Origin of the sequence: Gramella sp. Hel_I_59, from assembly GCF_006714895.1 — a bacterium.
Taxonomy (GTDB): domain Bacteria; phylum Bacteroidota; class Bacteroidia; order Flavobacteriales; family Flavobacteriaceae; genus Christiangramia.
In genome coordinates this window covers 922,747-1,038,089 of record NZ_VFME01000001.1, presented here as the reverse complement: position 1 = coordinate 1,038,089, position 115,343 = coordinate 922,747, and the positions used below count along the sequence as shown (strand labels likewise).

Below are 115,343 nucleotides of genomic sequence, written 5' to 3'. Positions count from 1 at the left end.
ATTTGCAGGATAGGTATTTAAATAACTACGATAGTTAATTTCCTCTGCCTTTCCAACCTGGAACATAGAAACCGACTGGAAGCTCTTGTATGCATCAACATAATCCTCACGAATTTGCTGCAAACCTGCAGCGTCTGGAGCAGCAGTGAAAGCAGAAGCTGCCGATTCCACATTTTGAGTCTTAGTAGCCATGTTATTGTAAGCAGGGACAATGATATTATCTGCCCAGTTTACAAGCATTGCGCCACGATCAAAAGAATCTGTTCCTCCAGTTTCCCCACCTGTCTCTGTGCCGTCATCTTCAGAAGAACAAGCCGCGAAGATCAGTGCAAATACAATGAATAGTCTTGAAAATTTAATCATATCGTTTAATTGAAAAACCGGAGCACAAGACTCCGGCAAATTATTATTCTGCAGCTTCAGCTACACTAAAATCAAATTCTGCAGCGATCTTTTCTGAAATACTGTCCAGAGTATCAGGACTTACTTCCCAGAAACCATTTCCGCTTAATAATTGATCTTTAAAATTATTGATATCAGACACGCTTACATAAGGCATGTTCGTCATAGGATCATTGGTAAATCTTAAGCTATATAGGAAACCATAACCTTCAGATAATGCATGGAATGCTGCTCCAAACTCACTATTCGCAAGAAGGTTCTTACCATCCTGCAGATAGTAAACTGCTCTTACCGCGATAGTTTTAGAAATATTCTCGCGAATAATAGCAACCTGCTCGTCACGTACTACGTAATCCCCTGCAACGATTGCTGCTCTACCAGTTTTAAAGGCTTCGAAAGTTTCTTCAGCTAACCCGGCGAAATCTTCATCTTCATCAACCTGTCCTAAATAGCTGAACAATAATCTATCATCGCTTTCATTCAGGATCGAATTTGGATTGGAAGCAGGAATTGATGGATCACCATATAAGTAACCATAAGCTTCATCCCACTTATGCTCCATTGTAGTATAATTTTTCCCTTCTTCTGGAAGCTCATCATCGTTGTTCAACCTGTTATCGGCTTCGTCAAGAACTGGCTGAGATAGGTAATTATTAAGAATTTGATCTGCCAGAAGACCACCTATAAGAGACTTGGCAAATGCCTGATTCAATTCCAGACCTTTTCCATTCACGTATCTTACACGCGTTCCCTGTGCAATCTGTCCTGCCTGACCTGCTTCTGCAAGCACATCTTTATTTGCTTTAACAGTAGTCATTTGCTCGGTGATCCAGGATTCAAAATCAGATTTGATCTCACTGGCTTCTACATTATTGGTAGCAAAATACAGATTTGAAGCTGCTACTTTGGATTTGATACTTTTACTGGAAGCGTTAAGATCTTCATTAGCGAAAGGTGAATTCTCATTCGCAAACATATTCAGCAACATTTCTTCTGAAGCGTTGTCAAAATCGGTGAAGTTCGATAGAAGTTCTGCAGACATCTGTAGTCTGGTAGTTTGTCCTTCGAAGTTTACAGTAGATTCACCGTTTCTCGTAAAATCGTAAGAAACCGGTACATCGATATTTTTTTCGTTTAGGATATCAGAATCATCATCAGATGAACATGAGCTTAAAGTTAGGGCTGCAACAAAGGCTGAAACGAACAGCTTTTTCATATAGTTTTATTTAGACTGGTTTAAAATAACTAATTCCAGCGCAAATATAATATGAGCTTATAATTACCGCAAGTTTATTTAGATTAATTTTAAATAGGTTTTATTAATACCTCTATAAGATTCAATAAACAGTACTAATGGTAGGCGTTGAAGATCTTTGATGCCTCGTTGTAGGATGACTCGAAACTGGTCATTTTAATGTTACTATCTGCTTTGGCTGCGTTAAAATAGGAGAGCATTTTTTCTGAAGGCATGTTCCCCGTTAGTTCATCTTTAGCCATAGGGCAACCACCAAATCCCTGAATAGCGCCATCAAATCTTCTACATCCTGCCTTGTAAGCAGCGTCGATCTTTTCATGCCACTTAGCCGGTGTTGTATGCAAATGTGCCCCAAATTCCACTTCTGGATATTTAGTGATCAAATTTGAGAACAGGTATTCGATGATCTCTGGCGAAGATGTTCCAACCGTATCTGAAAGACTCAGGATCTTTACTCCCATTCCGGCCAGCTTTTCTGTCCATTCTCCAACGATTTCCACATTCCATGGATCTCCATATGGATTCCCAAAGCCCATGCTCAGGTAAGCGACCACTTCTTTATTACTGTTGTTGGCAACATCAAGAATTTCCTGCAATACTTCTACAGATTGAGCAATAGTTTTATGAGTATTCCGCATCTGAAAATTTTCAGAAATCGAAAATGGATATCCCAGATAATCAATCTCTTCAAATGCTGAAGCATCCTGTGCTCCGCGAGTATTAGCGACAATAGCAAGTAATTTAGATTGTGTTTTAGAAAGATCTAATCTCGATAGCAAATCTGCCGTATCCTGCATTTGCGGGATAGCCTTAGGTGAAACAAAACTTCCAAAGTCGATAGTATCAAACCCGCACCTTAAAAGTGACTGAATATACTGCGCCTTTTTCTCTGTAGGAATGAATTCTTTAATTCCCTGCATCGCATCGCGGGGACATTCGATTAGTTTCACTTGAGCCATATGGTCAAAGATAGTATTTTAAAGAAAATTTAAAAAGAATATAGTTTCATTGATAATCTGAAATTTCAGAATCAACTATTGCCATTATAGCTAAGAATTCCACAATTAGATAAGAATGAGAACCGCTATAAGAATAAAAATGACCACTTGTAACCATTTCAGAAAGATACCAGAAGAAGGATATGATCTTACCCAGCCAGATATTTTGTTTGCGGCGAAGGCTACCAGACAAAAAATGACCAATGCCTGTAACATGAATACAAAACCAAGAATATAAAATTGCCAAACGGTATTACCATCAGGTTCCCACAGAAATCCAGGAAAGAATGCCAGGAAAAAGATTCCGACTTTTGGATTCAAGACGTTCATGATGAATCCCTGTCGGAATAATGACCACAGACTTTTATGTTTAATTCCTGCCGAAGAAAAGGCAATTTCAGGATTAGATCTGTATACCTGGTAAGCGAGGTATAACAAATACAAAGCTCCGAGTATTTTTATGATGAGAAAAGTAGTATCAGATTGCCGGATGATCGCTGAAACTCCAAAAGCAACCAGACTGGTATGAATGATTATTCCGGAAACAAGTCCGACCGCCGTAGCTACACCCTGTTTCGCTCCGTACGCGATCGACCTTACCAGTACATAGATAATATCCGGTCCCGGCGAAAATGTAAGTAATATGGAAGCTGTAAGAAAAGGAATTAGTTGTTCGAGCATCTTAACTATAATCCTTTCTCCAGAATCTTCTTATTAATATCTTTTATTAGTTGAGGACCTTCATAAATAAAGCCTGTGTATAGCTGAATCAGGCTTGCTCCGGCTTCCAGTTTTTCTAGAGCATCTTCTGCAGAATGTATTCCTCCAACCCCAATAATCGGAAAGGTACGACCGCTTTTTTCAGAAAGAAAACGTATTACTTCTGTAGCCCTTTTGGTTAGAGGTTTTCCACTAAGTCCGCCCATTTCACTTTTGTTCTCAGACTGCAGTCCGTCACGCGAAATTGTAGTATTAGTAGCGATCACCCCGGCTATTCCGGTTTCCTGAATGATCTCGATAATATCCAAAAGTTGCTCATCTGTAAGATCTGGCGCAATCTTTAATAAGATAGGCTTCGAGGCATCTTTAAGTTCGTTTTTCTTCTGAAGAGTGTTCAGCAGTGCTTTTAATGGTTCTTTATCCTGAAGTTCCCTTAGGTTCGGAGTATTAGGCGAGCTAACATTCACAACAAAGTAATCTACATAATTAAAGAGTGCTTCAAAGGAATAAACATAATCATCTACGGCTTTATCATTGGGAGTAAGCTTGTTCTTTCCAATATTACCACCAATAAGCACGTTTGTATTTTCCTTCAATCTGGCCACCATCTGCTCCACGCCTTCATTATTGAAACCCATACGATTTATGATAGCTGAATCTTCGGGCAACCTGAATAACCTGGTTTTTTCATTTCCAGGCTGAGGCTTTGGGGTTACAGTTCCTACTTCGACGAAACCAAAACCTAAAGCTGAAAGTTCTTTGTAAAGTTTTGCATCTTTATCAAAACCTGCGGCCAGACCTACAGGGTTCTTAAACTTCAGTCCGAAGACTTCCCGTTCCAAACGCTTGTCAGAAATATTAAATCTTGATCTTAGAAAGGCTAATGCTCCGGGGATCCTGCAAAATTTCCGAAGAAAATTAAAAGTGAAATAATGAATCTGCTCAGGATCGTACTTGAAAAGCGCTGGTCTTATGAGTGACTTATACATCTAGGTAGGTTTATGCAAAAGTAACTGAAATTCTATAAAAGCAAACCCCAATTGACTTACTTCTATGCTGTCGAAAATAATAAAAGGCAGCCACCTGGCTGCCTTTAAACATTAAATTGAACTATTTAATCAAGAGTTATGCTCATTCTCGCAAACATAAATCGTCCTCCAATTCCAAATTGCTGAGCTCTACGAGACCAGTCAAATCTTCCTGAACTACGGTTATTGAATGCCTCCTCTGCTCTATCAGGATAAATATCGAACAGGTTGTTTGCTCCAATTGTAAAGGTAAGAGCATCTGTAGCCTTATATCCAACCGAAAGGTCAGTCACCACTTTTGAACTAAAAACCTGCTGATTTGCCAATGTCGTTGAAGCTTCTGTCACTTCCCCAAAATAAACATTTCTTAGAAATACATTAAAGTCCCCTGCTGTCAAACTGTTAGTTAGATTCACTTTAGTTCGTGGTACTGCTTCTTCAAGATACACACGGCTATCTTCCGGGAAATAAGTATCTACTAAACCAGCTCTTTCGAGAACATCAGAAGCATTTATATCTCCAACTTGTTTGGTCTTAGACAAAGTTGCTGCAAGATCAGATTTAAGACTTACATCATCATTGAAGATCGCATTATGCGTTAATACAAAATCCAAACCTTTAGATTCTGTATCAATTGCATTTGCAAAGAAAGACGCTGCAGTAGCATTTGCCTGAGCCAATAGGTTATCAAGTTCAGTTCCTGTTCCAGGGCCCTGAAATTGCCCGGTATATACTATACGATCGTCTATCGCCACCAAATAGCCATCTACGGTAAGTGAAAGATTAGCATCAGGAATTTTGGCCGTGAAACCTAAACTTATACTCCTGGAGGTTTCTTCTTTTAGCTGAGGAATTCCCAGTAATTGCGCTGGTCGGCTATCGTTTGAAAAAGTACCGACTTCCTGTGGGTTCCCAGCATTATCAAAGATCGTAGATGTAGAATTAAAATAAAGCTGATGCAAAGATGGAGCTCTGAAACCTGTATTTGCAGCACCTCTAATATTGATATTATCGGTGAGCTTATATCGTGAAGATAATTTAAAGTTGAGAGTAGAACCAAAGTCGGAGTAATTCTCGAATCTCGACGCGAAGGTAACCAGCATCTTTTCACTGAAATCCATCTCAACATCGAAATATCCGGCTATACTGCTTCTTTCTCTGGAAAGCTCGTTCTTTGGACTAAATCCAGGGAAAACCTGTGAACCACCTGGTCTTGCACTGCCAAAAAAGTCGGTAGCAGGGTCTTGATCTGATCTCACTACTACATCACCATTAGCGGTATACTGTTCATACGAACCTTTTTCGCCTGCCATGATCTCATAGTTTTCAAATCGATGTTCTGCTCCAAATGCGACGTTCATTCCCATAAAAACATCTTCAAATAATCTGCTTACATCTAAATTAGTAGTGTTTTGCATAAAGGAGAATCCACCGGCATCAAATGCTGTTGGACTTGCTCTCTGTAAAGATGCGTTGGCGGTATTTGAAATAAAATACTGGAATTCATTCTGTCCCCAGGTATTACTAAAGTCAACTCCCCAATCACTAATTTCTCCTTTAACTCCTACTGCAAAAGACTGATCCTTAATTTTGGAATTGATTTCCGGAAGAAAACCATTAATATAAATTGGAGTGTATGTACGACTCTGGTTTGGCAGTCTATAGAAACCAGCAGAATTTCCTCTACGGGAACTTATACCTGCAAACGAATATAATTCAGTTCCCTCCTCATCGAGTGGTAAAGACATATTTGCGAAAAATCTACCCCCTCTTAGACCAGATTGACCAACTCTCATATTAAAGTCAGTTCTCTCCAAACCACGAGCATCCAGTTCATTTTCGGTAACATCCAAGCCAAGAAGTGACTGTAGTGTAGCTCTATCTGGAGCGTTACTAATATCATCCTGAAAATCGTTGGTAAAGTATGAAACCTGCTGAGCAAAATCCTTAATTTGATCATCAGAAAGATTGGCAATATTAGCTCCTGCATTGGCAGCACGGTTTTCTATTGCGTTATATGCATTAAAAATAGACCCTTCCCATTCTCTCATCCGGTTGTAATCTTCCCGGTAATCGAAATCACCCGAGAAGGTGACATAGCCACCCTTATCTCCCAGACCTATCCCATAGCTTGCGGCGACATTTACGGTTTCACCATCTACCCCACCAGTTTGCTCATTGGCATTCTTAGAAAAATTGGCACCAGTGGTCACGTTCAAACTTAGTTGATCTGTTTGATCTTCAAGAACTATATTGATCACCCCTGCAATGGCATCAGACCCATACTGAGCTGCTGCCCCGTCCCGTAATACCTCAATTCTTTTAATGGCTGAAGCCGGAATCGCGTTAAGATCGGTTCCCACACTACCTCTACCAAAAGTACCATTTACGTTCACCAAAGAAGAGTTATGTCTACGCTTTCCATTTATTAATACAAGTACCTGATCTGGGCCAAGACCTCGAAGAGAAGCCGGATCAATATGATCTGTTCCATCAGAAATAGTTTGAGTATTAGAAGTAAAGGATGGCGCTACGTAATTTAGCATTTGATTAAGATTAACCTGAGGTACTGCGGTAGCCATTTCTTTAACGTCGAGTACATCTATAGGAACTGTACTTTCAACAACAGTACGGCTTCGGTTTCTCGAACCTACAAGAACTACCTCTCCTAGCGCCATACCGGACACCATGGTTACATTAATTTGCTCCTGATCAATCAATACTTCGCGAGCATCATACCCTACGAAGGTGAAAACCAAGGTCTGACCAAATTCAGCTTCCAAAATGAATTTTCCATCAAAATCTGTAATAGTTCCCTTGTTGGTATCCTTAATAGCAACAGAAACTCCGCCGAGCGGCTGGGAATTTTCGTCCATTACTAATCCTTCAATTGTCCGCTCCTGTGCCTGCAAGATCGAACACATAAAAAACGATAAAATTAAAAAGTAATAGTTCTTCATAACTAAAAGTTTTTGGTTTCATTAAATATAACTCATTTATAATTAGCATTATAGGCCCTCGAAACCCAACATGAAATTCAGAATTAGTCCATGATTTATGCGATGATTGAACTGAATACGAACCTTGAAGTTTTTCTATATTATTTTAAAAAGATTAAGAAAAAAGAGATATTCGAAAATTATATTTGCAACATTCTATAAATTATAGATTTACCTAATCAATAAGTTCAGATGACCAACAAACAGCATATCATAGACAGATTTTTAAGCTACGTAAGGATAGATACGCAAAGTGATCCTGAAAGTACTTCGACGCCCAGCACCATGAAGCAATGGGACCTGGCGAATAAGCTCGTAGATGAATTGAAGGCTATTGGGTTGCAGGATGTAACCATAGATGAGAATGCTTATGTTATGGCAAGCTTGTCTGCGAATGTTCCACACGAAGTTCCTGTGATCGGTTTTGTTTCGCACTTTGATACAACTCCAGATTTCTCAGGTACAAACGTGAATCCGCAGATCATCGAAAATTATGATGGTAAGGACATTGTCCTAAATAAAGAGAAAAATATCATTCTTTCTCCGGAATACTTTGACGATCTGTTACAGTACAAGGGCAAAACGATTATCACTACAGATGGAACAACCCTTCTGGGCGCAGATGATAAAGCAGGGATCACAGAGATCATGACAGCCATGGAATACCTGGTGAACAACCCTGAAATTCCGCATGGAAAAATAAGAGTCTGTTTTACTCCAGATGAGGAAATTGGTCGCGGTGCACATAAATTTGATGTAGATAAGTTTGGAGCCGAATGGGCTTATACGATGGATGGCAGCCAGATTGGAGAACTGGAATACGAAAATTTCAATGCAGCTCGCGCAGTTGTAAAAGTGGAAGGGAAAAGCGTACATCCTGGTTACGCCAAAGATAAAATGGTGAACAGTATGTATATCGCCCAGGATTTTATCAATTCCTTACCAAGAATGGAAACCCCGGAGCATACTGAAGACAGGCAGGGTTTTTTCCATTTAAGTAGCATCAAGGGAGATGTGGAGGAAACTATTCTGGAATATATCATAAGAGACCATGAACTCGGGCACTTCCAGGCCCGTAAGGAAATGATGCAAGATCTGGCCAGCGAGATCTGCTCACAATATGACCGGGATCTGATTACTATTGAAATTACCGACCAATACCGGAATATGCGAGAAAAAGTAGAACCGGTAATGCATATTGTAGACCTTGCTCGTGATGCGATGGAAGCAGTGGATATCGAACCTATCATCAAACCAATTCGTGGCGGGACAGATGGTGCTCAACTAAGCTTTATGGGACTTCCCTGCCCAAACATCTTTGCAGGTGGTCACAATTTCCATGGTAAATATGAATATGTACCGGTAGAGAGTATGCAAAAGGCTGCGGAAGTGATCGTAAAATTAGCAGAACTTACGGCTAAAAAATACGAATAGAAGATTTGAGTAAGATAAGTTCCATTGAAGAATATGTACTACTTCATGCCGATTGGGATGCACAACTCAGGCAACTTGTAGGCGTAATGGAACAAACAGAATTAACAGCTTCCATCAAATGGGGAGCACCGGTATATGGCCTGGATGGCAAAAATGTCATTGGTCTTGGAGCTTTTAAAAACCATATTGCCATCTGGTTTTTTCAGGGCGTATTTCTGAAGAAGAACACAGCACTGTTGGTCAATGCTCAGGAAGGAAAGACAATGCCTTGAGACAGATCAGGTTTGGGCAAAATGATAGTATAAACAATGATGCGATTATTCTTTATATTGAAGAAGCGATAGCCAACCAAAAAGCGGGTTTGGAATTAAAAGCGAAACCAAAGTCGCTTGAAATTCCTGAAGAACTTGAAACTATATTAAACGGCAATAAGTTGCTAAAAACAGCATTTCATGATCTAAGCCCTGGGAAACAAAAGGAATACGCTCAATTTATTGCTGAAGCCAAAAAGCAAGCAACTAGAACAAACAGAATCAAAAAGATCGAACCTCTAATTTTACAGGGAAAAGGACTTAATGATCGCTATAGAAAATAAAAAAGCAGCTCAATGAGCTGCTTTTTCGTTTGATATGTCTTCGAAAATTATTTCTTCTCTACAACCGGAGCATTCAGTTTCTGACTCATTTCCATCGAAATGGATGAACGATCAAAAGTGATCTTACCGGCGCCTGTTTCAATAATTACCGAATTATTCTTTTCGCTGAAATCAATAATCTTACCGTGCATACCACTTTTGGTAATAACGCGATCTCCTTTTTTAAGTTCAGCGGCAAATGTTTTTTCCTGTTTTGCTTTCTTCATTTGTGGGCGTATCATAAAAAAATACACTACCACAAACATTAATATAATCGGTGCAAACTGGGTTAATTGATCCATAAATGCTTTTAGCTAGCTGTTTCTGTTTCCGCAGCTTCTACAAAAGCTTTGATTTTTAATTGTTCTTTTCCAGCTTCAGTATTTGCAGATACTGTTACAGTCTTAGTTACCTGCCCATTACCAGAACCGTTGAATTTCACAAGCATCTCTCCAGTTTCACCTGGTTGGATAGTTTCATTCTTAGGGTAAGTTGGTACTGTACACCCACAAGAACTTGAAGCATTGGTGATCACTAATGGAGCTTTTCCTGTGTTAGTGAATTTAAATACGTGCTCAACGTTTGTTCCTTTAGCAATGTTTCCGAAATCAAATTCAGTTTCTTCGAAAGAGATTTCAGGATAAACAGTCGCCTGTGCATCACGTTCAGCTGAAGCTTCTACGTTTTCTGCTTTTACTTTATCTGAGGCGTTGTCTTGACATCCGGTTAACAGCATAGCCCCTGCAGCTGCAAACATCAAAATTGTTCTTTTCATGACGAAGTTATTTTGTTTAATTTCTAATGGGTAAAAATACTAAAAAATCTTTACTACATCAGGCCCCTGCCCATTTTATTTAGCTTGCCTTCTGTCTGGTATTCCTTAGAAAGTTTGTCCAGAACACCGTTAATAAAAATGCTACTTTTTGGAGTGCTGTATTCCTTTGCGATCTCCAGATATTCGTTGATAGTAACCTTTACAGGGATACTACTAAATTTCAAAAACTCGCAGATCGCCATCTTTATAAGCACCATATCTACTTCGGCAATCCTGTCTTTATCCCAGTTTGGAGTTTTCCCTAGCATTTCTTCGGAAAGGTCCTCATCATTAAGATAGGTTTTCTGAAATAATTTTAAGGCGAACTCTCTATCCTCATCGTTTTTAAACAAACGAGCGATCTGCTTTTCTCTACCGGTAGATTCTTTTAACTTCTGAAGAAATTTAAGCGCGGCGGTATTTACTAATGGAAGATCATCTACCCAGGTTAATTTCTTATCCTCAAGGTAATCGTACAATTTCTCGTTAGGAGCAATGATCTCCTTGAAGATCTGAATAATAAGCTCTTTATCATCCTTAAAACTGCCTTCACGAGTATTCATATATTCTGAATACAGTTCGCTATTTCTAATCTCATTCCAAATGATCGCCACATATTCATCATCCTGTTTCCAGTGATTAATTTTGTGGTCTTCTAATGCCTTCTGAATACTTTCGTTTTCATTCAGGATCTGGAAGATCTGGTTATCGATAAATTTTCTATTGGGATCTTTTTCCTCGTTGGTGGCAAGGTGCTTTTGCTGGGATTTCTCCAGATACACTTCAGCATGTTCTCTTATCTCGGTGATCAAACTCAACTGAAGCAGAAAGAGGTCGTACATTTCCTGCATACTCTTCAGCAGGAATTTCTCTTCTGTGGCAAGGTTGTCATTCTGGCTTTGGTTAAATGCATACAGTGACTGCATTACTTTAACCCTGATATGTCTTCTTGTCAACATAATTGTAAAAGAACTTTTTAGGAATTAGAAAGGGCGAAAGCTTTTCGCTTTCGCCCTGCAAAAATATTAATAAATTAGAACTGACTAATTTAAATTCTGTTTTTTTCTATCGGCAATACGTTGCTTCGCTATTTGTAAAGCTGCAAAGTGCGTAGTAATATCGTCTTTAGAAGCTTTTTCAAGAATTCTCAAAGTTGTATTGTAGATATTCTCAGTCTTGCGCATGATCTCCTGCTTGTCGTAATTCTCCAATTCAGCATACACATTAATAATTCCACCTGCGTTGATAAGGAAATCTGGTGCGTAAACAATACCTCTGTTTTGAAGGATCTGCCCGTGAGCTACCTCATCTGCAAGTTGATTGTTCGCAGCGCCAGCGATGATATCAACTTTAAGTCTGTCTATGGTATCATCGTTAATAGTCGCTCCAAGTGCACAAGGTGCATAAATATCTACTTCAGCCGAGTAAATATCTCTATCTGTAAATATATGAGCTCCGTATTTCTTACTTACTTCTGCAAGCCTGTCTTCGTTAATATCTGTAATATAAACTTCAGCTCCATCACCGGTTAAATATTCAACCAGAGTTTCTCCAACATGTCCAATTCCCTGAACCAGTACTTTTTTACCTTCAAGATCATCTGTTCCATACTTGAACTTAGCTGAAGCTTTGATTCCCATAAACACACCATAAGCAGTAATTGGAGAAGGATTCCCTGCTCCACCCTGAGATTCTGAAATCCCGGTTACATAAGGTGTTACTTCACGTACGGTATCCATATCTGAAGTTTCCATACCTACATCTTCTGCAGTGATATATTTACCACCTAAAGAATGTACAAATTCTCCAAAACGCTTCATTAGCTCCGGAGTTTTATCTGTTTTAGCATCACCTATGATAACAGCTTTCCCACCACCTAGATTTAAACCGGTGATCGCACTCTTAAAGGTCATACCACGAGAAAGACGCAATACATCATTTACAGCCTCCCATTCACTGGTATAATTCCACATTCTGGTTCCTCCCAGAGCTGGTCCTAAAACCGTATTATGGATACCAATTATTGCCTTTAAACCTGTATCTTTGTCGTTGCAAAAAACGATTTGTTCGTGTTCGTCAAAAGACACCTGTCCAAAAACCGGAGCAGCTTTTTTTAGTTCATTTGCATTTAGAACGTCAACTTGCATAATTTGTTGATTTTTACATTATTCAGATTTTGAATTTGATCAAAAATCCGCCGCAAAAATAATAATTATTTAAAAAGCATGGATTCTAAACGTGTTAAATTACAGAATCCTCAACTTTATAGAATTTCACTGAATGAAGAACCTTCAGCATCTCAATAAATATTTCTACAAATACAAATGGAAACTACTTATTGGATTGGTTATTACGATTGCCGCCAGAATTTTTGGGATCTACTACATCCCTTTAATTGGTGAAAGTACAGTCATTATAGAAGAATACATCAATGGCGAAGTAACCGATGTCGCTGTGCTTAAAGATGAACTTCTTTACAATATCCTGCTTATAGTAGGAACTACACTTATATCAGCTTTCCTTACTTTCCTGATGCGACAAACTTTTATCGTGGTTTCCAGGCATATGGAATATGATCTTAAAAACGAAGTTTATCGTCATTACCAGGATCTCTCTTTGAACTTCTATAAGAAGAACAGAACCGGAGATCTAATGAACAGGATTAGCGAAGATGTCTCTAAAGTGAGATTATATTTAGGTCCTGCTATCATGTATAGTGTAACGACATTCACCTCTACGGTCGTGGTTTTGATCTTTATGATCCAGGCCGCTCCTTTACTTACTTTGTATACGGTAATTCCGCTGCCAGTTCTAGCCTTCTCTATTTATAAGTTGAGTGTCGCGATCCATAAAAGAAGTACGGTTGTACAGCAATATCTTTCAAAACTTAATACGTTCACCCAGGAAAGTTTTAGCGGGATCGCTGTTATTAAATCTTATGGGCTTGAACCTCAAACTAACAACAACTTTACTGAGCTTTCTAATGGGAGTAGAGATAAGAATATTGACCTGGTAAAGGTTCAGGCATTTTTCTTCCCGCTTATGATCCTTTTAATTGGGATTAGTAATATTATCGTGATCTATATTGGTGGGCGACAGATCATTTCCGGAGAGATCGAAAATATCGACGTGCTGGTAGAATTCATACTTTATGTAAATATGCTAACCTGGCCAGTTGCAGCCATTGGATGGGTAACCTCTCTGGTTCAACAGGCGGAAGCATCTCAGGAACGTATCAACGAATTTCTTAGTGAGAAACCTGAGATCACCAATCCTAAGACCGAACAGGATGCGATCAATGGTAGTATTGAATTTAAGAATGTGAGTTTTACTTACGACGACACGAATATTACCGCTCTTAAGAATGTAAGTTTTAAAGTTGAAAAAGGGGAAACACTGGCAGTGATTGGAAAGACTGGTTCTGGTAAATCTACCATTCTGGAATTGATTGGTCGTCTTTACGATATTGATCAGGGTGAATTATTGATCGATGGTCGCAAAATTGATACTGTGAACCTGGAAAGTCTTCGGGAAAATATTGGTTACGTCCCACAGGATGCTTTCCTTTTTAGTGACAGCATTAGAAATAATATCAAATTCGGAAAAACAGACGCTTCCGAAGAAGAAATTATTACAGCGGCGAAAAATGCTTCCGTACATAAAAATATTCAGGGCTTCAGCAAAGGTTACGATACTGTTCTAGGTGAACGCGGAATCACACTTTCTGGTGGACAAAAGCAACGGGTGTCTATTGCAAGGGCAATTATACATGATCCAGAAATTCTCTTATTCGATGACTGCTTATCTGCTGTAGATACTGAAACCGAAGAGGAAATACTGAATAATCTCTTCGAAATCACAAAAGAGAAAACCACGATCATCGTGAGTCACAGAATTTCTTCAGCTAAAAATGCCGACAGGATCATAATCCTTGAAGACGGACTGGTAGTACAGGAAGGTAGTCACGAGCAACTAATTACTACTGAAGGTTACTACAAAGAACTCTACGCAAAACAGCTAAATGAAAAAGAAATGTGAAAATTTTTTGCTAGATGTTAAAAATTTTTAGATTTTTGAGCTCGTTAATAACAACCATTAAAGAATCTATTTTATGAGCGACAAGGGAATGATGGAGAAAGAGGAAATATTCTCTAAAGTTTTAAGAGCAGGAAGAAGAACTTATTTTTTCGATGTAAGAAGTACCCGTGCAGATGATTATTATCTTACGATTACAGAGAGCAAGAAGTTCACGAACGACGATGGTTCTTTCTACTACAAAAAACACAAAATCTACCTATACAAAGAAGATTTTGATGGATTTAGAGAGATCCTTGAGGAAATGACGAACTTTATCGTTAATGAAAAAGGTGAAGAAGTGATCAGCGAACGTCACCAGAAAGATTTCAAAAAAGAATATGATGAGCAGCCAGTGGAGCAAACAGCATCTCCGGCAGCAGAGAAATTTACAGATGTAAGTTTTGATGATATCTAGACAAAACGTCTATACACTATACAAACCGTCCCTATCAGGACGGTTTTTTTTATATTAGGGCTTTTCAAAAATAAACCAATGCGCAAACTTTTACTTTTCTATCTTTTTCTAGTATTCCAGATAAGCTTCGCTCAGCAGGAGGATCTGTCTATGAGCTACTATTTACCAGCTGATATTTCTTACAACCAGTCTATTCCTACTCCAAAAGAGAGCATAGGTTTTATTCCCGGTGAATGGCATGTTAGTCATGACCGTCTGGTTTCGTATATGCATACCCTGGCAGCGTCCTCTCCCCGACTAAAAATTGAAAATCGCGGAAATACTTATGAAGGTCGGCCATTGATCCTGCTCACTGTTTCTTCAGAAGAAAATATTGCCAATATTGAAGATATTAGAACAAAACATATTGGTTTAGTTTCTGAAAATTCTTCGGAAGATCTTTCGAACATGCCCGTTGTGATCAACCAGGGATTCTCCATCCACGGAAATGAAGCCAGTGGATCCAATGCTGCCTTACTATACGCCTATTATCTCGCCGCTGCTGAAGGTCCAGAAATTGAAGAAACATTAAAAAACACAGTAATTCTATTAGATCCCGCCTTTAACCCAGATGGGCTTCAACGATTCGCTTACTGGGCAAATACTAATAAGAGTAAAAACATCAATCCAGATCCACAGGACAGAGAATACAGCGAGATTTGGCCGGGCGGAAGAACCAATCATTACTGGTTCGATATGAATCGTGACTGGCTACCTGTGCAGTTACCGGAGTCCCAGGCAAGGATCAAAACATTTCATGACTGGTATCCCAATGTTCTAACAGATCATCATGAGATGGGATCAAATTCTTCTTTCTTCTTTCAACCCGGGATTCCTTCTCGTACGCACCCGCTTACTCCGCAGCTAAACCAGGATCTGACCAAAGAAATTGGAACTTATCACGCTCAGGCTTTCGATGAAATTGGATCACTGTATTACACCGAAGAAAATTACGACGATTTCTACTACGGAAAAGGCTCTACCTTCCCAGACATTAATGGAAGTATAGGAATTCTTTTTGAACAGGGAAGTTCTCGGGGTCACGCGCAGGAAACTGATAATGGTATTCTTACATTTCCATTTACGATTCGCAATCAATTCACAGCGGCACTTTCAACTTTAAAAGCTGCTGAAAATATGCGTGAAAAATTACTAAACTATCAGCGTGATTTCTTCAAAAAATCTCGAAGTAGTGCCTCTAATGGTGCTTATGCTTTTGGTAGCGAAAATGATCCTGTGAAAGCTTATGAACTTGCAAAGATTTTGAAGCGTCACCAGATCGAAGTTCACCAGGTAGATGAGAATTTCACGGAAGCAGGCATAACATTCAAAAAAGGAAATTCTTATGTAGTACCAAAGAATCAAAGGCAAAATCGACTATTAAAAGCGATGTTCGAACGTAGAACTGAGTTTCAGGATAGCCTGTTTTACGATATATCTGCATGGACATTCCCTTTAGCCTTCAACCTTGAGTTTTCTGAAGATATTGCGATGAAAAATGCCGGAGAGAAGATCCAGGAACTGGAAATACCTACACCAGAGCAACCTGAGAAAAGTTCTTACGCCTATTTACTGGACTGGCACAATTACCTGGCTCCAAAAGCTCTGAATATGATCCTGGAGAAAGGGCTTCGAGCAAAAGTTTCCATGGAAGCATTTACCTTCGAAGGAGATGAGTTTGCTGCCGGAACGATCATGATTCCAGTTCAGAATCAAAAATTAGAGCAGGATGAGCTATTTAATTTTATTACTGAAGTTTCTAAAGTAAGCCATATAGCTATCAAGGGAATTCCAACCGGAATGACCGGAGGAATTAATCTTGGAAGTAACCAGTTTCGTGCGATTGAACCTCAACAGGTTGCCATTCTGGTTGGTGGATCCATATCTTCCTATGATGCCGGGGAGATCTGGCATTTGTTCGATCAGCGTTACGACATGAAAATTACTAAACTTGATCTTAAAGACCTCTCTGGAAGTGACCTTAGCAAGTATACCGATATTATCGTTCCAAGTAACTGGGGCGGTGGATTGAACGATGGAGTTGCTACTCAGCTGAAGGATTGGACTAAAAACGGAGGAACCATCATAGGCTTTAGAAGTGCTGTAAACTGGCTGAAAAGCAATGATTTCATTGACTTTGAGACTAAAAAAACAGAGAATACTGCAAAGGATGTCAGTTTTGGAGAACGTGGTGACTTTCGTGGTGCACAGGTAATTGGAGGAGCGATCTTTGAAGCAAAGCTGGACAGAACGCATCCAATCGCTTTTGGATACAATAGAGACAAAATTGCGCTCTTCAGAAATACGACCATTTTTATGGAAGCAGATAAGCAGAGCTACAAAAATCCTATTCGCTATACTGAAAAACCTTTATTGAGTGGATATATAAGCAAACCAAACCTGGATTCGCTTGCAGGAACAGTTCCATTTAAACATGACAGACTTGGCCGCGGGGAAGTAATGCTATTTACAGACAACACAAACTTTAGAGCATTCTGGTACGGTACCAACAAATTACTAATGAATGCTATCTTCTTCGGAACAGAAATGTAACCGATAGTTTGGGTAAATTTTAGCAGACTTGTACAGTCGGTTACATAACTTTGTACCGGTTTGTTAAGGAAAATAGGTCCGTTAGTTTCAAACTTACCGGACCTATTCTTTTTCACCTATTATTCATGCTTCTAAATTCCAATTATTGAAATTTTCCGGATTTAAATCATGGTTGAGAAACGAGAGGTTTTTAAGTTACCTCAACAGACTTTCCTTTTTTGCCAGTTGCATTGCATTGCTCGTAGCACTTTACGACCTGGGATTTAAACAGGAAAAACTTCAGGAAGCACAATTAAACAGTTTTTATTATGTAGTCTTATTGATTGGGATCGCTGCGATCCTATGTCGGTATTTTGTTCTAAAGGTTAAGGTTCCTGCCAAGATAAGGATTCTCGACGCTATCCTTGGAACGCTTATTCTCCTGTTAAGTATCGTGAAGACTGATGTTCTTATGGAGAATTTTCCGGGTTTGCAGTTCCTCAATAAGATGGCTTACATGTATTTCGCATCGCTCGTTTACTTCATACGGGAACTTGCCACCATCAATTTCAGGTTTAATAAAGCATACTTGAATCCGGCTCAGCTATTTATAAGCAGTTTCCTGGGAATTATATTAGTCGGCACTGGTTTGCTGATGTTACCTAAGGCGACACATGAAGGAATCGGACTTCTGGATGCACTTTTCACTTCTACCAGCGCAGTTTGCGTGACCGGTCTTATCGTAGTAGATACCGGTTCGTATTTCACCACTTTTGGACAGTCTATCCTTTTACTCTTAATGCAGTTGGGAGGACTCGGGATCATGACCTTTGCCAGTTATTTTAGCTACTTTTTTCGGGGACAGACCAGTTTCGAGAATCAACTGTTACTCAAAGATGCTACGAATTCAGAACGTATCGGTGAAGTTTTCGGCGTACTTAAAAAAATTCTTTCTATCACTTTTGTTACTGAATTGCTGGGAGCTATTTTTATATATTTCAGCTTAAGTGAAAATGAATTGAGCCAGATTAGTGATCGTATATTCTTCTCAGTATTTCACGCGATAAGCGGTTTTTGCAATGCAGGGTTCTCTACACTTGAAAACAGTCTTTATGAACCAATTTTCAGATTTAATTATCCGCTACATCTGGTAATTGCCGTGTTATTCATTCTTGGAGGAATTGGTTTTCCTATTGTTCTGAATATTTATAAGTATCTGAAATATACTTTTTCGAATCTACTGCTCAAGCTCAACAAAAAAAGACCTTTACCTTACTCGCCTTGGGTGATCAATCTCAATACACGAATCGTCATTGTAACCACGATAATTCTCTTAAGCGTGGGAACTTTAGGTTTCTATATTTTGGAATACAATAATACTTTGGCGGAGCATAACTGGTTTGGTAAGATCGTCACTGCTTTTTTTGGAGCTGCTACGCCGCGTACAGCCGGTTTTAATACTGTAGACATGCAAGCATTAAATGTAAGTACGCTTATGCTTATTTTTATGCTCATGTGGATTGGAGCCTCTCCTGCATCTACCGGAGGTGGAATAAAGACAAGCACCATTGCCATTGCCGCCTTAAATTTTGTGAGTCTTGGAAAAGGCAAGGATCGTATCGAAGTATACAAAAGAGAAGTATCAAGTAATTCCATTCGCCGTGCGTTTGCTATTATATCGCTCTCACTTATGGTGATTAGCATCGCTATATTCCTGATGACCATCTTCGAAAAAGATATAGCGATCATAGATATTGCTTTTGAAGCATTTTCGGCTTATAGTACCGTGGGACTATCTACAGGAATTACTTCCAGCCTTTCATCCTCGTCCAAGATCGTTCTTATCTTTACGATGTTTATTGGAAGAGTTAGCATGCTAACCCTTTTAATTGCTATGCTTCGGAAGGCTAAACATCTTAATTATAGAGTCCCTACAGATGAAATTTTAATAAATTAACACATGAAATATATCGTAATTGGTCTTGGAAACTTTGGATCGTCCATCGCAGAACAGCTTGCAGAAATGGGCAACGAAGTTATTGGCGTGGATATTAGTATGAGCAAGGTTGAAAGCATGAAGGAGAAAATAACTCATGCCATTAGTCTGGATGCGACAGATATGGAAGCAGTAAAGAACTTACCGCTAAAGGATTGTGACGTGGTGATCGTTGGGATTGGAGAAGATAAAGGTGCAAATATCATGGCCGCCGCGCTTATGAAGCAAATGAAGGTGAAGAGAATTATAAGCCGCGCGATAGATCCACTACAGCGAACGGTGTTGCAAACGATGGGTATTACAGAAATCATTCACCCTGAAGAAGAAACTGCTCACCGCTGGGCACAAAGGTTAAATCTTGAAGGCGTGGTGGACAGTTTTGAACTGGATAGTAACTTTAGTATTGTTGAGACTAAAATCCCTGAAGAGTATCATGACAAAACTGTAAAGGAACTGGACATTAAAGGAGAATTCAATATTCTTATACTTACGACCATGAATGTTTCTGAAGGTAAAAACGAACTTGGAGCTCCAACTGAAAGAAACACAGTACAGGGAATTGTACATGCCGACACCAAATTATATAAAGACGATATCATGGTGTTGTATGGACACAATAAGGATATTCGAAGATTACTCGATCAACATAAGAAGTTTAAAGAAGCTCAGAGTTAAGCGATCCTGAGTCCGTTTGGTACTTTTTGATCTGGTGATAACAGAACAACATCGGTTTCATCACCGACCACCCCCATCACCAGGCATTCGCTTTTGAAGCCGGCAATTCTTTTAACCGGAAAATTGACTACGGCGATGACCTGTCTTCCTGGAAGTTCTTCCTTCGTATACCTTCTAGTGATTTGGGCAGATGTTCTCTTCTTACCAATTTCTTCTCCAAAATCTATCAGCATCTTATAGGCTGGCTTTTTAGCCTTCGGAAGTTCTTCAGCTTCCAGAATTGTTCCTACTCTCATATCGACTTTCTCGAAATCTTCCCAGCTAATCTCACTCATCATATTCAGAATTTAAAGATGGGAAAGTAGAGAATATTCAGCATTAATATTTAATTTTAAAGAAAAAGATGTCACTTACATCCTCAAAAATGCTTCCGCTTGGAAGCGATGCTCCAGACTTTAAACTGATGGATACCAGAACCGGACATCTTCTGGATCTAAAAAATATCAAAGGTGAGAAAGGAACGCTTATCATGTTTCTTTCAAATCACTGTCCTTTTGTTAAGCATGTAAATGGGGAAATTGTGAGGCTCGCTAATGAATACAGGCAACTGGGCTTTGGTTTCGCAGGTATAAGCAGTAATGATCCCGAAAGTTATCCAGATGATCATCCAGACCTGATGACAGAAGTTGCATCAAAAAATCAGTATTCATTTCCTTATTTATTCGATGGCACGCAGGAGATCGCCAGAAAATATCAGGCAGCCTGTACACCGGATTTTTTCCTTTTTGATGCCGCACTTAAATTGATCTATCGTGGGCAGTTAGATGACAGCAGACCTAACAACGGCTTGCATTCCAATGGAAGAGACATCAGGGAAGCGATGGATGCAGTGCTAAATAATCGTAAGGTCAATAAAGATCAAAAGCCATCGATTGGTTGTAATATTAAATGGAAAACTTAATTTAACTTGATCTTTTCATTTGACTCCCCGCAATTTTTTAAATTTGAATAACCTACTATTTCAGTAGGATTTAATAATATAAAACAGACTGATTATGAGTGATTTGAAATTAGGCGATACAGCACCAGATTTTACTGCAGATACATCTGAAGGGAAAATTAGTTTTCATGAATTTCTAGGCGATAGCTGGGGAATCCTATTTTCTCACCCGGCAGATTATACTCCTGTTTGTACAACTGAATTGGGAGCTGCTGCGAATTACGCTGAAGAATTTAAGAAAAGAGATGTAAAGGTACTTGCACTTAGTGTCGACGGAGTAAAGTCTCACAAAGACTGGATCAAAGACATTAATGAAACTCAGAATACCACGGTGAACTTTCCTATCATAGCAGATGAGGACAAAAAGGTTTCAGATCTATATGGTATGATCCATCCCAAAGCTGATAGCACACTTACCGTACGCTCTGTATTCGTGATCGCGCCAGATAAGTCTATCAAAATGACGCTGACGTACCCGGCGAGCACAGGTAGAAATTTTGAGGAATTACTTAGGGTAATTGACTCTTTGCAACTTACTGCTTACAATAAAGTAGCAACGCCAGCGAACTGGAAACATGGTGATGACGTTGTAATTAGCCCATCTGTAAGTAATGAGGAAGCAGATAAAATGTTCCCAAAAGGCTACAAAATAGTAAAACCTTACCTGAGAACAACTGCACAACCGGAGTTAAAAAAGTAATATTCCGATTAATTAAATCTAAAAGGCTGGTTAATCCCAGCCTTCTCTTTTTTTAAGTTCGATGATATGCTCCAGATGATGCTTTCCATGCCAGGCGTAATTCGCCAGACTTTGTTTTAAACTATAACGAAAGCCAGATTCCGGATGTATAAAAGTTCTCTCGAAATCCTCTGTGCTCATATTCTCCAGCAGGATGATCCATTTCGCGTGCAAAGCTTTAAGGAATCCAAGGGATAACGTTACTGGTGTGAATTTTGAATCTGCCAGTTCTGCAAAACCTTTTTCATTAAATGCCTTGATGGTCGGCTCGTCTTCAGTTAGCGCCCATTTAAAACGCATAAATGCACTCATATGGCTATCGGCAATATGATGCACCAATTGCCGGATGTTCCAGCCTTCAGGACGATAGACCATTTGTAATTGATCCTGATCAAGATGTTCGACTTCCTCAATCAATGCCTGAGGTAATCTCGCCACCTCATCAATATAATCTCTTATGTTTTCTACGGAAACCTGTTCCGGAATTTCAAATTCCCCGATAGGAAATTTTAAATTTTCGATCTCTTCTTCTGTACTCATATCTAAAAATAGAAAACGCCCTGAAGAATCAGGGCGTTTTTAAGAAATATATAAGTCTATATTATTTTACATCCATCAATTCCACATCGAAAATAAGCACAGCATTTGGTGGAATCACACCACCTGCACCACGTTCTCCGTAAGCAAGGTCTGATGGGATCACCATTCTCGCCTTATCTCCAACCTGTAGTAATTGAATACCTTCATCCCATCCCGGGATTACATGGCCTACACCTACTGGAAATTCCAAAGGCTGATTTCTTTTATAAGAAGAATCGAACACAGTACCATCAGCTAACTGACCTTTATAATGTACCGATACGTTCTTACCTTTTTCAGCTTGAACACCATCACCCTTCTGGATGATCTGGTATCGCAAACCACTATCTGTAGACTTAAAACCTGCAGCAAGCTTGTCAACTTCAGCAGCAGCCTTTTGCTTTGCTTCAGCTTCTTTTTCCTGCTTTTGAGAGGTGAAAGTATTGAATGCTTCAGCAGCATCGAATGCTTCAGCTTCTGCACCAACTCTAACGATCTCCAACTTTTCGATCGTATCGTTCTGCTGAATCTTATTCACTACATCCTGTCCTTCAACCACACTTCCGAAGACTGTATGCTTACCGTCTAACCATGGCGTTTCCACGTGAGTGATAAAAAACTGACTTCCATTAGTACCAGGTCCGGCATTTGCCATAGACAATTTACCAGGCGCATCGTGTCTAAGATCTGCATGGATCTCATCATCGAAATTGTAACCAGGTCCACCAGCTCCGGTTCCCTGAGGATCTCCTCCCTGAACCATAAAATCTGGAATCACTCGGTGAAATTTAAGTCCGTCGTAATAAGGAACTCCCTTATCTTTCGGGTCATTTTCTATCTTCCCTTCTGCAAGACCTACAAAGTTCCCTACAGTTCCAGGTGTTTTTTGAAATTCCAGTTCAGCCAGGATCTCTCCTTTAGAAGTATGGAATTTTGCGTATAATCCGTCGTTCATTGTTTTAATTTTTAATAAGCTACAAAGATAATTCCTTTAGTTCTTATAGACCTGCTCCCCTGCTACAAAAGTTGAGATCACTTTTGTATCTGGAACTTTATCAATATCCACTTTCATAATATCACGATCCAGGATCACGAAATCTGCAAATTTACCTGCTTCTATACTTCCTTTTTCGTCTTCTTCAAAATTTGAATAAGCAGCCCAGATGGTCATACCGCGTAAAGTTTCTTCCCTACTTAGCGCTTCTTCTCTCATAAATCCTCCTTCTGGAAAGTTTTTGGTATCCTGCCTGTCTACAGCCGCGTAGAATGTAAGAAATGGATTAACCTGTTCTACAGGAAAATCTGTTCCAAGAGCTACCATTCCCGCCTGGTCTAAAAGTTTTTTATAGGCATAAGCGCCTTTGATCCTTTCTTCCCCAAGTCTTTCTTCAGCCCAGTACATATCGCTGGTTGCATGAGTGGGTTGGATAGATGGAAGGATATTTTTACTGAAATATTTAAAATCATCTGCATCGATCACCTGCGAATGCTCCACTCTCCATCTTCTATCTTCGGAATCACTTAAAAGTGAATCATAGGTTTTAAGAACCATATAATTAGCAGAATCCCCAATGGCATGCGTATTCATCTGAAAACCAGTTTTCGAGATACGTTCGGCAGTGGCTTTGAATTCTGAAACCGGCGAAAGTAAAGCTCCGTAATGATCATCACGATCTGAATAAGGTTCTTTCAATGCTGCTCCACGAGAACCAAGTGCACCATCTCCGTAAAATTTTACTGAACGCACGTTTAGCAGATCAGTTTTATAAGGTCCTTTTTCCAGGTAATAATCAAGATTCTTATCGCTGTTACTTAGCATCGCATATAAGCGAATTTTCAATTCTCCAGTATTATTTAGACTATCGATAAGCTCAATTACCTGCTTGTCCAGTCCAGCATCATCCACCGTGGTTAATCCATAAGAAAATGAGATTTCCTGAGCAGCCAGTAAGGCTTTCTTCTGGGTTTCAATATCTGCGCGTTCTGTGATCTCTTCAATAAGCATCATTGGATTATCAACGAGAATCCCGGTTAGTTCACCGTTTTTCTGCTCGATATCTCCGCCATCAAATTCTGTATTCGCAGTGATTCCAGCTTTATCAAGTGCCGCCTGATTTACCAGCATCGCATGACCATCTATCCTGGTGATTGCAATTGGTGTATCAGGAAATAATTGATCGAGGGTGTCTTTTACAGGAAATTCCTTTACTTCCCAATCATTTTGATCCCATCCACGACCTACGATAAATTCTGTTTTATTTTCTTTCTGAAATTCCTGAATTCTGGCAACAACCTCAGCAAAACTTTTAGTCTCGGTAAGATCCACCCGCTGCTGCTGCATTCCAAGACCGTAAAAATGGGCATGAGCGTCGATAAGACCTGGATATATCGCTTTACCTTTAGCATCTAATTCTTCGGAAAAATCGAATTCTTCTCTTAGGGATTCTTCAGTTCCAACTTTAAGGAACTTACCATCTTTAACGGCAAACGCTTCTGTCGTATTAAATTCAGAATCGACGGTATAAACTACGCCATTTAACACTAAAAGATCTGCCTCCTGTTTCTGTGCAACGCTCGAAAACGTAAGAAAAATGGCAAAAACCAGTAATAATCTTCTCATATTTTAAATTTTCAACTAAAATAATCAAAGAAGTATGAGCTTGAAGTGTAATTCACGGAAAATTAAGGAAATGCAAGTAGCGGCACGCAACCAACTGTATAAATCTGTATCTTCATAATACCATGATGAAATTAAGCACATTTAGCTGGTCACTTGTTTTCCTTTGCGCAGGTTTCTGCTGTCCCGAAGAATATGATTATATCGAACCCGCCACCTACACTATAGAAGCTCCGAACCTTATCGAAATTACAGATGCAAGGACAACCTATGCATTGAACGATACTATTTGGATTAAAACTGAAGTTCCCGTGAATCTGGAACATAATGGTGAAATCATTGATATTTCTGAGGTAGCTGGAAACTCAGACAGGTTATATGCCTACCTGGACCTGTACCAGCAAACAGGATTCGAGAATCCTACGCTACTGAGCCTTAGTCCTGATGAAGTAATCATTCGTGGAGGGGAAGTTTCTACCAGTAGTGCACTCATTGCTACCGCTTTTTAGAACGGACAGAACTTTCAAAGTGAATTCGGTATCGTTTTAAAACAGCCTGGGGAGTTTTTTATTAGCAGTTACTATCAGCAACCTCTCAACCTTTATATAGATAGCAATAACGGAGTACTAGTTTATCTACTTACTACTTTCAAAAATTCAGATGAACCAGATCTATTTAGATTTACTGTAGAATAAAAAAAGGAACCTTTTCAGGTTCCTTTGAATTTTATAGTGGATGTAATAATTAATTAAAATCGAATTTATAGGTTACTCCACCCAGAACCTGAACACCCTGAACGTTGTAGTCCATCCATTTCTGGTAATTATTGTTCAACAGGTTACTACCTTTTACAAATGCAGATAATTGATCATTAAATCTATAACCAACATGAGCGTTAGCATCAAAATAACTATCTAGAGTAACTATTGGATCAACAAATGTTAGGCTTAGAGACCTGTTTTCATCTTTACGCTCTCCCACAAAAAATAGGTTCGCTCCAGAATACCATTTTTCAGTTATTTGATAATCTGCATTCAAACTAGCCGTCATATTTGGCAAATTCCATGCTTCTGCCTGATCATCTGTATTATAATTTAAAAATTCAGCATTGATTCCCAGTCTGAAGTTTCTGTTTACATCCACATTCAATTCCGCAGCAAGAGCGAGAGTTTTCACATCATCATACACCACATCAAAACTGTTTCCATTAGTATATGGTTCCCCATCGAGTACCATCGCATCGTAATTTCTTCGGAACAATGGTTTGTCAAATTGAGACTGATAACTGGCTTTTAGATTATAAGAGATCGCGTTGGATAGCTTCCCTTTTCCACCTACATAACCTTTATACTTACTATCGGTTGGCCTGATTGTAAGCGTTGGTGAAATATATGGATTCGCCTGGTAGAAATTATAATACGTATTCTGTTCAAGATCACCATCCAGACCAGCATAGGCCGTAAAGTAATCTCCGGCAAGTTTATAACTCGCGTTCACGGTAGGATAGATATAAATGTCCCCATCGCTGTTCTCCACATCTGCACCATACACGAAATTCACACCCAGATTAATACTAAGATCATCTCTCAGGATCAATAAACTTGGGTTTGCATTGAAGATCATATAAGTATAATCATACCCTTCATTAGAATCATAACGTTGCTCGAACTTCCCGTTTAGAATATCTGCTCCAACTTTGGTTGTGATCAACTCCTCAGCGATCTCCACTTCAAAAAGACCATCTACATTAAAATGATTTTCGGCAGTAGAAAATGCATCTCCGGAATGTCTGAATTTGGCTTTAGCTTTTTCGAAGAAGCTATCATAAAGTTCGATCTCACTTCCAACGTATACAGAATAGTAATTTTGCTGAGGATCGAGATTAGCCAGAAATTGAGAAGTATCAGGATTTGCAGGAACATTGTATTCTGGAAGTCCGTACCAGTTGAACAATTGATGCTCAGCTCCAAACTCGGCGATCCAGGAAAGATCACGATTTCTTGTGTTATAATTTAAATTTAACTCGGTATCGTAGAATTTATCATCCAGGTAAACATCATCAATGCCGCCCTGAGACGAATTATGAGTTAGAAAAACACCAAAGTTCTTACTACGATCAATTTCGATATTAGAATAGAACTCAGCGAGAACATTGGAGTAGTTTCCAAATCCAAGAGTCGCGTAATTATCGTAGACCTTTGGTGGTCTTACTCGCTCCACGGTAGTTGCCCGACCTTTTACCGGAGTAAAAGTTGATGCCACAGGAACTGAAAATATAGAATATTGTACGGGCTTTTTTTGCAAAGTGACCGAGTCATTTTTAACCGGACTGGCTTTTATTTTACTTGCATCGCGAACAGATGGTGTATAAGGTTTAACTACGGTTACCGTTTCGCTACCTAGAGGGTCCTGGGCATATAATATCCCCCCAAAAAGGATTAGACCGAAAAACAGATTTTTCTTAATTGCTTGAAATCGCATATAGCAGTGAATCTATTAGATTATTTTTAGTTGTTGGTTTCTACTGAAGAATTGGTTTTTGCTTCCTGAGCTTTGATCTTACTTAGCTCAGCTTTTGCTTCAGAAACAATATCCGGGTACTTCTGGAAGTTCTTGATCACATTCTCCAGAATATAAGTTGCCTGGTAAGCATCTCCCAGAGCGTAGAAGTTTTTGGCCATTAACACAAGGCCTTTGGCTCCCCACATTTTATATCCTGCAAAGTCTTTTGCCAGGATCTGTACAGCAGCATTCGAAGCTTCAAAATTCTTATCCCTGTTTTTGAAATAAGCGTCATAATACAATGCTTCCGCACCAAGTTCTCCTGTAGCAGTTTTCTGAACTTCTTTATAAGCAGATCTCGCTTTAGATTCATTCCCCGACTTGATAGCTGCTCTCGCAACCATAATTCTCGCATCGTTTCTAGCTTCAGTATCTGCTGTAGCATTACTTAATACTTTCTCAGCATATACATTGGCTTTTGCGAAGTTTCCAGTTTCATAATAAGACTTCATCAGGTTCTGCTGAGCAAACACAACATTTTCGTTAATATCTGCCTGGGTTTCCAGTTTTTCCAGCAAAGGAAGTGCCTGTGCATAATCCTTCTTCTCCAGGTAAATTTCAGATAAACGAGTAAGTGCCTGTTCGCTAAATTCGTTTTTAGGTTTTGAAGTAACATATCGATAATTAGCAATCGATTTATCCACTTTCCCATCACGATAATATAGCTGAGCGAGGTAGAAATTAGCATTAATCGAGTGAATCCCGTTCGGGAAATTCTGAACATACTTTTCAAAATTTGCCATTGCCTTCGCTGTATTGTTATTTAGATATTGATTTTCTGCTGCTTCATAAGTAGCATTATCAAGATCTGAATCACTTACTTCTACAAAGTCAATATTTCTTACCCAATCTGCATACTCATCAGTTCTACCTAGATCTACATAAACGTTTCTTGCGGTGGATACTGCTTGCTTAGCTTCAGGAGTATTAGGAAATTCAGCAACCACTTTTCTCAGTCTCTCCAATGCCTTATTACCATCATTTTTATTGTAGTAAATAAGCCCCTGTCTTAGCATCGCTTTGGGAACCAGTGCACTTTCCGGCACATCACGAATAAGTCTATTATACGATTGTATCGCCTGGTCTGTATTATTTGCAGCTACATACGTATTCCCCAACTCATACATCGCATCATCACGATATGGTGAGCGTGGGTAACGATTAATGAACCCATTCAATTCTTCCAGTTTGGTATCATTCCTATTTACGAAACCGTAGCTGATGGATTTCTGAAAAGCAGCATAATCTGCATTGCTTACTCCGTTATCAATAGCTTTTTGATAAGCTTCCATCGCTGGCCAGTATTGGCTGGTTACATAATAGGTATCCCCAAGTCTTAAAAGTGCATCATTCTTCTTTGCTCCTTCCGCAGAAGCTGAAGAGGCAAATGATTTAAAGTAGTTTACCGCCTGGGTATAATCGTTCTTCTTGAAATAAGCATACCCAATATTATAGTCCAGATCTTCATATTCCGGAGTATTTCGTGCAGCGCTCATTCCTTTAAATTCACGATATCCAAGAATGGCGTCATCCATTCTATTAATATTGTACTCACTTTCAGCTTTCCAGTAAGTAGCTTTTGCAGTGATATCCTGGTTTCTAGGTTCTTTTAGAGCCTTATCAAAATTCTTGATTGCTTCATAATACTCAGCTTCTTCGAAAAGTTCCAGTCCGTAGAAATATGCAACTTTCTGGTAAGCTTGTTTATCACTGAAGTTTCTGTTATTTTCCAGCAATCTCATCGCTTCTTCGTAATTTCTTGAAGTAATAAAGGAATCAATAAGTAGCGATTCCATTTCAGATTTATGTTCTGATGCTGGATAGGCATTTAGATAATTGATCAAAACCTGCGACGGACTTTCATAAGAATTCCCGATTTCGTAACTAAGTTTAGCGTAGTTGAAAAGAGCATCTTCTTTGATCTTTGCATCAAACTCCATTTCAGAAGCATTTTTGAAGGCGTTCAAAGCCTGTTGCTTCTGGTCACTCTCAAGATATGATTGCGCAAGGTGGTAGTAAGCGTTCTGTGCGATCGCATTTTTACCATCAACGATCTTATTAAATTCACTGATTGCCGCTTCATAATTACCCTGTTTGTAATAAGCGTAACCAAGCTGATAGTAATCTGTGTTATTCCATTTACCTTGAAGGCCATTATAACCTTTTAAGTAAGGAATTGCTTCCTGGTAGTTCCCAAGATTAAAATAGCTCTCTCCTATTATTTTATTTAACTGCGGAATCTCCTGTCGGTTAGCTTTTGGCAACTGCTCAAGTCCCTGTTCAATTGCTTTTTCGAAGTTTCCAAGTTTGAAGTTCATATCTGCCTGGAAATATGAAAGATCTTCGGTATACCGATCGTTTCCTTTTACTTCTTCGAAATATTCGTTGGCTTCCTCATAGTCATCACCTTCATAGGCGATATAACCAAGATAGTATTTAGCCTGTGCACCATATTCTTTGGAATCCCGAACGCGATTCAGGTAAGTTTGAGCCTCCTCGAATTGATTGGAACGAAAGTATGCATACCCATTGTTGAAGTAATATCTCTCCCTGTCCTTTTTGCTCATGGCATTTTCATCCACACGATCATACCACTTCCTGGAGAGCGCATATTTACCGGTTTGGAAATAATAGTCGGCTACATCAAGGTAAGCCGAATTGGTTTTTGTGCTGGTAGGATACCTGGTCACGAAATTCTCCATAAGCCTGTCAGCTCCTGGTTGATTAAGTCTCACCGCAGCATTGGCGATATAATACGCAGCATCTCCCTTGATCTTTTCATCATCGGTCTCGTCCATCACCTCGTCAAAAAGATTTTGAGCGGCGAGATATTGCTCATTATTATACAATTCCAGAGCCCGATTGAAGTCAACCAGATCATGTGTATAGGTAGCAGATTGCTGACAAATACCGGAAAATGAGAAGGATATGAAAACGACTAGCAGGTAAGCTTTTTTCAGTGTCATTTATGATGTTTTAGATTGGAAATCAAAGATAATTTAAAGCTTGATTCTATAACGTTGTTTAACTTCTATAATTATGTTAATGGTAAAAAAAGTATGTGGCTGCACCTTGAAAAATGTATATTTGAGCATAATTTTACCCGAATATTCAACGTTAGCAACCCATGTCTCAAACTGTACTTGAACTAAAAAACGCCGCGATCTATCAACGCGAAAGTCTTATTTTATCTGAAGTGGATGTCACCGTATACAAAGGTGATTTCGTTTACCTGATAGGAAAAACTGGTACTGGTAAAAGTAGCTTTATGAAGACATTGTACGGAGACCTGCCTTTAACAGAAGGTGAAGGAAGCATTGTAGATTATAATCTTCGAACTTTAAAGGAAAAGGATATTCCGTTTTTGAGACGTAAACTGGGAGTTGTCTTTCAGGATTTTAAATTGCTGACAGATCGTAATATAAAAGACAATCTGCTTTTTGTACTGAAGGCTACAGGCTGGAAAGACAAAAAAGGAATGGATAGTAAGATCGATGAAGTACTGGACAAAGTTGGAATGAAAACTAAAGGATTTAAATATCCTTACCAGCTTTCGGGTGGAGAACAGCAGCGTGTGGCTATTGCCCGCGCATTGTTGAACGATCCCGAATTGATCCTGGCAGATGAGCCTACCGGAAACCTGGATCCACAAACTTCTGTGGAAGTAATGGAAGTTTTACAGGAAATTAGCAAGAATGGTAACACTATTCTTATGGCTACTCATGATTACGCCTTATTACTGAAGTATCCTTCGAAAACCCTGAAGTGCGATGGCCAGAGAGTTTTCGAAGTAGTTCAGAAATCGGTTTAATGAATTTAGGTAAAGGGTCATATATACTTGCTGTACTTGCAGTGATTTTGATAGCGGCAAACTTCTGGCTCGCTTACCCTGATAATTTTGATACTACTTTTTTCCTGCTTACCATTTCGAATCTGTTTATTCTAATTTCTTCCATTATCAGCATCAGGAAGCTAAAAAAACAGGACTGATGCATCCGGATTTCAGAATTGAATTTTCACCAATATCCCTTGTTCACCCTAAGTTTTACTAATATAGCCATATATAACCCTTAAGCATAAAACCTTCATTATCAACAGATTAAACTTTGTTTAAAATTTAGTTAACTACGTTAGACAATATCAATTTTGAATCTATATTTATCTCATAATCAAAAACTTAAATATTATGAGAATTTTGTCTTCCTTCGGAATTGCCCTGCTAATGATTCTTTTTATTTCCTGCGAACAGGATCCAGTTTCAGATGAACTGAACACCGCAGATGCAAGTGCAAAAGCTTCTGTTGCTGCTCAGAAAAGTGACGAAAGCATTGCCGCTATCGTAGTACAGTTTGCTTCAGCTGAAGAGGACGCACAGTTCACCCTGCTTTTAGCTGCCTTGAATTACGCTGGAATCACTTCCCTATTCGCAGAATCTGATCAATATACAGTCTTCGCTCCTACCGATGCTGCTTTTGAGAGGTTTCTGGGAGATAATAGTTTAACAGACTTTACACCAGAACAGGTCGCTGCAATTCTTTCTTATCATGTTACTGAAGGGAGACGTTTCAGCAATAGTGTGGTGCCAAAGAATAAACCAAGAGAAATTGAGACTTTGCTAGGTCCTTCAATCTATGTCAACAGCTCTGCTGGAATTGATACTAACGATAGTGATATGGATACAGACGCTTCAATTCTTGTAGGTGCTGGCTTATTCGATATTCCAGCTAGCAATGGAGTGATTCATGTGATCGATGAAGTACTGGTTCCGGAACTATAATGCTCATAAAATCTACCATTTATAAAAGTCACCTTGGGGTGACTTTTTTATTTCTACTTTTCATTTCTGATCAAAACTTAAGTCAAGGCCTTCAGCAATTCATCCGAAACAAACCGAGATATCATCTGGAAGAATTTCAGAAATGATAATTTTCAGGAAACAGCTGAGTAAAAACTTCATTTTTATTAACTTGTATCCACTCAAATAAATTCATGGATATTTTAGGAATAGATATTGGCGGTTCCAGTTTGAAAGGAGCCATTGTAAACATGCAGACTGGATCATTGAAAACTGCCGTTCACAGAATTCCGACTCCAAAAGACCGCAAACCCGAAGGTATTATTAATGCCGTTTCTCAAATGGTTTCCTATTTCGATCATAAAGGACCTGTAGGCTGTGGTTTTCCAACCATAGTTAAAAAAGGTATTTGTAAACACGAAGGAAATTTGCACCTCGACTGGGTAGAAAAAGATATAGATCAGTTATTCGAAAGTGCTACCGGACTTGAGTTTAGTGTGATCAACGATGCAGATGCCGCCGGTCTGGCTGAAATAAATTTTGGAGCAGGAAAAGATCTTGATGGATTTGTACTTATGATCACTATTGGAACAGGCCTGGGCAGTGGTGCTTACCTTCGAGGTGAACTCATTCCAAATTTTGAACTGGGCCAGATCCCTTACAAAGAGTTCGAGAAAATTGAACAATGGGCGGCTTCTTCCATTAAGACCGAAGAAGGACTTAGCTACCAGGAATGGGGTGAAAGATTTAATACCTTCCTTGAATATGTCGAAAAAATTTTGAATCCAGATACGATCATTATTGGTGGCGGAATTTCAAATGACTGGGATAAATTTAAAGATCATCTAAAGATCAAAGTCCCTTTAATTCCTGCTGAACTTCGAAATGATTCCGGTATCCTGGGTGCAGCACTCGCAGCCTATTTAAAATATGCGAGGTAATCTCTTTCCGAAATACTTCAAAATTTTGCTATTTTCAAAAACTTCAGATGAAAACCAGGATTTTTATACACTTCCGAAGAAAGATTACTCCTTTGCCATAGCGTGCTGACTCTTTTTTAAATTCATTTGAACTACAGCAAGCAGGATCAAACCTATTCCCAGCCACTGTGCAAGATCTACCTGCTCATTCAGTAAAAAGTATGCCATCAAAACAGCGGCAGGTAATTCAATAGACGAAATGATCGCTCCAAGACCCACATCAATTTTCGGCATTCCAGCTGTATATAACAACGGAGGCAGAATAGTTCCAAATAAGGCTAATATTAATCCCCAGTTCAGGAAGATACTGGTGTTGAACTCGACGATCAGGTAAGGCAACGTAATGATACTTACTACTATAAAACCACCTAGCATCATCCATAAACTTCGTTTTAGAGAATGCATTTCCAGAGAAACCGTATTAGAACAATAAATTGTTCCGGTGTAGGACATGGCAGCCAGCACTCCCCAGCCTATTCCTCTCCAGTCTATCTCAAATGAATCTTTAAAAACATTAGTGACCAGTAGCGTCCCTGTAAGAATCGCAATTACTGCAAGAATCTTTTTAGTACCTGGTTTTTTACGTTTCATGATGGCTTCCAGGACAACACCCATCCAAACACTTTGCATCAACATTACGATCCCAATAGAAACCGGTATATATTTGACCGCGAGATAATAGAAAAAACTGGTTAGACCTAATGTTGTTCCAGCCGCGATCAATTTCAATTTACTGCGGTTCCTGGAAGTTCCGGTTTCAGCATTATCCTTCTTGCGTACAAAAAGATTTATAAGTAAAAGTCCCAGTAGACCAAGGGCCATTTGTGAAAAGGTTACCTCATAAGAAGTATAACCATCTTCATAGGCTAATTTCACGAAAGTGGTAAGCATCCCGTAGCTACAAGCTCCAAGCGCTACCAGAATTGATCCTTTAAGTACAGATTTATCCATGTATTTTTAAACAATAAAGTTTAGAGCATTCCATAGTTCGCAGAATACTCCTGCAAGCTTATTTTGAAACTCAGGCGAAAATTTTGCATGAAAAAGCCCACCTTACGGCAGGCTTTTCAAAATTATAGTTGATAAGATTATACGATCTTATTTCTCTTACGTTCGTTTTCAGTAAGGTAGATCTTTCTTAGTCTCAAGTGCTGTGGAGTTACCTCTACATACTCATCTTTCTGAATGTATTCTAAAGCTTCTTCCAAAGAGAACTTAATCGCAGGAACGATCTTCGCTTTATCGTCTGCTCCTGAAGAACGTACGTTAGAAAGCTTTTTAGTTTTAGTGATATTCACCGCCATATCATCCTGACGCGAGTTTTCACCAATTACCTGACCTTCGTAAATATCCTCACCCGGATCTACGAAGAACTTACCTCTATCCTGAAGCTTATCGATAGAATAAGGAATTGCTTTTCCTTTTTCCATAGAAACTAAAGAACCGTTCTGTCTTTCAGGAATTCCACCTTTAAGTGGCTGGTATTCTTTGTATCTGTGCGCCATGATCGCCTCACCTGCAGTAGCAGTAAGCAACTGGTTTCTTAGACCAATAATACCTCTTGAAGGAATAAGGAATTGAATATTCATTCGCTCTCCTTTTGCTTCCATAGAAAGCATCTCCCCTTTTCTCATAGTTACCATTTCCACGGCTTTTCCAGAAACATCTTCCGGAAGATCGATCGTAAGCTCTTCAATTGGCTCACATTTCACTCCGTCAATTTCTTTGATAATTACCTGTGGCTGACCAATTTGAAGTTCGTAACCTTCACGTCTCATTGTTTCAATAAGAACAGATAAGTGAAGTACACCTCTACCAAAGACCATGAATTTATCTGCACTATCGGTTTCGTTAACACGAAGTGCAAGGTTCTTCTCAAGTTCTTTGTACAGTCTCTCTTTGATATGTCTTGAAGTCACAAACTTTCCGTCTTTTCCGAAGAAAGGAGAATCATTAATTGTGAAAAGCATGCTCATTGTAGGCTCATCGATAGCGATCGTCTTAAGTCCTTCAGGATTTTCAAGATCGGCAACAGTATCACCAATTTCGAATCCTTCCAGTCCAACGATAGCACAAATATCACCTGCTTGTACTTCTTCGATCTTTCTACGGCCTAAACCTTCGAAAGTATGTAATTCTTTAATTCTTGTTTTCTTAATGCTTCCATCACGCTTCACTAAAGAAACCTGCTGACCTTCAGTCAAAGTTCCTCTTTGTAATCTACCAATCGCGATACGACCTGTAAATGAAGAGAAATCCAGAGAAGTGATCAACATTTGAGGAGAACCTTCAAGATCTACTTTAGGTGCAGGAATATGTTCCATTACCATATCAAGTAGCGGCTCAATATTTTCAGTTTCATTTCTCCAGTCGTCACTCATCCAGTTGTTCTTGGCAGAACCGTAAACTGTTGGGAAATCCAACTGCCACTCTTCAGCACCAAGTTCGAACATTAGGTCAAAAACCTTCTCATGAACTTCTTCAGGAGTACAGTTTTCTTTGTCCACTTTGTTTACAACCACACAAGGTTTTAAACCAAGATCGATCGCTTTTTGCAAAACGAATCTAGTCTGTGGCATAGGACCTTCAAAAGCATCTACTAATAAAAGAACACCATCTGCCATGTTTAGAACACGTTCTACCTCACCACCAAAATCGGCGTGACCAGGAGTATCAATGATATTTATCTTCGTGTCTTTATAAACAACAGAAACGTTCTTGGAAGTAATCGTGATTCCACGCTCTCTTTCAAGATCATTGTTGTCCAGGATAAGATCACCTGTAGATTGGTTATCACGGAACAATTCACAGTGATACATTATTTTATCAACCAGGGTCGTCTTACCGTGGTCAACGTGTGCGATAATCGCGATATTTCTAATAGCTGTCATGAAGCCTTATTTTTAAGGCTGCAAATGTACGTCTATTTTTCGCTAATCCATCGTATCTTTAAAAGATTTTAATTTGCTGATTATCAATTATTTTAATCTGTATACTATTCTTATTTTCTTCTTCTTAAATATGGAAAAAGCTTAAACATTCCAGAAAAGACAATTTCGAGCAAAATTCATTCAATTTATTGCTCATCTGCAGAAGGTCCATATGTTGAGGGAACCGGTAAGTCCAGTAATCGAAAATAAACACCCAGTTGCGCCCTGTGATGCGGAAATTGATTCATCACGATAGTCTGTAAAACATTAAACTTAGGCATCTCCATCAAAATCTCACCATCCTTTGTCATTTTCCAGTTTTCCTGGTAAGCTTCGTCTGGTTTCTGTAAAGCTTTCATGGCTTCTTCGGAATTTTTCTGAAGCGTTGCGATAATTTCTGAAACAGTCGATTCTGAAGGTGCTTTATATCCTGAAAGATCCATACTGCCATAATCCATGGTGCCACTAATCCAGGTTGGTATTTCCGCTAGGTGATTTGCGAGCTCTTTGATGCTCATAGACTTGTCATGAGGTTTCCAGTTCATTTTATCATCTGGAATACGCTCCAGGAATTTAATAGTAAGTGCCGTTTCCTGTTTCAACTGCGGAATAAGAAATTCATGGATCTTCATAAGCTTAATTTAATAGTTAATTCTTTCTAAATTAAAGCTTTTCCAGCTAAGATTGAGCAAAATCGGGTTCTCCCAATTTTTTGATGCGAAATTAATTGAACTATCTTTGCAAAAAACCGAAGAAATGGAACTGAGTAAAATTCCGCAGTTAAAACATAGTGATTCTAATAATTTCTTTCTACTTGCAGGTCCGTGTGCAATCGAAGGGGAAGAAATGGCTTTGCGAATTGCCGAAAAGGTGGTGGAGATCACTTCTAAACTGGAGATCCCTTATATATTCAAAGGTTCTTTTAAAAAGGCAAACCGTAGTCGAATTGATAGTTTTACCGGAATTGGAGATGAGAAGGCTTTAAAGATCTTACGAAAGGTTTCTGAAACTTTTGAGATTCCTACAGTGACCGATATTCACGAAGTAAGCGATGCCAAAATGGCTGCTGAATATGTGGATGTACTGCAAATTCCTGCATTTCTGGTTAGACAGACAGATCTTGTAGTTGCAGCGGCAGAAACTGGCAAAGTGGTGAACTTAAAGAAAGGACAGTTTATGAGTCCGGAATCCATGAAGCATGCTGTTACTAAGGTTACTGATTGTAATAACGGACAGGTGATGGTCACAGATCGTGGAACCATGTTCGGTTATCAGGATATGATCGTGGATTTTCGAGGAATTCCTACGATGAGAGAATTTGCTCCAACAGTACTTGATGTTACCCACTCCTTACAACAACCAAATCAAAGCTGTGGTGTAACAGGAGGCCGACCAGATATGATCGAAACGATCGCTCGTGCCGGAGTGGTGAATCATGTTGACGGACTTTTCATCGAAACTCATTTTGATCCCGCAAATGCAAAAAGTGATGGTGCAAATATGCTCGATCTGGCTTACCTGGAGAATCTTTTGAGCAATCTGGTAAGTATTCGAAAAACCATTAATTCATTCTAAAACTTTGAAAACCGCCGTCCAGCGGTTTCTTTTTTTAAATCATAAGCGGAAAATCTTCAGATATTCCTGTAACTTAGGATAGCCTAATAAATATAGATCAATGGTTTACACGAAATTCTATCAGAGTTTACTGGTAGCACTTACCTTATGTTTTTTCAGCTCAGGTTATTCACAGGAAAAACTTGAAGTTGATATTGGCGGGGCACTGCGCTTTAATTACAACCTTTCTTCCTGGAAAGAAGGACAGAAAGATCGAGGTGGAGATTTTGGATATGACCTATTCAGATTGAATGTAAATGGAGCATACCAGGGAATCTATGTAGATGCAGAATATAGATTTTATTCTGAAGCTTTCGGTGGAGATTTCCTGAAACACGGAGTCGTTGGTTATGAATTAAATGAGAATAGTAAGATAGAAGCTGGTCTTGCAAAAGTCCCTTTTGGAATCGAACGCTATAACTCCAATAACTTTTTTCTGAATCTTCCATATTATGTGGGTCTGGAGGATGATTACGATATGGGAATTACCTATACCTATGAGAATGATGATTATGAGTATCATCTTGGATTCTTCAAAAATTCTGAAGAATTGCGATTTGGAAGTAATTCTGAAAATTCTTCAAACAGGTATTCTTATGATATCGTTGGTAGAAATAAAGAGATCAACCAGGTAAATGGTAAATTCATCTGGAAGCCATTAGGAACCAAAAAACACCGGGTTGGTGCCTCTGCAAAGTATGGTGGCATCTATAATCTGGATACCGAAGAAATTGGTGATCGGTATGCCTTTGCGATCCATCACCAGTATCACACTGAAGACTGGCTAATTAAAACTCAAATTTTAACTGCCGGATTTAATCCGATTAATGCTCCCGGTGAACCAAGAAATAAGTTATTACTCGGAGCTTATGGTGTTCCTTATGAGACCGCAGCCAAATTCGAGATTTACACTCTCGGGATTTCCAGATATATAGACATCGATACAAAGTTGTTCAAACATCTGGAAATTTATAATGATTTCGGCTTTATGGATAAAAGAGAAAAAGGTTTCACCGATTCCTTCATGAATGTTACAGGTGTATTATTCAGCTCTGGTCCAATTTATTGCTTTGTTGACTATGCCGCAGGTTACAATCATTCCTGGCTTGGAGGGAATTTCGCCGACGATTTTGGAGTTGGAAATCCCGATGCCAAATGGGAAGCACGATTCAACATCAACATTGGATATTACTTCTAAAATTTCAGAATTAACTGTTTAGATATAACAATACAGAATGCTAAAAACTACTTCTTCTAGCTTGCTTTTAATGATGCTATTTGCATTCATGAGCAGCGAGTCTTCTTATGCTCAGGAAGATCCCGAATTGAAGATTGGCGGTGCGCTTAGATTCAATTACAATCTATCCTCCTGGAAAGAAGGACAGAAAGACCGTGGCGGTGATTTTGGATACGACATGTTCCGGGTTAACGTAAATGGATCTTACCAGGGAATTTATGTGGACGCAGAATACAGATTATATTCCCGATCCTTTGGTGGAGGTTTTCTAAAGCAAGGCTGGCTGGGATATCGGTTCAATGATCTGGAGGAAATTCAGGTTGGATTAACACAGGTTCCCTTTGGAATTCAGCAATATAATTCTCACAATTGGTTTTTCAATCTTACCTATTATTTCGGCTTAGAAGATGATCATGATATGGGTGTTAAATATGTTCATATTGATGATAAGTTCGAATATAATCTGGCTTTCTTTAAAAATGCTGAAGAATTGCGCTTCGGTGGAACTTCTGAAGTTTCTCCAGATAGATACTCTTATGATGTCGTTGGTAGAAATAAAGAGGTAAATCAATTCAACGGAAAGCTAATCTATAAATTTGGTGATTCCATCAAAAACAGACTGGGAACTTCCGTTCAATATGGAGGTTTATACAATCTAGACACAGAAAAAACAGGAACTCATTACGGGTTGGCATTACATTATGAAATGTTCTATAAGAACTGGAACCTGAAGCTACAGGCGATGAATATAGACCATGATCCTGAAAATTTACCGGGTGAATCCAGAGAGATCATCAAAATGGGAGCTTACGGCTTTCCTTACGAAGTAGCATCAGACTTTAATATTTATACGATTGCGGTTTCTAAAAGCATTCCGGTAGAACTTGGACCTATTAGCAATATTCAGTTCTATAATGATTTTGGATATCAGGATAAGAAAGTAAGTAGTTTTGAAGATTCGTTCATGAATGTCACAGGAATGCTTATCACCGCAGGCCAGGTCTATACATATGTAGATTATGCCGCCGGTTATAACCAATCCTGGCTGGGAGGAAATTTTGTAGATGACTTCTCCACAGGGAATCCCGATGCAAAATGGGAAGCCCGATTTAATATTAACATAGGATATTACTTTTAATCAGACTTAAATTAATTTATGGCTAAAAAAGTTACCAGAAGCGACGAAAAGAAATCAATATTTGGACTTGAAGTGAACGGTCCGGTATTTTTTACTTCTACCGCTATCATTATTGCAATTATTACGCTCACGCTTATTTTCAATAAACAAGCAGAAAGTTTTTTTAGCGATCTCCAGCTTGGAGTTGCCGAAAATGCCGACTGGTTTTTTATTCTTTCCATTAATATATTCCTGGTGTTCCTTATTTATTTAGCAGCATCAAAATTTGGAAATATGAGAATTGGTGGACAGGGCGCCAAACCAGAATTTAAAACCGGTTCCTGGTTCGCTATGTTATTTAGCGCAGGGATGGGAATAGGACTTCTTTTCTTTGGAGTTGGTGAACCTGTGATGCATTTTAACAGTCCACCTACTGAAGCTGCCGGAACTGCCGCAGCAGCTCAGGAAGCAATGAATTTCACGTTTCTACACTGGGGATTTCATGCCTGGGCAGTTTATGCGCTTGTAGGCTTATCCTTAGCGTATTTCACTTATTCCCGTGGATTACCACTTACCATCAGATCTATTTTCTATCCATTTCTTGGAGACAGGATCTATGGTAGAATTGGAGATGTGATTGATATTTTTGCTGTTCTAGCTACATTATTTGGCCTCGCGACTTCGTTAGGTTTTGGAGTACAGCAGATCGCTTCAGGTTTAAACCATGTCTTTGGACTACCAGATGGTATTACGACACAAGTTATAATTATTGGAATTGTTACTTTGATCGCAACTACTTCCGTAGTGCTGGGTGTGGATAAAGGAGTAAAAATCCTGAGTGAATGGAATATGCGGATTGCTGTCGTTCTATTAGTGCTTGCATTAATATTAGGACCAACACTTTTTATATTCAGAAGTTTTGTAGAGAACACAGGAAGCTATTTATATAATTTCCTTGAAATTTCCACGTGGAGTGAAACCTATACCAATGGAACCTGGCAAAATGACTGGACCGTATTTTATTGGGGCTGGTGGATTGGATGGTCTCCTTTCGTAGGAATGTTCATCGCCAGAATCTCCAAAGGAAGAACGATTCGGGAATTTATTCTAGGTGTGCTACTGGTCCCAGCAATTGTCACATTTTTCTGGATGTCTGCCTTTGGAAGTGTAGCTATTGAACAGATCATGTCTGGCAATAACGTTCTAAGCGAAGCAGTTAATGCAGATATTGCTACTGCCCTCTTTGTATTTTTCCAGGATTACCCATTATCGATGGTAATTAACGTGGTCGCTATATTACTTATTGCAGGTTTCTTTATCACATCTTCAGATTCCGGATCACTGGTGATTGATAGTTTGACCACTGGTGGAAAGATCGATGCTCCGGTTGGACAACGAATTTTCTGGGCGGTGACTGAAGGTGCTGTGGCAGCCGTGCTTCTTATTGGAGGTGGCTTGCAGGCATTACAGACCGCAACCATTGTCACCGGGCTTCCCTTCGCCATTATTCTTATGGTCATGTGCTATTCTTTGTATAAAGGATTGAAGGAAGATCATGAGCAAATGGAAGAAAAGAAATCTGAAAAGCAGATGAAGAATTATGAAGAGATCGTTTCTGAAATTGTACAGAAGCGTAATGTTAAGAATGAAAATAAAACCAATCAGTAATGAAGAAAGTCAACAACATTCTGGTAGCTCTGGATTTGAGCACAATAGATGACACACTCATTCAATATGCATCTTTCCTGGCCGATACTCTGAAGCCTGAGAAGATATATTTTGTACATAATATTAAAAAGTATGAGATTTCTGAAATCTTTCAGGAACAACTGAAGGATCTGGATCTGGAGACCATGATCAGTGATGAGCTGGACGAGAAGGTTGCTCAGCATTTTTCAGCTTCAACCGAATTTGAAGTTTTAATTTCCGAAGATCCATATACCGAAAGTCTTATGAGCTATGTGGTTCATAAATACGCCATCGATCTTGTAGTGGTAGGTAAGAAAAAAATCACCGAAGGTTCAGGAGGAATTTCAGAAAAACTGATGAAAACTTTAAAATGTGATATCGTCTCTGTTCCTGAGAATTCTTTGGGCAGTATGAATAACATTTGGGTTGGAACAGATTTTTCCCGCGAGTCGGCTAAATCATTTGAAACAGCCTCTATGCTCGCAAATTATACCGGAGCCGGAGTTTCGTCCATCCATGTGTATTCTATTCCTATTCAATTTACACCATATATTGAGAAGGATGCGATGTTGCCAAAGATTCAAAAACATAGCCAGGAAAAGTTCGATAAATTCCTGAAGAGATACCTTATTACAGATACTACTACAAAGATTTTTCGGGCAAAAGATGCAAGTGTCGCAGAACGTCTTGTACTGGAATCTGATAAAGAGCAGGCAGATCTTATGGTAATTGCCAGTAAAGGGAACAATGTCTTTTCATCGTTGCTTGTAGGAAGTGTAGCAGGTGAGCTTTTCAAAATGAAGCGAAATATCCCAATCTGGATCTCAAAATAGATTTTTAATATTTAATAGAATAAAGCGTAATGATTTAACGATATCAGTTATTTCATTACGCTTTATACATTTCATTACCTAAACTATTGTTAATCAATTAACAATACACTTGCATTTCTCCTAATTTCATTCGGTCTAACTAATCAAACAAATTATGAGAAACGAATTGGAAAATATTGCAGACAGGATTAGCGACTTTCTGCCAGATTTATTAGGTGCTTTGCTGGTCTTATTGATCGGTTGGCTTATTGCCAAAGGCATCAAAGCGGTCATTGTACGCTTACTGAAAAAAACTCGCTGGGATGAGCGCGTCTTCGGAAAAGGTAAGATTGAGGATACGAACGTCTTTCTTGCCAACATTGTGTACTATGTTATCATGATCATTGTGATCCTGATTGTCCTGGAAATTCTAGGTGTGGATCAGGTGCTGACTCCGCTGGAAAATATGGTAAGTGAATTTCTTGGCTTTATCCCGAACATGGTAGCAGCCATACTTATTGGATTTATCGGGTATATCCTGGCAAAATTTGTCTCTAATCTTATCAATATTGGAGGAACTTTTCTGGATAGAATGGTAGATAAAACAGGTTTTAAGGATACCGATAAACTGATCAATATTCTTAAGAAAGTTGTATTTATCGTAATCTTTATTCCATTCCTTATCCAGGCATTTAATGCTTTAGGTTTGGACGCGATTTCGGGTCCTGCAAATGATATTCTTGCAGATTTCACAGCACTTATTGGTGAGATCCTGATCGCTGCAATTATTCTGGCTGTGTTTATCTGGGGTGGAAAATATCTTGCAAACTTCCTGGAAGATCTATTTAGAAGTATGGGACTGGACCGCGCTGCGGAAAAGATACAGATCCATAACATGATCGGGAAAGACCAGTCACTTTCTAAAATGGTGGCTAACCTGGTATATTTTTTCCTTGTTTTCTTCGGAATTATCACCGCTGTTGAAATTATAGGACTTACTCAATTAACAGAGATCCTTGACCAGATTCTTGTTCTAACTGGACAGATCTTATTCGGATTAATCATTCTTGCGGTAGGGAATTATATCTCGCTGCTTATTTACAACAGTATGAGTAAGGCGAACGGAAGTAATTTCGTAGCAAAGATAGTTCGCTGGGCTTCTTTTGCATTGTTCCTTGCAATCGCACTAGAAACTATGGGAATAGCCAACGAGATCGTAGAACTTGCTTTTGGTCTAACACTTGGAGCGATTGCCGTAGCGGTAGCGCTGAGTTATGGACTTGGTGGACGCGAAGCTGCCGGCGAGCATTTTAAAGAGATCGTGCAGAAACTGAAGGATGACAACTCCAACATTCAACATGGTGGAAATACGAATCCGCCTCATAACCCAGGAACAGGCGGAATGACTGGAAACACCAGACAGGATGAAAATACCGGAACAAGACCGGGAAATATAAATGATCCTGCAAATCCAAACAGGCCAGATAATCCCTCCCCGGGAAGGTCTGATGAAAACAGGCTGGATCTGTAATCCAGATTTAGAATAAAAAACCCGCAAATTTTGCGGGTTTTTTTGTTTCATACAGTAAGGCATAAATACTTAACTTTATTGAAAGGAATTATAATTTCAGCAAAATGAGAACTAAAGATCTATCTGTTACTTTATTTGTAGTAGTAACAATTTCACTCATTCCCTTATTGGCTATGCAATTTACCAATGAAGTAAATTGGAGTGGTTTTGATTTTTTAGTGATAGGAAGTCTCTTATTTCTTAGCGGACTTGCTATTCAATTTGTACGTCATAAACTAAAAAGCCGAAAACAGAGAATTATTGCTAGCTCGGCGATTCTTATATTACTTTTCATCATCTGGGCAGAACTTGCAGTCGGAATTTTTGGCACCCCTTTCGCTGGTAGTTAAATTTAAGATTTTGAAGACGATGTTAGAACCAGAGCATCGATCGATTAAAAAAAGACAGTATATATGAGGATACATCATTTGCGTAATGCCACGATGGTAATAGAGTCAGGAGACAGATTTATCTTAGTGGATCCTATGTTGGGTGAAAAAGGAACAGCGGGACCAACCTTTACACTATTCAGATTTAAACCAAAAAGAAATCCAATCCTCGATTTACCCACTAATGCTATGGAAATCGTTAGGAGGACAACACATTGTCTTATCACTCATCTACACCCTGACCATCTTGATACTGCCGGAGAAGAATTTCTAAAATCAAATCGAATACCCATCACCTGTAGTATCAAAGACGAAGAAGACCTGAAGAAACGAGGTTTGAATGTGGTTAATACAGTTAATTACTGGGAAGAATCTAATTCTTTAGATGGAACTATTGAGGGCATCCCTGCCAAACACGGTTATGGATTTGTATCTAAACCAATGGGAAATGTAATGGGTTTTTACGTTCAACTTCCAGGCGAGAAGTCAATGTATTTGAGTGCTGACACGATTTACACGAATGATGTAGAGAAAGCACTTCATAAATACAAACCAGATGTCGCTGTTGTTGCTTGTGGAACGGCACAGTTGGTTTTATTTCAACCTTTACTAATGACTATGGAAGATATTGTAAAATTCACCAAAGCTGCACCAGGATCTGTAGTGGCAAATCATTTAGAAGCTGTCAATCATTGTCCCACTACAAGAACTCAGTTACGCAAGGAACTGGCAGAAAACGGTCTTTTACAGAAGACTTTTATACCAAATGATGGAGAAGTAATTGAAATTGAATAGACTTCTAATTACAGAGTAACTATACTATAAAAGCTTTACCAAACAATATGAAAGCACTTGTTCACCTTTTTATATTGAAAATAGAAATCTGGAACAAGGATGCTTTTACTATCTCGATTATTCCTCGAATTCAGCTTCAATGTAAATCGGGAAATGATCTGAAGGATATTTAAGATCATTTGAATCTGTTAATACAGCGTATTTGTTGACACTAATCTGGTCACTCACAAAAATATAATCAATTCGGCGTTTGACTGGTTTATCGAACTGGAATCCATTAAAAGTTCCCTGTGGCCCGAATGTATTTTGTGCAATTTCCCTGGAATCCTGAAGTTGTTTCAGAATATTAAGTACTCCTTCTGCATCTGGTTCTAAATTGAGATCACCCATTAGAAATACCGGAAGTTGATTCGTATTAAGTTCTGCAATTTTTTTAAGGATCAACTCAGCACTATTAGTCCTGGCATTCTTACCAATGTGATCAAAATGAGTATTGAATACCCAGAACCTTTTCCCGCTGTTCTTATTTTTGAAAAGTGCATAGGTACAGATCCTGGGCAATGCTGCGTCCCATCCAGTTGAAACTGCTTCTGGAGTTTCTGAAAGCCAGAAAGTACTGGACTCTACAACTTCAAAATCTTCGGTTTTGTAAAGTATTGCGGTATATTCACCTTTATCAAGGCCATCTTCCCGGGCTACTCCAATCGATTGATAACCATCGACCTCAGCTAGAAAATGCTCGATCTGAATTTTTACCGCTTCCTGAAGTCCCAGGATTTGAGGCTCGTAGAACTGGATTTGATCAGTAATAAAATCTTTCCGCTTAGACCAGCTATTCTCACCATCATTCTCGTTGGCATACTTAATATTATAGCTCATCACGCTAACTTCCTGCGCACTACAAAATGCACTTATCAGAATAACTAAGAAGCTACTAAGAATTTTGATCATAGTTTTATTCTTTTCCATCTACAAAATCCTGTAGATAAGAGTACAATGGAGTTAATTTTCCATTTTCGGTCATTTTCGATCTTCCAAGAATAGTATCCCTATCCTCATTAAAAAATGCCGGAATTACGTGTTTAAGAAACATCTCTCCAAAACCTTCGCTGGCATCTTTAGGTAATTCACATGGCAAGTTATCTACGGCCATTACGGCTATAGCATTTTTGCTTTTGAAATCTACCTCAACATTTGTGTTTAAGTCAACACCATAAAAAGGTTCCGCTATCGTGGAAGGTCGTATGGTACTTGCAACTGGTCCGGCAATATCACATGAAATATCTGCCACATATTTTATTCTGAAATCTTTATGCTGCATATCTTCTTCGGAATAAAATACTGGAGCGCCTTCGCCATAAAAATGACCAGCAATAAAGACATCACTGGTTTTGGCGAATTTCATGAAATCAGGATCATAGTTCTCCGGAACTTTATAAAATTCCATTCGGCTGCCTTCAGCCTTATCTTTTCGTTTGGCGTAATCCAGCACATCGATATGACAAAACACCGGTTCATCGAACTCACTAACACGGTAGGTTTCTGGATCAACCTGTTTTATTTTTAAATGCTCAAGGATTTCCCTGGCTCCGTGCGCTACTTTACCACTTCCGGTTAATACAAATTTGTACTTAGGAAGATCTATCTTATCGAGTTCTTTCAATAGTGAATCGAGATCTGGAAGATCTTCTGCTTTGGGAAGATCAAACCGATCTTCCTTCTTACCAATCATTCGAATCCCATTATAAGCTCCTACTAATCCAGCATAACGCCCAAAGCCTATCAACCTGCCATTATTCTTATTGGTGATGACCTCATGATCATACAATTCGATTCTCCTTTCCAGGACTTCACGAAGCAAGTCACGATTATATGGCTGCTTTTTGATCGTATGAGAAAAGAAAAAGTACTTTTTGTCAGGTACCAGATCTGGAATTGGAACTTCCTTTACTCCTATTAGCACATCACAATCTGTCACATCATCGCTTACCTCAAAACCAGCCTCTCTGTATTGCTGGTCGCTAAATATCCTGATATCAGAACTTTCGACTTTAAATACTGCCTTCGGAAACTGTTTCTGGGCTTCCTGAAGCATTTGAGGAGAAAAAACCACTCGCCTGTCTGGTGGAGTTTTTCGTTCCCTGATAAGGGCGAATTTTATCATTATGGTATAGCTTTTGTAGAATTTGATGTGTCTCAAAGATATAAATTAAAATGAGTATCTTTGCAGGCCCGAACTCTTTTAGAGATCGGTTATTCTTTGAGATTCTGAGTACTATTATTTGAAATAAATAGTAGTTGCGTTAGGGATAGCAGCGGAAATCCTTTTTGTGAAGTATGAGCAAAAAGATTGAAGCGAATAGCCCGCCGCGACGTCCTGAGCCCTGAGCTTGTCGAAGGGACGAAGGGAGGAGCGGAACGCCCAGAAGATTACAAAGAAAATGTTCATTATTTTATGGGGTCGACTTGGTTTTGACAGCGAGTCTAATTGAGTTGTAAGCACGTAGAGCGCCGGGGATATAGCTCTTAAATCTCATGTTTCACACTTTTTCAAACGGCGAGAATAACTACGCCTTGGCTGCGTAACCGAATTACAGTAGGTTATACTTAGTCCCTGCAAGGCAGGGAGCCGAGATGTCTCGTGGAGGCCTTGATTTACGGCATCCACAACAGAGGCACCGATAAAGTAAATATAGGAAGCTCAGGGTCTTGATGAGTTTCTGAAACTTAATCGAGAATACGTGTAAAGTTGGTGGTTTTCGGCCGGCTTTGCATCGACAATCAAGTGAAAACTAAACGTGTAGAAAGCATCTGAATTGCTTGTTTGGACGAGGGTTCGAACCCCTCCGACTCCACAATTAAACGCAGCCGGGCTGCGGATTAAAATTTAAAAGATCTGCCAGGTACTTACCTGAGCAGATCTTTTTGTTTCAAAACACCTGGACTGAAAGGACAGCCAGATGCATTTACCGGATGGGGAGAACAAGGTTGAGGCGAAGCCAGCCACTCCGACTCCACTCTATAGCCCCGAATCATCAATGATTACGGGGTTTTTTATTTGCAGGTGACAAAATAGGTGACTAATGAATAGAGGTATAGTCTTTTGTTAAGATAGGGCTTGAAACTTTCTTCCAGTATTCTTGTAATGCCGATTGAATAAAGTAATAAAAAATTGAATAAATATCTGTCTGAGGATTATAGACATTATACTTTTGAAATCCATTTTCATAGATCTCTACATACATAGCATCGGTATATACTGGTTGATTTAATTTTTCCTTCAGAAATTTTTCACTGTGAAATAATAGGGAGTCAGAATATTTGAATGTTTTACTATTGTTGGAGATTAATATAGAATCCTTATCAAAAATTTTATATCTATTTCTTATTTCTTCGAGTTCTCTATGCTCCTCAGCAGTTTTCCACTTTCCACGTAATTCATCTACTCTTTTTTGATCACGCAGACTATAGCTTTTTCTTTCCGAAGAGAGCTTATATATGATTAAACTAGAGACATTTTGCCTTCTGTCAAGTTCGATTTTATACTCTTTTTCCGAACTAGTGTATGAAATATCTGCTCTAACTTTACAACGATTTTGCGAATAGACCATCGAGCCAAATGCACAGAAAATTAGAATCAAAAAAGTTCTCATAATTAAATTTTCCTGAAAATAATAAGAAAAGTATACTAATGAATCCTTTTTTGATTTGGATCATCATTTACAGATCCGGTGATAACTTAAAGTGACAGGATTACGTATCGCTTACTATATAATCAAAGGATAAAAAGTTTAAGTCTTTCAACAAATCAGACTCTTAACAAGCAAACATAACGGTTAGGTAAAAACAAGACAAAACAAGTTCGACAATCACTCACAATCGCATTGCGATTTGTATCAAAGAAATCCTTCCGAATTTTATCAAGCAGGATTTTTTTTGCACACTAATTCTAAATTGAGATACTATATCGAGTCTGCTGATCTATGATATCTTGATTCACTAGCGATATATTGTTTTCAACAGTTCAAACTTGTATGAGTAACTACTGTTATTACTGAAATTTGATTCTCCATGCTTCTCTATCATAAGCTATCTCGCCGTATCACTTCCGCTTACTCACAGGTCTCAAATCATAAACCCTCGCTTTTTTGTATTTCATTATCCATAAGTAAGGAACCAGGACAAACAATCCCCCAATTAAAGGACCAACTGCTATTTCTTCGTTTTTTGAAAATGTTGTGTTATAGGTTTGAAAGCCTTGTTTTTCAATTCTTACTTGATTCGTGCTACCTACTATCTTTGTATCTCGATGTTTATAAGGTGTAGTTCCAACATTTTCACCGTTGATATAAATTTTTGCATTTGAAGGAGAAGAATCAATCAATGTAGTGCTGGCACAACTTGAAAACAAAAAGACTACTATTAGGTTATATACAATCAGATTTTTGCATCTCATTTGAATAGGTATAAAAAAACGGATCAAATATTTAGTTTAATCCGTTTTAAAAATTGAATTTATTTTATTTAAATTCCACAATATCTGCAGTGACATAACACTTCGTTGTGGCAACAATCCCTAAGAAGTTGGAATATTTAAAATTGACAGTAGTATTCGCCAAAGTCTGACCATCCTGTAAAGTGAAATTTTCGAGCATTTGTTGTTTTGCCTCATCGACAATGGCTTCTCTGTTCATTCCTCCGATACCCAGCACGTAAGTGGCCTGGGACATGCCTTGCAAATCTCTTTTTACATAAGTGTAATTATTTGCACTCAATGCTGCTGAATTATTCATGTAGCCCGTAAGACCCGCTGCACAACTTGAGAACAAAACGGTAATGCACATAATAAATGAGATTCTAAGTAATAATTTCTTCATTAATTTGGATTTAGTTGATAATTAACTTTTATAAATTTCTAGGAAATTCAAAATAAAGAAGATGTTTTCAACTAACCTTACGGTTTCCCGTACCCTTCGATAAATCACTCATCGCGCTCGGTAGTGTATCGATGAATTTCTTCTGAAATTTCTAAAGTTATAAGTCTCAGTTTTACATCAATTTTCTGAAGTATTTAGCTAATTAAAAGGATGCTATTTTTGCATATTAACGCTTCCAATGAGGATATTTAGATATGAATTACAGAAATGCCAAAAACTGAAATAATGGTTACACTAAATTTTGCTCGAAATAAAATTTGAAGTATTTGTCAATCTAAAACTTAAGAAAAAATGTATCGCTTTTAGGAAAATTTGGTGGTCAGACCCTATACAACTACTCCTACGATTAAAATAATTATATTATAGCACGAAATTCGATCTTTATAATATACAGCTGCAGTACATTCTATTATTCTGAAAAAAAAATAATAACGGTCAATAAAATGCAATTTCGAAATTTCGCTATTTATTATTCAGTTCGAAAACCTATATAAATGCCGAAAGAAATTTCCTTATCTAAAAAACTCGAAGAACGTATCAAGGAACTGTCCTGCCTTTACGAGGTTTCCTCCGCGATTCGTAAACATTCAGATTCAGTTGAAAACACGATGGAAGAAATTTGTGAGATAACCAAAAAAGCCTGGTTTTATCCTGACCATGCGATCGTTGAGTTAAAAGTAGATGAGCTTCAGATTTCAACTTCAGATATTCCAGAAAATTCTATTGTCCAGGAAAGCCATATCACTTTTTTCAAGGAAAGTAATGGTTCGATAAAAGTCTATTATGATACTGCAAAGCTGAAGAACGCATACTTTCTGGAAGAGGAACAAAAACTTTTAAACAAGATATCGATCGAGATTAGTGAATTTTTTGAACGCAGAGAAATCACCAGAAAAGAAGAACTTTTAAAAAGAAGTGCAGAGCGAAATGACCGACTTTCCATTTTAGGAGAAATAACTGCGGGGATTGCCCATGAACTAAATACACCTCTTGGAAATATTCTGGGTTTTGCTGAATTGATCAAATCAAAAACTCAGGAAAACCAAACCGGAAAAGATACAGGCAAGATCATTAAAGCAGCTATTTATTCTCGCGAAATTGTAAAAAAATTAATGTTCTTTGCCTGTGAAATGCCGCAGCATCAGGAGTTCGTTCAGATCAAACCAATCATTGACCAGGCATTAAAATTACTATCTCAAAATTTTTACAAAGCAGAGGTTAGTCATAAATTTAAAATTGACAATCCCGATCTGGAAGCTCAAATTGATACGATTCAGTTTACCCAGGTACTTTTTAATCTGCTTATAAATGCTATTTACGCTTCCCCTAAAAAAAGCCTCATCTCTATTCAAGTAACCAGCACGGATTCCCATTTTTTATTGGGAATTGAAGACCAGGGCCCTGGTATTCCAGCCGATCTAAATGCCAGGATCTACGAACCATTTTTTACTACAAAACCTGTAGGAGAAGGTTCCGGGTTAGGACTTAGTGTAGTTCATGGAATTATTAAAAGTCATCGCGGAGAAATCATTAATTTTGATAATAAACCTACAGGAACTGTTTTTCAAATTAAGCTACCTCTAAAAATGTAAGTTATGCTGCTAAAAAAGGCTAATATTCTTATAGTTGATGATGATTATGACATGCTTGAATTAGTACAACGTCAACTTCAGGAGCAACACTTTCACTCTTACAAGGCGGCTTCAGTAAAGGAAGCGATCGATATTCTAAAGTTCAATGCTGTGGATCTTCTAATTACCGATCTGCAAATGCCTGGTATTGGTGGAATGGAACTCATAAAATATGTAGAAGAACATTTTCCAAAAGTTCCGAAACTGGTCATCACCGGATACCCTTCCATGGACGGCGCATTGAATGCCATGAGATCTGGTGCACTGGATTATATCGTAAAGCCATTTACTGCGGAAGAATTAAAACAATCTGTAGAAAAATCACTTCCTAAAAAGTCCCAGAATTCTGAAGTTACAATTCCGTCCACTAACAAAGCAACCGCTTATGCCGGAATTGTAGGTAATTCAGAAAAGATCGAACAACTTATTGATCTTATAGAACGGGTTAAGAATAACCGCGCCACCGTATTAATTCAGGGCGAAAGCGGGACGGGTAAAGAACTTGTTGCACGAGCTATTCACTATAAAGGTTCCTTTGCTGCAAACCCTTTTATCGCCGTTAACTGCGGAGCTATCCCGGGAGAACTTCTGGAAGCCGAACTTTTTGGTTATAAGAAAGGAGCATTTACAGGAGCCAATGAGGATCGACCCGGTTTTTTCCAGGCTGCTGCCGGTGGTACAATCTTCCTGGATGAAATTGGCACTGCTCCATTAACTGTTCAAACACGATTATTGAGAGTACTTCAGGAGAAAGAAGTTCGGAGAATTGGAGAACAGAAAGCTAAAAAAATAGAACTCCGCATAGTCGCTGCAACAAATAGTGACCTCCTACAGATGGTTGAAAAAGGAAGTTTTAGAGAAGATCTCTATTACAGGTTAAATGTTGTGAATATCGAAACCCCTCCACTTCGGGACCATAAGAGTGATATCGCGCTACTCGCTAAGAATTTTCTTCGAAAATATGCTTCAGAATATGCCAGACCACGAATAGAGTTCACTCCAAAAGCCCTGGAAATACTGGAAAGATATAACTGGCCTGGAAATGTGCGTGAACTGGAAAATGTGGTTCAGAGAGCAATTATTATGAGCGAAGACTGTATCGATTTAGAACAACTTCCAGATCATCTCAAATACCCAGTCCCAGACCATAATTCTACTTCAAAATCTTTGAAGGAAGTGGAAATGGAACATATTCTTAAAATAATGGCCAGTGTGGATAATAATAAAACCAAAGCAGCCGAAATTCTCCAAATAGATCGTAAAACACTTCGAAAAAAGCTAAACTAACGATCAAATAGTACCGGTACGTTTCTTCCCAGCTGGGGCGTTTCTCCTCGATTTAAATAGAGTCATAAATATTCTTTTATTATATAAGTTACTGGATATCAGTAGCATAAATTATAATTTGTGAAAAATTCTTAGCACGGGCATAGGTTTTGACTTTCTGTAATCAGAAAAAATTAAATCTATGACCGAATGAATTTGATTAAGGAAATAGCTAAAGTCACTATTCCAAATAGGGAGCATCCTGAAGGTATCACCCAGGAAATGCTCAAAGGCTTATGCTTCAACTGCGACAATCGCAGAACCTGTACCTGGAAAGAGGACAGAAAATTCCATTGTGAACACTTTCAATAATACAAAATGATAAACACTAAAAAAGTGATTAAACAATCTATGTACGAGACCGTAATGAACCAGTTCAACAATACGGCAGATATGATAGATTTGAACCCAAATATCAGAAAGATCCTGGGTATTACCAATAATGAGATCATTGTTCATTTTCCAGTTAAAATGGACAATGGCAAAGTGGAGGTTTTTACCGGATACCGTGTTCAACATAATAATGCATTAGGACCTTACAAAGGCGGACTTCGATACCACGATACGGTAGATATTGATGCTGCCAAGGCACTTGCGATGTGGATGACCTGGAAAACTTCCCTCGCCGGACTACCATTCGGTGGCGCAAAAGGAGGTATTCAGATAGATCCTCGAAATTATTCCGATTCAGAGCTGGAACGCATTACCCGTAGATTCACCTATGCTTTGGGCGAAAACATTGGACCGGAACATGACATCCCTGCGCCAGATGTAAATACCAATCCGCAGACCATGGCCTGGATCGTAGACACCTATATGTCTACCATCTCATCATCAGAACGTTCACATAATCAGCATGTGGTAACTGGCAAACCCGTAGGAGCAGGAGGTCTGGAAGGTCGTGATCGTGCAACCGGGTTTGGGGTGTATCTTTCCATTAAGTTATTGCTGGAAACCGAACAGCAGGAACTAAAAGATAAAAGATTCATCGTACAGGGCTTTGGAAATGTAGGCTACTGGGCATCCCACTTTTTATCTCAGGATGGCGCAAAGCTAATAGCTGTTCAGGATGCGCACGCGACAGTATACAGCGAAAATGGGATAGATACTGAAGCTTTGGCTCAGCATTGTGAACCCAGAAAAGGATCTATAAAAGAATTCGATGGCGCTACGGAAATAGATGCTGATGAATTCTTCGGACTGGATTGCGACATCGTCATTCCTGCAGCTCTAGGGAACCAGATCACTGCTGAAAATGCCTTTAAAATCAAAGCTTCGATCGTTGCTGAAGGAGCCAACGGACCTACAGATAAAGAGGGTGAACAAATTCTGCTTCAAAATGCAGTGAAGATCATTCCTGATATTTTCTGCAACTCTGGTGGTGTAATTGGAAGTTATTTTGAATGGCTTCAGAATAGAAACGGAGAGTTATGGCAGCTGGATGAGGTGATGGCCAAGATCCAGAAGAAATTAACCGAAAACTTTCATAAGATCCATAATGAAGTAAATAAGCGTGAGGTGGACTGGAGAACAGCGGCATTTATCCTGGCTATTTCCAGAGTAGAAACGGCCTACAAACAAAGAGGGATTTTTCCTTAATAGGACTGCAAATAAATAAGTAAGAAATGAAATACGGAGAATTAATAATTGAGAAGAAGGAATATGATTTTCTAAAACAAATCATGTCGCTGGCTAAATACTACAAAGACACCTCCTACAAAGCATCGATCCATAAATTGAATGAAGAGCTCAAAAGTGCAAAGGTGGTAAGCAATGCTACGATGCCTGCAGATGTGATTCGACTGAATTCGTTTGTAAGTATTAAAACTGCATACTCAGTAGAAAGAACCTACCAGATCGTGACTCCAGACAAAGGTGATTTGCGTAAGAACAGGATCTCTGTTCTGGCTCCCATGGGACTTGCGCTTTTTGGATACGCAAAGGGAGACAACATTACCTGGACCTTTCCACTTGGAGAAAGTCACATACATATCCAGGAAGTAAAACAAATAGAATCAGGAATAATGAATATGAACTATGATAAGCAACATTCAGGAACACCACAGTGAAGAGGAGATAGAAACGATCAGGCTTCAAAATGAGGTTAGGCAATGGAAACTCGAACTGGATTTTGTGGCTCAGGAAATTGAATTTTACCTGGATATTTTTAATTCTTCACTTATTAAAAGAACAAAGGTAAATCGTGTTGATTCTGAATATCTCTTCGATCAATTCCAGGATCTAAGAGAGATAAATCACAACATTTTGAAAACCTGTCAGAAATTTCTTCCCAGGCTGGATGAGATGAATGAATGTGATGATATACAGTGTGACCATGCTTTTATTAATGCTCATATCGTTTTACGTAAAAAGATTGAAAAGCACCTGAAGGAGGTGCGGAATATAAAATATTCAGCCTTCTGCTTTTTGAAGGATGGGATTGAAAAGTTTTTAGATTAATTAATTCAACAAACCTAGTTGGTCCAGATAGTCTTCGCCATTTTCTTCTCGTAGGGTTTAGAGAAGAAGTTAATTTTCAGCACTATTAATGCGCGGGCTATCTGGTTTTTTAAAGATCAATATTATGAAAAGTAAATTTTACAAGAGCTTGTGTTTAGTGATCGCTGCAGTTCTATGCAGGTCAATTTATCTACACCAGGAATTCTACTATCGCATTTGGGAAGAAAATCTGTACACCGTATTATTTATTGGAGCCATTTTCATGCTATTCATTTTTCTCGTGGTGCGAATTCAAAAAATTTAGGAGATCCCGGGTTCATTTTACTATAGCCTCCTCTGTTTTTAAATTCACCAACCTTTGAGATATTTTTTAATGAAAGCTTACCACAGTCATATTCTTCGGAATCTTTTGAACCTGAAAGACTTATTTTCAATTGGGTCGCAGAATCTCTTTACTTTGAATAGACCAGCTTTACTAAAAGAATCAGTCTCAGTTGCTATTAAAAAAAACAGAAAGTCTCATCGTAAAACGCTAATATGGTTGGATGACCGAATCAATCCCCTTGAGAAAAAAATGGATTGGCTGGCGTTCAGTCCCATTGGCCGTGATGTCAATATTATATGGCTGAAAGAGATCAATGAATTTCAAACCTGGATCCATACAAATGGATTGCCAGATGCAATTTGTTTTGATTACGATTTAAGCAATTCATTCAATGGCTTTGATTGTGCCGAAGTACTGATCGATTATTGCTATAATCATCAACTGCTACCACCGCAATGGTCTTCTCACAGCACTAATCCTGAAGGTAAAGCGCGAATTAACAGACTTCTCAAGAATTACCTGATCTTAGCCAAACGCATGAATTTTAAAAGTTTTACAGATTAGAAGCACCAAACTCAGAAGGCAGCTGATCCTTCAATCCTGAAAGCATCTGAAACTTACCTTTTTCCGTCATTTTCTTCAGACTAAGCACAATTTACTCTCAGCTCCGTCATTCTCTATTTTTTTCTTCGGAAATATCCTTTACTACGCTTCAGCATTCAGAATAAATTCTAGCTGTGGAAATTAGAAAATATCTCCATCATCGAAGTTCCCTAAATATGTAGTATTCTGAATAAGTCTGGAGTTATAATTTCTCATGACCCGAAAAGACTTAACTTTCCTCTGAAATTTCGTCAAACAAGACGATCCTTCTAAATTTCAGAAGTATTTAAATTGAAGAACATGGAAAGTAGCCCATCAAGCATTCGCAAAGGATTTATTCTCGCCGGTTTAATGAACATGTCGGTGCTCTTATTTTCAAAACTATTTACCAACCCGGTTATTCCTAAGTTTGACCCGGTGGTAATGTCTAATTTCGGCTTATTAATGATCCTGATATGGGGTTTGGCTTATATTTCAGTCGCAAATAATTACCATAGAGTGAAGTGGCTAATCGCAGTTTTTGCTATAGAAAAATTTATTTATGGTTTTACATGGATCAACTGGCATCTTAATAATAGCATTACAGAGGTGTTCGATAAAGATCTTTTTGCCGGAATGTTCTATGCGGTGTATGGTGTGAATGACTGGATTTTCTTCCTGTTCTTTACCTATGTATTTTTCAATTTACTTAAAAACTAGAAAGAGTTATTAAGCTTGGAACTTAGCCGTTAATTCATCTACAATAGACTCTATTTTACTGTTCTTCTCGCGCTTTTCCAGAACGATCGCAGGTGCCTTTCTTACTTTACAGTCGGAAATAGCGCAACGCTCACAGGTCACTCCAACATTCTTTCTAACAATATTTTGATCCTCGAGGAATTTTAGCTTTCGCTCCAGTTGTTTATTAATTAGCAAACCAATGCTGATACTTCTAAATTGATTTTCTCTAAAAGGGTCTTTGGTTGCTGAAGAAAAAATTAGATACCTGTTTTCATGACTGGGATAATTGGAGATCTGCACATCAAATTCGTGTGAGTTCTTAGACTTACTGATTTCTTTGATCACCTTTAACGACATCCAGCGCCTACAGTAATGCTCGTTGGTTTCATTCGCACGAGGGGAATGATGGTGGGTTAAGTGCAATTCTTTGTTCAAATAAAACTTACCGCTATCCGCTTTATGCGTGATCCTTAGGAAAAACAGGTTCTTTATGTTGAATTCCTTCGGAAGGATATTGGTAAGCCTCTGGTAGAATGTTTCCGGAGAAGCATTAAAATTATGCATCATATTCAGAAAATGAATATGATCAAAGTTTTCCTTCTGAAATAGATTTTCCAACTGGATGGTAAGTTCATCCTTCGGGATCACTAATGCTCCTGCAAAATAGGAGGCATAAAAGTTATTTAAGACCTGATCAAATCTTTCAAATTTTATCCACGGAAAAGAATGCAGCCGATCTGAAATTTCGAGGTAATTATATGCGAGTTCCTTTGCAAATATAAAACTGCGCTGAGCTTCATCTATTCCCTTTGCCAGCAGAAGGGTATTGGTTTTCGGAACAAAGACAGAGCGCAAATTCTCTAAAGCTTCAAATTTATCTAGCTCTTCTTCGTTAATTACATATTGATACTCCTCTACCAGAATCTCCTCAAGCACTTTGGAACCTGGTGATTTGGTAAGATCTACCTGGTAAGCTTTTGAAAATTTTAAAACCTGCTGTTCCAGATCATCAAAGTAATTGTTATTCGCTTCCTGAAAAGATCGAACCGAAGCCAGGAAAAAGCTTTCCCTGCTAAAGTTATAGTGCTTGGCTATTTCAATAATGGTACTAATGAAGGCATTCACCTTTGCCGGAGCATTGGAAACTATATCGATAAGGTTGCTCTCCTTAATCCCGAATAATTCAAGCGGAATTTCTTTAAGTATTTTTGACTGAAGTAATTCTCCTATTGGCGCGAGGTTCTTATCAAGCTTAAGGGAGACCATTTGATCATAAGGAACCTCTAATTTATCTGATAGTAAAGCAATTTTATCAGGTTTAGGATATTTTTTTCCATTCTCGATCTCATTCAAATATGACTTGGAAAGTCCTGAAAGTTTAGACAATCCAAATAGAGATAAACTCTTCTCAGTCCTTATCTGCTTTAACTTCAATCCAAAAATTAGTTTGATATAATCTTCCTGCATAGAATCAAATATAAACAAATTTGCGAATATGAATTATTTGCGAATATTTACTTTTAGCGAACGTTCGCTTGTTTTATTGAGTTCTTTATTATAATATTGTCGTGCAAAACCCTAACATAATGGAAAACAACACACTAAACTCATTACAATTACACTTCAGTAAAGAGGTTACTAATTACTATCCGCAAATTCTTTCCGAAAAAGCACTAGAGTTTCTAATCACGTTACATGAAAGATTCAACCACAAAAGACTTGCACTTCTGGAGAAAAGAGAAGCACAGCAGCAACATTTTGATTCCGGTAACGTACCTGAGTTTCCTGCTGAAACAGCTTCCATAAGAAATGGAGACTGGAAAGCAGGTCAGATCCCAGCAGATCTTCAAGACCGGCGAGTTGAGATCACCGGACCGGTAGACAGGAAAATGATCATCAATGCATTAAACTCGGGCGCCAAAACTTTCATGGCAGACCTGGAAGACAGTACCTCTCCTACCTGGGAAAATGTGATTGAAGGTCAGCAAAACCTTAAAGATGCAAATGCAGGAACTATCTCACTGGAAGACGCTGCACGTGGAAAATCCTATACTTTGAACCCTGACCCAGCAGTCCTCCTCGTGCGACCAAGAGGTTTACACCTTAACGAAAAGCATCTTTTAATTAGTGAAGAAGAAGCATCTGGAAGCCTTGTAGATTTTGGCCTGTATGTATTTCATAATACCAAAACGATGCTTGGAAATGGTACAGCACCTTACTTTTACTTGCCAAAACTCGAACACTACGAAGAAGCCCGCTGGTGGAATGAGGTTTTTGTTTTCGCACAGGAATACCTCAATGTTCCCACAGGTACATTTAAAGCAACGGTACTGGTTGAAACGATCACAGCCAGCTTCCAGTTAGATGAGATTATCTACGAACTAAAAGACCATATTGTTGGACTTAATTGCGGTCGCTGGGACTATATATTTTCCTATATCAAGAAGTTCAGAAACCGTCCTGATTTCGTTGTTCCTAATCGTGATCAGGTCACCATGACCTCTCCATTTATGGATGCTTATTCGAAACTGGTAATTCAGAAATGTCACAAAAGAGGAATTCTGGCTATTGGCGGAATGGCTGCCCAAATTCCAATTAAGAATAATCCGCGTGCCAATGACGAAGCGATCGAAAAAGTTCGAAAAGACAAGGAAAGAGAAGTTATGAATGGTCATGACGGCACCTGGGTAGCTCATCCTGCTTTGGTTGAAGTAGCGCTCAAGGAGTTCGATAAGCATATGCCTGAAGCTAATCAACTAAAAGTATCCAGGGATGATTTGAAAATAACAGAACAGGATCTACTCAAAATTCCTGATGGAACGGTTACCGAAGAAGGAATTAGAAAAAATATTAATGTAGGCATACTGTACATGGAAGCCTGGCTGCGTGGATATGGTGCGGTCGCTCTATACAACCTGATGGAGGACGCTGCTACTGCTGAAATTTCACGAACACAATTATGGCAATGGCTTAAAAATGAAGTGGTTCTCGCAGACGGCAGGAAATTCAATATGGAACTTTATATTGAAATCTTTGAAGATGAAATTGAGAAGATCATTACCGAATATGGCGAGTCCAATATTAAGAACACAAAATTCGAATTGGCTTTTAAACTTTTTGACACGCTGGTTATTTCTGAAAGATTCGAAGAGTTCTTAACGCTCCCAGCATATAAACATATATAAAAAATGTCTCGCAACTACTGGCATAGATTGCGAGACCCAATTATCAAACTTTCAAAAAACTTAATAATCAAACACAAAATTATGGAAAATTTATCGCAATCGAATTATCAATCTGCCCTGGAGACGGTGAAAGATCTTAAACTAAAGTACGGGGAAAGCTGGAACTCAGTAAAACCTGAACACGCCGCAAGAATGATGAGCCAGAACCGGTTTAGAACAGGACTGGATATTGCAAAATATACCGCTGGAATTATGAGAAAGGACATGGCAGCTTATGATGCCGACTCCTCTAAATACACCCAATCCCTTGGTAGCTGGCATGGATTCGTGGCTCAGCAAAATATGATCGCGGTTAAAAAACATCATAAAACTACTAATAGAAAATACCTTTATCTATCGGGCTGGATGGTTGCTGCCTTACGTTCAGAATTTGGTCCATTGCCAGATCAATCCATGCATGAAAAGACCGCAGTTCCTGCTTTGATAAAGGAAATATATACTTTCCTGAGACAGGCAGATGCTGTAGAACTTAACGATCTTTTTAAGAGGCTGGAAAAAGGTGAAAATGTACAGGCCGAGATCGATGATTTCGAAACTCACATTGTTCCAATTATTGCTGATATTGATGCTGGCTTCGGAAATGAGGAAGCAACTTATCTTCTGGCTAAAGAAATGATTGAAGCTGGAGCCTGTGCGATTCAGATAGAAAATCAGGTTTCAGATGCAAAACAATGCGGACATCAGGATGGAAAAGTAACTGTGCCTCATGAAGATTTTATCGCCAAGCTCAACGCCGTTAGATATGCCTTTCTTGAATTAGGAGTAGAAGATGGAGTGATTGTAGCCCGAACAGATTCTGAAGGTGCCGGTCTAACTCAGAAGTTACCGGTAAGTAATGAACCAGGAGATCTGGCTTCAAAATACCTTTCTTTTGTGGAAGCTGAAAGCATTGATATCAGCCAAGCAAAAGAAGACGATGTCCTTCTTAAAAGAAATGGGAAGCTGGTACGCCCTGTTCGTTTACCTAACGGATTGTATAAATTCAAGGATGGATCTAATATAGACAGGGTTGTTCTGGATTGTATTACCAGTTTGCAGCATGGTGCAGATCTATTATGGATAGAAACACCAACTCCTAATGTCAAACAGATAGCCCATATGGTAAACCGTGTAAAAGAGGTTGTCCCAAATGCTAAACTGGTTTATAATAATTCCCCTTCATTTAACTGGACATTGAACTTCAGAAACCAGGCCTATGAAGAAATGCTTGCAGAAGGTGAGAATATGACTGCGTACGATAGAAATAACCTGATGGCTGTAGAATATGATGGATCTGAATTATGCCATCGTGCAGACGAGAAGATCAGAACATTTCAAAAGGATGCCGCTAAAGAAGCAGGGGTTTTCCATCACCTGATCACCCTTCCAACATATCACACCACTGCTTTACATATGAACGATCTAACGAAAGGCTATTTTTCCGAAGAAGGGATGTTGGCCTATGTAGAAGGTGTACAGCGACAGGAGATCAGAAAAGGTGTATCCTGCGTTAAGCACCAGAGAATGGCAGGATCTGATCTTGGAGATGACCACAAAAGTTTCTTTGCAGGAGAAAAGGCCTTGAAAGCTGGCGGCGAAAAGAACACCAGTAATCAGTTTGGTGAAAAAGTTGCCGGGAAGAAACTCGAACTGGTAAGCTAATTTCAAACTATATAATAGACAGCTCCATACATTTTAATATGCATGTATGGAGCTTTTTTCTATATTATGGCAAATCTAAATGCTTAAATGAAAGTCAAAATTTATTCCTGCTGAATAAATTAATATGCTGATATTATCTAGTTTTCTGTGGGTTCAATACAAGAAGAAAACTTCGTTGAGCATATCTCTGAAAAGGAATTTCTCATTTCTAAAATTCTGCTCACTTTGAACGACCTGAATCATGTTATCTTGTTTTGAAAATCTTCAAAAAGAGTGGTATTCTCCAAATCAAATCCTAACTTTGAATGGGTTTCTACGATAAAAATTATAGAATTTAAAATTATTTGAGTAAAAATATTACAAAATTCAGGTAATAAATTTTTAGACTCCTTATCTTTGCCTAATTATAGTATAATGTAGTTATTGCTATCAACAATTTTTGACATTCAACTTTTTTATGCTTTCAGCCGCTAAATTACTGTTTGAAAATCAATTCTTAAAAATTGTTCTGAATTTTATATATTCACTCAAGTTGCTAGTTTATAACTGTTTAGTTTTATAGATATAAGACTAAATTTAATTTAATCTCGAATAATCAAAATTATGGGCAGACCTTCTACAAAACCGAAAGATCTCAGAGACGGTTATTATATTGAAGTTAGAAACAAAAATAAAAAAACAGGAGGAGTTAAAGTTCGCCGGGATACAGTAGATCAACTAAAATTAGCGATTGAAGAGTACCGCGATATTAAAGATGTGATCATTCTTGGAAAATCCACTAATGGTAAGTTCACTCCTATTCCAGGACTTGAATCCTAATCTGAAAATCTTCAGATAACTTTTAAAGAATATCGAGCGAGTTAAACTACTAGTTACAACTCGCTCATTCTTACCTTCCGAAGCAAATCCTGAATTTGCTACAGGTATAGTAATTCCTTTCTTTTCCATTGTACCTCAGATTTTTCTAGTAGTCCTGCTCATCTTCCATCTAAACGTACTTATTGATTATCGCACTAGATAGTGCATTCCAATTTGTCTAGTAACCCTCGTCTAAGATCCTTAAAATACTTGCGAGCGAAGAATTAATCTAACCCAGAGTTTTCTATTCGGACTTCTAAAAAATTCATTGCGTATATTCTCTACTGAATTCTATAGAGAATAGTTTTTATAACACCTTTCCCGTCTGGATCTGGAATCGATAGAAGCTCCTCTCTGGTTTTAAATTTAAAATTGAAAGGCAGTTTAGTAATTTCTAGGCCACTGTTCTTCTTTAATCTTATTCCCTGGCCAGAAATAATATCCTTATTCGGAATAAAATCAGATGCGGGTTGATGCTCCGTTAATATGAGATATTTGAAGGCTTTAATTTTATTCAGCACACTTTGCACTTCAGGATTGGATAAATGCTGCAAAACCTGTCTCAGAATCACCACATCTCCTTTTGGAAGCTCATCAGCCGCGATATTAAGACATCGAAACTCCAGTTGATCAAACTTAAAATGGGTTTTGTTGTAGTTTATTAAAGCCGGTACGATATCTACAGCTATGTAATGCTTTGCATACTCCAGCAACTGCATACCTATGTTGAAATCACCACAACCAAGATCACATACAGAAAGTTTATTATGATGTGCCTTTAGAAAGTTTCTAACTACTTCTATATACGGCTGCACCAGAACTTCATTATGTGAACCATTCCCGGAGTAGAACGCAGATTCACCTTTCCCCCATAGATTCATGGCATACACCTGTTCCATCGCTTCTTTGGTAGGCCATGGTTTTTTACTTTTCACAGATATATTCAGTTATTGGTTTAGAAAATTTTAATTAATTCTAGCTAGTTACGCTCAATTATGTTTGTTCGAATCAATTATTAGAAGGTTTTACATCTATTTCAGTGGTTTCCTGAGCACCTCTATAGATTTCATGGCGTGGAATTGGGATTCTGATCCCTTCACGATCAAGTTCCTTTTTAACCGCCTCCAATTGTTCCCAGTATGCCGGCCAGAATTCAATCGATTCAACCCAACATCTGGCCTTGAGTTTCATTTCGTACTCTCCAATTTCATCTAGCCAGACATCAACCGGTAAGTGCGTAGCTAATTTTGGATGCTTGTTCATTCCTGCGATAATGACCCTTCTTAAATTATCAATGTCTTCACCAAAAGCAAACTTTAGATTTAGATCTATCCGGCGATACTTTTCCATCGTTCGGTTATCTACATCACTATTGGAAACATTACCATTAGGCATTGTAATAATCCTTCCGTCAAAGGTTTTTATACGTGTGTACAGAATATCTATCTGCTCTACAAACCCCAGATTCTCGTTGACGTAGATTAGATCTCCAACTTTAAAAGGTTTAAACACCAGAATTAGCACTCCACCTGCAAAATTGGACAAACTGCCTTGTAAGGCGAGACCAATGGCAATACCTGCTGCTCCAAATACTGCAATAAACGAGGTCGTCTTAATTCCTAGAATGGATCCAATTACAAAAAACAAAAAACCGTAGAGCACAAAGACACTCAGACTCTCTACAAAAGTTTTCAGAGAAAGTTCCACTTTAGATCTTCGCAAAGCGCCTTTCAGCAAATTCATTAGAATTTTGATAGCAAAAATTCCAATGATAAGCGTAACGACAGAATAAAATATCTCTGGACCAATTTCGATCAAAAAGTCAAGGAGTTGTTCTTTAAGTTCGAGCCAGAAATTTCTATTCATGTATGTAATTAAATTTAAAATTTATTTGTTGGAAACCGACTTCCATATCTTTTTCCCTAATCCAACCAGAGGTAATACAATTGCTCCTACAACCAGTCCAACTAAGAATTCCCCAAGAATAGTGGGTAGAGAATGTACCAGGTCATGAATAAATTCCAGATTGTGTACGAAGATCCCTCCAGAAACCAGCATCAATGCTATGGTACCGATAAGCGCCAATCCTTTGATCACCCACGGTAAAGCATTTACTAAGAATTGACCTACTTTATCTGAAAAGCTGTCTGTTTGCTCATTCATGTTGATAAGCTTGGCTCCAAATTCGTCCATTCTTACAATTAGAGCGACTACTCCATATACACCTACAGTGGCTACAAGCGCAATAATACTTACTACTCCAATTTGAGTTGGTAACTCCTCCCCGCTCACCGTTCCTAATGCAATAATTACGATCTCTACAGAAAGTATAAAATCTGTAAGTATAGCCGATTTTACTTTCTCATCTTCTCGTTCTAACATCTGTTCCTTTGTTAGATCTTCTGGAACAGGTGTGGATTTCGCATGTTTATGAGGAAACAAGTATTCATGGATCTTCTCTGCACCTTCATAAGCCAGATACAATCCACCAATAAGGAGTATGATCTTTATGGCCACCGGAACAAAGGCACTTAGTAAAAATGCGACCGGCAGAATGATAAGCTTGTTTAAAAGGGAACCTTTAGTGATGGCCCATAATACCGGCAATTCTCTATCAGAAATAAAACCACTGGCTTTTTCTGCGTTTACAGCAAGATCATCACCGAGCAATCCGGCAGTTTTCTTACCGGCAACTTTGCTCATCACCGCAACATCATCCATCAATGCAGCAATATCATCCAGTAAAGCAAAAAATCCTGAAGCCATAAAAAGTTGGTTTGGTTAGAACTTCGAAAGTTCTGTCATTTAATTGAAAACTGAAAATTAAATTTTACCTGGATTAGCTTATAAAGAGAAGAATCCTGCCGGGGGCAGGATTCTTCGAAAAACTAAATATGAATTTTAAATATTAGTTGTCTTCAATAACACCAATTGGTAGAAGAACTTCTTCCATCTTAGCTATGTATAGACCTTCTTTAGATGTTGTATTCAATTCATCAAGATCTACTCCTGGTGCACCTTTTACAAGGTCATAAGTTTCCCCTACAGATGCGGCTCCGTAACCAAGATCTTTTAATGACCCAGCAGTTATTCTACTTAGAGGATTTTCTCCAAGATTTATATAACCTGTCATCAATTCGTTTCTAAGTATAGATTCTCTCCAGTGCCCATAAGCAGTTCCTGGACCACCTGTATTTTCTATTGGAAGTTCTCCAACTCCTCCTTCAGCATTCCAGAATACATTTGCTTTACGACCTGCGAAATATGGTTCAGCGGCTGTTCCAGCAAGTAAACCTTTACTGTCCCAAAGTGTTCCTATACCTAATACATGTCCCATTTCATGGACGATAACATTTTCAAATAGATCCAATCTATCAAGAGTTTCAAGATCTGCTACATCAAAGAACATCAAACCAGTTACGGTTAATCCATCTGAATTTCTGGTAAACCTTGGTCCTGCCTGTCCAAGAATATTTCCTGGTCCGTCAATTGGTGCAATCACTACTTCGATTACAATATCATCTATAGTTCCATTCTCGATAATTGGCGGCACACCTGAGAAAGCTGAAGGAATTGTACCAGTAATCGATGGTACATCTTTAATTATAATTCTTTCCCATCTTGCAGCAGCAGATTCGAAAACATCCTGCTGTCTTTCAGTTGGTGGTACTAAATATCTTAGACTGATATTGTATCTCCCTCGATCATCACCTGGAGCTGTAGTTGTTTTCAATCCATTTTCAAACGCACCTTTCTGTCCAGATAGTTGTACGAAATCATTCTCATTATGCGCAAGCTCGAATGAAGTTGCACTTGGATTCATACTATCAGTATCTATAGATTCTGCAGAATCATTCGAACAGGATCCTAGCCCTAGAAATGCTGCAGATAAAGCGATAAGTGAGAAGTTTTGTAGGTAAGTCTTCTTCATAGTATAATTTTAAGTTTTTATTAAGATTGAGGCGAATGTATCATTCTATATCGACCTTTCCATATCCAACTTGACTCTATTAAACTATATCTTGACTGCATCCACATTTTAACTAAAAACAACGTTTTAAATTAACAGTTGTTTACTTAAATTCTCATCATTTCACCAATTTATTTATTGAATCCATTTTGCAACACTTGTTTAATTCCCTCTAGATTATCTGTAAATTCCATCATTTGAGAAAGCAATTGCGCCATCTCATTTTTGTTCCCAAGACCTTTTAGTTTATTATTCTTCTGAAAAGTTTCCTGAATGGTATTCCATCTGCTACGTTCCTCTTCGTTCAAACTGCCAATAAGATCCTTGTATTTCAACAAGTTTGCTTCCGCAGCTGAAGTAAGGGTTTGAGATTCGCTTTCATAATGTGACAGAATAAGCGTTTGCAATTCCGCATCATTCATTACCGGAACCACTTTCGCCACCAGTTTATTCATATCACGATAGGAACCCTGCAATTTAAAAGATGGCTCTGTTCGATATTCATCCTCCATCGCAGCACTTTTGATATAAGCCGCATTCACTTTCAAAACATTGTTCCGTATTTGTATGACCTTTTCCAGAACCGACACATATTCCTGTACTTCCTGGTTCGAGTAATTCCCTTCCAGCTGTACTTCCTGGTTATTATTCTCGATTCTGTCAAGCAATCTATACACATCATCAAAATTCTTGCTACTAAGCTGATGCAGAACAGGATTGGAGGTCAATGAATTTTCGATCAAACTCAATCTGAAAAGGTGAGCAGTATCGCCAATAATATCACCAAGATTGTAAATATCTGCACGGTTCGCCAGCATATCTGGAATTCGAAACTTCTCGCCGCTTTCTGTATAAGGATTCCCAGCCATGATCAAGCAGAATTTCTTCCCACGCATATCATAAGTTCTCGATCTACCGTTGTAAATCCCTTCGATTTTCCTGGTTCCGTCGGAAAGAGATATAAACTTCTGAAGAAATTCAGGATTACAATGCTGGATATCGTCAAGATACAACATCACATTATTCCCCATTTCAAAGGCAAGATTCAGTTTTTTAAGCTCTTCCCTGGCTGCCGAATTAGTAGCTGAAGATGGGTCCACTGAAGTTACATCGTGACCAATCGCCGGACCATTGATCTTCATAAAAACCAGTCCAAGTCTGTTGGCAATATATTCCATCAAGGTAGTTTTACCGTAACCTGGAGGAGAAATAAGCAACAGCAATCCCATTCGATCTGTTCTTTTTTGATCTCCAACGGTGCCCAGCTGTTTGGCCAGGTTATCTCCAAATAGTGGAAAATAAACCTGGTCTATTAATTTATTTCGAACAAAGGAGTTTAGTGTTCCCGGCTTGAATTCTTCAAGTTTAAGATCTTCCTTGAGCTGAAGAGTCACTTCATGCCTGGCTTTTCTAAATTCGTGGTAAGCTGGAACATCGATCTCAAAATAGCTTCTGTAGGTCGCTATAAAATCATGATAGTTAAAATCGAAAACTCCTGCTTGAACCAGGCGATGCTCACCTCTCAAATTCTCAATATGCTGAGATGGTGAAGTAAATTTCGTATTTAGAACAGATTCATCTTCAAAAAGTATAAGCGCTGCTGCTTCACTTACATATTTGGTTTTTAAGCTCGTTTGATCATCTAGTTTGCTTTGCAAAAATGCTTTTAACCACTGCTCGATCAAGGAAACTTTTGCCTGGTTTGAACTCAGGCTTTTAAGACTGTCCTTAAATTTTAGATCGGCGTTTTCCGACTTCAGCATATTCAGGAAATCTTCTTTGATCCCGATGGCTATTCCGCTTTTTTGAAAATCATCATCATTTTGCAATTCTTCAAACAGGTATTCAGCAACTTCAGAAGCCAATTCCGGTTCAAAAATTCCTGATTCCTGTCCAAATTCATAAATATCTTTGGTAAGTATTTTCAGCAATGACTGGTATTCTCTGGAATTTGGAAATACCTGCAACACTTCTCCCGCAGCTTTTATATTCTGATCTAAATTTGACCGGATTTCCGAAGAAGAAAATTTCCAGAAAAATTGTGCGCAGGACCTAATTACGGGGTGAAACCGAAGCAGATCCAAAGCCTCATGCTTTTCCAGAAGCACAGATAGTATTTTTGCCGCATCCAGATCATGAATTCCTTTCACGTATCCTTCAGAATAGTCTTTGCTACTTTCCTCCTGCACTAGCCTGATCAAATCTTCCTCCGTATGGTCCTTTAGTTCTTCACCAAATCTTCGGAATAATTTATAGGCAAGAAAACCGGCTCGGTATATACTCTTGTTTTCTGAAATATAATCCTGACTCCAGTATTGCTCAGATTTTATAAGTGTTTCGTTCTCGATCTTCTGGTAGAAATCTGTCCCAGTAATATGATAATGCAAAGCATCGTCCACGAATAAGATCGTAAGATCAAGCTCCTGTTTATTAACGCCAAATTTATGTTTCCCAAGCTTGATGATCGAATCGCCATCTTCGTAAATTTCTTTCTTATCCTTCAGTTTTCGAAGCGCATCTTCGCGGGCAGACTTCAGCATAGACTGTATCTCTTCAGCCTTTCCACTGTCATCCATTTCCTGTAATTGCGTGGCAATATCTCTGGCTTTGTTCACCAGGATATCTGATGCGAAATAAGCATTAATCTCGGAAACCTCATCAAAGGATTCAGATTTCTTCCGCACACCTTTCAGGATCCTTTCTGCGGAATTTTGTAAAGTTACCGCACGTTTATTCCGTTTTTCTACGAGTGTATTCTTACGCGCTTCAAATGCATTATAAACTTCTTCCCGCTTCTCAATAATCAGCTCAATAAATTCTTCATAATCGGCAAACTTGCCCTCCAATTCTTCTAGCTGAATGGAAATCCTGGTTTGAAAATCATCACATTTTTCCGGAGTATCGGCGATGTCCAGGTAATTGATGATACTTTGATCGATAAGCTTTAACTGCGCGGCAAAGTCGGCTTGAGCTTCTGCACTTCCAAGGGATTTTCGCTTCTTCCTGATCTCTGCCTTTAATTGGTTGATCGAAGAAAAAATAAGGGAAATATTATTGATGATCTTTGTAGAATGCGAAGTATCCTCTATTTCAAGATTTGAAACAATATCAATCAATAATTCAAGGTCTTCTGAAGTTTTATTGACTTCTTCCTCAAGTTTTCGGGCATCAACCACCTTTTTAATATCAGATAGCTTTTCTTCTTTATCACTTACTGCCTTATGATATGGATTCAGAGCTTTCTCATCCAGTAAGAAATCCACGCATCTTCGCGAGATCTTTGTAGTTTGCTCAGCTATTTGCTCTTCGAGGTTTTGAATAAATTGTTCATCTACATAACGTACTTCTTTAAGACTGATCGCTTCTCCTCTTAATGACCTGAGCTGCGTCAATGCATTTACGAAATCATTGATATTCCGAAAACCTGAACTTTTTATCTTATTAAAGATTTGCTCGGCTTCTTTCCCTATTTCGTTAGTTTTCTGCCTAGCATTCTTCTTGAGTTCCAGCACCTTCTGAAATTCATCCATGGCAGCATTTGCAGCCTGGTTTATTTCTCCAAGTGGCTCATTTAGAAGCTGAGTTTCCTCTTCTTTCAGCCAGTAATAAGCATCCAGAATATCCTTGGAACGTTTGGAAAGATCTGCATACAAACCATCATAATTATCCTCTTTATTCAGAAGATTTACGAGTCCGTTGACCTCGGCCATCGCCTTTACGATATCCTTGTTCCCTATCTTATATAACATGCTATCCTCATGACTGGAAGGCACAAAATCACCTTTAAGATATGGCGTTTGCCAGATCTGGATCACATGGTGTTTGGTTTGTTCATTTTCGTTCTTGAAATAGCATAGTTCACCTTTTTCAAGGATGGTAAAACCATTGCAAATAATTGGAGTCTGGATTTCCTGAGAGATCACATTATAGCTCATCAGGTTGTAGAGTCCATTTTCCGGAGCATAGAAGACATACAGAAAATCCTCGCCATTTGGAGAACTTATCTTTTCCTGAAATCTTAAATTCGGAATACTATGATCGAACAAATGATATTCCCCGGTTTGTAAGTAGTAACCAGTTGGAAATATTATCCCCTGGTCGTCTGGTAATAAAACGCAGGTATCCTTGATACTGCTGATCTTTTGAACTTCCCGAAGTTTATGATTATACACGAAATAACGCGGACCTTCCTGAAATGGTTTAATCTCAAGAATTATCAGGTTACCAAGATTTGCAAATCTATACTGTGCGTCATCCAGCGTTTGATCCCGGTGCTCTACTTCTTCGGAAAAGATTCCTTTTCCATCATTGGTATTATCCTCGATCTTGATCGTAAGATCACCGCCAATTGTCTCTACAAAAACACGATCCAGAATAGAAACATGAGCATGAACTCCCTGCCTGTGTTGATCCCTGGAAACTTCCTGCCAGTTAAATTCATGTTGTGACGGTAGTCTGTACTCGTGATCACTGCGATTGTCCACATATTGCAAACCTTCATCTTTAATAAGCCATTTGAAGGTCTTAATATCGGTCACACTCTCACTTAACCGGAAAACCATATAAAGATAGTTCCCAATAACCGCAAATTTGGAGAAAATGGTATTTCTGTAATACTTGTAAAGATTTTTGAAATCAGATTCGAAAACATCGTTTTTCAGTAGATCTGTATCGATGGCTTCAAAAGAATTATTCTCAAACCTGTAAATACTCATCACATCGTTCAAAGAAATTTCTGTACGCAAACCAAAATGCACATTGTAACCAAAAATGCAGGTGTTGCCAAGCGAAACGATATCCCTCGCAATACAGTTGTTTTCAGTATTGATGCGGTCATTGGCAATAAGCCTGGTTTCCAAAGAACCAAAAACTTTCTGTCGCTCTTCATTTAATTTCTGAAGTCGGGATTGTAACTCAGTTTTTTGCTTTTGCAGTCTTCCCTGGATCACCTCGTAGGTACCAACATCCAGTTTTTGCGCATTCTCTTCCTTTATGGGTTCCTTTGCCATGTTCTCTTCCTGAAGTTTGTGATGTAATTGATGTAGATTAAAAAAGAAGCCGGTGCCAGGCACCGGCATTTCCAGTTATCTAAGTTTTGAGATAGGTTTATCCTGAATTCCCAGGCCTTTCGCCAGGTTCAGAAGATTGCCGAGCATGGTCTGCTCTTCTTTATCATCAGATTTTATTTTAAGATCTGTAATAAGAGAGGCAATACTAAGGTTTTTAATATCCTCGGTACTTACTCCATATTTAGAAGCGAAGTCTCTTACTTTTTCAAGCAGATTCCCTTTCACATCTTCACTACCAAGAATGGCGGTTTTTACCTCCTGGATGTTCGTAGAGTTCTGTACAAGCCTGTCGTATCCTTTACCTCTGGTGATCTGGCCAACGATTTGATCGAAGAACATAGTTTCTCCTCCAACGATATCGATCTTAGCAGCTTTCAACGCATCGCCAATTACCTGCGCCTGTGCGTCTGCAATTTCCTTCTGAATATTGATATTGGCAAGATCTACCTGAAGATCTTTGTTCAGTCTTAATTTGAACTCTTCGTGTTCTTTTCCAACACCATCCAGTTTCTTCATTGCAGCAGCTTTCTCCTCAATTCCTGAAGCATCGGCTATTGCTTTCTCTTTAATTACATCTGCTTCGGCAAGTCCATCTTTCCGTTTAGCATCTGCCTTAGCTTCCATTCCGGCCGCTTCAGCACGTGCTTTTTTCTCGATGATATTCGCTTCTACAAGTCCCTGACGCTCGTTGGCATCAGCCTTCGCATGCATTACCTGAGCTTCAGACATACCAACAGTTGCTTCTTCTTTCGCCTGGGCTTCAGCAAGAATTTTCCTCGCTTCAGCTTGTTTCTGGCTGGCTTCTTTATGAGCAAGTGCTTCGATATTGATCTCTTCGGCTTTTTGCTTGGCAGCTTCTTTTTGTGCTTCCGCAGCAATGGTCGTTTTAATAAGTTCTTCCTGGGCAGAAGCTTCCGCAGTAGTAATTTTTACCTGCTTATCCCTGTCGGCAGTTTTAAATGCCTGAATATCTTTCATGTTTTCCTGCTCTTCTACCACTCCTTTTTCCAGCATCACACGGTCACGAATCACATCCTGGATGTTTTTCTTCTCAACCTCCACTACTTTTTCTTTCTCGATCTGCGCAAGAGTTACCACTCTTTCACGCTCGGTAGCCTCCAGCAATCTGTCTTTTTCAACTCTTTCAGACTCCACAGCATCGGTACGCTCTTTATTTTTAAGTGCTACAATGATCTGGCGTTGCATATTTTCTTCTGCAACTTTCACTTTTTCTTCCGTAGCAATTCTGGCAGTTTCAGATTTAAGTCTTTCTTCTTCGTCTACTTTCAGAGTTTCTGCAGTTTCACGAGCTTTGATATTCGCAATTTCGCGTTTCTGTTGCTCTTCTTTTTCAGCTAACTGCTTATCCAGTTCAAGAATTGCTTCCCTGGCTTCCACATCTTGCTTTCTGATGGTTTTTTCCTCATCACGCTTGATAAGGTTGGCTTTCATATTCTGAACTGCCGTAAGCTCGGTGATCTTCTTGATCCCTTCAGCGTCCAGAATATTGTCTGGCTTTAATTCTTTTACTGAAGTCTGCTCCAGGAAATCGATCGCACAATCTTCCAACGTATAGCCGTTAAGATCTGTACCGATAATATTTACGATCTCATCTCTAAATTCACGTCTGGCTTCATAGAGTTCGATAAAATCGAATTTTTTACCTACTGTCTTTAATGCTTCTGAAAACTTTGCTTCAAAAAGATCTTCCAGCGTAGCAATCTTTGATGCACGGTCCACACCTATGGTCTGCGCTACTTTTTTAATATATTCAATATCATTGTTCACCCGAACGAAAAAGGCAACTTTGATATCTGCACGCATATTGTCTCTACAAATAAGACCTTCATGCGCCAGTCTTTCGATCTGGATCTTCTTGACAGAAATATCCATGATCTCAGTTTTATGAAAAACAGGTACCGTGTACAGACCTTTATCTGTAGCGACCTTTGTTCCTCCAAAACCGGTCCTGATGAGCGCCTGTCCCTGGGGAATTTTTTTATAGAACATCGCGATGATCGCGAAGTAAACGATGATTAGAAATAGCAATACGCCTATTCCAATTCCAATAATTGGTAAGATTGATTCCATTGTAGTTAGATTAGTTTTATTCGTTATATGATTGTACGAGGTAATAATTGCGATCTGGAGACCGCTTGATAATAAGGACACTACTTCCATAAGGGAGCGCATCGCCGGTAAGTGATTTTACATAAATAGATAAGCTATCACCATTTACGCTCACCTCAGCATTTCCCATCCTGTCTTTTGAAATGGTCGACATCAAAGTTGCCTTTCTACCAAGATAATCGATGGGTGCGTCACCATCCTTATTCAGGTTTTTAAAGAAACCTTTAAAAGGTGTAGTCAGAATCTTGGTGACGAACAGTGCCGGAAATAAAGCCAGCAGCATGATCCCAAAACCTATAAAGTTATCATAGCTTGCAGTGATCGCCGTAACCAGTGTGGTTATAAACCACCAGACAAAGATCCAGAAGGTAAAAGTGAACATAAATGGCAGTCCCACGAAATTGAAATAGATCAGGAATATCTGCCACCACTTTAAAGGTTTTCGTCTCTTCCCAACCACGTCTTCCTGGTTGATCTCGGTATTGGAAATATCTTCAAAATCCATATTTCCACCTTCGATCCCGGAATCCAGATCCACATCTGCATCCATATCCACGTCGATATCGAAGTCCGGATCGAAATCCAGACCACCTATCATAGTGATGATCCAGTAGAGGATTAGAATCATGAGTAACACGCTCAGGATCACGTTTACCTCTGAAAAAAGTATGTTGATTAGGTTATCCAAGTTTATTCGTTTTTAGAATCTTTCATTCCAAGTTGTTCTTTAAGCTTCGCCAGTTCATCACTTGCTTTGGCTTTCGAGGTATCTGCCGCCTTATCGATTTCCTCATCGATAGATTTAGAAGCATTGGCAATATCTCCGTAAGCCTCGGCCAGTGCTTCTTCCTGGGCTACTTTTTCTTTCATTCTTTCCAGCATAGATACCGTACCAGTGCTATCAAGTTCAGCCATTTGCTTATTCAGGTTTTTGGTGGCATTCGATACTTTAACTCTTGCTTTTAGCGTCTTGAGTTCGTTTTCCCAGTTCCCGATATTTGCTTTAATGGTCTGGATATTCTTTTGCAATTGAGCAACATTATTATCGAATTTAACCGACTCTTCCTTAGCTCTTAGAACCTGATGCTCTGCTGCTTCTTTTTGCACGAGAGCTTCCTGCGCCAGGCGATCTGCTTCTACCTGTTCCATGTCTTTAGAATGTGCTTTCTTCAGGATGATGATCGCTTTATTCTGATAATCGTCCACTTTATTCTGAAATTCTTCCTGATCGTTCTTAGCTCTAATGGCAAGTGCTTTCACCTGTGCCAGTGCTTCCAGACTTTTGTCCAGGTCAAGTTTCATATCTCTAATGCCCTGTTCGGTCATTTTGATTGGATCCTCCATTTTGTCCAGGGCAGAATTTGTTTCTGCCTCTCCTATTTTAAATAATCTCTTAAAGATGTTCATAATGCTGAATTTTAATATTTTGAGAATTCTATGATATGATCTGAATATTCACTCATTAATAAGCTGAGTGAGTTTAAGCTCCCTTCCAATTCGTTCAGATCCATGTTCTCAATCTGGAGGGTATCGCGGTAAATGACTTTTTCACCAGACTCGTCCAGTACAAAAGCACCGTGAACGATATCGCGATTCTTCTGTAACAAACTTTTAAAGATCTTTTCAGACTGGTTATTGATCTTAAAAATGTACTGCTCCATAATTAAGATTGGCGGAGCAACGCCTACGATGAGATTTCTAATTCCAGAATTTTCTTTTTGAATCACTAAAAGTCCATCTTCCGGATTCTCCCGGGTGATATTAAAATTCAATTCCAGCAAAAAATCTCTCGTAATATTAAAGTGATTTTTCATAGGTGGTTATTACGGTTAGTACTACTATTTTGAGAGCCTAATAATACAAAAAAGTATTAAGACTTTGTTAAAGAAACGTGATAAGCTCGGTGGCTATATCGATAATAAATGAGATCATAATTCTAATTCTTTAGTTGGTTAATAACAGATCTCTGAGTGTTCGAACATTTCAGACTAAAAAAATTAGCAATACTGAAATGTATTTGCTAATATTGTTAGACTAATTTACAATAAATAATCAATTCTGCAAATATTATTAGCAATAAATGTCATTATTCGGAAAAAATATCAGGAAAATAAGATCGGTTCGTAGTTTGAGTCAGCAGGCATTTGCTGAGCTATTCGACCTCAAACGTGGTACACTGGGCGCTTACGAAGAAGGGCGAAGCGAACCTAAGATTGAAACCATCATTAAGATTGCTAATTATTTTAGCATTCCTATAGATGATCTGCTTACTAACGAACTTACAGTAAATGAACTGCTGAAGTTTAGAGGCAAACCTGAGCATGATGACCTTAAAGCTAAACCAGATATTTGCAAAAAAGTGCCCTGTATCACCCGGGAAGGACAACAGGATTATATACAGCATCACGCTAAAGATAATTTTATAGCAGATCTACCGGAAATTCATCTACCTATCTATAATGAGGCAGATCTACGAGCTTTCGTAATTCATGACCTCGAAATGAGCACAGATTCTGATGGCTTTTATCCGAAAGATGTAGTGATAGGTGTGAAAGTTCAGAAGAAGGAATACCCTAATCTCGCGAGCGCATGTTTGTTCCTGGTAGTTTCCGAGGAAAAAGTATTCCTGAGAAGGATATACCAGTCGGCTAAAAAATTCATTTTAAAAGCAGATCATAAAGGTATTGAAGATATTGAGATTCCTTACGCCGATGTAAAAGAGCTATGGGAGATCAAATATGCCTTTTATCATCGTATTCCAGATAGCAGGAATACCGACATTAAACAGCAAATGAGTTTTTTAGAGGAAGAATTTCATAAACTGCGTACGTCTCTCAATAATTAAATTTTCAAGGTTCAGATAAAGTTGTAAAATTACAGGCATAACTATTGCTGTGCTAAATCTTTTAGTACCTTTTAATTGCTATACAACCTAACCCGCTACCTATGAAAAAATTGCTTTTAGGGATCTTCATCATATCCCAAAGTTTACTATTCGCTCAAAACCCTAGTTATAAAGAAAGTTGGTTACAGATCAATTCACTTGAGAAGGTGGGAAAAGTTGAGACTGCATTAGAGCGTACCAATAATTTAATGCAGCGCGCAAAAAGTGATAAAAGCTATGATGAGCTTATTAAGTCTAAGATCTACCATTACCGTCTATATCAGATCAATCACGAGAACGCTGAGAGCCACATACTTCAGGATATCAACAATTCTATCGCTCAGATTCCTTTTCCATTTGATCAGGTGCTTCAAAGTTATAAAGCTGAATTACTAAGTGATTATTACAGACAGAACCGGTGGAGCCGCCGCGCACAGAAACAGATCGATGATCCAGATCAAAAAGATTTGACTACCTGGTCTCTGGAAACTATAAAAGACAGTATTCATACAGCTCATAAAAATTCTGTTGCCAATCCTGGCAAACTTGTTAATTTCTCCAATTCTGAAATTGATGTGCTTTTAAATGCAAAGACTATAACCAGAGATTTCAGACCGTCTATCTATGATCTTCTTGCTGGACGTTATCTGGAGTTTCTTAAAGATGGAAGCTTTTTCAATTCAGAGTTTGAAGCTGCGAAAACAAACGTTAGCAAAGAGGTTCTTTTTGCTACAGACTCGCGATTTGTAAATGCTGAAATTGCTGAGGTTGAGAATTCAAAGCTGCTTGCTCTACGACAATATCAGGAACTGGAAAGAATCCATTCAAAAGATAAAGGTGATGTATCGCTGAATTACTGGAAGCTACAACGTATTGAGTTTGTTTATGCTGAATTTCATGATGACTTTCAGGAATACATCAGTGCAATTGAGAAGCTGGAAGAAAATTCTAAAGACCGGAAAATTAAGGCTCAGCTTATGTTTGAACTGGCCAATGCATATGCTGAGAAAGCTTCAGATAGAGATGAAGAAGGACTACTGAAGTATCCCGAATATAATGCTAAAGCTGTTAATCTTTTAAAACTTATTGAGTCTAACTATAGCAATACGCTTACCCGGCAGAATGCTCAGAATCTATTGAAAAGACTTACCGCACTAAGTCTTGAGGCACAATTACAAAATATCCTGACCCGGAATGAAACGGGTCGAGCTAAGCTTACTTATAAAAATGTAGATACTATCTATATGAAAATAGGTAAGGTTAGCATGAATTTCCTGGACAAAGTAAATTATAGAGATAGAGCAGATTTTATAAAAAAAGAAGCTGCAAAAATTTCAGATAGCGTACAGATCGTTTTACCAGGAGAAACAGATTATAATGAACATTCAACGGAAATTGTAATTCCGGGGAATGACTTCGGAAGGTATCTTGTTCATTTATACGATTCAGAAGGCAATCATACTTCCGGGACTTACCTGGTAACCAACATCGCCGTCTCCAGAACAGATTTTGAGAAAAAGAACCTGTTTCATGTAGTTGATCGAAAGTCAGGAGAAAATCTAAACGATGTTATTCTAAGAGTAAAAAAGGGTAATACCACCATTCTTTCCAGGACCTCTGATCGTAATGGGGAGATAGCATTGGAGAACTATTCGGGTAATCGATATTGGGAAGAACATACCGAATTTACAAAGGGAGATGATTTCTACTCTTCATCTTACAATCGCGGTGGTAATCGTTATAACTATAGTAATAATGAAGATGAAGATTCACAGGCGAAGGTACTTTTCTTCCTGGATCGTGCGATCTACCGTCCGGGTCAGAAAGTGCATTTTAAAGGCGTTTTTCTTCAGCATAGAAATGATTCTACCAGCGTAGTTCCTAATGAATATATAGACGTATTCGTAGATGACCCGAATGAAAATGAAATTCATGAATTTAGATTCAAGACCAATGAGTACGGATCTTTTACAGGTAGTTTTGATCTTCCAGTCAATAATCTTACCGGCCAGTTCTCTATTTATGCCGAAGAATATATTGAAACCGATTCTAAATTCTGGGATGAGTTGGATGACTTTCAGGATGATTACAAATACTTTAGTGTAGAAGAATATAAACGACCAACTTTTGAAGTAAGTTTTGATACTATAAATAAGGCTTACGAGTTGGGTGAAGAAATTGAACTTAAGGGTTCTGCTGAAGCTTATATTGGTGCCTCGCTTCCTAATCTTAAAGTTGCTTACACTGTTACCAGGGAACGAATGAATTATTCGTGGTGGAGAAGTTATTATTCAGATCCAGTAATTATTGAAACTGATACTACTGAAACTGATGAAAATGGTGAATTTATCATTCCTTTTGAAGCGAAGGCAGACCAGAACACCAACCTTAATGATCTTATATATCGATACTCCGTATCTGCCTCTGTAACCGATGTGAGTGGAGAAACGAGAGATACACAGCAGTCGCTTAAAATCGGGAATAAGAATTTTCTTCCAAAGCTTGAAATTGCAGAAAAGATCGATATTAATGATACGCTTAAAATCGATCTGGCAACAAGGAATCTTAATGATCAAAAGGTCCCTGCAACGGGTACTTATAAGATCTATAGACTCAAGAGTCCTGAAAAGCACTATCAAAACAGATGGTGGGAGGCACCTGAATTCGAACTTATTTCTAAAGATGAATTTGAAAGATTATTCCCGAATGAACCTTATCGAAAGCTGACTAAACCAGAAAACTGGGAAAAACTTGAGAAAGTATACGAATCCAGTTTTGATTCAGATGGAGATTTTGAGGATGAGATCGCTACCAGAAATTGGAAAGAAGGTAGTTACTTACTAAGTTTCGAACTCCGACATGAAAATAAAACAGAAGAATTACTAAAGGTTATTAGTATTCAGGATCCTAAAAGTAATAAAGCCTTTACCGATCAGGATCTTCTGGTAAGTATTATCAATAAAGAAACATTAGCTTCAGATGAAAACGCGCAGGTTGAGATCAGCTCTCCTATAAATAATTTACGAATTCGCGTTTCAGCATTCAGGAACGGTCGTACTTCTATTTTTAGAGAATACTATAAGCTTGATGGGAAGTTAAAATTGAAGATTCCGCTAAAAGCTCTGGAAGATCCTGAATTTAAACTGGTTGTTTCTTCAGTGATGAACAACCGGCAAATTGAATTCAGCGAGGTTGTAAACTTCAGAAAAGATTTCGAAGATCTTGAAATCTCTACGGAAACCTTCAGAAATAAAATAAGACCTGGACTTGAAGAAACCTGGAGTTTCAATGTATCAACTCCTGGTGAGAAAAAAGAAGCTGAAGTTCTGGCTTCTATGTATGATATTTCGCTTGATCAATTTAAAAAGGATGAGTGGAATACAGATACCGGGTTTACTGGATTTAGATCTGATTATCCATCCTTATATTTTGATAATTTAGGTCGAAGCACCAACCTGAATAGATTTTTTGGCAGGTATAATTATTATAGACGAGTTAATCTTCGCTTTGATGAGCTCTCTCAATTTGGTTTTGATTTTGGACAGCCCAACAGTTACCAATACAGGAATTATCTGAGCACTTTAAAAGTTAGCAATAAAGCAGATTCCGGAGCTCGTGTGCAAGGAAGAGTAGTTGATGAAAATGGAGAACCACTTCCAGGAGTCAATGTAATGGTCAAAGGTTCGAGCCTTGCTGCCCAAACTGATTTTGATGGTGAATTTGGAATCGATGCTCCTAAAAACTCACTTCTCACCTTTAGTTTTGTAGGTTTTGTAAGTCAGGAATACCAACTTGGTGATGAAACCGAAGTGTTTATTGATCTTGAAGCAGATTCTTCCAGCCTGGATGAAGTCGTAGTTACAGGTTACGGTGAGGCAGCAGCAGAAGAAGTTATGGAAGTTACCGAACAGGAAAGTCAATCTGTAGCCTTGTTACAAGGCAAGGTTGCCGGCGTAGAGGTATCCAGAACCGGAGCCAACACCGAGTTTAAGATTAGAGGTAGTTCAAGCATAAGTGGAAGTCCATTGTTTATCGTAGATGGTAAGCCTGTTGAAGACTATGATCTGGATTCAAAAGATATTGTGCGCGTTGAAATTCTGAAAGGTGCTGAAGCTACAGCAATTTATGGAAGCAGAGCGGCTGATGGTGTTGTGATCATTACCACCAGCAAATCCCTGGAAGACCTTGAAAATGTTGATGCAAGAACAAATCTACAGGAAACAGCTTTTTTCTTCCCGGATCTTAGACTGGATGAAAATGGAAGTTTATCGTTCAGCTTTACTACTCCGGAAGCACTAACCAGCTGGAAATTACGATTACTGGCTCATAACAGCAACTGGAGCACCGGTGAACTCGAGAAAATTGTAACCACAAGCAAGGATCTAAATGTAGTACCAAATGCACCGCGATTTTTAAGAGAAGGTGATAGTATCATTTTCAAGGTGAAAGTAACCAACCTTTCCAGTGAACCAATGACCGGTAACGCAGTACTGAAGTTGTTTGATGCCGTGACGATGGAACCGGCAGATATCCCGATGGGAAATACTGAAACGCTGCAAGCCTTCCAGATCCAGGCAGGAAAGACCAGGGTGGTAAGCTGGAAACTGTTTGTACCCGAAACTATTCCTGCGGTGACCTATAGAATCCTTGCGAAAGCAGGTGATTTTAGTGATGGGGAAGAAAATTTACTTCCCGTTTTGAAGAACAGGATGCTGGTTTACGAAAGTATCCCACTATTTGTAAGAGCAGGAGAAACTGAAAACTTTGAATTTGAAAACCTGAAATCGAATGACTCTGAAACCATGAAGAATCATCAATTTACATTTGAATATACTTCCAATCCCGGTTGGTTTGCCTTACAAAGTTTGCCATACCTCATGGAGTACGAACATGATTGTTCTGAACAGATATTTTCAAAGATCTTCGCTAATTCTGTTGGACAGAAAATTGTGAACTCAAAACCGGAGATTGCTGAAGTTTATGAAGCATGGAGAAAAGATTCCAGTATGGTGAGCAATCTTCAGAAAAATGAAGAACTCAAGAGCCTTTTGCTTGCTGAGACTCCGTGGGTACAGGATGCTGAATCTGAAAGTCTACAGCAACAACGAATAGGTTTATTGTTTGAAACCGGGCGAATGGACAAAGAATTGACTTCTATGATGACCAGGTTACGCAGAATGCAAAATTCGTCGGGAGCATTTCCATGGTTCCCTGGCGGTAGAGATAATTATTATATCACTTCTCATATCATCGAGGGCTTCGGAAAACTGAAGAACATGAATATTGAGCTGGATGATCGAAGAATTCTTGCCAATGCGATTGCTTATCTGGATAAGGAATTGATGGAGCAGAAGATAAGAAGAGAGTCAGAGAATTCAACTGACTTTTATAAGAGCTACACTGTGCTTGCCTATGCACATACCAGAAGTATGCACCAGGAAGAATTTCCAATCCCGGCTGAACAAAAAGACCTCGTTAACAAATCTCTGGAATATCAAAAGCAACGATGGACAGATTATAGTCTTTCAGAAAAAGCAGAACTGGCAATAACCTTAGATCGTTTCGGGCACTCCATAGAAGCATTGGAGATCTTAGAATCGCTGAAACAAACAGCAGTAAAATCTGAAACTTACGGTATGTACTGGAAAGAAAATACGGCAAGCTGGAGATCATTTAATACTCCTGTTGAAGTGCAGTCTCAAATAATTCAGGCATTTGCTGAAGTTTCTAAGGATATGGAATCAATTGAAGAACTCAAGATCTGGTTAATTCAGAATAAAAGAACCAACTACTGGGAAACTACTAAATCTACAACTGCAGCGGTCTACGCGTTACTTATGCAGGGAATGGATATACTTCCAGTATCCTCGAATACTCAATTCGTGATTGGCGGAGATAAACTGGACATGGAAGAATTGAGTAATACACCTGCTGAAGCTGGATCTGGCTATGTGAAAACAACCTGGAAAGCCGGAGAATTTTCAGAAGATTTCGGAAATATTAAAATAGAGAATAATAATACTACCGCAGGCTATGGTGGCGCCTACTGGCAGTATTTTGAAAATCTGGATAAGATCAAAACTCATTCTGAGAGTCCGCTTAATATCGAAAAAGAGTTATATCTCAATACTGGAAATAATGAACTCAAAAGAATAGATACCGATACTCCACTGAAAGTTGGAGATCTGGTAAGTGTTCGATTAGTCGTACGAGCTGAAGCAGATATGGAATTCATTCATTTGAAGGATATGCGTGCCAGTGGTTTTGAGCCAACAAACGTGATTAGTGAACATAAGTATCAAAATAGTACCAGCTATTATGAGAGCACCAGAGATGCTGCAACCCATTTCTTCTTTGATACGCTTAGAAAGGGAACTTATGTACTTGAATATACCGTAAGAGCCAATAATGCTGGATCCTTCTCGAATGGAATTAGCACAATAGAATCAATGTATGCTCCTGAATTTTCTGGACACACCAGCGGAATTCGAGTGGAAATCAGAGAACAACAATGATAAAATAGAGAACCGATTTGGGGTTTTAACAAAATTTTTAGATATTGAAGCACCCAAATTAAAAATCATGGACAGATCAAATGAAGACCATGAATTTACTGAGAAGATCGAACGTTTAGAAAGAAGCTACAACATGACGAAGTATGCTATTCTAACTACTGGAATAGGAATTATGATCCTGCTCTATTTGTTTCAGTAAATCAAAAAAGAAAAAAGCTTTCGCGATGCGAAAGCTTTTTTCTTTTGAACCTCAACCACTTGGCCATTTCAGAATAAAATTTTATTTAAAATCATTCTAAACAATTTTTAAAATCTTAAAAATATAAATAAATTTGAAGCTTATTTATAATTAGTCTAAATAAATACAGGTGCAAAAATTACTACTTCTACTACTCGCAATACCCTTTCTAACATTAGCTCAATCCGAACCAGACATCAAAGGTCAAATACTTCATAATTCTGAACCTGTTCCATTTGCGACCATTGTAATCAATAAATTAAACAAGGGAACTTCGGCTAATGCTAAGGGCGAATTCAGATTTTACAATTTACCAGATGTAGAGCTTCAACTAAGCATTTCTGCGATTGGATACCAGACTACTGAAGTGAAAGTAGAATTCAGCGATCGACCAGCTGAATTAAATATTGATCTCGAAATTGATGATCAATTGCAGGAAGTTGAGGTTTTTGGAAACAGGTTTAGCCATCCAGATAAGATCGAGGCCCTTACCCGATTGCCTTTAGAACCTTACGAACAGATTCAAAGTATCTCAGTAATCTCAGATAAGCTCATCCAACAACAGGGAGCACTCAGCATATCAGAAGCGACAAGGAATGTTCCCGGAGTTTATACATTTGCTACTTATGGAAACCGAAGTGAGAGTATTTCTTCCAGAGGTTTTCGTGGAATTCCGATCTTAAAAAACGGAGTGCGTGTACATTCAGATTTTAGAGGAATAGGTATTCTAACCGATATGCAGGGTGTTGACAATATCCAGGTTCTTAAAGGTGCAGCTTCCATTACACAAGGCGTTGCCACCGACCTGGGAAGTCCTGGTGGTGTTGTGAATATCGTTACCAAAACTCCAAAATATCAGTTTGGTGGTGAAGCTTCGATGAGAGTTGGCAGCTATGGACTGGTGAGACCGGCTTTCGATGTTTATGGTCCTCTAAATGAACAGAAGAATATTGCCTTCAGAATAAATGCAGCATTGGAGAGAAAAGACTCTTACCGCAGCAGAATTTCTGGAGAGAGCTTCTACATCAATCCCTCGCTGGAATGGAAGCCAGATGATAAAACCGAAATAACTCTTGAAATGGATTATTTCTCAGATAGCAGAACTCCAGATGTGGGAACAGTTAATCTTGCTGAAAATGATCAAAACGCGATTTACGACCTGCCATACGATGTCTTTTTAGGTTACGAAAACGATCGCAATAATACAGAAAATACTACTTACGCCATTAGAATCAATCGGGATCTAAGCGATAAACTTAGCCTTCGCGCCGCCTACTACAGGTCTAATCTGGATCTCGATAACAAGGGTGCGAGTTTTGGAAATGTGGTAATGGAAAACGATGTACCCGTCTATAATCAGAGAACTCGTGGCTACGGAATAAGCACTCGTAGTGATAAGAATAGCGTGGTACAATTTGATCTAATTGGAGATGAAATCGAAACCGGTGCCGTGAGTCATACATTTCAGGTTGGTTTTGATTATCGTACAACCAATTACGAAACCTTCAGCAAGTCTGCTTCAGCAGTAGATACTATTGATGTTTTCAATAATTCAAATAGCCGGTCGTTACCACAGGGAATTAATTTTGCGGCAGCAAATGAAGGAGCTGCCAGGTCTAAAGCAATAGGTTTTGTTGCCCAGGATGTGATCACTTTTACTGACTGGTTCAAGACTTTTTTAGGAGTACGTTACTCTTCCGTAGAAACCATTAACGGCGATGAAAATAATAGAAGTGATTCATTTAATCCGCTTGCTGGAATTATCGTTTCTCCGTTTGAAAATGTAAATGTTTTTGCTTCTTATACCAATAGCTCTTACCCTAGAACAGCAGCAAGAATTGGAGAAAATGGTGAAGAATTGGGGAATGAACGTTACGATCAGGTAGAAGCAGGTATCAAAACCAACTGGCTCAATAGCAGGTTGCGTTTTAACCTTACCCTCTTCAGAATAAATAATAAGAACATCAACCTTCCGGTATACGATGAAAACTGGATTGCAACTGGATTTTTTCAACAAGGTGGAAATGATCAACGGCAGGGAGTTGAAGTAGAACTTACGGGGCGACCATTGCAAAATCTGGAAGTGATCGCTGGATATTCGTATATCGATGCGCAGTATAAGGATCACACTTCCTTTGTATATGGTTCTGCACCTCTAAATACACCAAAACACACCTTCAACACCTATGTAAATTATTCATTTTTAAAGCATCTTGAAGGATTATCTCTTGGTGGAGGTGTTTATTACACGGGTGAAAGACCTGTTAATGACTGGTCTGCCGGAGCAGTAACTCACCAGGGGATTGTACCAAATCAAAAACCTTTCGATGTGGAAAGTCTCACGCTGGTAAACTTACAGGCTGCATACCAGATCGATAAGAACTGGAATGTTAGGATTCTCGCAAATAATATTTTTGATGAAATTGGCTACAATGCCTATAGAACCAGGTTTATCAATCAAACGGACCCAAGAACTTTTAGCGGAGTAATTTCCTATAGATTCTAATTAAACGATTTACATTAATAACAATCTAAACAGCGTGGTTCCTAACCTTAAATATTAAAAATGAAAAAAAAGAAAGCCTATACTTTTCGAAAGTTTATGACAGACGTCCATCTCTGGTTGGGTCTGGCTAGCGGAATTATTCTATTTCTGGTTTGTTTTAGCGGAACCATGCTGGTTTTTGAAAAGGAGATCGAATCAATTTTTGCTGAAGAACTTCACGTTGTTCCCTCTTCGGAAAAGTTATCGATCGATGAATTAACTTCCAGAATGTCGGAAAAAGGGACAGTTTCTTCTGTTTCAATTCCAACTGAAGCTTCTGAAGCCTATGAATTTCGGGTAAAGACCTCACCGGAAGATCGTCTTGGAACCACCTTTATGATGGATCCGTATTCGGCAGATATCCTCAAACCTGAACCTTCACCTCTGGACGGATTCTTCAGTGTAATGTTTAGAATGCATCGCTGGCTTCTTTTAGATACGAGCATTGGAAGACCCATTGTAGGTGTTGCTACAATCATCTTTTTATTTCTATCCATTAGTGGAATTATTATCTGGTTTCCGAAGAAATGGAAATGGAAAGCTTTCAAACCAGGTTTTAAGATCAAATGGTCTGCAAACTGGAAAAGGATTAATCACGATCTACATAACACTCTTGGTTTCTATTCGTGTATAGTTTTGGTGATCATGATCCTCACAGGACTTTGCTGGTCATTTGAATGGTATCGGGAAGCTGGAAGTCAGGTTCTGGGAACGAAGATCTTTGGAGGAAGAGGTGGTCCTGGAATAACTTCTGAAAAACCAGGTTCTAAAGTAATTTCACTTTCAGAAGCCTATACCATTTCCAATTCAGAGTTGAAATATGCCGGAAAAACAAGTATCAGCATCCCACAAAAAGAAACCGAAGTATTGGAAATAAGAAAATATGGTGACGACAACTGGTCTCCATCAACTTCAGATCTGCTGGTTTTGGAGAGGGATGGATCTGTATTAAAAAAGGAACTTTTTGACGATAAGGATCTAAATGTACAGGTCGCATCTCTCATAAAACCTTTACATACTGGCGAAATTTTTGGAACTCTATCAAAGATCATCTATTTCCTGGCTTGCCTGATTGCCACTTCCCTACCCGTGACTGGAACTATCATCTGGCTGAATAAAATGAAGAAGAAAAAACGAAAATTGTAGGCTGAACTCAAATGCTCGAATTATTAACGTTTTTGGATTAATTCCATTAGTTTGGATTTTTTCCTTTATTTTTTCTGCAGATTGTAGTAATTTGCAGCCATGGAGGAGTTGAAATACGCGGTTGTTGATATTGAGACTACCGGGAACGGTATCAAAGGAAACAGGATCACAGAGGTTTGCGTGATCATTCTTGAGAATGGTGAAATCACAAAGACCTTCACTTCGCTTGTAAATCCCAGCCAGTCCATTCCATTGTATATCGAAAGTCTTACCGGAATCAATGATGAAATGGTAAGCAGTGCACCGCAGTTTTCTGAAGTCGCAGAAGAGATTATGGAAATCACAAAAGACTGTATTTTCGTCGCTCATAATGTGAACTTTGATTACAATATATTGAGAGCCGAGTTTGCGATGCTTGCCATGGATTTTAAGAGAAAGCGTCTTTGCACAGTCAGACTTACGAAGAAATTAATTCCAGGATTGTTTTCTTACAGTCTGGGAAATATTTGCACTTCCATCAACATTCCTATTTACGATAGACATCGTGCACAGGGCGATTGTGAAGCAACGGTGATTTTGTTAAAACGCTGTCTTTCGCTGGATCCTGAACTCGAAGTTGTCACCGAATTTTTGAATAGAAAAAGTGGTGCAGAATATTTACCACCACACTTTAAAAATGCCGATTTTGAAAAGCTTCCGAAATCTACCGGCGTTTACTTTTTCAGGGATAAAGATGGTATTCCATTATATATTGGCAAGGCGAAAAATATCAAAACCCGAATAAAATCGCACTTCCAGGAACGTAGTAATCGCAAGTACCAATTGATGCAGGAAACCTATAGCATCGATTATGAGCTGACTGGTTCTGAATTTCTCGCGCTCCTTCGTGAAGCCGAATTGATTCTGAAGTTTTATCCGAAATATAATAAGGCTCAGAAGAAAGTTTCGAGACCTTATACGCTCACCTCTTATCATAATCAGAAAGGCATTGAAGTATTTGCCTTGCATAAAAATAAAATTGCTCCGGTTAGCTGGATGAAATTCTATACCCGTGAAGAAGCGGTAAGTTTTTTAGAAAACCTATGTAAGGATTTTGATCTCTGCCCGAAATATACTGGTTTACAAAGCGCTACTTCCGCTTGTAATCATTACAAACTGGAAGCCTGTAGCGGAGTTTGTAAAGAAGAAATCTCAGTAACAGAATATAATTCACGGGTCGCCAAAGCAGTAGATTTTATTGGCACCTATGATGAGTCCTGCCTATTGATGGAAAAAGGTCGAACTAAAGGTGAAAAAAGTTTTATTTATTTAAATAAAGGAAAGTATGCCGGCTACGGGTACATTGGACCCTCAGATGACTTTAACCATCCCGATGAATTCCGAAATTTTTTGGTGCAGGCGAAAACTTCCAGCTATGCAGATCGAATTGTAAGTCGGTATTTGAACACGAAGAAAAATCTCTCTCCCGTAAAATTAAATTCTTCCGAAGAATTGGTGGAAAATGATATTTGGTTTGGTTAGATGCCTGATCACCGTTGAGACATTTATATTTCGCCTATTTTTACCTTCTGAAAAGAATTTATGCATCCAGATAATCCTCACAAGGAACAATACGATTTTACTGAATTAGTTAAGGTCAATAGCGATCTTAAATCTTATGTCTTCAGAAATAAATATGATAATCTTACTATAGATTTTAGTATTCCTGAAGCTGTACTCAATTTAAATAAAGCGCTCTTAAACTACCATTACCAGGTTAAGAACTGGAGTATTCCGCAAGGATATCTCTGCCCTCCTATTCCGGGGAGAATGGATTATTTGTTACATCTTAAAGATTTTCTGGATAAGAAGATTGGAAAAGAATACTATTCCGGACTGGATATTGGTGTGGGAGCCAGCAGTATTTACCCGATTCTGGCTGCAAAGCATATGGGCTGGAAAATGCTTGGTAGTGATATCGAAATCAAATCTATTGAAGCAGCGCAGCAAAACGTCGTCAACAATAAGCTTCAATCCCAAATAGAAATTCGATTACAGGAAGACCGTGGATCCATTTTGAAAAATGTGATAAAAGAAAACGAGTCTTTTGATTTCAGTATGTGTAATCCACCCTTTCATGATTCCGCAGAAGAAGCTAATAAAGCTAATTTCAGGAAAAATACTAATCTTGGAATCGAGACCAGAAGATTAAATTTTGGGGGACGTTCTAATGAACTATGGTGCCGTGGCGGTGAAGCTTTATTTCTGAAGAGAATGATAAGAGATAGTATAAGTGTAAATAAAAAAATTCATTGGTTCACTTCTCTGGTTTCAAAACAGGAAAACTTACCGACCATAGAAAAACAATTAAACAAACTCAATGCAGATTTTGAAATAATTCACATGGAATTAGGAAACAAAAAGACAAGATTTGTAGCTTGGAAGTTTTAAAACTACTAGAATTTTTAAAACTCAATCTGTTCCTAAACCATTGAATTTTAAGTGGAAACCAGTATTAGGTATTTCCATTAAAATGTCTACATTTAAAACTTGAAGTTTTGGTTATCGAGTAAGTATAGCATAGGTGTATAATTACCTTATTCTTTAACTAACCAACCGAAAAAGGGATAACATAGTTATCCCTTTTTTATTCTATGCTAATATAGGTCTTATATATATCGAATTAATTTTCGTTATTGTAGCAAATACCATGATCTTAGAATGATAGAATTAGCTACAATAGATTATATCCTTATTTTCTCTTTTTTCGCGCTTACCCTGGGAATCGGATTTTACGTTTCCAAAACCTCCGGTAAAAGTTCCAAAGAATATTTTCTATCTGGTAAAACAATGCCGTGGTGGCTCCTTGGTGTTTCTATGGTCGCGACCACCTTTTCCACTGATACCCCAAACCTGGTAACTGATATTGTACGTAATAACGGAGTTTCTGGTAACTGGGTCTGGTGGGCATTTTTACTAACCGGCCTGTTAACAGTATTCGTATATGCCAGATTATGGCGTAAATCCAATGTTGATACAGATATTGAGTTCTACGAATTGAGATATGGAGGAAAACCTGCGAAGTTTTTAAGAGGATTTCGTGCACTGTATTTAGGTGTCGTTTTTAATGTTATGGCCATGGCAGCAGTAAGCCTTGCCGCTATTAAAATTGGACAGGTGATGCTTGGTCTTTCTGCCATCGAAACTTTGGCACTAGCTGGAATCGTAACAGTGATATTTAGTACTCTCGGAGGATTCAAAGGAGTAGTTTACACAGATTTTATACTATTTTTCACGGCAATTATTGGTGGTGTTGGAGCAGCCTATTATTGTGTGAACTTACCTGAGGTTGGCGGACTCGAAAGTTTACTAACTCACGAAAATGTCTCAGGTAAACTGAGTATGCTTCCAGATTTCTCCAACACCGAAGCACTGATTACTCTATTAATTATTCCACTGGCAGTTCAATGGTGGAGCGCCTGGTATCCTGGTGCAGAGCCAGGAGGTGGTGGTTACGTAGCTCAGAGAATGCTGGCTGCAAAGAACGAAAATCATGCAATTGGAGCCACTTTCTTTTTTAATGTGCTTCATTATGCATTAAGACCATGGCCGTGGATCTTGGTCGCTCTCGCCTCATTGATCGTCTATCCAGATCTGGATAGCATTCAGGTAGCCTTTCCTAATGTAAGCGAAGATAAGCTTGGACAGGATCTTGCATATTCTGCAATGTTAACCAAATTGCCAGCAGGGCTATTGGGATTGGTTATTGCATCTTTAGTTGCTGCATACATGTCTACTATCTCCACACATTTAAATTGGGGATCCTCCTATATAGTGAATGACTTTTACTCTCGCTATATCAAAAAAACTGCTTCAGAAAAAGAACTGGTAAACGTTGGAAGAATAAGTACCGTAGTACTCATGCTTATTAGTGCAGTTCTGGCTCTGGTATTACAGAATGCACTTCAACTATTCAATATCATACTGATGTTTGGTGCAGGAACCGGTCTTATCTTCTTACTCCGCTGGTTCTGGTGGCGAATTAATGCCTGGAGTGAAATTACAGCCATGTTGGTTTCCGGAGTTATCTCGGTAGTTTTTAATTTTACCGGTGTAGGTATTTATATGTTTGGAGGTATGGAAAATGCTACAAATACAAAAATAGCAGGTTTACTCCCTGGTTGGGCAACGTACCCGGTGGTGGTCGGCATCACAACCTTATCCTGGCTAATAGTCACCTTCTTTACAAGACCTGAGGAAAATGAAGTACTCATCAACTTTTATAAACGTACGCAGCCCGGTGGACCGGGATGGAAAGCAATCGGTATTCAAGATATCACAGATCGCAAGAATAATTCCTGGAATGTTCCTTCTGGAATTCTAGCTACTATACTTGGTTGCTTTGCAGTATACAGTGCACTATTCAGCACCGGATATTGGATTTATGGTGAATATTTCAAGGCAAGTATTACGACTGGCATTGTTCTAATTCTAGCATTTGTCTTAAGAAGGCTTTGGTTCAAGATCCGAACCCAGGTACTATAAAAAAAGGCTCCAATGGAGCCTTCAATAATATTCTTATGTATTACCAAATTAGAAGTAACATCCACCTTTTCTTCTTCCAGGATTAGCTGAACTATCGAAGATTTTAAAACCAATGCTCAGCATGATCTGGTTTAACCTCGTATCATTAAAAGTAGCACGGTTAATCCCGTAATCACTATTTACAATGTCGATCTCCTGATTTTCCTCTGAAGACAAAGAACGATCATATCGCAAATCAAGTTCAAACCTTCCGAATGAACCCTTGATTCCTATCTGTCCACTAAGCGGAGTATTTTGCGCTACTATTTCAAGGTCTGGTGGTTCAGTTCCTTCAAGTGAAGCATCTAAAATATTCTGATAAGCTGGGCCTGCATAAATATCTATTGGACCCCAAACATTATATCCTATTAATAAGGGTACATTAATTTTATCAACTGCGTAAATTGAAGGTACTGTTGGAAAAGGAAATTCCGTTTCCATAGTGCTGTAAATAAATTCTGGTCTAAGTAGGAATTTTCCGAATCTTACCTCGAAAAAGGCTCCTGCGTGAAAAGTTATCTCAGATTCAGCTTCTACTACACCGTCAAAATATAATCCATTCGAACTATTTCCGGTAATAGTACCACCTGAGGAGTAACTAGGTCCTCCCTTTATTCCGAAGCTAAAATCCTGGGCAGTTAGACTCGTAGCGAACAATAGCGCTGTAATTAAAAAAGATAAAGATTTATTCATGATGCTTTAATTCGAGGTCAATCGGGGTTAAATATATCAATTAAATAGACTAATCAAATAATCCGCTTTAAGTTTTTAACGCATAAACAGGTGTTTCAGTATTACTGAAAATGAAAAAGCACCAACAAGTGGTGCTTTCAATCTGATATTGAATATGTTAATTCGTCTCCTTCTCGCCTTCCCATTCAGAAAAACCGCCAGCGAGATTATAAGTTTCTGCAAAGCCCATTTGATCTAATAAGGTACAAGCCTGGGAACTTCTTTTTCCGGAACGACAGTATATATAGTAATGTTTGTCACGATCAAGTTTATCCACTTCATCAACAAATTCCTGACCTTTATATATATCTATATTTTTAGAATTTGGAATATATCCCTCATCAACTTCTTCCTCTGTTCTCACATCCAGGAGAACTGCCTTATCGTCGTTTTCGGCCTTCTTTTGCCACTCATCCTGTGATAATTCTTTCATACTACTCAAGTTTTTGGTTACTGTAAAGATAGGATTGCTTAAAAACCGTAAAGTCTTCAATTCTACTTTTAACAATTTTTTATTATCAGCTTCTTCAAATCTCTTTATATTTGTATGTACAAATGTTGTAACAACAAATGAAAATAGAGGATCTTTTAAAAACTTCCGGTCAGATTTCAGAAACCAAAAAACTGGTTCTAAATCTTATTGTAACTGCAAATTTTTTAAGTGAAGAGATGCAGGAAGTATTAAAACCATATGGTGTAAGTTCTCAGCAGTTCAATGTGCTAAGGATATTGAGAGGTCAAAAAGGTAAACCTGCCAACTTAGGCACCATTCAGGAAAGAATGGTAAGCAAGATGAGCAACACAACAAGACTGGTTGACAAACTGATCGAAAAAGGATTTTGCCAGAGAATCACCTGTCCTTCCAATAGAAGGAAAGTTGAAATTACTATTACTGAAGCTGGACAAGACCTTTTAAAAGAGATTGATCCAGTGGTAGAATCAATGGAGAATAGATTTTCAGAAAAATTGACAACAAAAGAATTAACAGATTTAAATAACAAATTAAATGAGCTTAGAAACACAAACTAAAACTAGATTTAACGAAGACCTGAACTGGAGATACGCTACAAAGAAATTTGATAGCGAGAAAAAGATCAATCGCGAAGACCTTGATCAATTACTTGAAAGCGTTCAGCTAACCGCCTCCTCCTATGGAATGCAGCCTTATGAGGTGATCGTAGTTGAAAATCCTGAAATAAGAGAAAAACTTAAAGCTGAAGCCTGGAATCAAACCCAGATCACTGAAGCTTCTCATCTAGTGATTTTCGCAAATCTTACTAAGGTAACTGAAAAGTATGTTGACACTTATTTAGATAATATTGCGGCTACACGTGACATGTCTCGGGAAGATCTGAAAGGAATGGAGGACATGATCAAGAGCACAACACTACAATTGCCTCAGGAAAAGCAGAACTTATGGGCTGCGAAACAAGCCTACATAGCTTTAGGTAATTTATTAGCTGCAGCTGCTCATATGAAGATAGACGCCTGTCCAATGGAAGGTTTTAACGCTGACAAGTTTGATGAAATTCTTCAGCTTGAAAATAAAGATCTAACTACTGCAGTAATCGCTCCTATTGGATATCGTAGCGCTGAAGATCAGTATCAGCACCTTGCAAAGGTTAGAAAATCAACTTCAGATCTAATTCATTTCGTATAATCTAATAACAAACATCATGAAAAGTAAATTAATTAATTCAGCAGTAATTATGCTGGTAGTTTTGACTACCGTAGCATTTACCAATTCAAAAAAAGAAGTAAAAACCTCTGAAAGTACTATTAACTGGACCGGAGAAAAAGTGACCGGTTCTCATGAAGGAACTATCCAACTGGAAAGCGGATACCTAATGATGGAAGATGACAAGATCACTGGCGGAGAGTTTGTAATGGATATGAGTACTATTACAGTGACCGACCTTTCTGGTGACAGTAAAGAAAAACTTGAAGGTCATTTGAAGTCAGATGATTTCTTTGGAACAAGTGATCATCCTAAAGCAAAACTTGTAATTACCAGTGCTGCATCTAAAGGTAATGGTAAATACGGAATTGTTGGAGATCTTACTATCAAGGAACAAACACACCCCTTAACTTTTGATCTTAACATGAACGGTGATACGGCTACTACACAGGTAACTATTGATAGAACCAAATATGACGTTCGTTACGGGTCAGGTAGTTTCTTTGACAATCTTGGAGACAAAACGATCTACGACAATTTTGACCTTGATATCAATTTGAAATTCTAAATTGACTCCAAGAGTAATTCTTTGGGATTCTTTTTAAAATTTAGTTTGATAAGAAATAATTGATTTCTATCTTTGAAGCTATGTTTATAACGAATACACATAACTGGTGGTGGAGCAACTTACGCAATAAATCGTGAGCTGATACGCCATTTCATATATAGATATATAAGGCTTGTCTCACGACAAGCCTTTTTTTATTCAAAAAAATTAAGATTCAATGTTCGAATTAAAGACAACTTCAAAAAAGATCCTTGCAGATACTATCACTCCGGTAAGTATCTATTTGAAGCTTCGCGACCGTTATCCAAACAGTCTTTTGCTGGAAAGTAGTGATTATCATGCAAGTGATAATAGCTTTTCATATATCTGCTGCAATCCTATAGCCTCCTTTAAGGTGGAAAATGATATTATTACCGAAAGTCTGCCAGACGGCACGGTTCAAACGACTAAAACCGATAAAACCGTTTCAGTTCCTGCTGCGATACAGAAGTTCTCCAAGCGTTTTAAAGCTGATGCTTCAGATTTTAAGTTTATCAATAATGGCATATTTGGTTATATAGGATATGATGCCGTTCGGTATTTCGAGAATGTGGAGATCAACCGCAAAGAAAAGGATTTAAAAATCCCGGATGTTTATTATGCAGTATATCAAAACATTATCGCGATCAACCACTTCAAGAACGAGGCTTATATCTTCGACCATAGCTATAAATCTGAATCCAAACTGGAGGAGATAGAACAACTGCTGAAGGTGAAGAATTTCGCTTCCTATAATTTTTCCAGAACCGAGCAGCCATACTCTAACCTGAATGATGATCAATATCGTGATGTTGTAGAAGCTGCTAAGGAACACTGCCAACGTGGTGACGTATTCCAGCTGGTACTTTCAAGACGTTTCTCTCAAAAATTTAAGGGAGATGAATTCAATGTTTACCGGGCGCTAAGGAATGTAAACCCTTCCCCCTATCTCTTCTATTTTGACTACGGAAACTTTAAAATCTTCGGAAGTTCACCTGAAGCTCAATTAATAGTTAGCGAGGGGCGAGCTGAAATTCATCCTATTGCCGGAACTTTTAAACGTACCGGGAATGATGAAAAAGATGCAGAGCTCGCCAAGGAACTCGCCGCAGATCGCAAGGAAAATTCGGAACATGTAATGCTTGTTGATCTGGCACGTAATGATCTAAGCCGAAATGGAAGTGATGTTGTGGTTGAGAATTACCGAGAAATTCAATTCTTTTCTCATGTTATTCATTTAGTTAGCAAAGTCACCGGAAAGATCGCCGCCAATGTGCCAACACCACAGATCGTTGCAGACACTTTTCCTGCCGGAACTTTAAGCGGTGCTCCAAAACCAATGGCTTTACGACTTATTGAAAAATTCGAAAATGTGAATCGTTCAGCTTATGGAGGCGCGATTGGTTTTATGGATTTTGAAGGTAATTTTAATCATGCGATCATCATTAGATCTTTCGTGAGTAAAAATCACGAATTGCATTACCAGGCAGGTGCCGGGGTTGTTTCAGAATCAAAGCCTGAGAATGAATTACAGGAAGTATATAATAAACTGGGAGCACTTACCAAGGCTCTGGAAATAGCTGAAGAAATTTAGAATGGAAAAGATGAAAAAGATCCTTGTAATAGACAATTACGATTCTTTCGTATATAATCTTGTTCATTATCTTGAAGAACTGGATTGTGAGGTGACCGTAAAGAGAAATGACCAGCTTGATCTTGAGGATGTGGCTGAATATGATAAAATATTGCTTTCCCCGGGTCCGGGTATTCCAGATGAGGCAGGGCTTTTAAAACAGATCATCATGGAATATGGCGCTACCAAAAGTATTCTGGGGGTTTGTCTCGGCATGCAGGCAATAGGTGAAGTTTATGGAGGCACATTATTGAACCTTAAAGAAGTTTATCATGGAGTTGCTACCAGTATTGAGGTATTCGTAGAAGATGAATATTTATACTCGGGTCTGGAACAAGAACTGGAAGTTGGAAGATACCACAGTTGGGTAGTTGCGAAAGAGCTTCCGCCACAGCTGCAGGCTACCAGTTATGATATTAAAGGTGAGGTCATGTCTTTAAGACACAAAGAATTTGATGTTCGGGGAGTTCAGTTTCACCCGGAATCTGTTTTGACACCAGATGGCAAAAAGATGATAAAAAACTGGGTTGAACATGAATCTTCAAAAGAAACACTTCAGAATAAAGAAAACGAGCAAACAACCTCATGAAAGATCTTTTAAACAGACTAATTAGTCACGAAACTATTACAACCAGCGAGGCAAAACAGGCTATTTTTAATATCTCTGAAGGGAGATATTCAGAAACACAGATCGCAGCATTTCTTACGGTTTATATGATGAGAAGTATTACCATTCAGGAACTGGAAGGTTTCAGAGATGCATTACTCGAACTATGTGTAAAGGTAGATCTTAAGGATTACAACACCGTGGATCTTTGTGGGACCGGCGGTGATGGAAAGGATACTTTCAATATTTCAACAACTGCCTCATTCGTGACTGCAGGTGCCGGAGTTAAGGTGTCCAAACATGGTAATTACGGTGTATCTTCAGTAAGTGGAAGTTCCAATGTCATGGAATATCTTGGTATCAAGTTTAGCAGTGAACAGGGATTTCTTCAGAAAACATTGGAAGAAGCCAATATCTGCATCCTGCACGCTCCACTTTTTCACCCCGCGATGAAAAACGTTGCACCGGTAAGAAAAAGTCTGGCTGTAAAAACATTCTTCAATATGCTCGGACCTATGGTAAATCCTGCATTTCCTAAGAATCAACTGGTAGGCGTTTTCAGTTTGGAGCTGGCGCGAATGTATGCGTATCTTTATCAAAATACCGATAAGAATTACACAATACTCCATGCTCTCGATGGTTACGATGAAATTTCGTTAACCTGTGAGACCAAAAGCATTCGGAACGATTCTGAAAGTATGTTGAAACCAGAGGATTTTGGAGTTTCAGAATTGCAACAATCACAAATTGCCGGAGGTGGTTCGATTGAATCTTCCGCAGAAATATTAACCGGTATTCTGAAAGGCAATGGAACACAGGCGCAGGAGAATGTCGTATGCGCAAATGCCGGTATGGCCATTGCAACTGTTGAAAATTTAAGTGCCCAGGATGGTTTCGCCCGAGCTAAGGAATCTATTGCATCTGGAAATGCATTTAAATGTTTCAAGAAATTACAGGACTTAAGTAAATAATAAGCTGAGATTATGAATATTCTAGATAAAATTGTTGCTGATAAACGTCGGGAAGTAAGCCTGAAAAAGTCGATTTTCCCGGTAGAACAGCTCGAAAATTCGATTTTATTTCAAAGAAATCCGGTTTCACTGGCTGACAAACTAAGAAATTCCAGCAGCGGTATCATTGCAGAACACAAAAGAAGATCACCGTCTAAGCAGGTCATCAACCACGATCTTAATGTACAGGATGTGGCGAGTGGTTATGAGGATGCCGGAGTCTGTGGTATGTCTGTCCTTACCGATGGTAAATATTTTGGAGGTTCTCTGGAAGATCTTTTATACACCAGGGCTGTAGTAGAAATGCCGGTCTTGCGAAAGGATTTCATGATAGATGACTACCAGATTCTTGAGGCTAAAGCTTTTGGAGCAGATGTAGTTTTGCTTATTGCGGCGGTATTACCGACTGAAGAATTAAAACGCCTGGCAACTTTTGCGAGAAATCTTGGAATGGATGTTTTACTGGAAGTACACGATCTTGAGGAACTTGAGAATTCGATTGAAGCGAATGTGGACATGATCGGGGTGAATAACCGGAACCTCAAAACATTTGAAGTTAGCATCCAGAACTCCAAAGATCTATCCAGGCATATACCAGACGAATTCGTGAAAGTATCAGAAAGTGGAATTAGCGACCCAAAAGTAATCGCAGAACTTAAAGATTATGGATATCAGGGTTTTCTGGTTGGAGAAAATTTTATGAGAACAGAAGATCCCGGGAAGGCAGCGAAAGATTTTATAAACGAAATTAATAAGAAGTCATAAGTCACATTATGCAGGAACAAAACTTAACAACCCCGGCCTCAGGACAAAGTTCTGGATTGAGTCTTAAAGTTTGCGGGATGCAGCAACCCGGAAACATGTTGCAGGTAGCCGATCTTAAACCTACTTACATGGGTTTTATATTTTACGAAAAATCTCCCCGCTATTTTGAAGGAAAACTTCCTGAACTCCCTACTAATATCAAAAAAACAGGAGTTTTCGTTAACGAAGAAATTTCAAGGATTCTGGAGATTGCAAAGCAGCATAAGCTTGATGCAATTCAGCTGCATGGGGAGGAGTCGGCAGAATTCTGTCAAAAGCTGAAGAATAATTTCCAGCAACATGGAAGCACTCCGGAGTTGATTAAGGTTTTTAGTGTTGGTGACCATTTTGATTTTCAGAAGATACAGGCATTCGAGGGTATTGCAGACTATTTCTTATTTGATACTAAAGGAGTTTTACGAGGAGGCAATGGAAAGGAATTCGACTGGCAGATTTTAAAAGAATATCCTTCTAATACACCATTTTTCCTTAGTGGCGGCATTGGACCCGAACATGGGGAAGCCATCGCCGAGTTGAAAAATCATTTCTATAGAGCAGGGAAACCAGATCTTCTTTATGCCGTAGATGTAAATAGTAAATTCGAATTGAAACCCGGATTAAAGAAATTGAAAGAATTAAAAGAGTTCAAACAAAAGATAAATTCATAAGATGAGCTATCAGGTAGATGAAAAAGGATATTACGGGGATTTTGGGGGAGCTTATATTCCTGAAATGCTATATCCTAACGTAGAAGAACTGCGTTCAAGGTATATCAAGATCATGCAGGAAGATTCATTCCAGGAAGAGTTCCATGATCTACTGAGAGAATATGTAGGAAGACCTACCCCATTATATTATGCAAAACGCTTTAGCGAGCATTATGGAACTAAGGTATATTTAAAACGTGAGGATCTTTGCCATACTGGAGCGCATAAGGTTAACAACACTGTCGGGCAGATCCTGATGGCGCAAAGACTTGGAAAAAAGAGGATCATTGCTGAAACCGGAGCTGGACAACATGGCGTTGCGACGGCAACAGTTTGCGCCTTAATGGGAATGGAATGCATCGTTTATATGGGAGAGGTGGATATTGAAAGACAATCACCAAACGTTGCCAGAATGAAAATGCTGGGAGCAAAAGTAATTCCTGCAAAATCCGGTAGCCGTACCTTGAAGGATGCAACTAACGAAGCAATTCGTGACTGGATCAATAATCCTGTAGATACTCATTATATTATTGGTTCAGTAGTTGGACCACACCCCTATCCAGATATGGTGGCGAGGTTTCAAAGTGTTATTTCTGAAGAGATCAAGTATCAATTAATGGAAAAGGAAAATACAGAGGATCCTGACTATGTGATCGCTTGTGTTGGTGGTGGTAGCAACGCTGCCGGAGCCTATTACCATTATCTCGATAACCCAAAGGTTGGGATCATCGCGGTAGAAGCAGCTGGAAAAGGCATTGATACCGGGGAAAGTGCAGCAACCTCAGCATTGGGGAAACCCGGAATTATCCATGGTAGTAAAACGCTTCTTATGCAAACCGGCGACGGACAGATCACTGAACCGTATAGTATTTCAGCTGGCCTGGATTATCCTGGAGTTGGACCAATGCATGCTAACCTTTTTACCAGTAAAAGAGGAGACTTTATTAGCATTACAGATGAAGCAGCTATGAAAGCCGGTTTAGAACTAGCTAAGCTGGAAGGTATTATTCCCGCAATAGAAACCTCCCATGCCCTGGCAGTTTTTGAAAACCGAAAATTTAAGAAAGATGATATCGTTGTGGTCAACCTATCAGGAAGAGGCGACAAGGATTTGAACACATATATTGAATATTTCAATTTATAGAAAATGAATAGAATTCAGGAGAAATTAAAAGAAGACAAAAAACTTCTTTCCATATATTTTAGTGCAGGCTTTCCAAATATTGATGATACTGAACAGATCATTGTGGATCTTGAAAAAAGCGGTGTCGACTTTATCGAGATCGGCCTTCCCTTTAGTGATCCACTGGCAGATGGACCTACCATCCAGGAAAGTTCTACCAAAGCCCTTCGGAATGGGATGACCACTCAAAAGCTTTTTGATCAACTCAAAGATATCAGGCCCAAAGTTGAGATTCCGCTGATCATGATGGGTTATTTTAATCCTATGCTTCAATATGGAGTGGAGGAATTTTGTAAAAAGTGTGCTGAAACTGGTATCGACGGACTTATTATCCCAGACCTTCCAGTAGATGTGTACCACGAAGAATATCAGGAGCTTTTCGAAAAATATGGATTGATCAATATTTTTCTTATCACTCCTCAAACTTCAGAAGATAGAATCAGGTTTATAGATTCTATTTCCAATGGATTTATTTACATGGTGAGTAGCGCCAGTGTCACAGGATCTACTTCAGGTTTCGGAAATGAAACTACTGATTACTTCCGAAGAATTCATGAAATGGGTTTAAAAAATCCTCAGATCGTAGGTTTCGGTATTAAGGATAAGGAGACTTTCAAAGCAGCAACTCAATTTGCTAAAGGTGCAATTATTGGTAGTGCTTTTATAAAACATCTTGATATCGAGGGAACCTCGAAAATTTCAAATTTTATCGAACCTATCAAGCTTTAACCTAATTGTAACAGCTTCTTGGCAGCTTATTAGACTACATGTCCTTATCTTAGAGTAAATCATAAAAATTACTAGTTATGGGAGGACCAATTGAAGATAACAAGAGAGAAAGAACGAAAGAGCAGAAAAATCCAACGAATCCAACCGGAAATCGCAACGAAGAAACGAATAAGGTGGATATAGATGAAAAGACCATTAAAGATCAGCAAAACAAAAAATAAATGGGTAGAGGTGATAAGAAAACTAAAAGAGGTAAGATCGCGATTGGAACCAGCGGGAAGCTAAGACCAAAACGTCGAAAATTTAAGATCAAACCTACTACACTGGCTAATCAGGATAAAAAAGAATTGCAGTGATCTAGAAAAATTCTTTATACTGAAGAACCCTGAAATCAAGAGTATTGAATTCAGGGTTTTTCTTTTTCATCTCTTTATAAAGTTCAGAACTGCCAATTGAAATATTCGCAGCGCCGGATGGTGCAATTAGTGATACAGTCTTGATTGATCGCCCATCCAGAATAAACTGATGAACTCTGGGTGATTTATTTGACACGATCTTTAGCTTAATCTCTGCCAACTGTTCTTTTAGATATTTTCTGAAGAAATATTCCGGTCCGTTTTTAGAATTACCACCGGTAAAAAGAAGCGTATCCATTTTTGGATGCTTACGAAGAATTTTAAGCATATCACGCAGCTCCACTTTTTGCATTCCCAGGTCACTTGCATCGATCTTTTCGCGCCGGCTACTTTCCACTATATCGCAGATCCCAATATTTCTACTTTTCAAAAAATCCTGTCGCTGTTTTATTGCTTCTGAAGTATTCTCATACTTCAGGTTAAGCTGAAATATACGATCCAATACTGGCCACAATAAACCATCCCTGCTTCCGTAGCAAAAATCCACATCATCTGGCTTTAATTCCCTACGCGTAAAACGTGGAGGCGGCAAAGTACCAACAATGAGTTTTGTGGCGCTTTCAGGAATGAATGGCGGAAATGGATGTGTGTGGTGAAAAAGCTCCAGAATATTATCTTATAAAGGTTGGATGATCTTCTTTTTCCGTATGTTCTTCACTGAATCGATAATCATCGTAATCGAACCCTTTAATATCTTCCAGAGTTTCACAATCTTTATCGATAATATATCTTACCATAGAACCACGGGCTTTCTTCGCATAAAAGCTGATAATTTTCAGCTTTCCGTTTTTGTAATCCTTGAAAACTGGCGCAATAACCGGAACTTTCAATTGTTTCGTATCTACTGCCTTAAAATATTCATTACTGGCAAGATTCAGAAACAACTCATCTTCTTTCAATTCATCATTCAGCGATTGCGTGATCTTTTCTTTCCAGACTTTATAAAGATTATCATTTCTTTCAATCCCAATAGAAGTGCCCATTTCCAGCCTGTACGGCTGCATCAAATCCAATGGTCTTAAGATCCCATACATCCCGGAAAGTATTCTCAAGGTATCCTGAAGCTTATCAAGTTTATCTGTAGAAATAGTATAAGCATCCAAACCTATATATACATCCCCATCGAACGCATACATCGCGGGTCTTGAATTCTTTTTGGTATGATCTTCTTCGAATTCCTGGTACCTCGTATAATTCAGGTCAGCCAGTTTATCGCTAATACTCATTAATTCTGAAAGATCTGACTTAGTCTGGCGAGATAACTTTCTATTGAGCTTAGCGGTAGTTTCCAGAAATTGTGGCTGTGTACCTCGATTGCTGGGTAGTTTTGAATCGTAATCCAGACTTTTAGCTGGGGAAACAACAATTTTCATTTTCCTGTTTTTCCCAAATATAAGCCGAATCACTAAAATTTCTGAAGCCTAATAAAATTAGTTATCGATAGATCAATAGACAGCTTTTATCCTAAAGATTCTCTAGCTGACTTTTAGCATATGCTCTCCACTTATCCACGCAATTTTGAATATCCTCAGGAATTTCAGTATTAAAGCTCATCCATTTTCCTGTTTTTGGATGTTTAAAGCCTAAGGTTTTTGCATGCAAGGCCTGCCTTGGTAGTATTTTGAAACAATTATCTACAAACTGCTTGTACTTGGTAAATGTTGTACCCTTAAGGATCCTGTCTCCTCCATAGCGCTCATCATTAAAAAGCGTATGTCCAATATATTTCATATGAACTCGTATCTGGTGTGTTCTACCAGTTTCCAGTTTACATGAAACCAGAGTTACATACCCAAGTCTTTCAATCACTTTAAAATGCGTCACTGCTGGTTTTCCTTCTTCTGCAAGGTCTCCTTCGTAAACTAAGTTCTGTAATCTATTCTTTGGGTTTCTTCCTATATTTCCTTCTATAGTACCTTCATCCTCTTCTACGTTCCCCCAGACGATCGCTACATATTCTCTTTCGCTGGTCTTGTCAAAAAATTGCTTTGACAGGTGTGCCATCGCTTCTTCAGTCTTGGCGATCACCAATAGTCCGCTCGTGTCCTTATCGATCCTGTGAACCAATCCTGGGCGATCACTACTATTATTCGGTAAATTATCAAAGTGATGTACAAGTGCGTTGATAAGTGTCCCACTATAATTACCATGACCGGGATGTACTACCATTCCGGGAGGTTTATTAACTACCAGCAGCGTATCATCTTCATATTCAATATCAAGCGGAATATCTTCAGGCACCAGTAAAAACTCGTAAGGAGGATGCTCGAACATCACCTGCACGGTGTCTCCAGCTTTTACCTTAAAATTTTGCTTTACAGTTTCACCATTTACATAGATGTTTCCGCTCTTAGCCGACTTCTGAATTTTATTACGGGTAGCATTCTCGATGAAATTCATCAGGAATTTATCCACTCTTAGTGGTTTTTGACCGGAATCTGCTACGAACTTATGATGTTCATAAAGACTTTCATTCTGGTCGTTATCTTCAATTTCGTCGTTCTGGTCTATATTAGAATTCATCTACTTCGCTTTCAGTTTCCTGTTGAACATCCAGACTATCGTCTTCAAGTTCTCTATATCTTCCACTACCATCGCCCAGTACAAGGTCTAATACAGAAGTTTTCATTAATTTCTCACCAGCTTCCACCAGTTTACCTTTATGTCTTATTTCCAGCACAGCATCTTCAGCAATGTCTGGCTTGTAGCTAACATCACCAATCTCAAAACCTAAAGATCTTAAGGTTGGTTCTACCTGTCTGCGGGTTTTTCTAATCAAATTCTCCGGAATTTCAACTTTACGATATCCGGAAGGATTCAAGGTTAAGTAGATCTTACGGTCTTCCTTCACAAATTTACCTGGTGCAGGTGCCTGTTCTATTACTGAATACCTCGGGAAATCCGGATTGAAATTCGCAGAATCAAGGATTTCGAAATCAAGATTGAGTTCATCCAGACGATCCTCAACAATATCCAGATTCATCTTGGCGAGGTCGGGAACTTCGATTCGCTGATCCTGGTTCGTGGAGTAATCCAGCCATTGCATAGCCAGAATAGCAAGTACAACCAATACAATACCGGCAAGCACCAATTGAATTAAAAAGGTCTTGCTGAAAATAAATCGAAAAAATCCCATAGTTTCATGATAATGGACAAAGATATAAAACCCTTTGGTTTTGGTGACTGCCCTATTAAGTGATATTTTTGTTTAACGACTTCAAACCGGAAATATTGAATATGAAGAAAACTATCGCCATCGCTATGGGCGGTTATTCCAGTGAATACCGCATTTCGATAAACAGTGGTAATATCGTTTATAAAAATCTTGATCGTGACCTTTACGAGCCATACCGTGTTCATATCCTGCAAAGCGAATGGTTCGTGGTTACAGAAGATGACACCCCTTATCCTATCAATAAAAGCAACTTTACAGTAACTATAGATGATAAGGTTATTAGCTTTGACTGCGTTTTTAACACAATTCATGGTACACCGGGTGAAAACGGACTACTGCAGGCATATTTAGAGCTTATTGGAGTACCGCAAACCAGTTGTGACTACTACCAGTCGGCATTGACCTTCAACAAACGGGATCTTATTTCGGTTTTAAGACCCTACGGAGTCAAAACTGCCACAAACTATTTCCTGAATAAAGGTGAGGATATCGACACAAAGGCTATCGTAGATCGCGTTAGTCTTCCATGTTTCGTTAAGGCAAATCGTGCGGGAAGCAGTTTTGGGGTAACTAAAGTTAAGACCGAAGAAGAAATAGTTTCTGCGGCAAAAACTGCTTTTACTGAAGATGATGAAGCAATCATTGAATCATTTCTGGATGGAACTGAAGTCTCTGTTGGGGTGATTATGTACAAAGGTGAAATTGTTGCTTTGCCGGTTACTGAAATCGTGCCTGATGGGGAGTTTTTCGATTATGAAGCCAAATACCTCGGAAAATCCCAGGAAATCACACCAGCTAGAATTTCTGAAGAAGATACTTTGAAAGTACAGGAGATCGCTAAAATGATCTACCGTAAACTGAAGATGAAAGGTTTTTCAAGATCAGAATTTATCTTTCATGAAGGTGAACCACACTTTATAGAAATGAACACCAACCCGGGAATTAGTCAGGCAAGTATTTTACCTCAACAAGCCGAAAAAGCAGGAATCACATTAAAAGACCTATTTGGTAGTGCCGTGGAAGCAGCATTGAATCAATAGAATTAAATCGCGAATTATGAAAATAGCAGTTTTCCCAGGTAGTTTTGACCCGCTAACCTTAGGTCACACAGATATTATCGATAGAGCTTTGCCTCTTTTTGACAAGATCATACTGGCTATAGGCACTAATTCCAGCAAAAAATATATGTTCAGCCTGGAAGAAAGATTGCATTTTCTAAAAGAAACTTATAAAGACGAAGAAAAAATTCTGGTAGAAACTTATAGCGGACTTACCGTAGACTATTGCAAATCCAAAGATTCAGAATTTATTTTGAGAGGTTTGCGCAATGGCCAGGATCTTGAATTTGAAAAAGCTATTGGTCAAACGAATTACAAAATGGCCGGTATTGAGACCATATTTTTAATCTCAAGCTCTGGACTCGCTCATATTTCTTCCACCGTGGTAAGAGATGTGATGCGTCACGGTGGAAGTTATGAATTCATGGTTCCTGAAGTCGTAAAAACCCAGTCTTCTTAAAGGCTTAATTTCAAATTTAGACCCGCGTAATAATTTCTTGGCATTCCCGGGTAATAATAACGTGGTGCAGAACCTCCAAAACCTACCGCGTTAGTTACGATACTTGAAGCATAAAGCTCATCTGTGATATTATTGATTCCAAGGCTCGCACCTGCCTGCAAATAACTGGTTAATTTTGTATTGTAATTCATTCTGAAATTCAGCAATTCGTAAGCTTCAGTATAACCAGAATTGGAATCATCCAAAGCTATTTCTCCAAACATCTGATAATTGATATTTGCTGAAAAATCCTTATAATCGAATCCAATTGTTGGTGTCAACATATATTCTGGAACACCTGGTAATTCATTTCCAGAATAATTTTCCCCAAGATCCACGAATTTATCAAAGGTATAATCGGTAAGATTTGCATTCATCATAAAGTTCAACGAGAGATCATTCGAAATTGGTTGTTGGTAAACTGAAGTAAATTCCAGCCCATAATGATCAGACTTTCCTGCATTGACTCCTACATAGCGATCCTGGTCAATTCTTCTGGCTACCAGAAGGTCCCGAATCTGTATAGAATAAGCGTTGACTTCAGTATATAACCTGTTTTCGAGCCAGTTACCTTTAAAGCCTATTTCGTAGTTCCATCCAGTTTCTGTTTGAAGATCTGTGTTGATATTTCCTTCCGGAGTTAGAGTTTGCGCTACCGTAGGAGTAGAAAACCCATGACTTGCTGAAGCATAGAAGTGCTTTCCAGCAAAAGCTTCATAGCTTAATCCCAGTCTCGGAGAAAGTACTGCATCAAAACTATAATTTTCAGATTGATCTTCTGAATCCTGATTAAAATTATCCTGCAGATCGTAGGAAGTTGTATTAAAATTCACTCCAAAATCGGCAGTTAATTTCGAGGTTAATTCCAGCTGAACCTGTCCGAATAAATTGATATAATTTCGATCCTGCTCATTATTACTTAGATTGTTTCCCTGAACGCTGCCTTGATTCTCAAAATCCTGATATAAGTTCTGGTAGGTTTGAACTTCGTAGAACTCCAGCATCCCTTCAGCTCCAAAACTAAATTTCGCAGGCATACTGGCAATCGCAGTTTCGTGATTAAAATTGGTTCGCAGACCTATAGAATTCCTGTCTTCATCAAGAATATCAAAAGGTCGTGGTTCGTATCCATCACGAGAATTCAGAAAAACAGTGGTTTGATTTTTCCAGTTTTCAGAAAAATTGTGGGTATAGGCTAGCCCAAGAATATTCTTATCATAAGATTCATAACCTTCAGCACTTCCCCAAGTAAAGGCAGCTTTTGTGGGTGAGTTTAGAAAATCATCCTGATTCAAAGAACTTGGAATAAAAGCTTTTAGATTGGTATAATTATAGAAAAGATCCCAGCGATTTCCTTTTTTATTTAGCAAACCAGCTGTTACAACGAATGAATTTCGATCATAAGCACCGTTATCACGATACCCATCGCTATCCAGTTTATTATAATTGACCGAAATATCAAGACTATCTTCTACATAGTTCACATTCACACCCGTTTTCATGGTATTAAAACTTCCGTAGCTAAAACTCGTCTCTACAGAGCGTTGATCCTGCCTGTTTCGCTGAGTATAAAGATTGATAGCACCTCCTAACCCTGCTCCAAATATGGAAGAAACCGGACCTTTGTAGATCTCAATCCGGTCAAGGTATGAGTTGTCAAAATCATCCAGCGTTAGTTCACCTTCCGCAGTAGTGAGAGGGATTCCATTAATATAAGCCTTAATGCGGTTCGTACTGTATTGAGCCCGCGCACCAATTCCTCTAATATCGATCTTGTTGGTATTCAGCGCGCCCTGACTAACAAAAACACCGGGTACATAATTGAGATTTTGCACCAGGTTGAAATCATCTACTCGTTTAAGGTCTTCTGCTGAAAGCACACTCACCGCCGCTGATTCCTTCAGTAATTTCTGCGGAATATTGGAACTACGCAAAACAACTTCAGACAAACCATCAATATCTCGCTGTAGTTCAATAATTTTTCCTTCTTCTGAAGCACTAAAAATTTCAGTAGATGTCTTATAGCCTATAAATGAAAATTTCAGCTTCAACGGAAAACTGATTCCGTCAAAACTGAAATTTCCATTGGTATCTGTCACCTGAATTTTTTCTGATCTCACGGCAGTCACCGTAACATCATTCAGAAATTCTCCAGATTCGGAGTCCTTTACTTTCGCGCTAAAATTCTGTGAACTTACTATAGCAGAACTGAATAGCAAGAAAGCAAGGACTAAATGTAGTTTCTTCAAATTTTCTAATTATTCTGCGGAGACTCTCCAAATTGTATTTCCGTCGTCATCATTAACAAGCAGTGATCCATCAGGAAGCGTTGTTACACCAACAGGTCTACCATAAACCTGGCTTGAATCGTCGCTGGCAATAAAACCAGTAAGGAAATCCTCCGGTTCCTGCGGAATCCCGTTCTCATCGAAAGGAATGAATACCACTTTATATCCTGCAAAATTCGATCTATTCCATGATCCATGCTGACCTACAAATGCTCCATTATGATACTTCTCTGGAAATGCTTCCTGAGTATAAAAAGTCAGTCCAAGTGATGCAGTATGAGCACCCACTGGTACATCTGGAATAATAGCTTTCTCCACCAGCTCATTATGTGGATCATTAGCCCATCTTGGATCTTTAATGTTACCATAATAAGAATATGGCCATCCATACCAACCACCATCTTTTACACTGGTCACATAATCTGGTACCAGATTATCACCAATCTTATCTCTTTCGTTTACGGCTGCCCAAAGTTCGCCGGTAATTGGATTCCAATCCACACCTACTGGATTTCTCAAACCAGAAGCATAAATTCTTTCACCACTACCATCAGGATTGATCTCGATAATATTGGCTCTGCGTTCTTCTTTCTCCATCCCATGTTCGCCAACATTACTGGAACTACCTACAGTGATGTATATTTTCTTGTTATCAGGACCGGCAATCATATTTCTAGTCCAGTGATGATTATAACCTCCTGCTGGAAGCGCATAAACATCCTCACCTTTTTGATCAATAGCATTCTGTCCTTCCTTATATGGAAAACGAACTACGCCATCTACATTGGCTACGTAAAACCAATCTCCCATTACCAGCATTCCGTATGGTTGATTCAGGTTTTTAAGAAAATTGTATTTTTCTTCAGGTACTCCATCCTGGTCCTTATCACGAAACATCGTAATCTTATTCGCACTTTTCTTGGCGTCATCAGACTCCACCACGAAAATATCATGGTTTGGTGCGACATAGGTTCGTCTTGGATGTTCCAGACCTTCGGCGAATTTTGTCACTTTAAAACCAGCCGGTGCCTTAGGCATCTCTCCTTCTGGCCACTCTACTAGCTTGCTCTCCTTACTTACAGATTCAGTTGAAAACGGCGCTGGTAGTTTCAGTTCCCCAACGGTAGTTTTAACGATATCTGGTCCAGATTGAGCCAATTCATTCTTTTTCTCCTCACTTAGATTCTCGATAGCCTGACCCATCATATTTACCGAAAACAGGACGGTACCGGCTAAACATAGATTTCTTACATTCTTTCTCATCTTTCAGTTTTCAACAAAAATAACCTGTTTTATATAGCTGCAGTAAACTGGGGAAGGGATTAGTTTTAATTTAACATCGACCTGCAACCTGCTAGAAATGCTTTCATTTTTAGCAATAGTGTCAGTTTTTAACTAAGTTTACGCTTCCATTTTTAGAAATATTTATGAAAAAATTGTGGTTGATATTGGGGCTGGCAATCAGCTTTAGTTCTTGCGACTTTTCGAAATACAAATTGGTTAAGGATTACGATTTCGAAACGCGTTTCGAAAAATCTGGTGGTAAGGAAACTGGCACCTACGAGGAAGTTATTAGCTATTACGAAAAACTTGCTGAAGCGTATCCTTCCGTAGACCTTATTGAATTTGGAAGCACAGATAGCGGCTATCCTTTGCACCTTGCCATTTACAATGCCGATGGAGAATTTGACCTGGACAAAATACGTAAGTCTCATAGTTTTATTCTTATCAATAACGGAATTCATCCTGGGGAGAGTGATGGTATCGATGCGACCATGATGCTCTTTAGAGATATGGCTGGAGATTCTATTAACTCACCAAAGAATACGATTGTTGCTACAATTCCTATTTATAATGTTGGGGGCGCATTAAATCGTAACTCAGGCACAAGAACCAATCAAAATGGCCCAAAGGAATACGGTTTCCGCGGAAATGCCCGTAACTATGATCTTAACCGGGATTTCATAAAAGCCGATACTAAAAATGCTCAAACCTTCTACGAGATTTTCCATTATGTTGACCCGGAAGTATTTATTGATAATCATGTAAGTAATGGCGCAGATTACCAGTATACACTTACCCACCTTTTTACTCAGCATGACAAACTTGGAGGGAATCTTGGTAAATATTTAAATGAAACCATGATGCCCGCTCTGGAGGATTCCTTAAAGAACAAGAATTGGGATATCACGCCTTACGTAAATGTCTTCAATGATGTTCCTGAAGCAGGTTTTTCCCAGTTTATGGATTCTCCCAGATACAGCACAGGCTACACCACTTTATGGAATACCCTGGGAATGATGGTGGAAACACACATGCTTAAAAGATATGACAAGCGAGTGTATGGAACCTACGAATTGATGCAGTCCATGATCAGGATCACAGACAAAGAATCAACAACAATCAAGGATTTACGAAACCAGGCGAAAAGAAAGTATTTAACAGACAGACACTATAAACTGAAATTTGAAGTTGACGAGGAAAACCCGAGCAAGAGAGATTTTAAAGGTTATGAAGCTGAAAATATAGCTAGCGAGGTCACAGGTGGTGAACGCCTGAAGTATGATGACAGTAAAGAATTTACTAAAGAGATATCTTACTACGATAATTTCAAGGCTACTGAAGAAATAGAGATCCCTCGAGCTTACGTAATTCCGCAAGGTTGGTGGCAGGTTGTGGACCGCCTGAAAATGAATAATATTAAGATGGAACCGCTCGATCGTGATACGCTGATCCAGGTTGAAGTCTATAAAATAGAAGACTACGATACTTCAAAGAATCCGTATGAAGGTCACTACCCACATCAAAATACAAAAGTGAGTAAGACAACGGAGGAAGTCCGATTTAGAAAAGGTGATTTCCTGGTAACTACTTTTCAGGATGGAGCGCGATATCTTCTAGAAACTCTGGAACCATCTGCGACAGATTCCTTCTTCAACTGGAATTTCTTTGATACCGTTCTTCAGCAGAAAGAAGGCTTTTCTCCTTATGTTTTCGAAGATAAAGCGAAAGAATTGCTTGACAGCGATGCTGAGCTTCAGAAGGAATTCGATCAAAAGAAAAGGGAGGATGCAGATTTCAGAAATAACTGGTATGCGCAACTGGATTGGCTGCATAAGCAATCTTCAAATTATGAAGAAGCACATTTACGCTATCCTATCTTTAGATTGCCCCGCTAAATAACGTTCAGGAAAAAGCATTAAAATATTCGCGTAGGATTTTGTGAGTGCCTTCTGGGTCTTCTCATAATTCTTCCATTTAGCTTTTTTAATCCCTTCTTTAGCTTCCGGCACCAGGTCACCTTCATATTCAGTATACATTTCGTACCAGTAAGTTTCCTTCAGGCGAAGTTTGCCATTCCTTTTGAATATGTGAAAGGTCCTTGTAATAAAACGCTTGATCTCGAGCCCCTGAACTCCGGTCTCCTCCTCTACCTCACGAATCGCGGAATCCTCTATACTTTCATCCTTTTCTGTTTTCCCCTTCGGAAGGTCCCAACGATGATTGCGATAGATAAATAGGATTTCTTCCTTTGAATTGATCACCATTCCGCCAGCAGCAGTAACTACCTTCATTTTCTTCAGAAGAAGATCCAGCAATTTGGTTTCATCCTTATTATAAAGATTTACGTGGGTGAGTCTGCCATCCAGGATCTTCCGGACTATTTTTTTAAGACGAACTGTTTTTAATCGATAGTTCTTATAGTTTCCTCCAAAATCCTTTCTCGTAGAAATTATTATGGGGATATCATTCACAAAAACTTTATACATTTGTATCTATGATTTTGAATAAGGAAACAGCAAAAAAGACCGCTGAGCTTTTAATGCAAATTAAAGCAATAAAATTAGAACCGCAAGAGCCTTTTACATGGGCTAGCGGCTGGAAGTCGCCAATCTACTGCGATAACAGAATCATTCTTTCCTATCCTAGCATAAGAAACTATGTTAGAGAGCATTTCGCCAAGCAAATTGAATTGAAATACGGCAAAGCAGATGTTATTGCTGGAGTTGCGACCGGTGCAATAGGAATTGGAATGCTGGTAGCAGAATATCTAAGTCTTCCATTTGTCTATGTGCGGCCTGAACCAAAAAGCCATGGTAGAAAAAACCAGATCGAGGGAAACCTGGAGCAGGGACAAAGCGTTGTCGTTATTGAAGACCTTATAAGTACCGGTAAAAGCAGTCTGAATGCGGTGAACGCACTAAAGGAAGCTGGTGCCAATGTTAAGGGGATGTTCGCTATTTTCACCTATGGTTTTGATGCTTCCGAAGAAAACTTCAAAGCTGCAGAAATAGAACTACATACGTTGAGCGATTACGATCATTTGATAGACACTGCTCATAACACCAATTATATAAACACTGAAGAGGCCGATATCCTTAGAACCTGGAGAAAAGATCCGGCAAACTGGAAACCATAATATGAAATTAGAAAGTCAAAAAGTACAAGCGAATAAAAGTCAGCAGGAAATGTTCAATTTCCTGACCAATGTTGAAAACTACGAGGAGATCATGCCTAAGAGCAAGGAAAAGTTCGTAGTTACTGCTGAAGATACCTTCATTTTTCAACTAAAAGGTATGCCGGAGATCAAACTAAAGATCACAGAAACAAAGGAACCGGAATTAGTGGTTCTTGGATCAACTTCAGATAAGTTTCCATTTAGCTTAAATACGCATATTTCTTCTGCTGGGGAAAATAGCAGTGAAGTGCAAATGGATTTTGTAGGAAAATTTAATGCGATGATGGGAATGATGATTAAAGGCCCGCTGCAAAAGTTCATTAATGCTCTTACAGAGAATATTGGTGAGCTCTAAAATTTACAAAGGCCGGATTCAAATCCGGCTTTTTTAATACAGCAATTTGATTTCCTTAAGATCATAAGTCTGGAATAACTCTTCTTCCTTTTCTACCTTGAGTTTTCCTTCGGAAGTGACCCCTCTAATAATCCCATTAAATCTGGATCCATCTGCTTCAAACGTGGAAATGATATCCTTTCGGAATAAGTTCTGCTGATACTTATACATAAGTTGTTCTTCACTCATTTCACCTAATGCTTTCAATTGAAGGTCCAGAGTTTCACAAAGCTCGTGTAGCAGTTCATCAACATTCCAGTGAATACCGGTAACGTTCTTTAAAGAAGTGGCCTGAGGCAGGTTATCAAAGTTGGTCTGATTCACATTAATACCTATCCCAATGATACTTGCGACAATGCCTTCGGTCTTGACAATGTTTTCGATTAAAATCCCTCCCAGCTTTTTTCTTTGTGACATAATGTCGTTAGGCCATTTAACCTTAAGATGAGGTATATTTTTAGCTCCAAGGACCTCTAAAATAGCCAGAGATATGCAGATGTTGAGATTGAAATATCTCGAAATATTGAGTTCCTGCTGTGGGTAAAGTATACTGAAAGTGAGATTATGACCGGGTTGCACATACCAGTTGGCACCTCTCTGCCCTCTGCCTTTCGTTTGATGAGCTGCGCTTACGCACACAGGTTCTAAATGATCTTTATTGTCATAGAACTTACGCACGAAAGTATTCGTAGAGTCAATGGCATCAACTTTGATTATACGCATGATAGTTATAAGAGATATAGGCGTTAAATCTTCTGTAAGAATCTCTTCGAAAAGAGCAAAAAATGATAAATTTGCATAAATAAATCAAATTAATGTCAGAAAAGGAAAAAAACAGCGATCAACTTATTGCACATATTATTAAAGGGATTGAGGAAGTAAAGGGTAATGACATTGATATCCTTGATCTTAGAGAAATTGAAAACACAGTTTGCGACTACTTTATAATCTGTAACGGTACTTCAAACACACAGGTTAACGCCATAGTCAATTCCATACAAAAAACGGTTAGTAAAGAATTAAAGGATAAACCCTGGCACATCGAAGGTAGCGAGAATGCCGAATGGGTGCTAATGGACTACGTCAACGTTGTTGTACATGTTTTCCAGAAGCATATCCGGGAATTTTACGATATT

The 115,343-nt window shown here is 38.7% G+C and carries 104 protein-coding genes and 1 other RNA gene (2 of these 105 only partly in view); 61 read left to right on the top strand and 44 right to left on the bottom strand.

Annotation, left to right across the window (positions count from 1 at the left end):
• From JM79_RS04725 to JM79_RS04700, 6 genes are all read right to left on the bottom strand, one after another.
• Positions 1-363, bottom strand: partial view of an imelysin family protein gene (locus JM79_RS04725; protein ID WP_141877047.1) — the 5' portion only. 756 nt of this gene lie to the left of the window's left edge; 363 of the gene's 1,119 nt are visible here — the first part of the coding sequence; it begins with the start codon at positions 361-363; its stop codon lies off the left edge, out of view.
• A 43-nt stretch (positions 364-406) separates the two neighbouring features.
• On the bottom strand, positions 407-1,618 hold the full coding sequence (locus JM79_RS04720) for a DUF4856 domain-containing protein (RefSeq protein WP_141877046.1): 1,212 nt from the start codon (positions 1,616-1,618) through the stop codon (positions 407-409).
• Between the two features lie 134 nt (positions 1,619-1,752).
• The gene (locus tag JM79_RS04715; RefSeq protein WP_141877045.1) at positions 1,753-2,616 is read right to left on the bottom strand and encodes a hydroxymethylglutaryl-CoA lyase; all 864 of its coding nucleotides are present in this window, start codon (positions 2,614-2,616) and stop codon (positions 1,753-1,755) included.
• Between the two features lie 105 nt (positions 2,617-2,721).
• A complete protein-coding gene (locus JM79_RS04710) occupies positions 2,722-3,336 on the bottom strand; it encodes a LysE family translocator (protein WP_141877044.1) in 615 nt (204 codons plus the stop codon).
• A gap of 5 nt (positions 3,337-3,341) precedes the next feature.
• Positions 3,342-4,364, bottom strand: coding sequence for a quinone-dependent dihydroorotate dehydrogenase (locus JM79_RS04705; protein WP_141877043.1), 1,023 nt, complete (start codon positions 4,362-4,364; stop codon positions 3,342-3,344).
• 125 nt (positions 4,365-4,489) lie between these two features.
• On the bottom strand, positions 4,490-7,363 hold the full coding sequence (locus JM79_RS04700; RefSeq protein ID WP_141877042.1) for a TonB-dependent receptor: 2,874 nt from the start codon (positions 7,361-7,363) through the stop codon (positions 4,490-4,492).
• Positions 7,364-7,594: 231 nt separating this feature from the next.
• On the opposite strand from JM79_RS04700, the gene pepT reads away from it, so the two are divergent.
• Genes pepT through JM79_RS16215 form a run of 3 tightly spaced genes read left to right on the top strand, consistent with a single transcriptional unit; the run spans position 7,595 to position 9,431 of the window.
• Positions 7,595-8,836 carry a peptidase T gene (gene pepT / locus JM79_RS04695; RefSeq protein ID WP_141877041.1) on the top strand — a complete coding sequence of 414 codons (1,242 nt, stop codon included), beginning with the start codon at positions 7,595-7,597 and terminating at the stop codon, positions 8,834-8,836.
• Positions 8,837-8,841: 5 nt separating this feature from the next.
• Entirely contained in the window at positions 8,842-9,108 is a 267-nt protein-coding gene (locus JM79_RS16220; RefSeq protein ID WP_260443375.1) for a DUF1801 domain-containing protein, read from the top strand.
• Positions 9,105-9,431, top strand: coding sequence for a YdeI/OmpD-associated family protein (locus tag JM79_RS16215; RefSeq protein WP_260443374.1), 327 nt, complete (start codon positions 9,105-9,107; stop codon positions 9,429-9,431). The genes JM79_RS16220 and JM79_RS16215 overlap by 4 nt, the downstream gene beginning before the upstream one ends.
• 47 nt (positions 9,432-9,478) lie before the next feature.
• Here JM79_RS16215 and yajC read toward each other — a convergent pair whose 3' ends face one another.
• The 4 genes from yajC to JM79_RS04670 all read right to left on the bottom strand — a co-directional run bounded on the left by yajC (position 9,479) and on the right by JM79_RS04670 (position 12,431).
• Positions 9,479-9,772, bottom strand: a complete 294-nt coding sequence (gene yajC, locus JM79_RS04685; protein WP_141877040.1) for a preprotein translocase subunit YajC — start codon at positions 9,770-9,772, stop codon at positions 9,479-9,481.
• Between the two features lie 8 nt (positions 9,773-9,780).
• The gene (locus JM79_RS04680; protein WP_141877039.1) at positions 9,781-10,245 is read right to left on the bottom strand and encodes a DUF1573 domain-containing protein; all 465 of its coding nucleotides are present in this window, start codon (positions 10,243-10,245) and stop codon (positions 9,781-9,783) included.
• A 53-nt stretch (positions 10,246-10,298) separates the two neighbouring features.
• A complete protein-coding gene (nusB, locus tag JM79_RS04675; protein WP_141877038.1) occupies positions 10,299-11,243 on the bottom strand; it encodes a transcription antitermination factor NusB in 945 nt (314 codons plus the stop codon).
• Between the two features lie 84 nt (positions 11,244-11,327).
• Positions 11,328-12,431 (bottom strand): Glu/Leu/Phe/Val dehydrogenase, encoded by a 1,104-nt coding sequence (locus JM79_RS04670; protein WP_141877037.1) that lies wholly within the window; start codon positions 12,429-12,431, stop codon positions 11,328-11,330.
• Between the two features lie 133 nt (positions 12,432-12,564).
• Between JM79_RS04670 and JM79_RS04665 the strand changes: the two genes are divergently transcribed.
• From JM79_RS04665 to JM79_RS04645, 5 genes are all read left to right on the top strand, one after another.
• Positions 12,565-14,322: an ABC transporter ATP-binding protein gene (locus tag JM79_RS04665; RefSeq protein ID WP_141877036.1), complete on the top strand. Its 1,758-nt coding sequence runs from the start codon at positions 12,565-12,567 to the stop codon at positions 14,320-14,322.
• 73 nt (positions 14,323-14,395) lie between these two features.
• Positions 14,396-14,776: a PUR family DNA/RNA-binding protein gene (locus JM79_RS04660; RefSeq protein WP_141877035.1), complete on the top strand. Its 381-nt coding sequence runs from the start codon at positions 14,396-14,398 to the stop codon at positions 14,774-14,776.
• 78 nt (positions 14,777-14,854) lie between these two features.
• Positions 14,855-17,368, top strand: a complete 2,514-nt coding sequence (locus tag JM79_RS04655; protein ID WP_141877034.1) for a M14 family metallopeptidase — start codon at positions 14,855-14,857, stop codon at positions 17,366-17,368.
• 145 nt (positions 17,369-17,513) lie between these two features.
• A complete protein-coding gene (locus tag JM79_RS04650) occupies positions 17,514-19,304 on the top strand; it encodes a potassium transporter TrkG (protein WP_141877033.1) in 1,791 nt (596 codons plus the stop codon).
• Positions 19,305-19,307: 3 nt separating this feature from the next.
• A complete protein-coding gene (locus JM79_RS04645) occupies positions 19,308-20,018 on the top strand; it encodes a TrkA family potassium uptake protein (protein ID WP_141877032.1) in 711 nt (236 codons plus the stop codon).
• Here the strand turns inward: JM79_RS04645 and JM79_RS04640 are convergent.
• The gene (locus JM79_RS04640; RefSeq protein WP_141879175.1) at positions 20,015-20,353 is read right to left on the bottom strand and encodes a tRNA-binding protein; all 339 of its coding nucleotides are present in this window, start codon (positions 20,351-20,353) and stop codon (positions 20,015-20,017) included. The genes JM79_RS04645 and JM79_RS04640 overlap by 4 nt on opposite strands.
• Positions 20,354-20,421: 68 nt before the next feature.
• On the opposite strand from JM79_RS04640, the gene JM79_RS04635 reads away from it, so the two are divergent.
• Positions 20,422-20,979 (top strand): thioredoxin family protein, encoded by a 558-nt coding sequence (locus JM79_RS04635; RefSeq protein WP_141877031.1) that lies wholly within the window; start codon positions 20,422-20,424, stop codon positions 20,977-20,979.
• A gap of 94 nt (positions 20,980-21,073) precedes the next feature.
• Complete coding sequence (locus JM79_RS04630; RefSeq protein WP_141877030.1) at positions 21,074-21,718, top strand: peroxiredoxin; 645 nt, start codon at positions 21,074-21,076, stop codon at positions 21,716-21,718.
• A 30-nt stretch (positions 21,719-21,748) separates the two neighbouring features.
• Here JM79_RS04630 and JM79_RS04625 read toward each other — a convergent pair whose 3' ends face one another.
• From JM79_RS04625 to JM79_RS04615, 3 genes are all read right to left on the bottom strand, one after another.
• Complete coding sequence (locus JM79_RS04625) at positions 21,749-22,297, bottom strand: YfiT family bacillithiol transferase (RefSeq protein WP_141877029.1); 549 nt, start codon at positions 22,295-22,297, stop codon at positions 21,749-21,751.
• A 61-nt stretch (positions 22,298-22,358) separates the two neighbouring features.
• On the bottom strand, positions 22,359-23,291 hold the full coding sequence (locus JM79_RS04620) for a peptidylprolyl isomerase (RefSeq protein WP_141877028.1): 933 nt from the start codon (positions 23,289-23,291) through the stop codon (positions 22,359-22,361).
• Between the two features lie 36 nt (positions 23,292-23,327).
• Positions 23,328-24,956 carry an amidohydrolase gene (locus tag JM79_RS04615; RefSeq protein WP_141877027.1) on the bottom strand — a complete coding sequence of 543 codons (1,629 nt, stop codon included), beginning with the start codon at positions 24,954-24,956 and terminating at the stop codon, positions 23,328-23,330.
• A 122-nt stretch (positions 24,957-25,078) separates the two neighbouring features.
• On the opposite strand from JM79_RS04615, the gene JM79_RS04610 reads away from it, so the two are divergent.
• Positions 25,079-25,462: a hypothetical protein gene (locus tag JM79_RS04610; protein ID WP_141877026.1), complete on the top strand. Its 384-nt coding sequence runs from the start codon at positions 25,079-25,081 to the stop codon at positions 25,460-25,462.
• A 235-nt stretch (positions 25,463-25,697) separates the two neighbouring features.
• Here JM79_RS04610 and JM79_RS04605 read toward each other — a convergent pair whose 3' ends face one another.
• On the bottom strand, positions 25,698-27,434 hold the full coding sequence (locus tag JM79_RS04605; protein WP_141877025.1) for a TonB-dependent receptor: 1,737 nt from the start codon (positions 27,432-27,434) through the stop codon (positions 25,698-25,700).
• Positions 27,435-27,460: 26 nt separating this feature from the next.
• The gene (locus tag JM79_RS04600) at positions 27,461-30,481 is read right to left on the bottom strand and encodes a tetratricopeptide repeat protein (RefSeq protein WP_141877024.1); all 3,021 of its coding nucleotides are present in this window, start codon (positions 30,479-30,481) and stop codon (positions 27,461-27,463) included.
• A 161-nt stretch (positions 30,482-30,642) separates the two neighbouring features.
• Here JM79_RS04600 and JM79_RS04595 point away from each other — a divergent pair, with 161 nt between their 5' ends.
• The 4 genes from JM79_RS04595 (at position 30,643) to ppgK (ending at position 33,251) form a co-directional block, all read left to right on the top strand.
• On the top strand, positions 30,643-31,326 hold the full coding sequence (locus JM79_RS04595) for an ATP-binding cassette domain-containing protein (protein WP_141877023.1): 684 nt from the start codon (positions 30,643-30,645) through the stop codon (positions 31,324-31,326).
• Complete coding sequence (locus tag JM79_RS04590) at positions 31,326-31,505, top strand: hypothetical protein (protein ID WP_141877022.1); 180 nt, start codon at positions 31,326-31,328, stop codon at positions 31,503-31,505. The genes JM79_RS04595 and JM79_RS04590 overlap by 1 nt, the downstream gene beginning before the upstream one ends.
• A gap of 196 nt (positions 31,506-31,701) precedes the next feature.
• Positions 31,702-32,292 (top strand): fasciclin domain-containing protein, encoded by a 591-nt coding sequence (locus JM79_RS04585; protein ID WP_141877021.1) that lies wholly within the window; start codon positions 31,702-31,704, stop codon positions 32,290-32,292.
• A 212-nt stretch (positions 32,293-32,504) separates the two neighbouring features.
• Positions 32,505-33,251 carry a polyphosphate--glucose phosphotransferase gene (ppgK, locus tag JM79_RS04580; protein WP_141877020.1) on the top strand — a complete coding sequence of 249 codons (747 nt, stop codon included), beginning with the start codon at positions 32,505-32,507 and terminating at the stop codon, positions 33,249-33,251.
• Positions 33,252-33,335: 84 nt separating this feature from the next.
• Here the strand turns inward: ppgK and JM79_RS04575 are convergent, their stop codons facing one another.
• The 3 genes from JM79_RS04575 to JM79_RS04565 form a co-directional block, all read right to left on the bottom strand.
• On the bottom strand, positions 33,336-34,241 hold the full coding sequence (locus tag JM79_RS04575) for a DMT family transporter (protein WP_141877019.1): 906 nt from the start codon (positions 34,239-34,241) through the stop codon (positions 33,336-33,338).
• A gap of 137 nt (positions 34,242-34,378) precedes the next feature.
• The gene (gene typA / locus JM79_RS04570) at positions 34,379-36,181 is read right to left on the bottom strand and encodes a translational GTPase TypA (RefSeq protein WP_141877018.1); all 1,803 of its coding nucleotides are present in this window, start codon (positions 36,179-36,181) and stop codon (positions 34,379-34,381) included.
• 185 nt (positions 36,182-36,366) lie between these two features.
• A complete protein-coding gene (locus JM79_RS04565; protein ID WP_141877017.1) occupies positions 36,367-36,852 on the bottom strand; it encodes a DinB family protein in 486 nt (161 codons plus the stop codon).
• Positions 36,853-36,976: 124 nt separating this feature from the next.
• On the opposite strand from JM79_RS04565, the gene kdsA reads away from it, so the two are divergent.
• From kdsA to JM79_RS04525, 8 genes are all read left to right on the top strand, one after another.
• The gene (gene kdsA / locus JM79_RS04560; RefSeq protein WP_141877016.1) at positions 36,977-37,795 is read left to right on the top strand and encodes a 3-deoxy-8-phosphooctulonate synthase; all 819 of its coding nucleotides are present in this window, start codon (positions 36,977-36,979) and stop codon (positions 37,793-37,795) included.
• 100 nt (positions 37,796-37,895) lie between these two features.
• The gene (locus JM79_RS04555; RefSeq protein WP_141877015.1) at positions 37,896-39,032 is read left to right on the top strand and encodes a porin; all 1,137 of its coding nucleotides are present in this window, start codon (positions 37,896-37,898) and stop codon (positions 39,030-39,032) included.
• A gap of 70 nt (positions 39,033-39,102) precedes the next feature.
• Positions 39,103-40,209, top strand: coding sequence for a hypothetical protein (locus JM79_RS04550; protein WP_141879174.1), 1,107 nt, complete (start codon positions 39,103-39,105; stop codon positions 40,207-40,209).
• Positions 40,210-40,227: 18 nt separating this feature from the next.
• A complete protein-coding gene (locus tag JM79_RS04545; protein ID WP_141877014.1) occupies positions 40,228-41,856 on the top strand; it encodes a BCCT family transporter in 1,629 nt (542 codons plus the stop codon).
• A complete protein-coding gene (locus JM79_RS04540; RefSeq protein WP_141877013.1) occupies positions 41,856-42,710 on the top strand; it encodes a universal stress protein in 855 nt (284 codons plus the stop codon). The genes JM79_RS04545 and JM79_RS04540 overlap by 1 nt, the downstream gene beginning before the upstream one ends.
• A 154-nt stretch (positions 42,711-42,864) precedes the next feature.
• Positions 42,865-44,220: a mechanosensitive ion channel gene (locus tag JM79_RS04535; RefSeq protein WP_141877012.1), complete on the top strand. Its 1,356-nt coding sequence runs from the start codon at positions 42,865-42,867 to the stop codon at positions 44,218-44,220.
• 104 nt (positions 44,221-44,324) lie between these two features.
• Positions 44,325-44,609 carry a hypothetical protein gene (locus JM79_RS04530; protein ID WP_141877011.1) on the top strand — a complete coding sequence of 95 codons (285 nt, stop codon included), beginning with the start codon at positions 44,325-44,327 and terminating at the stop codon, positions 44,607-44,609.
• A 63-nt stretch (positions 44,610-44,672) separates the two neighbouring features.
• Complete coding sequence (locus JM79_RS04525; protein WP_141877010.1) at positions 44,673-45,443, top strand: MBL fold metallo-hydrolase; 771 nt, start codon at positions 44,673-44,675, stop codon at positions 45,441-45,443.
• Positions 45,444-45,560: 117 nt separating this feature from the next.
• Here the strand turns inward: JM79_RS04525 and JM79_RS04520 are convergent, their stop codons facing one another.
• Positions 45,561-46,394, bottom strand: a complete 834-nt coding sequence (locus JM79_RS04520) for an endonuclease/exonuclease/phosphatase family protein (protein WP_141877009.1) — start codon at positions 46,392-46,394, stop codon at positions 45,561-45,563.
• A 4-nt stretch (positions 46,395-46,398) separates the two neighbouring features.
• Positions 46,399-47,607 carry an NAD(P)-dependent oxidoreductase gene (locus tag JM79_RS04515; protein WP_141877008.1) on the bottom strand — a complete coding sequence of 403 codons (1,209 nt, stop codon included), beginning with the start codon at positions 47,605-47,607 and terminating at the stop codon, positions 46,399-46,401.
• A gap of 293 nt (positions 47,608-47,900) precedes the next feature.
• Between JM79_RS04515 and ssrA the strand changes: the two genes are divergently transcribed.
• Positions 47,901-48,301, top strand: a transfer-messenger RNA (tmRNA) gene (gene ssrA / locus JM79_RS04510).
• Positions 48,302-48,523: 222 nt separating this feature from the next.
• Here the strand turns inward: ssrA and JM79_RS04505 are convergent.
• From JM79_RS04505 to JM79_RS04495, 3 genes are all read right to left on the bottom strand, one after another.
• The gene (locus tag JM79_RS04505) at positions 48,524-49,096 is read right to left on the bottom strand and encodes a hypothetical protein (RefSeq protein WP_141877007.1); all 573 of its coding nucleotides are present in this window, start codon (positions 49,094-49,096) and stop codon (positions 48,524-48,526) included.
• Positions 49,097-49,545: 449 nt separating this feature from the next.
• On the bottom strand, positions 49,546-49,926 hold the full coding sequence (locus JM79_RS04500; protein ID WP_141877006.1) for a PEGA domain-containing protein: 381 nt from the start codon (positions 49,924-49,926) through the stop codon (positions 49,546-49,548).
• Between the two features lie 37 nt (positions 49,927-49,963).
• Positions 49,964-50,320, bottom strand: coding sequence for a DUF6567 family protein (locus tag JM79_RS04495; protein WP_141877005.1), 357 nt, complete (start codon positions 50,318-50,320; stop codon positions 49,964-49,966).
• 554 nt (positions 50,321-50,874) lie between these two features.
• On the opposite strand from JM79_RS04495, the gene JM79_RS04490 reads away from it, so the two are divergent.
• From JM79_RS04490 to JM79_RS04460, 8 genes are all read left to right on the top strand, one after another.
• Complete coding sequence (locus JM79_RS04490; protein ID WP_141877004.1) at positions 50,875-51,972, top strand: ATP-binding protein; 1,098 nt, start codon at positions 50,875-50,877, stop codon at positions 51,970-51,972.
• A 3-nt stretch (positions 51,973-51,975) separates the two neighbouring features.
• Entirely contained in the window at positions 51,976-53,298 is a 1,323-nt protein-coding gene (locus JM79_RS04485; protein ID WP_141877003.1) for a sigma-54 dependent transcriptional regulator, read from the top strand.
• Between the two features lie 189 nt (positions 53,299-53,487).
• A complete protein-coding gene (locus JM79_RS16115) occupies positions 53,488-53,649 on the top strand; it encodes a hypothetical protein (protein WP_157514601.1) in 162 nt (53 codons plus the stop codon).
• A gap of 6 nt (positions 53,650-53,655) precedes the next feature.
• Positions 53,656-54,936, top strand: a complete 1,281-nt coding sequence (locus JM79_RS04480; RefSeq protein ID WP_141877002.1) for a Glu/Leu/Phe/Val dehydrogenase — start codon at positions 53,656-53,658, stop codon at positions 54,934-54,936.
• Between the two features lie 26 nt (positions 54,937-54,962).
• Positions 54,963-55,406: a GreA/GreB family elongation factor gene (locus JM79_RS04475; protein WP_141877001.1), complete on the top strand. Its 444-nt coding sequence runs from the start codon at positions 54,963-54,965 to the stop codon at positions 55,404-55,406.
• Entirely contained in the window at positions 55,375-55,797 is a 423-nt protein-coding gene (locus JM79_RS04470) for a hypothetical protein (protein ID WP_141877000.1), read from the top strand. The genes JM79_RS04475 and JM79_RS04470 overlap by 32 nt, the downstream gene beginning before the upstream one ends.
• A 373-nt stretch (positions 55,798-56,170) precedes the next feature.
• On the top strand, positions 56,171-56,686 hold the full coding sequence (locus tag JM79_RS04465) for a cyclic-phosphate processing receiver domain-containing protein (RefSeq protein ID WP_141876999.1): 516 nt from the start codon (positions 56,171-56,173) through the stop codon (positions 56,684-56,686).
• A gap of 339 nt (positions 56,687-57,025) precedes the next feature.
• Positions 57,026-57,424 carry a hypothetical protein gene (locus JM79_RS04460; RefSeq protein WP_026915314.1) on the top strand — a complete coding sequence of 133 codons (399 nt, stop codon included), beginning with the start codon at positions 57,026-57,028 and terminating at the stop codon, positions 57,422-57,424.
• 9 nt (positions 57,425-57,433) lie between these two features.
• Here the strand turns inward: JM79_RS04460 and JM79_RS04455 are convergent, their stop codons facing one another.
• Positions 57,434-58,912 (bottom strand): XRE family transcriptional regulator, encoded by a 1,479-nt coding sequence (locus JM79_RS04455; RefSeq protein WP_141876998.1) that lies wholly within the window; start codon positions 58,910-58,912, stop codon positions 57,434-57,436.
• Positions 58,913-59,031: 119 nt separating this feature from the next.
• Between JM79_RS04455 and aceB the strand changes: the two genes are divergently transcribed.
• The 3 genes from aceB to JM79_RS04440 all read left to right on the top strand — a co-directional run bounded on the left by aceB (position 59,032) and on the right by JM79_RS04440 (position 63,150).
• Entirely contained in the window at positions 59,032-60,630 is a 1,599-nt protein-coding gene (gene aceB / locus JM79_RS04450) for a malate synthase A (protein WP_141876997.1), read from the top strand.
• Between the two features lie 81 nt (positions 60,631-60,711).
• Positions 60,712-62,331: an isocitrate lyase gene (locus tag JM79_RS04445; protein WP_141876996.1), complete on the top strand. Its 1,620-nt coding sequence runs from the start codon at positions 60,712-60,714 to the stop codon at positions 62,329-62,331.
• Positions 62,332-62,934: 603 nt separating this feature from the next.
• On the top strand, positions 62,935-63,150 hold the full coding sequence (locus JM79_RS04440; RefSeq protein ID WP_141876995.1) for a hypothetical protein: 216 nt from the start codon (positions 62,935-62,937) through the stop codon (positions 63,148-63,150).
• Positions 63,151-63,470: 320 nt separating this feature from the next.
• Here the strand turns inward: JM79_RS04440 and JM79_RS04435 are convergent, their stop codons facing one another.
• From JM79_RS04435 to JM79_RS04395, 9 genes are all read right to left on the bottom strand, one after another.
• Positions 63,471-64,124, bottom strand: coding sequence for a class I SAM-dependent methyltransferase (locus JM79_RS04435; RefSeq protein ID WP_260443373.1), 654 nt, complete (start codon positions 64,122-64,124; stop codon positions 63,471-63,473).
• Positions 64,125-64,197: 73 nt separating this feature from the next.
• The gene (locus JM79_RS04430; RefSeq protein ID WP_141876994.1) at positions 64,198-65,055 is read right to left on the bottom strand and encodes a mechanosensitive ion channel domain-containing protein; all 858 of its coding nucleotides are present in this window, start codon (positions 65,053-65,055) and stop codon (positions 64,198-64,200) included.
• A gap of 21 nt (positions 65,056-65,076) precedes the next feature.
• Positions 65,077-65,955, bottom strand: coding sequence for a DUF808 domain-containing protein (locus tag JM79_RS04425; protein ID WP_141876993.1), 879 nt, complete (start codon positions 65,953-65,955; stop codon positions 65,077-65,079).
• A gap of 142 nt (positions 65,956-66,097) precedes the next feature.
• Complete coding sequence (locus tag JM79_RS04420; protein WP_141876992.1) at positions 66,098-67,120, bottom strand: leishmanolysin-related zinc metalloendopeptidase; 1,023 nt, start codon at positions 67,118-67,120, stop codon at positions 66,098-66,100.
• A 170-nt stretch (positions 67,121-67,290) separates the two neighbouring features.
• A complete protein-coding gene (locus JM79_RS04415; RefSeq protein WP_141879172.1) occupies positions 67,291-72,168 on the bottom strand; it encodes a DNA repair ATPase in 4,878 nt (1,625 codons plus the stop codon).
• 75 nt (positions 72,169-72,243) lie between these two features.
• A complete protein-coding gene (locus JM79_RS04410; protein WP_141876991.1) occupies positions 72,244-74,319 on the bottom strand; it encodes an SPFH domain-containing protein in 2,076 nt (691 codons plus the stop codon).
• Positions 74,320-74,335: 16 nt separating this feature from the next.
• Positions 74,336-75,046, bottom strand: a complete 711-nt coding sequence (locus JM79_RS04405; RefSeq protein WP_141876990.1) for a hypothetical protein — start codon at positions 75,044-75,046, stop codon at positions 74,336-74,338.
• A gap of 2 nt (positions 75,047-75,048) precedes the next feature.
• Positions 75,049-75,765 carry a PspA/IM30 family protein gene (locus tag JM79_RS04400; protein WP_141876989.1) on the bottom strand — a complete coding sequence of 239 codons (717 nt, stop codon included), beginning with the start codon at positions 75,763-75,765 and terminating at the stop codon, positions 75,049-75,051.
• An 11-nt stretch (positions 75,766-75,776) separates the two neighbouring features.
• A complete protein-coding gene (locus tag JM79_RS04395) occupies positions 75,777-76,172 on the bottom strand; it encodes a YbjN domain-containing protein (RefSeq protein ID WP_141876988.1) in 396 nt (131 codons plus the stop codon).
• 266 nt (positions 76,173-76,438) lie between these two features.
• On the opposite strand from JM79_RS04395, the gene JM79_RS04390 reads away from it, so the two are divergent.
• The 8 genes from JM79_RS04390 to JM79_RS04360 all read left to right on the top strand — a co-directional run bounded on the left by JM79_RS04390 (position 76,439) and on the right by JM79_RS04360 (position 92,210).
• Entirely contained in the window at positions 76,439-77,203 is a 765-nt protein-coding gene (locus JM79_RS04390; protein ID WP_141876987.1) for a helix-turn-helix transcriptional regulator, read from the top strand.
• A 101-nt stretch (positions 77,204-77,304) separates the two neighbouring features.
• Positions 77,305-83,757 carry a carboxypeptidase-like regulatory domain-containing protein gene (locus tag JM79_RS04385; RefSeq protein ID WP_141876986.1) on the top strand — a complete coding sequence of 2,151 codons (6,453 nt, stop codon included), beginning with the start codon at positions 77,305-77,307 and terminating at the stop codon, positions 83,755-83,757.
• Positions 83,758-83,824: 67 nt separating this feature from the next.
• Positions 83,825-83,956, top strand: coding sequence for a hypothetical protein (locus JM79_RS16210; protein WP_260443372.1), 132 nt, complete (start codon positions 83,825-83,827; stop codon positions 83,954-83,956).
• A gap of 169 nt (positions 83,957-84,125) precedes the next feature.
• Complete coding sequence (locus JM79_RS04380) at positions 84,126-86,501, top strand: TonB-dependent receptor (protein ID WP_141876985.1); 2,376 nt, start codon at positions 84,126-84,128, stop codon at positions 86,499-86,501.
• Between the two features lie 60 nt (positions 86,502-86,561).
• Complete coding sequence (locus JM79_RS04375) at positions 86,562-87,686, top strand: PepSY-associated TM helix domain-containing protein (RefSeq protein WP_141876984.1); 1,125 nt, start codon at positions 86,562-86,564, stop codon at positions 87,684-87,686.
• A 99-nt stretch (positions 87,687-87,785) separates the two neighbouring features.
• Positions 87,786-89,207: an exonuclease domain-containing protein gene (locus JM79_RS04370; protein ID WP_141876983.1), complete on the top strand. Its 1,422-nt coding sequence runs from the start codon at positions 87,786-87,788 to the stop codon at positions 89,205-89,207.
• Between the two features lie 60 nt (positions 89,208-89,267).
• Complete coding sequence (rlmF, locus tag JM79_RS04365) at positions 89,268-90,116, top strand: 23S rRNA (adenine(1618)-N(6))-methyltransferase RlmF (protein WP_141876982.1); 849 nt, start codon at positions 89,268-89,270, stop codon at positions 90,114-90,116.
• Positions 90,117-90,386: 270 nt separating this feature from the next.
• Positions 90,387-92,210: a sodium:solute symporter family protein gene (locus JM79_RS04360; RefSeq protein ID WP_141876981.1), complete on the top strand. Its 1,824-nt coding sequence runs from the start codon at positions 90,387-90,389 to the stop codon at positions 92,208-92,210.
• A gap of 48 nt (positions 92,211-92,258) precedes the next feature.
• Here JM79_RS04360 and JM79_RS04355 read toward each other — a convergent pair whose 3' ends face one another.
• Positions 92,259-92,942, bottom strand: coding sequence for an outer membrane beta-barrel protein (locus JM79_RS04355; RefSeq protein ID WP_141876980.1), 684 nt, complete (start codon positions 92,940-92,942; stop codon positions 92,259-92,261).
• A gap of 157 nt (positions 92,943-93,099) precedes the next feature.
• Positions 93,100-93,414 carry a rhodanese-like domain-containing protein gene (locus tag JM79_RS04350; RefSeq protein ID WP_141876979.1) on the bottom strand — a complete coding sequence of 105 codons (315 nt, stop codon included), beginning with the start codon at positions 93,412-93,414 and terminating at the stop codon, positions 93,100-93,102.
• Between the two features lie 137 nt (positions 93,415-93,551).
• On the opposite strand from JM79_RS04350, the gene JM79_RS04345 reads away from it, so the two are divergent.
• The 12 genes from JM79_RS04345 (at position 93,552) to JM79_RS04295 (ending at position 102,274) form a co-directional block, all read left to right on the top strand.
• Positions 93,552-94,010 (top strand): MarR family transcriptional regulator, encoded by a 459-nt coding sequence (locus tag JM79_RS04345; RefSeq protein WP_141876978.1) that lies wholly within the window; start codon positions 93,552-93,554, stop codon positions 94,008-94,010.
• A complete protein-coding gene (locus JM79_RS04340) occupies positions 93,988-94,641 on the top strand; it encodes an NAD(P)H-dependent oxidoreductase (RefSeq protein WP_141876977.1) in 654 nt (217 codons plus the stop codon). The genes JM79_RS04345 and JM79_RS04340 overlap by 23 nt, the downstream gene beginning before the upstream one ends.
• 16 nt (positions 94,642-94,657) lie before the next feature.
• A complete protein-coding gene (locus JM79_RS04335) occupies positions 94,658-95,227 on the top strand; it encodes a YceI family protein (protein ID WP_141876976.1) in 570 nt (189 codons plus the stop codon).
• Positions 95,228-95,444: 217 nt separating this feature from the next.
• Entirely contained in the window at positions 95,445-96,839 is a 1,395-nt protein-coding gene (locus tag JM79_RS04330) for an anthranilate synthase component I family protein (RefSeq protein ID WP_141876975.1), read from the top strand.
• Between the two features lie 10 nt (positions 96,840-96,849).
• Positions 96,850-97,467, top strand: a complete 618-nt coding sequence (locus tag JM79_RS04325) for an aminodeoxychorismate/anthranilate synthase component II (protein WP_141879171.1) — start codon at positions 96,850-96,852, stop codon at positions 97,465-97,467.
• Entirely contained in the window at positions 97,464-98,456 is a 993-nt protein-coding gene (trpD, locus tag JM79_RS04320; protein ID WP_141876974.1) for an anthranilate phosphoribosyltransferase, read from the top strand. Before JM79_RS04325 ends, trpD begins: the two co-directional genes overlap by 4 nt.
• A gap of 12 nt (positions 98,457-98,468) precedes the next feature.
• Positions 98,469-99,260, top strand: coding sequence for an indole-3-glycerol phosphate synthase TrpC (gene trpC, locus JM79_RS04315; RefSeq protein WP_141876973.1), 792 nt, complete (start codon positions 98,469-98,471; stop codon positions 99,258-99,260).
• Positions 99,261-99,268: 8 nt separating this feature from the next.
• Positions 99,269-99,967 (top strand): phosphoribosylanthranilate isomerase, encoded by a 699-nt coding sequence (locus JM79_RS04310; RefSeq protein ID WP_260443371.1) that lies wholly within the window; start codon positions 99,269-99,271, stop codon positions 99,965-99,967.
• 1 nt (position 99,968) lies between these two features.
• The gene (gene trpB / locus JM79_RS04305; RefSeq protein WP_141876972.1) at positions 99,969-101,150 is read left to right on the top strand and encodes a tryptophan synthase subunit beta; all 1,182 of its coding nucleotides are present in this window, start codon (positions 99,969-99,971) and stop codon (positions 101,148-101,150) included.
• Positions 101,151-101,153: 3 nt separating this feature from the next.
• Positions 101,154-101,918 carry a tryptophan synthase subunit alpha gene (gene trpA, locus JM79_RS04300; protein ID WP_141876971.1) on the top strand — a complete coding sequence of 255 codons (765 nt, stop codon included), beginning with the start codon at positions 101,154-101,156 and terminating at the stop codon, positions 101,916-101,918.
• 77 nt (positions 101,919-101,995) lie between these two features.
• Positions 101,996-102,139 (top strand): hypothetical protein, encoded by a 144-nt coding sequence (locus tag JM79_RS16110; protein WP_185739462.1) that lies wholly within the window; start codon positions 101,996-101,998, stop codon positions 102,137-102,139.
• Positions 102,140-102,274 carry a 30S ribosomal protein THX gene (locus JM79_RS04295; RefSeq protein ID WP_141876970.1) on the top strand — a complete coding sequence of 45 codons (135 nt, stop codon included), beginning with the start codon at positions 102,140-102,142 and terminating at the stop codon, positions 102,272-102,274. It begins immediately after the preceding gene.
• A gap of 1 nt (position 102,275) precedes the next feature.
• Here the strand turns inward: JM79_RS04295 and JM79_RS04290 are convergent, their stop codons facing one another.
• The 4 genes from JM79_RS04290 to JM79_RS04275 all read right to left on the bottom strand — a co-directional run bounded on the left by JM79_RS04290 (position 102,276) and on the right by JM79_RS04275 (position 105,470).
• Positions 102,276-102,941 (bottom strand): uracil-DNA glycosylase family protein, encoded by a 666-nt coding sequence (locus JM79_RS04290; RefSeq protein ID WP_141876969.1) that lies wholly within the window; start codon positions 102,939-102,941, stop codon positions 102,276-102,278.
• A gap of 4 nt (positions 102,942-102,945) precedes the next feature.
• Positions 102,946-103,707 carry a peroxide stress protein YaaA gene (yaaA, locus tag JM79_RS04285; RefSeq protein WP_141876968.1) on the bottom strand — a complete coding sequence of 254 codons (762 nt, stop codon included), beginning with the start codon at positions 103,705-103,707 and terminating at the stop codon, positions 102,946-102,948.
• 91 nt (positions 103,708-103,798) lie between these two features.
• The gene (locus JM79_RS04280) at positions 103,799-104,857 is read right to left on the bottom strand and encodes an RluA family pseudouridine synthase (protein WP_141876967.1); all 1,059 of its coding nucleotides are present in this window, start codon (positions 104,855-104,857) and stop codon (positions 103,799-103,801) included.
• Entirely contained in the window at positions 104,847-105,470 is a 624-nt protein-coding gene (locus JM79_RS04275; RefSeq protein WP_141876966.1) for a PASTA domain-containing protein, read from the bottom strand. The genes JM79_RS04280 and JM79_RS04275 overlap by 11 nt, the downstream gene beginning before the upstream one ends.
• A gap of 101 nt (positions 105,471-105,571) precedes the next feature.
• On the opposite strand from JM79_RS04275, the gene JM79_RS04270 reads away from it, so the two are divergent.
• Both JM79_RS04270 and coaD read left to right on the top strand, forming a co-directional pair.
• Positions 105,572-106,549, top strand: coding sequence for a D-alanine--D-alanine ligase (locus JM79_RS04270; protein WP_141876965.1), 978 nt, complete (start codon positions 105,572-105,574; stop codon positions 106,547-106,549).
• A 16-nt stretch (positions 106,550-106,565) separates the two neighbouring features.
• On the top strand, positions 106,566-107,027 hold the full coding sequence (coaD, locus tag JM79_RS04265; protein WP_141876964.1) for a pantetheine-phosphate adenylyltransferase: 462 nt from the start codon (positions 106,566-106,568) through the stop codon (positions 107,025-107,027).
• Here coaD and JM79_RS04260 read toward each other — a convergent pair.
• Both JM79_RS04260 and JM79_RS04255 read right to left on the bottom strand, forming a co-directional pair.
• Positions 107,024-109,315: a TonB-dependent receptor gene (locus JM79_RS04260; RefSeq protein ID WP_260443370.1), complete on the bottom strand. Its 2,292-nt coding sequence runs from the start codon at positions 109,313-109,315 to the stop codon at positions 107,024-107,026. The two genes, coaD and JM79_RS04260, sit on opposite strands and share 4 nt — an antisense overlap.
• A 9-nt stretch (positions 109,316-109,324) precedes the next feature.
• Positions 109,325-110,560 (bottom strand): sorbosone dehydrogenase family protein, encoded by a 1,236-nt coding sequence (locus JM79_RS04255; protein ID WP_260443479.1) that lies wholly within the window; start codon positions 110,558-110,560, stop codon positions 109,325-109,327.
• A 221-nt stretch (positions 110,561-110,781) separates the two neighbouring features.
• On the opposite strand from JM79_RS04255, the gene JM79_RS04250 reads away from it, so the two are divergent.
• A complete protein-coding gene (locus JM79_RS04250) occupies positions 110,782-112,533 on the top strand; it encodes a M14 family metallopeptidase (RefSeq protein ID WP_141876962.1) in 1,752 nt (583 codons plus the stop codon).
• Here JM79_RS04250 and JM79_RS04245 read toward each other — a convergent pair.
• Positions 112,501-113,124, bottom strand: coding sequence for an NUDIX domain-containing protein (locus JM79_RS04245; RefSeq protein ID WP_141876961.1), 624 nt, complete (start codon positions 113,122-113,124; stop codon positions 112,501-112,503). The two genes, JM79_RS04250 and JM79_RS04245, sit on opposite strands and share 33 nt — an antisense overlap.
• Before the next feature lie 8 nt (positions 113,125-113,132).
• Between JM79_RS04245 and pyrE the strand changes: the two genes are divergently transcribed.
• The gene (pyrE, locus tag JM79_RS04240) at positions 113,133-113,774 is read left to right on the top strand and encodes an orotate phosphoribosyltransferase (RefSeq protein WP_141876960.1); all 642 of its coding nucleotides are present in this window, start codon (positions 113,133-113,135) and stop codon (positions 113,772-113,774) included.
• Between the two features lies 1 nt (position 113,775).
• Positions 113,776-114,168, top strand: a complete 393-nt coding sequence (locus JM79_RS04235) for an SRPBCC family protein (RefSeq protein ID WP_141876959.1) — start codon at positions 113,776-113,778, stop codon at positions 114,166-114,168.
• A gap of 33 nt (positions 114,169-114,201) precedes the next feature.
• Here JM79_RS04235 and JM79_RS04230 read toward each other — a convergent pair whose 3' ends face one another.
• Positions 114,202-114,930, bottom strand: a complete 729-nt coding sequence (locus JM79_RS04230; RefSeq protein ID WP_141876958.1) for a biotin--[acetyl-CoA-carboxylase] ligase — start codon at positions 114,928-114,930, stop codon at positions 114,202-114,204.
• Positions 114,931-115,022: 92 nt separating this feature from the next.
• On the opposite strand from JM79_RS04230, the gene rsfS reads away from it, so the two are divergent.
• Positions 115,023-115,343, top strand: the 5' portion of a protein-coding gene (rsfS, locus tag JM79_RS04225; protein ID WP_141876957.1) for a ribosome silencing factor. 51 nt of this gene lie beyond the right edge of the window; 321 of the gene's 372 nt are visible here — the first part of the coding sequence; its start codon is at positions 115,023-115,025; its stop codon lies off the right edge, out of view.

Excerpts from the sequence above, each read along its gene's own strand:
- JM79_RS04720 (WP_141877046.1), bottom strand. The coding sequence starts at position 1,618 with ATGAAAAAGCTGTTCGTTTCAGCCTTTGTTGCAGCCCTAACTTTAAGC.
- JM79_RS04715 (WP_141877045.1), bottom strand. The coding sequence starts at position 2,616 with ATGGCTCAAGTGAAACTAATCGAATGTCCCCGCGATGCGATGCAGGGA.
- JM79_RS04710 (WP_141877044.1), bottom strand. The coding sequence starts at position 3,336 with ATGCTCGAACAACTAATTCCTTTTCTTACAGCTTCCATATTACTTACA.
- JM79_RS04705 (WP_141877043.1), bottom strand. The coding sequence starts at position 4,364 with ATGTATAAGTCACTCATAAGACCAGCGCTTTTCAAGTACGATCCTGAG.
- JM79_RS04700 (WP_141877042.1), bottom strand. The coding sequence starts at position 7,363 with ATGAAGAACTATTACTTTTTAATTTTATCGTTTTTTATGTGTTCGATC.
- pepT (WP_141877041.1), top strand. The coding sequence starts at position 7,595 with ATGACCAACAAACAGCATATCATAGACAGATTTTTAAGCTACGTAAGG.
- yajC (WP_141877040.1), bottom strand. The coding sequence starts at position 9,772 with ATGGATCAATTAACCCAGTTTGCACCGATTATATTAATGTTTGTGGTA.
- JM79_RS04680 (WP_141877039.1), bottom strand. The coding sequence starts at position 10,245 with ATGAAAAGAACAATTTTGATGTTTGCAGCTGCAGGGGCTATGCTGTTA.
- nusB (WP_141877038.1), bottom strand. The coding sequence starts at position 11,243 with ATGTTGACAAGAAGACATATCAGGGTTAAAGTAATGCAGTCACTGTAT.
- JM79_RS04670 (WP_141877037.1), bottom strand. The coding sequence starts at position 12,431 with ATGCAAGTTGACGTTCTAAATGCAAATGAACTAAAAAAAGCTGCTCCG.
- JM79_RS04665 (WP_141877036.1), top strand. The coding sequence starts at position 12,565 with ATGAAGAACCTTCAGCATCTCAATAAATATTTCTACAAATACAAATGG.
- JM79_RS04660 (WP_141877035.1), top strand. The coding sequence starts at position 14,396 with ATGAGCGACAAGGGAATGATGGAGAAAGAGGAAATATTCTCTAAAGTT.
- JM79_RS04655 (WP_141877034.1), top strand. The coding sequence starts at position 14,855 with ATGCGCAAACTTTTACTTTTCTATCTTTTTCTAGTATTCCAGATAAGC.
- JM79_RS04645 (WP_141877032.1), top strand. The coding sequence starts at position 19,308 with ATGAAATATATCGTAATTGGTCTTGGAAACTTTGGATCGTCCATCGCA.
- JM79_RS04640 (WP_141879175.1), bottom strand. The coding sequence starts at position 20,353 with ATGAGTGAGATTAGCTGGGAAGATTTCGAGAAAGTCGATATGAGAGTA.
- JM79_RS04635 (WP_141877031.1), top strand. The coding sequence starts at position 20,422 with ATGTCACTTACATCCTCAAAAATGCTTCCGCTTGGAAGCGATGCTCCA.
- JM79_RS04630 (WP_141877030.1), top strand. The coding sequence starts at position 21,074 with ATGAGTGATTTGAAATTAGGCGATACAGCACCAGATTTTACTGCAGAT.
- JM79_RS04625 (WP_141877029.1), bottom strand. The coding sequence starts at position 22,297 with ATGAGTACAGAAGAAGAGATCGAAAATTTAAAATTTCCTATCGGGGAA.
- JM79_RS04620 (WP_141877028.1), bottom strand. The coding sequence starts at position 23,291 with ATGAACGACGGATTATACGCAAAATTCCATACTTCTAAAGGAGAGATC.
- JM79_RS04615 (WP_141877027.1), bottom strand. The coding sequence starts at position 24,956 with ATGAGAAGATTATTACTGGTTTTTGCCATTTTTCTTACGTTTTCGAGC.
- JM79_RS04610 (WP_141877026.1), top strand. The coding sequence starts at position 25,079 with ATGATGAAATTAAGCACATTTAGCTGGTCACTTGTTTTCCTTTGCGCA.
- JM79_RS04605 (WP_141877025.1), bottom strand. The coding sequence starts at position 27,434 with ATGCGATTTCAAGCAATTAAGAAAAATCTGTTTTTCGGTCTAATCCTT.
- JM79_RS04600 (WP_141877024.1), bottom strand. The coding sequence starts at position 30,481 with ATGACACTGAAAAAAGCTTACCTGCTAGTCGTTTTCATATCCTTCTCA.
- JM79_RS04595 (WP_141877023.1), top strand. The coding sequence starts at position 30,643 with ATGTCTCAAACTGTACTTGAACTAAAAAACGCCGCGATCTATCAACGC.
- JM79_RS04590 (WP_141877022.1), top strand. The coding sequence starts at position 31,326 with ATGAATTTAGGTAAAGGGTCATATATACTTGCTGTACTTGCAGTGATT.
- JM79_RS04585 (WP_141877021.1), top strand. The coding sequence starts at position 31,702 with ATGAGAATTTTGTCTTCCTTCGGAATTGCCCTGCTAATGATTCTTTTT.
- ppgK (WP_141877020.1), top strand. The coding sequence starts at position 32,505 with ATGGATATTTTAGGAATAGATATTGGCGGTTCCAGTTTGAAAGGAGCC.
- JM79_RS04575 (WP_141877019.1), bottom strand. The coding sequence starts at position 34,241 with ATGGATAAATCTGTACTTAAAGGATCAATTCTGGTAGCGCTTGGAGCT.
- typA (WP_141877018.1), bottom strand. The coding sequence starts at position 36,181 with ATGACAGCTATTAGAAATATCGCGATTATCGCACACGTTGACCACGGT.
- JM79_RS04565 (WP_141877017.1), bottom strand. The coding sequence starts at position 36,852 with ATGAAGATCCATGAATTTCTTATTCCGCAGTTGAAACAGGAAACGGCA.
- kdsA (WP_141877016.1), top strand. The coding sequence starts at position 36,977 with ATGGAACTGAGTAAAATTCCGCAGTTAAAACATAGTGATTCTAATAAT.
- JM79_RS04555 (WP_141877015.1), top strand. The coding sequence starts at position 37,896 with ATGGTTTACACGAAATTCTATCAGAGTTTACTGGTAGCACTTACCTTA.
- JM79_RS04550 (WP_141879174.1), top strand. The coding sequence starts at position 39,103 with ATGATGCTATTTGCATTCATGAGCAGCGAGTCTTCTTATGCTCAGGAA.
- JM79_RS04545 (WP_141877014.1), top strand. The coding sequence starts at position 40,228 with ATGGCTAAAAAAGTTACCAGAAGCGACGAAAAGAAATCAATATTTGGA.
- JM79_RS04540 (WP_141877013.1), top strand. The coding sequence starts at position 41,856 with ATGAAGAAAGTCAACAACATTCTGGTAGCTCTGGATTTGAGCACAATA.
- JM79_RS04535 (WP_141877012.1), top strand. The coding sequence starts at position 42,865 with ATGAGAAACGAATTGGAAAATATTGCAGACAGGATTAGCGACTTTCTG.
- JM79_RS04530 (WP_141877011.1), top strand. The coding sequence starts at position 44,325 with ATGAGAACTAAAGATCTATCTGTTACTTTATTTGTAGTAGTAACAATT.
- JM79_RS04525 (WP_141877010.1), top strand. The coding sequence starts at position 44,673 with ATGAGGATACATCATTTGCGTAATGCCACGATGGTAATAGAGTCAGGA.
- JM79_RS04520 (WP_141877009.1), bottom strand. The coding sequence starts at position 46,394 with ATGATCAAAATTCTTAGTAGCTTCTTAGTTATTCTGATAAGTGCATTT.
- JM79_RS04515 (WP_141877008.1), bottom strand. The coding sequence starts at position 47,607 with ATGATAAAATTCGCCCTTATCAGGGAACGAAAAACTCCACCAGACAGG.
- JM79_RS04505 (WP_141877007.1), bottom strand. The coding sequence starts at position 49,096 with ATGAGAACTTTTTTGATTCTAATTTTCTGTGCATTTGGCTCGATGGTC.
- JM79_RS04495 (WP_141877005.1), bottom strand. The coding sequence starts at position 50,320 with ATGAAGAAATTATTACTTAGAATCTCATTTATTATGTGCATTACCGTT.
- JM79_RS04490 (WP_141877004.1), top strand. The coding sequence starts at position 50,875 with ATGCCGAAAGAAATTTCCTTATCTAAAAAACTCGAAGAACGTATCAAG.
- JM79_RS04485 (WP_141877003.1), top strand. The coding sequence starts at position 51,976 with ATGCTGCTAAAAAAGGCTAATATTCTTATAGTTGATGATGATTATGAC.
- JM79_RS16115 (WP_157514601.1), top strand. The coding sequence starts at position 53,488 with ATGAATTTGATTAAGGAAATAGCTAAAGTCACTATTCCAAATAGGGAG.
- JM79_RS04480 (WP_141877002.1), top strand. The coding sequence starts at position 53,656 with ATGATAAACACTAAAAAAGTGATTAAACAATCTATGTACGAGACCGTA.
- JM79_RS04475 (WP_141877001.1), top strand. The coding sequence starts at position 54,963 with ATGAAATACGGAGAATTAATAATTGAGAAGAAGGAATATGATTTTCTA.
- JM79_RS04470 (WP_141877000.1), top strand. The coding sequence starts at position 55,375 with ATGATAAGCAACATTCAGGAACACCACAGTGAAGAGGAGATAGAAACG.
- JM79_RS04465 (WP_141876999.1), top strand. The coding sequence starts at position 56,171 with ATGAAAGCTTACCACAGTCATATTCTTCGGAATCTTTTGAACCTGAAA.
- JM79_RS04460 (WP_026915314.1), top strand. The coding sequence starts at position 57,026 with ATGGAAAGTAGCCCATCAAGCATTCGCAAAGGATTTATTCTCGCCGGT.
- JM79_RS04455 (WP_141876998.1), bottom strand. The coding sequence starts at position 58,912 with ATGCAGGAAGATTATATCAAACTAATTTTTGGATTGAAGTTAAAGCAG.
- aceB (WP_141876997.1), top strand. The coding sequence starts at position 59,032 with ATGGAAAACAACACACTAAACTCATTACAATTACACTTCAGTAAAGAG.
- JM79_RS04445 (WP_141876996.1), top strand. The coding sequence starts at position 60,712 with ATGGAAAATTTATCGCAATCGAATTATCAATCTGCCCTGGAGACGGTG.
- JM79_RS04440 (WP_141876995.1), top strand. The coding sequence starts at position 62,935 with ATGGGCAGACCTTCTACAAAACCGAAAGATCTCAGAGACGGTTATTAT.
- JM79_RS04430 (WP_141876994.1), bottom strand. The coding sequence starts at position 65,055 with ATGAATAGAAATTTCTGGCTCGAACTTAAAGAACAACTCCTTGACTTT.
- JM79_RS04425 (WP_141876993.1), bottom strand. The coding sequence starts at position 65,955 with ATGGCTTCAGGATTTTTTGCTTTACTGGATGATATTGCTGCATTGATG.
- JM79_RS04420 (WP_141876992.1), bottom strand. The coding sequence starts at position 67,120 with ATGAAGAAGACTTACCTACAAAACTTCTCACTTATCGCTTTATCTGCA.
- JM79_RS04415 (WP_141879172.1), bottom strand. The coding sequence starts at position 72,168 with ATGGCAAAGGAACCCATAAAGGAAGAGAATGCGCAAAAACTGGATGTT.
- JM79_RS04410 (WP_141876991.1), bottom strand. The coding sequence starts at position 74,319 with ATGGAATCAATCTTACCAATTATTGGAATTGGAATAGGCGTATTGCTA.
- JM79_RS04400 (WP_141876989.1), bottom strand. The coding sequence starts at position 75,765 with ATGAACATCTTTAAGAGATTATTTAAAATAGGAGAGGCAGAAACAAAT.
- JM79_RS04395 (WP_141876988.1), bottom strand. The coding sequence starts at position 76,172 with ATGAAAAATCACTTTAATATTACGAGAGATTTTTTGCTGGAATTGAAT.
- JM79_RS04390 (WP_141876987.1), top strand. The coding sequence starts at position 76,439 with ATGTCATTATTCGGAAAAAATATCAGGAAAATAAGATCGGTTCGTAGT.
- JM79_RS04385 (WP_141876986.1), top strand. The coding sequence starts at position 77,305 with ATGAAAAAATTGCTTTTAGGGATCTTCATCATATCCCAAAGTTTACTA.
- JM79_RS16210 (WP_260443372.1), top strand. The coding sequence starts at position 83,825 with ATGGACAGATCAAATGAAGACCATGAATTTACTGAGAAGATCGAACGT.
- JM79_RS04375 (WP_141876984.1), top strand. The coding sequence starts at position 86,562 with ATGAAAAAAAAGAAAGCCTATACTTTTCGAAAGTTTATGACAGACGTC.
- JM79_RS04370 (WP_141876983.1), top strand. The coding sequence starts at position 87,786 with ATGGAGGAGTTGAAATACGCGGTTGTTGATATTGAGACTACCGGGAAC.
- rlmF (WP_141876982.1), top strand. The coding sequence starts at position 89,268 with ATGCATCCAGATAATCCTCACAAGGAACAATACGATTTTACTGAATTA.
- JM79_RS04360 (WP_141876981.1), top strand. The coding sequence starts at position 90,387 with ATGATAGAATTAGCTACAATAGATTATATCCTTATTTTCTCTTTTTTC.
- JM79_RS04355 (WP_141876980.1), bottom strand. The coding sequence starts at position 92,942 with ATGAATAAATCTTTATCTTTTTTAATTACAGCGCTATTGTTCGCTACG.
- JM79_RS04350 (WP_141876979.1), bottom strand. The coding sequence starts at position 93,414 with ATGAAAGAATTATCACAGGATGAGTGGCAAAAGAAGGCCGAAAACGAC.
- JM79_RS04345 (WP_141876978.1), top strand. The coding sequence starts at position 93,552 with ATGAAAATAGAGGATCTTTTAAAAACTTCCGGTCAGATTTCAGAAACC.
- JM79_RS04340 (WP_141876977.1), top strand. The coding sequence starts at position 93,988 with ATGAGCTTAGAAACACAAACTAAAACTAGATTTAACGAAGACCTGAAC.
- JM79_RS04335 (WP_141876976.1), top strand. The coding sequence starts at position 94,658 with ATGAAAAGTAAATTAATTAATTCAGCAGTAATTATGCTGGTAGTTTTG.
- JM79_RS04330 (WP_141876975.1), top strand. The coding sequence starts at position 95,445 with ATGTTCGAATTAAAGACAACTTCAAAAAAGATCCTTGCAGATACTATC.
- JM79_RS04325 (WP_141879171.1), top strand. The coding sequence starts at position 96,850 with ATGAAAAAGATCCTTGTAATAGACAATTACGATTCTTTCGTATATAAT.
- trpD (WP_141876974.1), top strand. The coding sequence starts at position 97,464 with ATGAAAGATCTTTTAAACAGACTAATTAGTCACGAAACTATTACAACC.
- trpC (WP_141876973.1), top strand. The coding sequence starts at position 98,469 with ATGAATATTCTAGATAAAATTGTTGCTGATAAACGTCGGGAAGTAAGC.
- JM79_RS04310 (WP_260443371.1), top strand. The coding sequence starts at position 99,269 with ATGCAGGAACAAAACTTAACAACCCCGGCCTCAGGACAAAGTTCTGGA.
- trpB (WP_141876972.1), top strand. The coding sequence starts at position 99,969 with ATGAGCTATCAGGTAGATGAAAAAGGATATTACGGGGATTTTGGGGGA.
- trpA (WP_141876971.1), top strand. The coding sequence starts at position 101,154 with ATGAATAGAATTCAGGAGAAATTAAAAGAAGACAAAAAACTTCTTTCC.
- JM79_RS16110 (WP_185739462.1), top strand. The coding sequence starts at position 101,996 with ATGGGAGGACCAATTGAAGATAACAAGAGAGAAAGAACGAAAGAGCAG.
- JM79_RS04295 (WP_141876970.1), top strand. The coding sequence starts at position 102,140 with ATGGGTAGAGGTGATAAGAAAACTAAAAGAGGTAAGATCGCGATTGGA.
- yaaA (WP_141876968.1), bottom strand. The coding sequence starts at position 103,707 with ATGAAAATTGTTGTTTCCCCAGCTAAAAGTCTGGATTACGATTCAAAA.
- JM79_RS04280 (WP_141876967.1), bottom strand. The coding sequence starts at position 104,857 with ATGAATTCTAATATAGACCAGAACGACGAAATTGAAGATAACGACCAG.
- JM79_RS04275 (WP_141876966.1), bottom strand. The coding sequence starts at position 105,470 with ATGGGATTTTTTCGATTTATTTTCAGCAAGACCTTTTTAATTCAATTG.
- JM79_RS04270 (WP_141876965.1), top strand. The coding sequence starts at position 105,572 with ATGAAGAAAACTATCGCCATCGCTATGGGCGGTTATTCCAGTGAATAC.
- coaD (WP_141876964.1), top strand. The coding sequence starts at position 106,566 with ATGAAAATAGCAGTTTTCCCAGGTAGTTTTGACCCGCTAACCTTAGGT.
- JM79_RS04255 (WP_260443479.1), bottom strand. The coding sequence starts at position 110,560 with ATGATGGGTCAGGCTATCGAGAATCTAAGTGAGGAGAAAAAGAATGAA.
- JM79_RS04250 (WP_141876962.1), top strand. The coding sequence starts at position 110,782 with ATGAAAAAATTGTGGTTGATATTGGGGCTGGCAATCAGCTTTAGTTCT.
- JM79_RS04245 (WP_141876961.1), bottom strand. The coding sequence starts at position 113,124 with ATGTATAAAGTTTTTGTGAATGATATCCCCATAATAATTTCTACGAGA.
- pyrE (WP_141876960.1), top strand. The coding sequence starts at position 113,133 with ATGATTTTGAATAAGGAAACAGCAAAAAAGACCGCTGAGCTTTTAATG.
- JM79_RS04235 (WP_141876959.1), top strand. The coding sequence starts at position 113,776 with ATGAAATTAGAAAGTCAAAAAGTACAAGCGAATAAAAGTCAGCAGGAA.
- JM79_RS04230 (WP_141876958.1), bottom strand. The coding sequence starts at position 114,930 with ATGCGTATAATCAAAGTTGATGCCATTGACTCTACGAATACTTTCGTG.